Source organism: Listeria sp. MAN/IMW/UF464 (assembly GCF_058683955.1).
Window position 1 is genome coordinate 1 of sequence record NZ_JBZWZP010000002.1, and the last position, 115,343, is coordinate 115,343.

Consider the following 115,343-nt stretch of genomic DNA (forward strand, 5'->3'; position numbering starts at 1 on the left):
CCTGCCTGTCACGCAGGAGATCGCGGGTTCAAATCCCGTCGGGACCGCCATTATGGCTTGGTAGCTCAGTTGGTAGAGCACTTGATTGAAGCTCAAGGTGTCGGCAGTTCGATTCTGTCCCAAGCCACTTTTTTTCTTTTATTTAATATGGAGGGGTAGCGAAGTGGCTAAACGCGGCGGACTGTAAATCCGCTCCTTCGGGTTCGGTGGTTCGAATCCACTCCCCTCCACCATTATTATAGGGGCATAGTTTAAAGGTAGAACTGAGGTCTCCAAAACCTCCAGTGTGGGTTCGATTCCTACTGCCCCTGCCATATATTAAAATAATGGCGGATGTGGCGAAGTGGTTAACGCACCTGATTGTGGTTCAGGCATTCGTGGGTTCGATTCCCATCATCCGCCCTTTTTGTTTTTATAAAACTATTATAATTGTTGGGCCATAGCCAAGCGGTAAGGCAACGGACTTTGACTCCGTCATGCGTTGGTTCGAATCCAGCTGGCCCAGTTAATGCGGAAGTAGTTCAGCGGTAGAACATCACCTTGCCAAGGTGGGGGTCGCGGGTTCGAACCCCGTCTTCCGCTTTTAAATTGAACATTGTACGGCGCCATAGCCAAGTGGTAAGGCAGAGGTCTGCAAAACCTTTATCACCGGTTCAAATCCGGTTGGCGCCTCCATTTGCATAATTAATGTTTTAAAGTTATAATTTATTATATTGTTACGCCGGCGTGGCGGAATTGGCAGACGCGCTGGACTCAAAATCCTGTGCCCGCAAGGGCGTGCCGGTTCGACCCCGGCCGCCGGTATACTTAGAACATCAACGTACATCATGCGTTGATGTTTTTTTTGTTTATTAATGGTTCAGTGATAGGGAATTATATGTGACAAGGAAAGCTAAAAAGTTTATTAAATATGCCTTAATTATTTACAGGCAGAGAAGTTTAATATATAATGAACTGTACTGTGATTAATGGAGGTTGGAAAATGAAATTAGATAAGTATAAAATTTTGTTAAGAATGCAAGATCTAAATATAAGTACTCAGGAAGAATTAGCTAAGGAAGTAGGGATTAGCAAGAGCCAACTTTCATCTATGTTTTCCTCTAATTATAATCCCGTTAGAACTAGAGTAGCAAAGTTGGCTGAGGTATTGAATGCGTCTGTAACTGATTTACTTAGCGAAGAAAATGAAGAAAATGAATTTAATAGGTATGATTTTCGATTAGAAAAGTTTGGTAATGTGAAGGATGTCATTCCTAAAAGAGATTATAGTATTTTAGAAACGTTCGCTGGTGCTGGTGGATTAGCTTTAGGATTAGAAAAATCTGGTTTCAAATCAGCAGGACTTATAGAACTTGACAAGCATGCAGCAGAAACATTAAGAAAAAATAGGCCATCCTGGAAAGTATTTGAAGGTGATATTGAAGAGATATCTAACAATGGAATTAAGAATTATATCAAGGCTAATGAAGTAGATGTTTTAAGCGGAGGTTATCCATGTCAATCGTTTAGTTATGCTGGACAAAGAGAAGGATTTGGAGATACAAGAGGTACCTTGTTTTATCCCTATAGTAGAATTTTAGCTGATTTAAAACCTAAAGTTTTTATTGCTGAAAATGTTAAAGGTTTAGTTAATCACGATAAAGGTAAAACACTGGATACTATGCTAAAAGTATTTCAAAAAGAAGGCTATAAAGTATATTGGAATGTTCTAAATGCTTGGAATTACGATGTAGCTCAGAAGAGAGAAAGAATTGTAATTATAGGAATTAGAAATGATTTAGTTTCTAAAGAAAAGTATCCTTATGTTTTTCCAGAAAAACAGCCTTATAAACCAGTTCTTAAAGATATATTGTGTAACGTTCCTAAAAGTGTAGGGATGGAATATTCTGAAACTAAGAAAGCTGTTATGAATTTAGTTCCACCAGGGGGGTCATGGATAAATTTACCTGAGGATATTGCTAAGAAGTATATGGGGGCAAGTTGGTATTCTGGTGGAGGTAAAAGAGGGATGGCTAGAAGGTTAAGTTGGTTAGAACCTAGTCTAACTTTGACTACATCACCAAGTCAAAAGCAAACTGAGCGTTGCCACCCTGATGAAACTCGTCCATTTACTACTAGTGAATATGCCCGAATTCAGTCTTTTCCAGATGATTGGGAATTTAGTGGTGGAGTTGGGGCTGTTTATAAGCAAATTGGAAATGCAGTACCAGTGAATTTAGCTACATACATTGGTAAATCTGTTATTAACTATCTAAATCAATTTGAAAACTAATAGGAGGGAAAACTATGTGGAATCTTACATTTATTTCTGAAGAACAGCTAACATTTCATGTTAAAGAAACTATAAAAAAATATGGTGAAAAGTTAAAACCATTTGATCTAAAGAAATTTAACAATAATATTATTGATCCTATAAAACTGATTTTTGACAAGAATGTTTACCAAATGTCTTGGGAAGAAATTATTAAAAATGAGATTTTACGTCAAAGAGATAAATCAAGTAATAATGATATAGGTTATTTTCATCAAAATATATTTCAATATATAGAAGGTTGCGTTGTTCCAAGTAAAGGATGGGACGTTATATATACTAACAAAATTGGAAGTGATATACCTGATGGGAATAAAGTTAATAAAATCTATGTTGAAATGAAGAATAAACATAATACTATGAATTCTTCCTCTGCTGCAAAGACCTATATCAAAATGCAAAATCAAGTTTTACAAGATGATGAATGTGCTTGTTATCTTGTGGAGGCGATTGCGAAGAAATCTCAAAATATCAAATGGGTTGCAACTGTTGACAAACAAAAAGTACAACATAAATTGATTAGGCGTGTAAGCATGGATCAATTCTATTCATTAGTAACTGGTGAGGAGGATGCTTTTTATCAGTTATGCATGACACTTCCAAGTATAATTGCTAAAGTACTTTCTAATTCTACAGATGTTGCCGCGCCAAAAGATATAGTATTCAATGAGTTACTAGAAATGTCAGCAGAGAAGGATATTTCTTTTGTGTTAGCCATATATATGCTTGGATTTGAGGATTACTCAGGGTTTAAGCAGCCTTAAGTATTAAAGAGTTCCTTTTGTCAGGCAGGGAAGAGCCAATTGTATTTTGTATAGCAGCAGATTTTAATGTTATGTTGCGCGCAAATTGCAAAAAGTAATTAATGAGTTAAACTATACATAAAAAATTTACAGAGGTGACGAAATGACGCAGATTACTTATTTAAAAGGCGATGCAACAAATCCCATGGCTAAAGGAAATAAAATTATTGCACATATTTGTAATGATGTAGGTGGTTGGGGAAAGGGCTTTGTTTTAGCTATTTCTCGAAAGTGGAAAGAGCCTGAGAAAGCTTATAGAAAATGGTACAAGGATAAGAATGATTTTAAACTGGGAGAAGTTCAACTAATTCCAGTGACTGATTATATAAGTATTTGCAATATGATTGGTCAGAAAGGAACAAAAACAGGCTCCAAAGGTGCGCCGATTCGATATGAAGCGGTGGAAAGCTGCTTAGAAAAATTAAGTGAAATAGCGAAAGAGCAACAAGCGAGTATTCATATGCCGAGAATTGGATGTGGGCTAGCTGGTGGGAAATGGGAAATTATTGAACCTATTATCAGAAAAAACTTATAGAAAATGATATCGAAGTGTATATTTATGATTTTGATTAAGAATGGAATTATTTGCATTTATATGTGATTGTTTTAACAAGGAGGAAATTGATAGATACTATTGATTAATTTTTCACGGAGAGGATAGCTATGCTTACGAATTATATCGAAAAGGATATTAAGAGAAAATGTTTGATTTGTGATTTCTTGCTGAAGAATAAGCATACGAATTTAGATGAAATGGCGGAATATATGGGGACTTCGCGGGTGACGGTGCGGTCGGATATTCATGCTTTGAATGAAGAATTGGATGGCTTAATTAGTATTCAGATGAAAGAAAGTGCAGATGATTGGATTTATCAGTGCCAGCTACAATACGGAGCAACTGAGCGGCAAGTTTTATATAAGCTTTATGATAACTCGATGTTTTTGAAGTGTTTGGCGTTTTTTGTTACGAATGTAGAGGAGCGCAAGTTTACCGATTTTATGGATGAATATTTTATTTCTCATTCGCATGCGTATCGTTTGAAACATAAGGTGGAGGAGTTTCTGAGGGATATTGATTTATCGCTTGAAAATAATCGGATTACTGGAAAGGAGTACCGGGTTCGTTATTTGATTGCGCTTCTTCAAGCAGAATATGGTGTTAGTATTTATCCGTTACTGGATCATGAGAAGAAAATAATTGATGATTTTATGGCTACTTTGAATTTACGGATCAATATTGATGCACTAGCGCATAATGCGGAAGGTCACGAGTATTTTAGGTCGCTTATTTCGATGGTTTTTAAAAGGGATATTCCGACGAGCGCGATTATTTTAGATGAGCAGTGCCAGAAATATATTGAGTCTTCAAGATTTCTTGTTATGGTTCGCAAAAGTTGTAAAGAAACGCTGGAAAAAGAGCTTGACTTGGTATTTTCGTATAATGATTATTTGTATTTAATGTTGATTTATTATTCGACTAATTTCAGTATTATTGATGCTTCTATGAAAAAGGTGGAATTGGAGCAATTTAATGAATTGATATTGAAAAATGCTGATTTACAGTCTTTAATAGATTTGTTTGAGGAATATTTTGGGTCAGAAGTGGTTAATCACTCGTTATTTCGGGCAGCGCTTTGTTATTTTTTGAAGAAGACGTTATTTAATTTGCAAGGTCTTATTCCGAGTAATGAGAGGTTGTTGGATAAAAAATATCAGCCGCTTTATTTGGTTGTGAAAAATGTTCTTGAGCGTTGGAATGAAATCAGTGGGCATCGTGCAATGTTAATTGACTCGCATATTAATTATTTGACGATTCACTTATATCCGCTTATTTATAAATGGAATAATCCAGTGCAAATCTGTATTTTCTCGTTTAATTTGATTAATTTTGAGTCATGTAAGTTTCAGGTGGAGCAGGAACTTGGGCGGAAGGTGAAGGTGCATGAGACGATGTTTAATTCGACGAGGGAGTTAAATGAGGTTTTGGCGGAAATAGATGAGCCGACGATTGTGCTTTGTCACCCGAACTGCGAAATGGAATTGAAAGAGGCGGTGCAAGAGACTGTTATTCCGGTTTCGCTGGCTTTTTTTGACCGGGATTTAATAGATGTGGAAAATGCGATTCAGTTGCTTAGAAGAAAAGAACATGAAAAAAGGCTAGCCTATTTGAGAGGCTAGCCTTTTTATTAATGTGTGAAGCCGTGGACGCCGGATTGTTGGGTATCGTGGAAGAGAATGTGGGCGTTGTTTAGTTCTTGAATAGAGGCTTGGAAATCTTGGATGAATTCTTCTGCCATGTTGAAACCGAGGTCAGCGCGGCAGACGTAACGTTGGATGATGATGTTTTCTAAGTTTTTTGGTAGTGGGTATGCGGGAACTTGCCAGCCGCGCATTTGGAGGCGGTCCGCTAAATCATATAATGTCCATTTTACATTGGCATTATCTTTTAATTTATAGCAAACGATTGGTAAATGGGAGCCGTCGTTGTATATATCGAAGTAGCCGGTTTGTTCGACTGCGTGGGCAAGGTATTGTGCGACATCGCTTGTTTTTTGGTGAATGGTGCGGTAGCCTTCGAAGCCGTAGCGTAAGAAATTGTAGTATTGACCGATGATGTGGCTGGCGCTACGGGAGAAATTGATTTGCATGGTTGGCATTTCTCCGCCAAGATAGCTGACTTTAAAGATGAGTTCTTCTGGTAAGTAGCTTTCATCTTTCCACAAGACCCAACCGATACCTGGATAAACGAGGCCGTATTTGTGACCAGAAGTATTAATGGAGATAACGTTTTTCAAGCGGAAGTCCCAGATGATATCGGGTTCGACAAATGGTGTGAAGAATCCGCCACTTGCTGCATCGACGTGAATGTAGACTTTATAATCTGTTTTGCTATTATATTCTTCTAATTTTTCGTTAAGTGCGTAGATGTCATCGTAGCGGCCTGTGTAAGTGATGCCGAGGATGCCGACAACCCCGATTGTATATTCGTCTACGTAATCAAGTACTTGGTCGGTATTGAGTTGCATGTGGTCTTTATCCATTGGAACAACGCGCATATCGATATCCCAGTAGACACAGAATTTTTCCCAGCATACTTGATAGCCAGAAGAGATAACGAGGTTTGGTTTTTGCGCATAAATATCTAAGCCAAGTTTTTCCGCACGTTTTCTCCAAGCAAATTTCATTGCCATTCCGCCAAGCATACACGCTTCACTAGAGCCGATTGTGGAAGTTCCCATGAATTTTTGATCTTTAGGTGCATGCCATAAGTCAGCGATAATATTCACGCAACGATTTTCTAGTTCAGCTGTTCGCGGATATTCTGATTTATCAATCGCATTTTTTTCTAAGGTTTCAGACATTAATTTGGTTGCTTCGTCTTCCATATATGTTTGGCAGAAGGTCGCTAGGTTTTGGCGGGCGGAACCTTCATCTAAAAGTTCGTCTTTTACTAAACGATATGCAATACGAGGTTCGAGAGGTTCTTTCGCAAGGGTATATTTAGGAATATCACGATCCTCTGCACTTGATCCGAAAACTGGTTCTAAATAACTTTCTTTATTTTCTTTACTATATAACATGATTTTTTCCTCCTATAATTTGTCTTGATTCATAATATGTTTATCATCAGGGTTAATAATGTGTTCGCCGCGAGCTCTTGGGTGGGTGAATTTATTGATGTCGCTTGAGTCTAAATGTGTAATATCTTTCGGTGAGATGTCTTTTTTATCGTGCACAGCGTAGATGATGAATGGAATTAGTACGGTGACGATAAAGCTGATTGATAAGATAACCATGTATGTCGTATCGCTTTTTGCGGCGATGGATGCTGGTGGAACAAAAGAGATACATAAAGCGAAAATGGATGTTACTAAGCCAATTAGCGCTACAATCACTTTAACAATTTTGCCACCAGGGATTTGGTAGGTACGTTTTAAGCTCGATTTTTTGAAAATAAGTACTAAGTAACCGATGAAAAAAAGTAAATAGCCGACTAAATAAATGACCACTGTTAAGGAAATCGCAGTTAGGAATGATAAATTATTACCGCCACCACCAAATGTGAGAATAGCTGCCCAAATAGTAACGACGACACCTTGAACCATAATAAGTGGAACAGGGACTCCGTGTTTATTTACTTTTTTCATTTTTTCAGGAAGTAAGCCTTGTTCTGCTGCAGTATACATTCCGCGGGACGGGCCAACTACCCAGGCGCTGACTTCACCCATGACACCTAGTGCGATCATGATGGCAATCAGTTTTACTGCCCAACCTAAGCCGGAACCAAAATGTAAAATTAATGCTTGGAATGTTTGCACGACGCCGGAGCTAAGTGATAAATCTTTTAAAGGTAACACAGCGGAAATTGTTAAGCCGCCGATTGTATTTAGCGCGATGGCTAAAATAACGAGCATAATCATTGCTAGTGGATAATCGCGTTTTGGATTGGTCATTTCATTTACGTGGCTCGCGGAAGCTTCAACACCCATGTAAGCGAGAATAAATGACACGAAGATGACTAATGTTGAAGCTTTTGAGAAATCCGGAATAAACGCCTCTTTGGAAAAAGTGACATGAAGTGGATTTCCGCCAGCAACATAAGCAATACCTAAGATAAATAAAATGATTGCTGGGATGAGAATACCGATAATAAAACCAAATTTCGCGATTTTAGCAGTGTTTTTCGTACCACCCAGTTGAGAAAAAGTAAGGCCCCAAAAAATGATTAAAACGCCGATAAATTTAATAAAAGGGTTCGATTCGAGCGCGGGAAAATCAAATACATACGATAGCGCACCGAGAATAAAGTAAATCATTGTCACGAATCCGACCGTTATTTGAAACCACTGAAAGAAGATTGCGGCAAAACCAAAACGTTCCCCGAGCGTGTTACCGACCCAAGAAAAAATACCGCCTTCTTGCCATCCATCAACTGTCGCCATTTCTGCTGCACATAAAGCGACAGGCAAAAACCATAAAAATCCGCCAAGAAGTAAGAAAAATACGAGATGAAAGCCGGAAGTGGCAAATGTTGGATATTCATAAACTGTCATAACCATCGAAGCCGTAATGGCAAAAAATCCGAATAAGGTTAAAGACTTTGCTTGTTTAGACATTGTGTATTACCTCCATAAATTTTGTTTGCGAATACTGCTAAACTAAGCTATAGATAATTAGAATGATGCTTAATTAATGGTAAATGTGATTTTTTTGGAACATCATCAGTTAACACGAGAAAAGCACCTCCTAAGTCATTGTTTGTTGGAACATGTATAAGATTAGCACGTTTGTTTTCGAAAATTATTCCAGTTTTTTTCTTAGCTAAGGAAAATTTTTGAGACAGTACTTGCGGTTGTTTTATTCACGGCAAACGCATTCATTAAATTTTTTTCCATTTTCAGTAAAAAACTCTTGCACTTTAAAAAAAATGGGTGTATTGTATATAGATGTTGAATGTCCATTAAGGATATTGAAAGGTAATAATGGGAAGAGGGAGGATTTTTATTATGAAGTTGAGCAAAAGTATGGATCAGGTTTTTTGTATTATGACGATGTTGTACACCCAGAAGGTAGATGTTCCCATTTCTTCCGTAACTATTCATCACCGATTGCGTGATTCGTCGCCGTCTTATATTAGTAAAATTTTGAGGAAGCTAGTCGTTAGCGGGCTGATTAATTCAGTTTCGGGGAATAACGGTGGTTTCACGCTTGCTAAAGACCCTGAAGAAATTAATTTGCTGGACATTGTAGAAGCAGTGGAAGGGAAAATTGATACATACCCAGATTCCGACTTAATCCACACTGTTTTCTCTGACTATCACGAATTTGCAGAGTCCGGTATTCACACCATTACAAGTGCTTTTAGAAACGCTGATAAAGAATACGCTAATTATTTATACTCACAAAAATTATCTGTTTTAGTAGAGCAAGTTATTGGGAAAGAACGAACCACTATCATAGATTGGAACGAAGCGTAATAAATCTTTAAAAGAAAGAAGTGCGGTAATAAAATGGATATGGTAAAAAATGAGTGGAAAAAATTATTTAAAAACAAAATACTACTTTTATCATTTGTAGTTATTCTGTTTATTCCACTTTTATATGCAAGCTTTTTCTTAAAATCCGTCTGGGATCCGTACGGCAAAACAGGGGATTTACCAGTAGCGGTAGTTAACAATGACAAACCGGTTGATTATAACGGTCAAACAATGGATGTTGGCGATCAGTTAGTAACCAAACTGAAAAGCAACAAAGAACTCGATTGGAATTTCCTTTCCAAAGAAGACGCTGAACAAGGCTTAAAAGATGGCAAATATTATATGGTTGTCACAATTCCAAAAGATTTCTCTAAAAATGCAGCATCCGTTTTAGATAAAGATCCGAAAAAAATGGAATTATCCTATAAAACAAACGGCTCGCTTAACTATTTAGGTCAAGTCGTGAGTGAACAAGGAGCCAAACAACTGAAAAGCGAGGTTTCCGCTGAGGTAACAAAATCATACGCGGAAGCAATTTTTGATAAAATTAAAGAGTCTGGTGACGGGTTCGCCCAAGCCGCTGATGGCTCTGGAAAAATTAAAGATGGTCTCGTGAAATCACAAGAAGGTAATAAAACGATTTCTACTAATTTAAAAACGCTCGCAGATAGCTCTTTAACGTTCAAAGATGGCGCTAATACGTTAGAAGTTGGTTTAAAAACTTACACAGATGGCGTGAATACTGCGGCCGCTGGTGGCGATAAACTAAATGCTGGTGTTTCAACGCTTGCTGCTGGTGTAGGACCACTTAAAGACGGTGTGGCTGCACTTGATGGTGGAGCAACAAAATTATCAAGCGGAGTTTCGACTTATACATCAGGCGTAGATACACTTTCTGGTGGAATTAACCAAGCATACAATGGTTCTACTGCCCTATCTGATGGTTTAAACAAAATGAATGGCAGCGTACCAGCTCTTGCATCTGGTGTAACGCAATTAAACAACGGTCAAAAAAGCCTGGCAACTGGCTTAAATTCACTAGTTGATGGTAGTAATAAACTTTCAGCAGGATTAAAAGAACTAGATGGTAATTTAACTAATAGCCAAGGTAAAATAGCTCAATTAAAACAAGGTATGAATGATTTACAACAAGGTATCGACCAATTAAATCAAAACGTAAACGGTGAAGATGCAGCACTCGCAAAACAACTACAAGCTCTTCAAAAAAGCTTAACTGATTTACAAAATGGTTTAACTTTTATTAAATCCAATGCGAACTTCGATGCCGAAGCAATTAAAGCAAAAATTAATGCAACAAACGGTGTGAGCGCAGAAGATAAACAAAAAATTATTGATGCAATTCAAGCTGATTTAGACAAAGAATCACAAAAATCTGCCACTCAAGTAGCGACTGTAGAAAAACTACAAAGCGGCTTATCAGGTCTTGATTTAGCGGCAATTCAAACACAAGTAACTGAATTGCAAACTGGCGTAGCGAAAATTTCAGCTGGTTATAAAGCGGTTCATGGTGGAACTACAGAAGCATTTAATGGTATCCATCAAGCAATCAATGGTTCAGGCAGTCAAACTTTACTCGGTGGCGCGAACCAGTTAACAGCTGGACTAAAATCAGCTCAAGCCGGCAATGCAAAATTAGTTGCAGGAACAAATGAACTTAACAACCAAATCCCAACTTTAACTTCAGGCGTAGGACAACTTGCTGCCGGTAGTTCAAATATGGAAAACGGCTTAAGTCAGTTAAATGATGGAAGTAATAAACTTGCAAGCAATTCAGACGCATTACGTTCAGGTGCAAAAGAGTTACAAGGCGGAACAAACCAATTAGCTGCTAAAGTTCCAACACTTGCTGGAGGCGTAAATCAACTACAAGCAGGTTCAAGCCAATTAGCAGGCGGTTTAAACCAATTATCAGCTAACTCACCAAAACTAGTTTCAGGCGTAGGACAACTAGCAGACGGATCTTCTAAAATTGCTGATGGTTCTTCTAAACTAGCGAACGGTTCCTTCCAATTAGGTGATGGACTAACTAAATTAACAGACGGTAGCACAGAATTAACAGACAAACTAGCAGATGGTGCGCAACAAGTGAAAGATACAAAAGCAACAGACAAAACATTTAACATGATTGCTGCTCCAACAAAACTCGCACATAATGAATATACACACGTAAGTAACTACGGACATGCATTAGCACCATATGTATTGTCACTTGCTCTATATGTTGGCGCACTTGTATTTAACTTCATTATGCCAATTAGACGTGTTTCAATGGAAGGTCAACCAGCTTACAAATGGTGGTTAAGTAAACTATCACTTGGTTTTGTCGCAGCAGTTGCGATGGCTCTTCTAGAAGGTGGCATCATGATAGCGTTAGGATTAAGACCAGATAATATCGTTGAGTTCTTTGGAACAGCGATTATTACAGCTCTTGCTTACATGTTCCTTATCATGCTTCTTGCAATGACATTTGATAATCCAGGTCGATTTATCGCGATGGTATTACTCATTGTTCAATTAGCGGGTTCAGGCGGAACATTCCCAATGCCACTTACTGGATGGTTCTTCAATTTAATCCATCCGTTCTTACCAATGACTTACTCGATTTATGCGTTTAGAGAGTCACTGGCAGCAGGTATGGGACCAAATGTATATAGTATGTCAATGCTCGTTCTTACAATCATCATGATCGCATGTATCGGTTTACTATATCTATCCATGAGTCACTTGAAAAAACGCCATGATGCACATGAATCAGCACTTGATGATAATCAAAAATTAATGGCTTTAGAAAACTAAAATAGCAAAATCCCTATAAAGTAGCAATTACTTTATAGGGATTTTTTTGTATTAAAAAGGATTTCCTATGCTTAGGAAATAAGATTAATTGTGAGGTATTTTTGTATGCGCTATCATGAACGTATAACAGCTTAGTGAAAGGAAATGAAAATTAATGAAAGCATTAGAACGATTTCTGTCAAAATGGCTATTACCATTTGCAAAAGTATTAGAAAGTAACACCCAGATGAAGGCAATACGTCAAGGAATGATGGCACTTGTTCCAATAACTTTAGTTGGTGCAGTCCCGGTATTGTTCCAGCAATTAGGAGGAATCCCAAAACTACCTAGTTGGATTGCTGCTGTTGCTGAATATATTAATAACATTACCTCCCCGATTCATTTTGCTACCTTTGGATTGATGTCTGTTTATGTAGCGATTTTCGTAGCATATTATTATGCAAAAGAACGCAATTTGTGGGATATTGGGGCGATTGTAACAGCCTTAATGAGTTTTGTTGTAGTAGCAGTAAGACCACTTGAAGCTGGCGGAAGTGATGTAACTTATCTTGCCGGCGAAGGTATTTTTGTAGCTTTAGTAATTAGTTTATTATCTGTAGAAATTCTACACATTTTTAAAAATAAATTGAAATTCACGATTAATTTAGGTCAGGGTGTTCCAACGCCGATTTTACGATCTTTTGAAAATTTATGGCCGATTTTATTCTCGGTTTTAATCGTAGCGATTTTAAGCTTTGGGGTTGAATCACTTAGCGGTATTCGCGTAGTTGAGCTTATTCAAACGTTATTCTCACCACTGACTTCGCTTGTAAACACGCTACCTGGAATTATGTTGATTATCTTTATCCAGCAATTATTATGGTGGTTTGGTATTCACGGATATTCTGTAATGGCGCCGGTTTGGTTAAGTGTAGCTTTCCAAAACGTAGACGCGAATGCAGCAGCACTTGCAAAAGGAGAGCCACTTTCTTCCATGCTTATTTTCACTCCAGACTTTATGTGGAGTATCGTTGGGGTAACAGGAGCAGGAGTAACAGGCGCGCTCGTTGTTATTATGATGTTTTCTAAATCTAAACGTTATAAGACGCTTGGTAGATTGGCATTAATTCCAACATTTTTCAGTATTAATGAACCTGTAATGTTTGGTGTTCCGATTGTTTTAAACCCGAGATTCTTTATTCCAATGATGGTTGCGCCACAAATTGCAGCATTAATTGGTTGGTTCTCAATCAAGCTAGGTCTTATGAATCCATTTACGATGGTTTCTCCATATGTACCAGTTCCAATCGGTGCCATTGTTGCATCTTTTGACTGGAGATACATTATTGTACTTGGACTTATCTTGATTTGTTCAGCGCTCATTTACTATCCATTCTTTAAAATTGCTGAAAAAGAAGCGCTTGTACAAGAAAATAGCGGGGACCAAGAAGCTAGTCTAGATGATTTTGATTTTTAGTATGAAAGGACGATAGACATGAAAATTATGTTAGTATGTTTTGGCGGATTATCCACCTCCATTTTAGTGAAAAAGATGGAAGAGGCTATTGCAGCATCAGAAAAGTTTAAGAATAAAGGAATTACAATTGAAGCTTGGGGGAAAGATGAATATTCTGACCACCTAGATAACGTGTCTATTGTTTTACTTGGACCGCAATTATCAATGGCATATGAACAAGTAATAGAAGCTACAACAGAACGCGGGTTAAAAGTTCCTGTAGAAGTAATTGATAAAGAAGATTATGGCAATATGAATGCAGTACCAATTCTTATTGCTGCATTTAAAAAAATTAAAGAAGCTGGAACGAATACATTTACGACGGAGGGAAACTAATGGAAGGCACTGAATTACAATCTTTTAAAATAATATCAAGTGCAGGAGATGCGTCTTCCTTGTTTCTAAAAGCCGTTCAACACGCTGAAAAAAGTGAATTTGCAGAAGCAGAAGCATGTATCGAGCAAGCAAATCAATCTTTAAGAGAAGCACATCATGTTCAAACGTCTTTGATTCAAGAAGAAGCAAACGGTAGCTCTAAAGAACTTTCTTTACTGCTGATTCACGCACAAGATCATCTAATGAATGCTTTTGTATACTCTGACTTAGTTAAATCCGTGCTTAATCTGTATAAGCGTTTAGATGAAAAGTAAGGAGAGAAAAGCTATGAAGCTAATTATCAACGCAGATGACTTTGGGTTCACAAGAGCTATCAATTATGGAATTATTGATGCGCATAATTTAGGTGTATTAACTTCTACAACGTTAATGGTTACTATGCCAGCTTTTGAACATGCGGTAGAGTTATCAAAAAAAACACCAATGCTCGGAATTGGCTTGCATCTTAATTTGACGCTTGGTAAACCTCTAACAAATGGAGCAACTTTAGTGAATGAAGACGGCGAATTGATAAAGCCTAAATTTATTACTCCTGAATATCCTTACAACGAAGAAGAGGTTTACCAAGAGTTTAAAGCACAATATCATCGTTTTACGGAGTTTATGAAGAAAAAGCCAAGCCACTTGGATAGCCATTTATTTTCAACAGATATTTATCCAGCCGTTACGAGTGCCGCGAAAAGGCTAGCAGAAGAAATTGGGATACCACTTAGAAATCATGATACAAAAGGTTTTGAACATGTCGAATTTATGTGGGAAAAGCCGCTTGAAATCCCGTACGGTGCATATGATAACTTAGACTATATTTATGACAATGCAGCTTCTATTTTGTGTTATGATTATGTTGAAATCATGACACATCCTGGTTATCTAGATACTTTTATTCTGGAAAATTCAACATTCTCTACGCCACGCGCGAATGAATTAGAAAGTTTAATTTCACCGAGAATGCGCCAGTTTTTAAACGAAAATAATGTAGAATTAATTTCCTATCATGATATTCCAAAAAAATGAAATAGGTGATTAAAAATGCTTAATCAACGTCAAAAAAATATTTTAAGCACGCTGTATAATGAGAATAATTGGTTACTTGGGAAAAAATTAGCGGATTTATTCCAAATAAGTGACAGGACAATTAGAAATGATATACGTGTTATTAAAGAAAATATAGGAGAGGACTTTATCTTTACTTCTAAAAAGTTAGGATATGCCTATAATATGGAAAAACCTTTTCCGGTTGACGTTGAGGAAGAAGCTGGATTTGAACAAAACCGGATGGCGCAATTAATTAAGAAATTACTTGTAGATGATGGAGTAGACATATATGAATATGCAACCGAAACATATACATCAGAATCTACCATCCAACGTGATATTCAGTGGTTGCGAGGCTACTTTGAACAATTATTAGGTTTAGATGTAGTCATTCATTCTAGTGACGGTATTTATGCTATAAGTGCCACACCAACTACGAAAATGGAATTATTAAACCGCATCGCAAAGCTAGATGAGTCGCTAAAAACGATTTTAATCACCAATTGTTTTCCAGAAATTAATAATGAAAAAATCCACCAAATATTATCAAAAATAATCAATAAACATAAGATTGTTTTAAAGTATTTTGATGAAACAATCTTACTAACGCAAATAATTTATAGCAGTGGCTTCTTAAAAAAACATCCAGAACAATCAACGGTTACAGAAATCGATAACCCGTTTTTAAGAGAGCTCTTTGATGCGATAGAGCAGGAAGCGGGTTATGGGATTTCTGCTGAAATGAAACAATTTATTTTGACTGAATATGAAAAAATTGTTGCGATGAACAATTTTGAAAATCAAGTCACTACGAAAATGGTTTTAGAAGGCGAACTTTACCAAGAAATTTTACTAATTCTTGAAGAAATTAAGCACGTTTATCTCATAGATTTTACAACTGATTTAGAAGTAACTAGCGATATGACAAAACATATTTTTATCGCACTTGAGAGGGCTAAAAGAGGTATTGTCATTAAAAATCAAGTGACACATATCATCACGCAGCAGTACAGTTACTTACTAGATATTGCCATTTTCATCGGAGAAAAGTTATTAGAACGCCTAGGAGTAATTCTCAATCAAGAAGAAATTATTCTACTCGTAATGTATTTATACCAATACTACCGCAAAATAGAAGCTAAACATCAACTTAACCAAGTGGTGCGGATTGCACTCATTGTTCTAGAAGGTAAAGCTGCGATGTATTACTTACGAGAGCAATTAGCAGAAGTACTACGACCCGTAAACGTAGAAGTTATAGAGATTACCGATAATACACAGTGTCAATTACTACTATCAGAAAATGTAGATGTTGATTTGTGTATTTCTACTAAAAAAATCGATTTGCCCGCGGAAGTCCCGTGTATTGTCTTATCCAACAATATCGGTTTAATTGAAGAAGTAACAATAAAAAAACAGCTTTCGGCAACGATAGAAGCTAATAAAATGAAAAAATTTGCTTATATTAAAGAGAAATATTTACATGAAGATTTATTTTTGACCAATTATGAATATGATCAGAAATATAATGCAATTGATTTTTTAAGTGAATATTGTATAAGTAAAGGATATGTACCAACTAGTTTTACAGAAAAATTATTTAGCCGGGAACAGTTATTTTCAACGGCTATACCAACAGGGATTGCTTTACCTCATCCAATTAAAAATGTTGCGATTAAAAGTGGTATTTTTATTTGCATTATGAAAAAGCCAATTACCTGGGATAATCACAAGGTTAGTCTAATTATGATTCCAATGATTGAAGAATTAGATGGAACGGAAGCGCCATTAATCAATGATTTTTTATCGTTAATAGCTTCTAATAAATCGTATGTAGAACAAATAAGCAAATGTAGCACTTATCGTGAATGCGTGGAGTTATTACAAACTATTTATAACAATAATGAGTAAGTTTTTTAAGGAGTGAAAGGCATGCAAAAACAAATTATTACTATCGCTGGTGGTGGAAGTACTTATACGCCAGGAATTATTCAAGCAGTGCTTAATGGACAAGAAAGACTTCCAGTAAGTGAAATCCGTTTATACGATATTGAAGCATCTAGAAATGAAAACATGTTTCTAATTCTGCAATATATGCTAGAACAACAAGGCTTTTCAAGTATTAAGCTAGTTCAGACAACAAACCCAGAAGAAGCCTTTACTGGCGCTAATTTTATCTTCTCACAAATTCGTGTTGGTGGACTTAAAATGCGTGAAAAAGATGAGAAAATCCCACTTAAACATGGCTTAGTCGGCCAAGAAACATGTGGACTTGGTGGATTTTCATATGGACTTCGCAGCATTGGCCCACTTTTAGAATTAGTTGGCTTTATTCAAAAATACGCTCCAGAAGCTTGGATTTTAAATTATACGAATCCGGAAACAATTATTTCTGAAGCGGTACGTAGACAATTCCCGGGCATTCGAATGATTAATGTTTGTGATATGACAATTGGTATTGAAGACACGCTAGCGAAAAATTACGGATATGACCGCGATAACTGGGTCGCAACTTACTACGGTTTGAATCACTTTGGTTGGTATACAAAAATTTATGATAAATCATTGAAACGTGATATTATGCCAGAGCTTTTAGAGAAATTAAAAGTTCAAGAAATTAAAGAAGAAGATCCAAGTTGGAACCGCGCATTTAATATGATTCGCTTCATGGTACAAAACTTCCCAGATAACTTACCAAATAATTATTTAGAATATTATTTGTATCCGGATATGTACGTAGATTATGCAGATCCAAACTATACGCGTGCTAACACAGTAATGGACGGTCGCGAGCAAAAAACTCAAGAAATGGCCGATAAAATCCGTAATAAAGAAAAAGAAGATGTGCTTGATTTCTACTTTGGCGTGCATGGTTTATATATTGTTGATATTGCTACATCCCTATTAAATGACGAGAAAAGTCGCTTTATGTTGATAGTTGAAAATAAAGGTTCTATTCCAAATTTACGCAGTGATGCGGTTGTTGAAGTGCCAGCTTATGTTGGGGCGACTGGTGTAGAAGCTATTGCCTTACCTGCGATTGGAGATTTCCATAAGGGCTTAATGGAAGCACAAGTTGCAGCAGAAAAATTACTCGTAGATGCTTACTTTGAAAATTCTTATCAAAAAGCATTACAAGCATTTACACTTAATCAATCAGTTCCAAATGCAACAGTAGCTAAAAAAGTGTTGGATGAAATGATTATTGAAAATAAAGCATTTTGGCCAGTTTTAAAATAAAATAAAAAACATCGAATGGTAACAGTTTTTACTATTCGATGTTTTTTTGTTATATAATTGAACGCCTTCCTATGAAAGAAATGCTATAATTAAACTATTAACAGACGAAAAGAGGTATTACATGACGAAAAAAATAGTATTTGTAGACGTAGATGGCACACTAGTGAGTGATGATGGGCTTGTACCAGAATCGGCAAGAGAAGCAATAATAAAAGCAAGAAGTAATGGGCATCAAGTTTATTTATGTACTGGTCGGTCCAAACCAGAGCTTTATGAATCAATTTTATCCATTGGATTTGATGGAATTATTGGTGCTGGTGGGGGTTATATCGAAGTAGACAATGAAACTATTTATCATAAAAAAGTAGCAGATGCTGATGTCGTTCATATGGTTGATTTTTTCCATGAAAAGAATTTAGATTTTTATTTGGAATCAAATGGTGGATTGTTTGCTAGTGAAAACTTAGAAGCCCACTTAGATAATTTAGTTTACGGCGATGTGGAAAATGATCCAATAGCACGTGAGAAAAAAATTAATAACCCACATCCGTTTATGGAAAGTTTAACTTACGGTGAAACGAACCTTTACCGCTCAGATGTTAATAAAGCATGTTTTTTAGAAAACAAAGATGTACCATTTGAAGAAATTAAAAAAGAATTTAGTGGTAAATTTGAAGTCTTACATTGTACGGTTCCAATTTTTGGAGAAGACAGTGGCGAATTGATGGTTCCAGATATTCATAAAGCAACAGCGATTGAGTTTCTGTTAGAACATATTGGTGCGGATAAAAAAGATACTATGGCTATTGGCGATGGCATGAATGATGCAGAAATGCTTACGTATTGCGAAACTGGTATTGCGATGGGAAATGCTAAAGAAGAGTTGAAAAACCTTGCTGATGAAGTTACTAAATCGGTTGATGAAGATGGATTATATTTAAGCTTCGAAAAACATGGTTTGATTTAGAATATATTGTTTGGGTAAGGAGTAATATGGAGGAGGATTTTTGATGAAATTAATTAAAACAAAAACATATGAAGAAATGTCACGAGAAGCTCTCGAAGTGGTAAAACAAGTAATTACTGAAAATGACAACCCAGTCATTAACACAACTACAGGAGCAAGTTTCGATGGAATGTTTGCAGGGCTTGTAAAAGAAATTAACGCTGGTGAAATCCCGATTGAAAAAGTATTTTTAATGAATCTTGATGAATATGTGGCTAAAAGAGATGCATCTTTTACCGTCTATACATATATGCATCAAAAATTTTATGATTTAATAACCAAAATGCCAAAAAGAGTAGAATTATTAGATGGAAGCTTAGATGATTTTACGGATGAGATTGCTCGTTACAAGAAAATTTTAGAAGAAAACGAGCGGGATTTACAAATTTTAGGACTCGGAGTAAATGGACATCTTGGTGCAAACGAGCCGGGGACACCATTTGATGCCCGCTTATTTTTAGCAGATAGCGATGAATCTACTATTAAAAGTACTATCATGTATAACAATCTAACCGAAGATGAAGCGCCGTCGCAAATGCTTACACTGGGACTTGCGGATATGATGGATGCAAAACAAATTTTAGTAACAGCTTCTGGTGAACGTAAAGCAGAGGCGGTTAAAGGGTTGTTAGAAGGTCCTATTAGCGTAGATTGTCCGGCTTCTATATTACGAAACCACCCGAATGTTGTCTTTATTATAGATGAGGCAGCCGGATCTTTACTTACTAACCATTAAAAGGGAGTGGAAATATGAGGAAATTATATACTTACTTTGTATTAATTCTCGGCATAGCAATGATTGGGCTTGGCATTTATTTAATGTTTAACCCGAGTACTTCTCTTCAAGCGCTAACAATTTTTATCGGAATTATTTTAGTGCTAAATGGAATTAATGAAGTTATTTCTTACTTTGGCGAACGTAAATATTGGAGCATTTCTAAATGGATTATGCTAGACGGGATATTATCGATCTTGGTAGGTGGTTTTGCTATTTTTGAATCGAATATGGCCGAACGTATTTTTATTATCATCTTTGCCATTTGGATATTAGCCTCAGCGATTTTACGAATTTTAACTGCTTTTGCCGTAAAAGGTTTCCCGGGCTGGACTTTACTGCTCATAATGGGGATTTTAGGAATTGTTATTGCTGTTATTTCGTTGTTCACGAATACATTAATAGCGATTGCAATCGGAATTATTTTAGGACTGTTTTTCGTCTTCCAAGGAATTACTTGTCTATCCCTTTGGTGGGTTATTAGAAAAGGAGAACACCGGAAATAATGCTAATTTTTTATCCTGTTTTATATAAAAATGTTAAAAATATAACATTTTTAAAAGTGGAGTGGTAATTCTGTCACAAAATAGACATAAGAAGCGAGAAGATGGTTCTTTAAGAACTTATCTCTCGCTCTTTTTTTATTATGATTAAAGAAGTTGCAATTTCGCAATGATTTTGAGGAGGCGGGATAAATGATGGGAATGTTTACTACGGAGTTGATTTTTACTTTGACTAGTAATCCGAAGTTTCAAGAAGTAGCTGAATTGGTGTATTGGAACAAGGATGATATTATTGATTGTCCTGAAAATAATGAATTTGTTTACGCGATTGATGAAGGCAGCGTAACGCAATACGCAGAAAAAAATAGTTCTTGGGGGAAAGGAAGCGTTCTTGGTTTTATTCGAGAAAAGACAAAAATCCACCCCTTATGTAAGACCGTTGCTTGGAAAATTCCTTTAACATATGTTGCTGATATAGTGAAAAACATGGATAAAGTGAAGCTGGAAGATCTAACAGCAATAGAAATGAACTTTTTGAAACGGGAAACAAAGGATTGTATCCAATGGTTCATTAAAAAAATGCCGGACAGACTTCATACTACTTCTTGGAAAATCGCACAAGGGTATTTTCGTCAAGAGATTATGCAAATACTTCCCAAAGAGTCCTATATTGCCCAATTAAATGAATTGAAAGAGCGACATATTCTTTTTGAATTAGGCTATTATTTTGAAATAAATGTATCTCAATTTCACTCTTATTTAAGAAACTTAGAATATGATTTAATACTAGAAAAAAATAATTAAAATATTTCTAACATTTTCACAGACAAATGACGCAATTCATAGTACACTTAGAATAACCATGATAGGGAATTATTGCCAGTCCCTTATTAGCCACCAGCAAAATTTGCTAGGTGGTTTTTTGATGAACTTTTTCTTTTCGAAAGAGCGTGGTTGTGATAACCTAAAAAAGGTTAGTTTTTAAGAAGGGAAAGTGTAGGAAATGACGAAATGGTTACCAAAGGATTTATGGATTGTTATTATTGGAATGGTGTTACTATATACAGGGCTATCATTTATTTGGCCTTTTAATATGATTTATATGACGCAAGAGTTGGGTATGTCAACCACGGATGCTTCATTGGTATTGTTGATTAATTCAGGTGTAGGAATTATTTCAAGTATTATCGGTGGACTTATTTTTGACCGTTTTTCAGGCTTTATTTCACTTACAATTGGTACGATAATATTAGTACTCTCAACAGCTTCATTATGTTTCTTCCACGGATTTCCGTTCTTTATTTGGAATTTATGGGCGGTTGGTATTGCGATGGGAATGGTATTCTCAGGGCTTTACGCAGCGGCAGGGTTAACGCATCCAACTGGTGGGAGAACAGGGTTTAATGCGATTTATGTTGCTCAAAATATCGGGGTTGCAGTAGGGCCGCTTCTTGCAGGTCTACTAGCAAAACAAGGAATGAGCCACGTATATATTGGTTCTTTTGTATTTGCAATTATATTTGCTGGCTATTTTTTCTTTTTCTTCCACAAAATTGACTGGAAATCAGAAAAAGTTAATGTAGAAACAAAACATCGTAAAAAAGGAGCTAAACGAGAATTTCCAACGAAGCTCGCATTATGTTCTTTTGTGCTATTATTACTGACATACTTACTCTGCCAATTACCACATGTGCAGTGGCAGTCCAATCTTTCTACTTATATGACGGAAATAAAAGGCGTAACTTCTAGCGAATACGGTAATTTATGGAGTTTAAACGGTGCTCTTATTGTACTGGGGCAATTAGTTTTAATTCCAGTTGTTAATAGATTTAAAAAATACTTACTGGCACAAATATATATCGGTATTGTCTTATTTATTTTATCTTTTGTTGTCGCAATGAATGCAAGCGTTTATAGTGGTTTTGTGTTAGGGATGATTTTCTTAACACTGGGCGAAATGTTTGCTTGGCCAGCGATTCCAACCATTGCTTATCAACTTGCACCAAAAGGAGCGGCCGGTTTATATCAAGGCTTAGTGAACGGAATGGCTACAGCCGCTCGCATGCTCGCGCCATTTTTAGGAGCGATTGTAGTTCAACATTTAGGCGGCATCAAAGCTTTATTCATTGGCGCATTTATTTTACTCGGATGTGCGCTAGTTAGCATTACCTTACAACAAATTTTACAGAAAAAGGATCAACAAGAAAAAGCTGCCTTGAAAATTTCCATCAATCAGGGGGAATAGAAAATGAAATTATGGGAAAACGGCACATTTTATCAAATGACAGCAGAAGGGGAGCAAGTTTCTGCTGTATTAACAAAAAATGGTCAAATTCATGCGGTGGGTGAAGTAGCGGACCTCAAAAAACAATATGCTACTGAAATTGATGAAAAAATCGATTTGGAAGGTAAAGTAGTTTTTCCAGGATTTGTTGATGCGCATATCCATTTGCTATGGTACGGACAAGCTTTAGAACGGCTGAACTTAAACCAGACAACCACTAAAAAAGAGGCATTAGCGCTTATTCTTGAACGAACAAAGCAGCTTGCAAGTGAAGAATGGTTGTTTGTAGAAGGTTATGATGAAAATAAATGGTCAGATGAACAAACATTGATTTCTTTAGCTGATTTGGATGGGGTAAGTACAACCAATCCAATTTTAGTTAGACGGATTGATTACCACAGTGTGTCGATTAATTCGGCTTTAAAAGCGCACATTGAAAACTTTTCGGAAAACGGTTTTGATGGCGGTGGTGAAATTGTTCGTGATAAAGCTGGGAATTTTACTGGTATTTTAAGAGATAATGCGACAACGCTTGCTATAGATGCGTTTCCGGCGGCGACACCTGCTGAATTAAACGCGTGGTTAAAAATTGCGATAACCGATTTATGGTCTAAAGGTATAACCGGTGCGCATTCGGAAGACTTACATTATTTTAAGGGATTTGAATCAACTTTTGCTGCTTTTCGAAATACGGTGGGAGCAAATGGATTGCCATTTCGCGCACATTTGTTAATTCACCATGCAGAACTAGCTAATTTTTCAACGTCTAAAGAAAGTTTTATGAGTGGCGACGACTTTTTAGAATTAGGGGCAATGAAAATTTTCTATGACGGTACAGTTGGTTCACGGACGGCGCTAATGAGTGCGGGATACGCAGATAACCCGAATGAAAAAGGACTACAAATTCATTCCGATGAGGCTTTTGAGGATTTAGTTCAGTCAGCAAGAAAAGCGGGTTTACCTGTTGCAATTCATATTTTAGGCGACCAAGCTTTTGCTAATGTTATTCGAACTTTACGAGCAAACCCACCCAAAGAAGGACAATACGATAGATTAATTCACACACCTTGGCTTACAAAGGAACTAATAGCAGAGGCGGCGGGTTTACCGATATTATTTGATATACAGCCACAATTTATGGCTAGTGATCTCCCGTGGGCTATCGATGTGCTTGGTGAAAATCATCCGCCACTTGCCTTTGCTTGGAATTCGCTTTTACGAGCAGGATTTCCATTAGCTGGAGGTAGTGATGCTCCGATCGAAGTGCCTAATCCGTTTTGGGGGATCCATGCAGCTGTTACAAGAACGGCTAATGCGGATTTGAATGGTGTGAAATATTGGCCGGAAGAGTCACTTACCGTATATGAAGCAATCGAACTTTATACAAAAGGGGCAGCATTTGCAAGTTATAAAACGACTTCCCGTGGTCAAATTGCACCTGGATTTGTAGCGGATTTTACGATTTTAGCAGAAGATCCTTTCCTAATAAAACCTGCGAATCTTCGTCATCTAGAAGTTATGATGACAGTTGTAAATGAACAAGTAGTTTATAAAAAAAGTAAGTAAACGCGAAAAACTCCATACAGAGACGGATGTTCTCGAAAAATATTTTTGTTAGTATGAGAACGGATCAAATGCCTTGCTAAAGAACAAATTAGCAGGGCGCGGAAACGGGAACGAGGGATGTATTAATGGAGATTTTTGAACTGATTTTATTAATGTTAAGTGCAGTTTTTTTATCAAATGTGTTAAGCCGGTTTTTGCCGAGTATTGCAGTGCCTTTAATTCAAGTACTACTAGGGATTATTTTGGCGATTCCGCTCGGGGATCATACGATGGATATAAATCCCGAGTTGTTTTTATTACTATTTATGGCTCCGATACTTTTTAATGACGGGGCTAGGACGGATAAAAAATCGTTATGGAAAAATCGGAAAGCAATTTTATCATTATCAATTGGCCTAGTGTTTGTAACGGTTGGGGTTTTAGGAGCTTTTATTCATTATTTAATTCCAGCGATACCTTTTGCGGCTGCATTTGCACTTGCTGCAGCACTAGCGCCAACTGATGCGGTCGCAGTTGGAGCACTAGCGGAAAAAGTAAGGGTTCCACATAAAATTATGCATATTTTAGAAGGAGAATCGCTTATCAATGATGCTTCTGGACTTGTTTCCTTTCAATTCGCAGTCTTAGCGCTTGTGACGGGAACATTCTCCTTTATGTCTGCTGGAACTAGTTTTTTGCTGCTTTCGCTAGGCGGGATTGCGCTTGGAGTGGTGCTTAGTTTACTGAAAATCATGCTAATGCGTGGTCTGCGCCAACTCGGTATTGAAAACATGACTTCTTTTATGTTAATGGAAATTTTGCTGCCTTTTTTAATTTTTATGGTGGCAGAAAATATTGGCGTCAATGGTATTTTGGCTGTGGTCAGTGGGGGAATGGTGCATTCGTTTAGTTATAAAAGGATCAATCCTGAAATGGCACAACTCAATTTGCTTTCTAAAAATACTTGGTCAGTAATTATTTTTAGTCTTAATGGCCTTGTGTTTGTTTTACTGGGGACTCAGCTGCCGCAAATTATGACAGCTATTTGGGAAGATACGGGGATACATAAAAGCATGTTGTTCCTATATATTTTCGGAATAACGTTTTTACTACTTGCTCTTCGGTTCTTATGGATTTTGTTTTTCCGCAATTACGAGGAAAATCCCCATGCAGATTTAGTGAGCAGGCTAAAAAATACGTTTTTGTATACTGTAGCAGGTGTGCGAGGAACCATTACGTTAGTCAGTGCGCTATCCTTACCATTTGTCTTAGGTCAGGGCAATGCTTTTCCTGAACGTGATTTATTGATTTTTATTGCTGCGGGAGTAATTATTACGACACTACTTTTAGCTAACTTCACACTGCCTCTTTTTGCAGCTAAAAAAGATGTTGTAGTAGCCGATCATACTACTGCAATTGCGCTATTACGAGATGTTGTCGGTCAATTACAACGTTATAAAACAGACGAGAATGAAGTAGAAATGAATAATGTACTAAAAATGTATAACGGCAGAATTTTTTCGTTAATGGAACATAAAGAAGTGAGTGCTACTGAGAAAGAACTTCGACGTTTAACGCAAGAATGGCAACTTGAAAATACAAGAAGACTCGTATTCGAACGGAAAATTGACACCGGGGTTGGGTTGTCGCTTATGATGCGGCTCGGGAAACGACTTTATGTCCAAACAAGAGCTCAAAAATATCGGGCGAGAATGAGATACCGTCAGCTTTTAAGTCATAGTATTCGTGATTTTCGCATAGTACCTCTTTCTTTTGAAGAACGTAGAAAAGAGCGAGCTAAACTTCAAACTGAAAATAATCAATTCGTCGTTCAAAAGTTAAATGAGCTCGATAAAAACGAATTTAACCCTGAAGTTATTTCCTTATATTTAATGAATTTTGAACGAGCATTAGGTAGCGGCAAACATAAAAAAGAAACAGATAATGAAGAACTACAAACAACAATTGATTTAGCTTCTCAAATTGAACGGGAAACAATTCAACATTATTTTGAAAAAGGGACGATTACGAGGAAGGAAATGAAAGTTTACCGAGATAATCTCCTTGCGATTGAAGCAAGTTTTCAATTAGAATTTTAACGAAAAAAGACAGTTAGACTATTTATTTAGTCTAACTGTCTTTTTTTATCATCAAAATAATAAATAATTCGATCAATAAATTCTTTCGTGGTACTATCAAAGTCTTTTTCTTTTTGATTAGTTAAAAGCCCAATTGGAGGTGAAATAGGTAAATTTTTAATTGGAATACGAACAGTTCCTTCTAAGAGTTCGGAATGTGCGGTGCTCGTAAAGATAGAAACACCAACGTTTTCACGGACAAAATACTTATGAGACATGCTACTAGTGAGTTCCATTTTTTTATAATCACTACCAATGGCACGTTTTAAATGTTGCTCAATTTGGATGCGAATCGGGCAATTTGCTGGAGTGAAAATAAAGCATTCATCGCGTAAATCAAGCAATTCTACAGACGTCCGAGAAGCTAAAGGATGGTTTTCTGACACAATCAAATCAAGCGTATCATGGAAAAACGGAAAATAAAAATTCTCCAAAATCAGCTCGGGTTCCCCGCAAATGGCAAAATCAATTTCCCCATCAATCAGTTTTTGGCTACATGTATTAGCATCATCCACAGAAACATTCACCATTAGCTTTGGAAAATCGGTTAAAAATTGTTTTAAGATTTGTGGTAAGACGAGGCTCGCGCTAGGTTCTGAGATTCCTATTTTAATAAGACCAGCATTGCCATTTTTTAAATCAAATATTGTGTGATCCAAAACTTCATATTGAGCGATTAGCTGACCCGCTCTTTCATAAAACAATCTACCAGCGTGGGTTAGTTTTAACGTTTTCCCCCGTTCAAATAATTGCACGTCCAAATCTTGCTCCAGCTGTTTAATTCGCATTGAAATAGTCGGCTGCGAATAATTTAATACTTCTGCGGCCCGCTGAAAACTTCCCGTATTTACTACCGTATAAAAAGTTTTAATGGTTCTAAATTCCAATATAATTCCCCCTTCATATTGGAGTTTTTTGATATTTCTAACAGTATACACCGTAAAATAGCCAGAAGCAATTTATTAATCTGATAAAATTCATAGGAATAATGCGGATTAGAGCAGAAGTATTAGTATTACTGTGGTTAGCTATTAGTTTTTTTGATTAGCCAAACAGAATCTTTTACTTTATAGTATAGCTAATATCTAAAAACCAAGTAAGTTGATGGGAATTAAAAGGGGCGATTTGATGGAAAAAGTGACAATTATTGCTGGAGGAATCAAAACGGAATCTCGGCTGAACGGTTTAATTCAACTAGCAGCAAATCAATTAGCGAATAATGGTACGGAAGTTAAAATTATCGAAGTGCACAAAATTCAAGCAGAAGCGTTAGTAACTGCCGACTTCACGCATCCTGATATTCATTTAGCAAATAGTGAAATTGAGTCCAGCTCTGGCGTTATTATCGCAACACCCATTTTTAAAGCCGCATATTCAGGCGTGTTAAAAGCTTATTTAGATCTTTTGCCGCTTAAGGCTTTAAAAGGGAAAGTAGTTTTACCGCTAGGGCTTGGCGGATCAAATGGACATTTACTTGCACTGCAATACGCGCTAGATCCAGTTTTAAAAGAGCTAGGGGCTGAAATAATTTTGAAAGGTCAGTTTACGGTCGATAAGCAAATTGAACGGCTTGGTGACGGGCTTTATGAAATTGAAATTACGGCGAAAGAACGACTGGATAGTGCATTAAATCAGTTCATTTCGTTATTAAATCAAAATTCAGTGGAAGTTTAAGGAGGCGAGTAGAAAATGGCAGAAGATATTTTTAGAGTGGCGACTGTGGAAGATGCGCCGGAGTTTTTGGAATTGTTATCGAGTGCTTTTAAGTCCGTGAAAGAACTGGGAATCGATTGGCCTTCTACTAATGCAGATTTAGCGATGGTTACCGAAAATATCGTTAATTCTTCGGCTTTTGTTTTAGAGCGGAATGGTAAATTAATTTCTACAATTACTGTTCGTTTTCCGTGGGAGAGTAGTTCGCCTCCTTCTAAATATCCATTTGTTTGGTGGTTTGCAACAGCACCAGAATTAGCGGGACAAGGGATTGGTGATAAATTATTAACGTATGTAGAAGAACGGGTACTTCGCGATACACTTAAAGCTCCGGCACTTACGCTTGGTACTTCTGCAAGAAAACATCCGTGGCTACTTGATATGTACTTGCGCCGCGGCTATGAAGTTTATTTTGAACATGAAGAGGACGGCGATGTCGGCGTGATGATGCGGAAAATTTTAATTCCAGAAAAATTCGATGCCACATTACTCGGAATACCTAGCAGGACATAAAAAAGGGGGAGAAAGAATGAAAAAGAAATATGGAGTTTTGGCGCTTGTACTTGTAGCCGCGTTAACATTAAGCGCATGCGGAGCGAAAGATGAACCAGAAGCAGCTAATAAAAAAGTTCAAACGATTACGGTCGGGACAGGCACGCAGTTTCCTAATGTTTGCTTTTTAGATGAAAATGGCAAATTAACAGGTTATGACGTTGAACTAGTGAAAGAAATTGACAAACGTTTACCAGGCTATAAATTCAAGTTTAAAACGATGGATTTTTCCAATTTACTCGTTAGTCTTGGTGCCGGAAAAGTGGATATTGTAGCGCATCAAATGGAAAAAAGTAAAGAACGCGAGAAGAAATTTTTATTTAACGATGTAGCCTATAATAATTTCCCATTACAGTTAACCGTATTAGATAGTAATAACAGCATAAATGGCACAAAAGATTTAGCTGGAAAACGTGTTATTACAAGTGCGACGTCAAATGGCGCACTCGTTTTAAAGAAAATCAATGAAGAACAAGGCAATAATTTTGAAATCGCTTATGAAGGACAAGGTTCTAATGATGCAGCCAACCAACTAAAAACAGGTCGCGCTGATGCAACGATTTCCACACCTTTTGCAGTAGATTTCCAAAATAAAACAAGCCCCATCAAAGAAAAAGTAGTAGGCGATGTTTTATCAAATGCAAAGGTATATTTCATGCTTGGTAAAAATGAAACTAAACTGAGTAAAGACGTAGATAAAGCACTTCAATCCATTATTGATGACGGGACATTAAAAAAATTGAGTGAAAAATGGCTTGGTGCAGATTATTCAAAAGAACAATATTAAAAAATAGGGGGTGCCATTTAAATGGATAAAGCGTTTGATGTGAAAATGATTGCTGATTTTATTCCAACGTTAGCGGGTTATTTACCAATTACGTTATATATCTTGGCACTCTCGCTTATTTTCGGTTTTATATTAGGGGTTATTTTATCATTACCAAGAATTTATCAGATTCCTGTTTTAAATCAATTTGCTCGCGTATATATTTCATTTTTTCGCGGAACACCGATTATGGTGCAATTGTTTATTGTTTTTTACGGAATTCCAGCACTTTCTAGCGTATTTGGGATTGATTTATCGCAAATGGATCCACTTTATGCCGCCATTGCAACGTATGCATTAAGTAGTGCGGCGACCATTGCAGAGGTGATTCGGGCTGGTGTAAATAGTGTAGATGCTGGCCAAGCGGAGGCGGCTTATAGTGTAGGGCTGAACGGGCGCCAAACATTTTTACGTATCATTTTGCCTCAAGCACTTTATCAAGCATTGCCGAATTTTGGGAATTTAGTAATTGGATATTTGAAAGATACTTCGCTAGCTTTTTCGATAGGTGTGATGGATATGTCAGGTAGAGGCCAAACCTTAATTACCCTGAGCAATCACGCGCTCGAAGTTTATATTTCGTTATCTATTATTTACTATATTACAGCTGTGCTACTTGAATATTCTTTCAAATGGATTGAAAAACGAGTTAAAAAAGAGAATACCAGATTTACCAGTATTTTTGATATAGAACTTTAAAGGAGAGATGATGATGCCGCTTGATGTGCCTTTTATTGGAACAGCCGTAATGGCGATGCTAAAAATGATACCATTAACACTTGCGATGACATTCTTTCCGATATTGTTCGGTTTTATAATCGCTATTTTACTAACGCTCATCCGGATGTACCATGTCCGTTTTTTGGAACCAATTGCCAAGTTTTACGTATCTTTTTTTCGAAGCACACCAGCGATTTTACATATAATGCTGATTTATTTAGGAATTCCGCTCATTGTCGATTTTTTAAGTAAGTCACTTGATTTAGGCATATCAGCAAATAAAATCCCGGTTGTGGTGTTTGTGATAATCGCGTTATCCTTCACGGCGGGAGCTTACCTAACGGAGATTTTACGGTCTGGTATTATTGCTGTTGATATTGGCCAAATGGAAGCCGCTTATTCTATGGGATATACGCATGGCCAAGCGATCCGTAAAGTGCTGTTACCTCAAGCGTTTATGACTTCGCTACCGAATTTTACTAATTTATGCATCGGATTTTTGCATACAACTTCGATTGCAGCTATCGTCGCGGTTCCAGAAATCACTGGAATGGCCACGATTGTAGCTTCTGATAATTACGCTTTTCTCGAAGCATTCATTGGTGCAGCACTGATTTATTGGTTCTTAACTATTCTAATAGAAGCAATTAATTATATTTTGGAAAAGAATATCGCTAAATATCAAGGAGGGACAGTATGATTACCATTAAAAATATTCAAAAAAGCTTTGGACAAAATCAAGTTTTAAAAGGAATAGATTTAACCGTAAAAAAAGGAGAAGTAGTGACGATTCTTGGTCCAAGTGGCTCAGGGAAAACCACTTTTTTACGTTGCTTAAACTTACTGGAACGTCCTGAAAACGGTGAAATTTCAATGCATGACCAAATAATTAACTGCAAGAAACCTTCCAAAAAAGAAGTATTACAATTACGAAAAAATACCGCAATGGTCTTTCAACAATACAATCTATTTTCCCATAAAACTGTCATTCAAAATGTAATGGAAGGACTCACTGTTGCTAGAAAAATCCCGAAAAAAATTGCGCGGGAGATTGCTGAGCGGGAGCTAACAAAGGTAGGGCTAGCCGATAAGTTTAGCGCATATCCTTCCCAACTCTCAGGCGGACAAAAACAGCGCGTTGGCATTGCACGTGCGCTCGCGATTAATCCAGATGTAATTTTATTTGATGAACCAACCGCAGCGCTTGATCCGGAACTTGTCGGTGAAGTTTTAGAAGTAATGTTAGAAATTGCTCGTGCCGGTGCAACAATGATTGTCGTCACACATGAAATGGAGTTCGCAAAACGCGTCGCAGATCAAGTCGTCTTTATGGACGGAGGGCTCATTGTCGAACAAGGCACGCCAGATGAAGTATTTAATCACACAAAAGAAGAACGAACAAAACGCTTTTTACACCGAGTTTCGGCCGATTACTTATATGAAATCAAAGAAGTGAAAAAGGAGCGTGTCATATGACTATTCGACTTAGCATTTTGGATCAAAGTATTATTAATCCCGGCGACCGTCCTAGTGAGGCTTTACAAAATACTGTAGAACTTGCAGAGCTTGCAGAACAACTTGGCTTTTATCGTTTTTGGGTTGCTGAACATCATAATTCAGACGAAATAGCCGGAGCTGCGCCGGAAGTTCTTTTAGGATATATTGCGGCAAAAACAACTACTATTAAGCTCGCATCCGGTGGCGTAATGCTGCAACATTATAGTCCATATAAAGTTGCTGAACAATTTCACGTGCTTGAAAACTTAGCGCCAGGACGGATTTCCCTTGGTGTCGGCAAAGCGCCCGGCGGATTTCAACCAGCGACCGATGCCCTTCAGAAAGACTTTGCAAAGCCTATTCAAACGTTTGATGCTAAACTGATAGAATTAGTCGATTTTGTCACACGGAAATCTGCTTCCAAAGTCGAAGCAAAACCACTACCAGAAAATAATCCGGAAATCTTTTTACTTGGCGGAAGTGTAGCAAGTGCAAGGCAAGCTGCAGAACTTGGGATTTCTTTTGTGTTTGCTTATTTTATTAACGGCGAAGAGGAAGTTTTAAAAGAAGCGCGGGATATATTTGAGCAGTATCAAATTAATCAACAAGCAAGTTTTCAATTAGCGCCAATTGTTGTTGTAGCTGAAACAAAAGCTGCTGCAGACCGTCATATTCCAGAGCGAGAATCAATTAAAGTAGAGCTTTCGGACGGACGGAGAGTCAATGTCGGTTCACGTGAACAAGCAGAAGCCTACGTGAAAGACATCAGCCAACCATATCGATTTATTACACAAAAAATTGGAGCAATAACTGGGACGAAACAAGACGTTGGAGAAGAAATTACCCGACTTTCAAAAAAATATAATATTCAAGATTTTGTCGTTTTAACACCTGTCAAATCCGCGGAAATCAAACGCTATTCGTACCAATTATTAAGTGAATCGATAAAGGAGGAAGTTGTCCATGGCTAATGTCGTTGTTTGGAGTAAAGTAGGGTGTCACTACTGTAAAGATGTGAAAGATTATTTAACCGAGCAAAATATTGTCTTCCAAGATATTGACGTCACAGATCATGATTACTTACGAGAAGTACTGCAAGCCAAATACGGTATTCGCCACGTTCCAGTAGTAGAAATTGGTGACATAGAAAAAGGGACTTACCAAGCAGTAACTGAAATCGGTATCGAATACTTAGAAAAAGCTTTACTACAAAAGGAGGAAGTAAAATGACTAGAAAAGATACAATCCAGTTTGGCGCAATCATTCACGGCGTTGGCGGCACAACAGATGGTTGGCGCCACCCAGATATTAACCCAGCAGCAAGTACAGATTTAGATTTTTATAAAACTCGTGCAAAAATTGCAGAACAAGGCCTATTTAGTTTTGTATTTATTGCGGATGGTCTTTTTATTTCTGAAAAATCTATTCCGCATTTTCTTAATCGTTTTGAGCCGATTACTATTTTATCCGCTTTAGCAGAGTCTACAGAAAATATCGGTCTAGTTGGAACATTTTCGACATCATTTACGGAACCATTCACGCTCGCAAGGCAACTTTCCTCATTAGATCATATTAGTGGTGGTCGAGCTGGCTGGAATTTGGTCACTTCTCCGCAAGAAGGAGCAGCACGAAATCATAGCAAGAAAAATCTCCCAACCCACAGTGACCGATATAGCATTGCGGCAGAACATTTAAAGGTGGTTCGCGGACTATGGAATTCATGGGAAGAAGATGCTTTTACCTATAATAAAGAAACCGGCGAATTTTTTAATCCAGAAAAATTACATCGTTTGAACCATCAAGGTGAGTATTTTCAAGTGGAAGGACCGTTAAATATCGGCCGCTCCAAACAAGGAGAACCAGTCGTTTTCCAAGCGGGGGCATCTAGCACAGGTCGGGATTTTGCAGCCCAAAACGCAGAAGCTATTTTTACGCATTCAGATTCGCTTGAAGAAGCTATTCAATTCTATCAAGATGTGAAAACTCGTGCTGAAAAAGCTGGCAGAAATGCAGCAGAGATCAGGATTTTCCCAGGCATTAGCCCAATTGTAGCGGATACTCTAGAAGAAGCCGAGCAGAAATACACTGAATTTGCCAATCTTATTCCGATTGAAAATGCCGTCACCTATCTCGCGCGTTATTTCGATGATTATGATTTAAGCCAATTTGAACTAGATGAACCTTTCCCCGACCTTGGCGATATCGGTAAAAATGCTTTTCAAAGTACGACGGATCGAATCAAAAAAGAAGCAAAAGAGCGCAATCTAACCCTGCGCCAAGTAGCGACCGAAGCAGCCACCCCGAAAACACCTTTTATAGGAACAAAAGAACAAGTAGCTGATTTAATCGAAATTTGGTTTCAAAATGAGGCGGCAGATGGATTTATCATCGCGTCTGACATCCCAGGTACTTTTGAAACATTTGTCGAGCAAGTTATTCCGCTTTTACAAAGTCGAGGATTGTATCGAAACGAATATCCAGCCACAACCTTAAGAGGCAACCTAGGTCTTGAAATACCAAAAAATAAACAAGCCGTCAACATCAAATAATAGAAAGAAAACGGAGCGCCTTTAAGGATCTTCGTTTTTTTGTTACAATAAAAGAAAAAAGGAGCTAAACCATGCGCTTAGATAAATTATTGTCCCACACAGGTTTCGGGAGTCGTAAAGAAGTGAAACCACTGCTTAAATCCGGGGCAGTTGTCGTAAATGGAACGATTCAAAAAGACAGTAAAACCCAAGTGAATCCAGACAAAGATCAAGTTACTGTTCACGGAACCCCTGTCATTTACCAAGAATTCGTATATTTTATGCTTCATAAACCCCAAAATGTCGTGAGTGCAACCGAGGATAATCTGTCAGAAACCGTCATTGATTTACTCGAGCAAGAAGACACGCTCACTAATCCATTTCCGGTCGGTCGTTTGGACAAAGACACAGAAGGATTACTTATTATAACTAATGATGGCACGCTCGCTCACAATTTACTTTCACCTAAAAAGCATATTGATAAAACATATTATGCTAAAATTGATGGCGATGTTACAGCAGAGGATGTAGAAGCCTTCAGTGCTGGCGTCACTCTCGATGACGGCTACACCTGTAAACCAGCTCATTTAGAAATTATCACTCCGAACGAAATAAAAGTAACTATCCAAGAAGGAAAATTCCACCAAGTGAAAAGAATGTTCGCTGCTCGCGGGAAAACAGTCAGCTATTTAAAACGAATTTCAATGGGGAACTTACAACTAGATGAATCTCTTGAACTCGGTGAATACCGCCCACTGACTGAAAACGAGCTGCTTATCCTTCAAAATAAATAACGATAAACGAAAATTTTCTTCCTAAAAAGAAGTGGATTTTCGTTTTTTAGATTGCAAAAGAAAGCATTTACATATATAATAAACATGTGTTTGAAATTAAAACAAAAGTTTGGAATGGAGGTGCATTATATCGTGGAGAATAATAAAGCGAAAATGAACGAAAAGGAAGAGATAATTTTCAATTCCATCCGTAAAAATCCTTACATTTCTCAACAAGAACTTGCTGATATACTTGATTTATCAAGACCGACAGTAGCGAACCTTATTTCTGGCCTTATTAAAAAAGGTCGCATTTTAGGAAAAGCCTATATTTTAAATGAAGCAAAACAAATCGTTTGTATAGGTGGAGCGAACGTCGATCGGAAGTTTTACATTAAAGACAAGGCCCAGCTAGCTACATCTAATCCGGTGCGCTCAACACAAAGTGCTGGCGGAGTTGCTAGGAACGTTGGTGAAAACCTTGGTCGCCTTGGAAAAGAAGTTATATTACTCACTGCTTGTGGAACAGACTCCGACTGGGAAGCTGTCAAAAATGCCAGTAATACATATATGAACTTAGATTATGTCACTGCATTTCCAAGCATCGCAACAGGTTCTTATACAGCCGTACTCGAAAACAATGGAGATTTGCTCGTTGCACTAGCGGACATGGATGCATACGATCACTTAACCCCAGATGTACTAGCGAAAAACGAAGGCTTGCTAAGTCAAGCGAGCGCCATTATTGCCGATTTAAATTGTCCAAAAGAAACATTAGAATACCTTGGGAGTTTTGCCGAAATTAATTCCATCCCATTAGTCTTGGTACCCGTTTCCTCACCTAAAATGTCTCATTTACCAGAACGCTTGGATCACGTGACTTGGCTAATATGCAACCGAGACGAATCAGAAACTCACCTAGAAATGACCATTGAAAACGATGAAGACTGGCGCTTAGCTGCGCAAAAATGGCTAGATTTAGGCGTGAAAAATGTCATCGTTACAAATGGCAGTAAAGGTGCAGTTGCAGCAAACAACGCAGAAGGCATTATCTTTGAACCCGCTATTGTCATTGAAAATATTGTAGATGTGACAGGAGCAGGAGATGCATTTTGTTCTGCGGTAATTTATGCATGGTTAGAAGGAAAATCTTTACAAGAAATTTTAAAAGCAGGGAGCGTAAATGCTGCGCGAACACTCGAATCTGAATACACTGTTCGCCAAAATTTATCAACATCCCAACTACAAAAAGATCTGGAGGAATTCAAATGAAAAATTATCTATCATTATCCGAAGAAGTAAAACAAGCAAAAGCAGAAGGAAAAGCTATCGTAGCCTTAGAATCCACAATCATCTCTCACGGCATGCCTTACCCACAAAATGTTGAAATGGCTCGTGACGTAGAACAAATTATCCGTGATAACGGCGCGGTACCTGCAACAATCGCTTTAATCGACGGTAAAATTAAAATCGGTCTTTCTGATGAAGAACTAGAACTATTTGCAAAAAGCAGCAATGTAGCAAAAGTTTCTCGTCGTGATATTGGCTACCTTATTGCTACAAAACAACTAGGAGCAACAACAGTAGCTGCAACGATGATCTGTGCTGAATTAGCAGAAATCGGTATCTTTGTAACTGGTGGAATCGGCGGAGTTCACCGCGGTGCCGAAACAACAATGGACGTTTCTGCTGATTTAGAAGAGTTAGCGAAAACAAATGTAGCAGTAGTATGTGCTGGAGCAAAATCTATCTTAGACTTAAACTTAACAATGGAATACTTAGAAACAAAAGGCGTTCCAGTAATTGGTTACCAAACAGACGTACTTCCAGCATTCTATACTCGTTCAAGCGATGTAGAATTAACATTACGTGCAGATGCTCCAGAAGTTATCGCTGAGTCCCTTAAAGCAAAATGGGATCTAAAAATTGAAGGTGGCGCTGTAATCACAAACCCAATCCCAGAAGAATTTGCAATGGATGAAAAAGTAATTAACGATGTTATCCAAACTGCACTTAAAGAAGCAGAAGAAAACCACATCCACGGAAAAGACGTTACACCATTCCTTCTTGGCAAAGTAAAAGAACTAACAGACGGTAAGAGCTTAGAAGCAAATATCGAACTAGTAAAACACAACGCACTAATCGGTACTCAAATCGCCGTAGCTTATCAAAATATCTAATAATCAATAGAGCTGTCGCCTTTAAGTGGTGGCAGCTTTTTTATGTTAAAATTAATTTAAAAATAAAGGAGGAATATAAATGATTGCAGTAAGCGCTTGTTTGGCAGGAATTGCCTGTAGATATGACGGGAAAGATAAAGAAATTACCAAAATAAAACAAATGGTTGAAAACGGAGAGGCGATTCCTTTTTGTCCTGAAGTTGCAGGTGGTTTGGAAATACCAAGAAATCCAGCTGAAATAGTAGGCGGAGATGGTAAAGACGTCTGGCTAGGTCGCGCTAAAGTAATGGATAATCAAGGAATAGATGTAACCGAAGAATATAAAAACGGAGCGAGTTTAACTTTGACTAAAATGAAAGAACTCGGTATTACTCAAATAATTATGAAGGAAAAAAGTCCTTCTTGTGGAAGCTGTGCTATTTACGACGGCACCTTCTCTGGAAAAATAAAAGATGGTGCCGGCGTAGCAGCAGCTCTTTTTCAAATGAATGGAATCAAAATCATCTCAGAATTTACAATTTAAAGTGCAAGCGAGCCCATTGGATCCCAAGGTTTTAGCGCAATTGGCTCATTGCTAAATGCTTCAATCAATGCTTTAGATAAATATTTTTTATGGACAACCACTTGGAATGTAAACTCATCCATCCAAGCATCACTAGCAACAAAATATCCATTGTTACCAATCTTTTCTCCCCAACTATTTTCCACTTTCCAACGATTAACTTCATTATTAACAATGTTAACCCCAGTTAGAACCATCGCGTGAGTGAGCATACTGTGTTTATAATCGAGGCGTTCTGCTTTCGTCATAGCTGTTTTAAATCCAAAAGCCTGATTTAGCAAGAAAATATCTGTATCCATAATACCAGTAGTTCGTTCTGAAAGCTGACCTACATCACAACCGAACCAAACAGTCTCACCATCTTTGATTTGATCTGCGGCGGCTTTTTTTAATACATCCATTTCCACATTCAAATACTTAATAGGCGTCCCATTTACAATATTTCCTAAATAATCGACTGTAAATGCTTGATTAAAAGGTTTATCTTTAGTTGGCGCATTGATAAGCGGGATATAATCCTTCAAATCCATATCTACATAGCGTTTATAAAATTCTTTAGGCGTAATTTGTAAATCTTGTTTAAACTCATTGTCTTTATTTCGATATTCAAAATCAAACACTTTCGGCGGTTCACCCAGAGTCATAACTAAAAGCTGGTAAACTTCAGCAAGCATTTCTTCCTTCAATCCAGCAGTATCTTTCTGCTCGTTAACAGCTTTTCTCAAAATAACTGCATCCGTGCGAAGTCTTTCATTTAATAGGTGATTTAAATCCGCAGACTTACTACTTTGAAAAGTTTCAGGCATAGCAGATTTCGGAACAACCCCATATTTTTCAATAATCGAAACAAGCATATCCCACTGACCACCATCTTGTTGAGGAGTATCAAGTAACCATGAAACTAATCGGCTATCCTCATCTTCATTCGCTGTTTCAATAATGTTCTCTAAAAAATAATTAGCTTTCTCTAATTTATCCCAAAAGTTAGTATAGTTCTGCGACAACTCAAAATCTTTTAGACCAAGTGTCCCATTTAATTTATGTCGGAACGTATTTAACGCTGCAAACATCCAACATCTTCCACTTTGCTGTTGGTTGGAAACTTTATCTGTATGAACCTCATGAGAAAAAACCGGTTGTACTGTTGCTTTTGATACAGGATTTTCTGTTGCTGCTTTAATCCCATTTTTCATAATGCTAGCTTGGAAAACCAACTTATCAGGATTTTCACGCCATTTTTTGGAAAAACTTTCTAATTGATCAAACGTTATTTCAGTACTCATTTTTATTCCTCCTCTATAGAACATTGCTTCTAATTAAGTATACTGCTAAAAATAAAAAGTGTATAAGAAAACAACTATCTGAACTATTTTGAAGGTTTTCGGTGGTTTTCATGATATAATATGAATGAATTTGATTATAAATGAATGTTTTTGAATGAAAACGGTTGATTTTGAAAGATAAAGATGATAAACTAACTTTGGATGGAGGAGTAAGAATGTTAAATGCAGAGCGAAAACAACTTATTATGGAGAGTATTGAAAAGCTTGGTGTTATTAAATTACAAGAATTAGTTGAAGGACTGGATACCTCGGAGTCAACTATTCGTCGTGATTTAATCGAATTAGAGGAACAAGGATTAATCGAACGTGTACACGGTGGTGCAAAACTTGTTATTTCTCATAACCAAGAACCAAGCATGAATGAGAAATCATTCAAAAACATTCAAAGTAAAAAAGAAATCGCAGCATATTGCGCTAGTTTAGTGGAAGAAAATGATTGTATCTATTTAGATGCAGGCTCCACGACACTGGAATTAATTACTCACTTAGCAAATCGAAATATTACTGTAGTTACAAATGGACTAACCCATATTGAAGAACTAGTTCGTCAAAATATTGATGCTTATCTTTTAGGTGGCAAAATGAAAGTGCATACAAAAGCAATTATTGGCGCAGTTGCCTTGGATAATATTAAAAATTATCATTTTGACAAAGCTTTTATTGGAACTAACGCTATGCATCCGGAGCATGGCTATACGACACCAGATATGGAAGAAGCATTTGTAAAACGTGCTGCCAAAGAGCGTGCTGATCGCGTTTTTGTTGTAGCAGACCATACGAAATTCAATGAAGTTAATTTTTCAAAAATGTTTTCAATAGATGAAGCTACTATTGTAACAGACTATATTCCTTCAGAAGTAAGAAAATCCTTTATCCAAAAAACTAAAATAATCGAGGTAGAAAAATGATTTATACAATTACTTTAAACCCTTCAATTGATTATATTGTGCAAATCGACCAACTAAAACTTGGCGAACTTAATCGCATGAAACAAGATTATAAATTACCTGGTGGCAAAGGTATCAATGTCAGCAGAGTTTTAAATCAATTGAACGTACCGAGCCTTGCTACAGGGTTTTTAGGCGGATTTACAGGTGGATTTATCAAAGACTGGCTTAAAAATGAAGGCATACAAACTGGCTTTGTAACAGTAAAAGACGATACTCGTATTAATATCAAACTAAAACACGGAGAAGAAACAGAAATTAATGGTTTAGGCCCAGCAATCTCTGAAAAAGAAATCAAAGAATTTTTAGAAGTGATGGATAAGGTAACTGCTGGTGACATCGTTATTCTATCTGGAAGTGTACCACCTTCACTAGGAAATGATTTCTACGATAAAATAATCCAAATCTGTAAAGAAAAACAAGCTAACTTCATGATTGATACGACTGGACAAGAACTACTAGATGCATTACCAAATCGTCCAATCCTTATTAAACCAAATCACCACGAACTGGCAGAACTATTTGGTGTTAAGTTAGATAGCGTAGAAGATCTCATTCCTTATGGAAAGAAATGCCTAGAATTAGGCGCACAACATGTAATCGTATCCATGGCTGGCGACGGAGCTCTACTTTTTACAGGAGAAGATGTTTATTTCGCTGATGCCTTAAAAGGAGAACTTAAAAATTCAGTTGGAGCTGGTGATTCAATGATTGCTGGATTCGTTGGAACTTTCGATAAAACTAAGGATCCAGTTAAATCATTTGCTGCAGGCGTTGCAACTGGGGGCGCAACAGCATTTTCAACAGATTTAGCTGAAAAAGATTTAATAAATGAATTATTACCGCAAGTGAAGATAACTAAAATAACAGGGAGGCACTAAAATGAGAATTACAGACTTACTCAGCAAAGACGTTATGATTATGTCATTACAAGCTACAACAAAAGAAGCTGCCATTGATGAAATGATTGCTTCACTTAAAAGCAACGGGAAAATTAATGACGAGATACTTTTTAAAGAAGCGATAATGAATCGTGAAGCCCAAAGCTCTACTGGAGTTGGCGAAGGAATTGCAATGCCACATGCAAAAACAAAAGCAGTTAATGAACCAACTGTAGTCTTTGCGAAAAGTGAAAAAGGATTAGATTATAACTCCTTAGATGGTCAACCTGCTCATTTGTTCTTTATGATTGCGGCTCCAGATGGTGCAAATGCAACTCACTTAGAAACGCTGGCAGCACTTTCAAGATTATTAGTTCATCCAGCATTTGTTCAATCGTTAAAAGATGCAAAAACACCAGACGAAGTAATCACTCTCTTCAACAACGAGCAAGGTGATGCAGAAGAAACAGTTGTTGCTCCTACATCTTCTAATGATACTGGCAAAACTGTTGTCGCGGTTACTGCTTGTCCAACTGGTATTGCACATACCTATATGGCTGCAGAAAAGTTACAAGAAACAGCAAACAAATTAGGCGTTCGAATTAAAGTAGAAACAAATGGTTCAAGAGGAGTAGAAAATCGCTTAACTGATAAAGAAATTGCTGAGGCTGATGGAGTTATCATCGCAGCTGATGTACAAGTTGATATGCCTCGTTTTGATGGAAAACATTTAATTGCAAAACCAGTTGCAGCAGGAATTCATAAACCAGAAGAGCTTATTAAAGAAGCTATCTCAGGGAATGCACCAGTTTATAAAGCAGAATCGGGTAGCGAAGCAACAGAAAGTACAGATGGCCTTTCCATTGGTCAACAAATTTATAAACATTTAATGAGCGGCGTTTCTCATATGTTACCATTTGTAATTGGTGGCGGGATCGCAATTGCAATCGCATTTATGCTTGATCAAATTCTAGGTGTACCACAAGATCAACTTGCAAAATTAGGATCATATAACGAAATTCCAGCATTATTAAAACAAATTGGTGATGTTGCATTCGGATTTATGCTTCCAGTGTTCGCGGGTTATATCGCATACAGTATATCAGATAGACCAGGTCTTGTAGCTGGTTTCGTAGCAGGTGGAGTTGCATCTGTTGGTGGAGCAGGTTTCCTTGGTGCTTTAGTAGGTGGTTTTCTTGCTGGTTATGCAGTCGAGTTAATTAAAGTTATGCTTAAAAAATTACCAAAAACTTTAGATGGAATTAAAGTAGTACTATTTTATCCGGTGCTATCTGTACTAATTGTCGGACTATTGATGTTACTATTAAACGTGCCAATGAGTGCATTAAATACATGGTTAAATGACTTCTTAAATAGTCTAAGTGGAACAAATGCGGTTATTCTAGGTTTACTTTTAGGAGCAATGATGGCTGCTGACTTAGGTGGACCAATTAACAAAGCGGCTTACATTTTTGCAACTGGAACGCTTGCAGCAAGTGTTGCGACAGGTGGTAGCGCGATTATGGCGGCTACAATGGCTGCTGGTATGGTGCCACCGCTAGCAACATTCGTAGCAACTCTTGTTTTTAGAAACAAATTTACTGCACAAGAACGTGATGCAGGGCTAACGAACTCTATTTTAGGCGCGTCATTCATTACAGAAGGTGCCATCCCATTTGCAGCAGCAGATCCACTTCGAATGATTCCAAGTTTTATCGCTGGAAGTGCAATAACTGGGGCAATTGTTATGTTTTTAAATATTAAAGTATTAGCACCACACGGAGGCGTATTTGTTATCTTCTTAGTATCTCAACCATGGTTCTACCTTATCGCAATCGTGATTGGAACTATAATAAGTGCAGCATTAATCGGAGTATTACGCAAAAAACCAACAGTATAATAGAGAGGAATCGTCTTTTGAAATTAAAAAGGCGATTTCTTTTTATGTGATTTCTCGAATTCTTCCTAAAAAATTGCTATAATGAAAAGGAAGAGAGGTGGGCGTATTGGAATTTGGAGAAAAATTAATTCATTTACGAAAGAAAAATAGATTAACTCAAAAACAATTAGCGGCAAAAATTGGAACTACAGCTTCAACTATCAGTAAATATGAAAATGATAACCACCGACCGCCAATCTTTATTTTGGCTAAATTAGCAGAAATTCTTGGGACTACAACAGATTTTTTATTAGATGATGTAGCGGGTTTACGGGAAAAAAATTCAGTAAATGCTTTTCCTTTAATTGGAAACCCAGAGCTTGAGAAATGGTACCTGGAATTGCCTTATACATATTCAGAAGAAGAACTATTAATGTTAAAACGAATTGCAGATGCGATTGAGAATAAGAAATAATTTAAGAAGGAAACCAGATATACAATGCGTATATCTGGTTTTTAATTTTATTGTTCCGGGTCTTTTGAATCGTCTTTTTCAGAGAGCATAGTGTTATAATAACGCCTGGATTCAGCGGCGAGTGTAGCTGGAGGAAAAAACATATTCATAGAAGGGAAATTGCTCTCCATTGTTCGCATTTTTTGTGAGAACTTCATATGTAGCATGGAGGTTCTAGCAATTTGGTTATTAAAAGAGGCTAACGACATATCAATTTCAAAAGTCTGTAAATTAGAAAACTTTATCAACGTATGGTTATATCCAATTGCATGATAATCCTTAATATGCTGTGGGAAAATCCAAATACAATCTGTTGAACTTGGCGCGACAGTAGGGAATACATAGGTAGAAGTAACAGGGTCAATAATAATAGGCGGCTTATGAGTGACACCTATTAGATGCTTTGTTCCCTCTTTACGTCCATCATAACTCGATCCGAAAAAGTTACAGCTGGTTTTAATTAACTCAAATGGGGTAAATTTAGAAGTATAATGAGAATCAACTTCATAAATTTCTGAATAGACTATACTTCCAGATTTTTTTGGAAAAATAATCATTGTGTGGGGATTTACTTCATAAAACTGAGTACTAATTTGTTCTTTTTTCATTTCATTCAACTCCTCTATGTTTGTATTTATGTCTAAGAAGTAATCTGAAATTATTGCGTAATGCACAAAATTTCAAATAACGACGAAGCATCAAAGTAAGTTATGAGTTATTTTTTGTCATTATAGCACATGGTAATTTACAAGTCATTAGATTTTCGTAAAGTTGTATTTTCAAGCCGTTTTCTGTTTTTTCTTGCCATGTTACAGTTTTTCGAAATTGTAATAAATATGAGTGGAGGAGTGGTAGTCGTGGAAATGCGTGATTTTTCTAATTCATTGATGAATCAAGTGGGTGTCCTTAAAGGAGAAAAAGAATTAACAAATGTTTTTATCGAATGCTTCCTGACGATGCTCCTAGAAGAGAGAAAATTAGAACAACTTAGAGCTGAAATTGATAAAGCTCTCGATAATAGGAACAAAGCGAAATTTATGCAGCTAACAGAAAAAATGAATAAAATCCAACAGGAAATGCTGGCTTTTGAGTAGAATATATGAAAAACTAAGATAGTAAGAGCTATCTTAGTTTTTTTGAGCTGTTTTATAAATTTTCACGAAAAAAAGCCTCGAAAAAAGTTCTGGACAGATTGCTCAAATATGGTAAACTAAATAAAAACATATGTTCGGTGGTGAGGGTATGACACTTCAAATAATTGCTGGTAAAGCAGGAACAGGTAAAACCACTCATTTGATGGATGAAGTAGGCGAAAAAATCAAAAAAACTTCTAAGACGTATATTTTTATCGTCCCCGATCAAATGACGTTTCAAATGGAAACAAGCTTTTTAAATAAACAAAACTTGGCAGGAATGCTAGGGACACAGATTTTCAGTTTTAGTAGGCTTGCTTGGAAAATACTTCAAGAAACTGGTGGCTTATCTAAAACTTTTTTGAGTCAAACAGGTATTGAGATGGTTATTCGAAAAGCTGCTTTAGATCAAAAAGATAAGTTGAAAATTTTCTCTAGAGCTACTTCAAAAAAAGGCTTTTATTCAGAGCTGGCTAAGTTATTCAAAGAAATGAAACAAGAAGAAATTTCTGTAGACGAATTAGAGAAGAGTGCGGCAAATTTATCTACAAGTGTATCTAGCAAAGTACATGACATTTCACTTATTTATCAAAAATATGAAGAATTATTAGCAGGAAAATTCCTTGAAAATGAAGATTATTTGAGACTGTTAGCAGATAAGATTATTGAGAGTGATTATTTAAATCAAACGGAAATAATTATTGACGGATTTACTTCTTTTTCAAAACAAGAGTTAACAGTAATAGAAAAGCTAATGCAAAAATGCGATAAAGTAACAGTATCGTTAACTTTAAACGTACCTGAAATCCATAAAGGTTTGGAAGATTTCAGTATGTTTAAAGCGAGCACTGAAGCATACTTTGCTTTATTAGAGATGGCTAAATTAAATAAAATTCAAGTGGAACCGGAGAAAATTCTTTTAGAAAATAAACGAGCTAACTCTGACTCATTAGCCTTTTTAGCCAACGCTTGGGGAGATAATAAATACTCGTCATATGAAGGGGGAGCAAATGATTTAACCATCCATCAAGCTAATAATAGGCGTGCTGAGATGGAAGGTGTTGCCCGCGAAATTCGGCAATTAGCATTAAACGGCTATAGATACCGAGATATAGCGATTTTGACTAGAAACATCGGTGATTATGATATTTTATGTGAAACAGTAATGGAGTCCTTTGATATTCCTATTTTTATAGACAAAAAACGAGCAATGGCTAAACACCCATTTATTGAATTTATTCGTTCTAGTATTGATGCAATTTTATTTAATTGGAAATATGAACCAATTTTCCAAGCAGTTAAAACAGAATTTTTCTTTGATGTGGCTGAAAATGCGACTATTATGAGAAGAAAAGCAGATATACTTGAAAATTATGTGCTCGAAAACGGCATTCAAAATAAGTGGAAATGGGAAAAAGAAGGCGATTGGATTTATCGTAAAATTCGAGGACTTTCTACCAATGTCTTGCCACAAACAGATGAAGAATTAGCAACCCAAAGTGTTATTAATGAAATGAGGAATCTTATAGTTGAGCCTCTTTCAACATTAGAAAATAATATAACAAAAGCAAAAACAGGCATAGAGTTCGCCATGGCTCTATATCATTATTTGGAGCAAGTTAAAGCTGTAGAACATTTAGAATCATGGAGACAAGTAGCAGAAGAAAATGGTTATTTGGAACTTGCTAGAGAACATGAACAAGCTTGGAGTTCAATATCAGAACTGCTAGATGAATTTGTAGAAGTTTTAGGTGAGGAAGAATTAGATGTTAATAGTTTTTCTGAAATAATTACGACGGGCTTGGATGCGCTAGAATTTTCTTTACTACCACCTTCTTTAGATCAAGTAGTTTTAGCTGAAATGGAAAATGCAAAGTTGCTTAACATGAAAGTTATTTTTGCGATTGGAATGAATGATGGCGTAATGCCACTACGTCAAAAAGATAAAGGGATTTTGTCAGATCAAGATCGCGACTCTTTGCGAGTAGAAAATAGCAATTTAAAGCCATCTGCTAAAAATAACATTGGTGAAGAAGATTTATTAGCCTATAAAATAATGAGTTTGCCAAGCGACAAATTATTTCTTAGTTATCCAGCTGCAGATGAAGAAGGGAAAGTTCTTAACGAGTCGAATTATCTAAGAAAAATAAAAGGCCAATTCAAAAATTTAAATGAATCGGTTTATTTAACTGACCCAAGTTTACTGAATGATAAAGAACAAAGTAGTTATATTCGCTCTAAACAAGCTACACTGGGCTTATTAACGAGTCAATTACAAATGTATAAACGTGGTTATCCTTTATCAAATGTATGGTGGGATGCTTATAATAGTTATTTTGAAGATAGCAAAGAATCTGAGGCAGCAAAACAAGTACTTTCAAGCCTTTATTATGAAAATAAAACCAAACCACTCCAAGAAACAACTGCTAAAAACCTATTTGGTGAAAATATTCATGCAAGTGTTTCGCGGATGGAGAAGTTTTTTAGTTGTGAGTTTCAACACTTTGCGCAATATGGCTTGAAATTAGAAGAAAGAGCTCATTATAAGCTACAAGCTGTAGACATGGGAGAAATTTTCCACGGGGCGATGGAATGGATTTCCGCTGAATTAAAACGAACTAACCGAGATTGGGGTAATTTAACGGAAGAAGAATGTAGGCAAATGGCTAAACTTGCGATGACATTTTTAGCTCCGAAGATTCAACATGAAATTTTATTAAGTTCAAAACGGATGGAATATATTCAATATAAATTACTCCAAATTATTACAAGAGCTACTACGGTTTTAAACGAACAAGCGAAAAGCAGTGCGTTTCGTCCAATTGGTTTAGAGGTGGATTTTGGTTTGAAAGGAGATATTCCGCCTTTAAAAATTCCATTACAATCAGATAGCGAACTTCTTTTACAAGGACGTATTGATAGAATTGATGCAGCTGAACAAGATGATCGTACTTTCCTTCGAATCATTGATTATAAATCTAGTTCACATGATTTGGCTCTTACTGAAGTATATTACGGGTTGGCTCTTCAAATGCTGACTTACTTAGACATAGTTGTAACAAATGCGCAAAAAATGATAGGTAAAACTGCTGAGCCTGCTGGGGTTCTGTACTTTCATATGCATAATCAATATGTCCAAGCAGAGAAAGAATTGAGTGATGAAGCAATTGCTCGAGAACTGCAAAAAAGTTCCAAAATGAAAGGCTTAATTTTATCGGATCCTGTGGCTGTTTCGCTTATGGATACAAATCTGGAAAAAGGAAAGTCTTCTAATATTATTCCAGCTGAAATTAAGCAAAACGGAGAGTTAAGCGCCCGTTCCAGAACCGCGACTAAAGCAGAGTTTGATAAAATGCGCCGATTTGTAAGACAAAAATATCAGGAAGCAGGAAATAAAATACTAGATGGAGCTGTGTCCATTAATCCTTATAAATTAAAAGAAAAAACACCTTGTCAATTTTGTGGATTTCGCTCATTTTGTGGATTTGATCCATCCTTAGCGAGTAATCAATATAGACATTTAACAAATGAAAAAACAGAGACGATTTTAACAAAAATGGATATAGAAGGAGGGACGCAGTAGCATGAGCTTAAATATACCAAGCAAACCAGAAGATGCTTTATGGACTGATGACCAGTGGAAAGCCATCCAAGCAAATGGGAACAATATTCTTGTAGCAGCTGCTGCGGGCTCTGGTAAGACAGCTGTTTTAGTTACAAGAATCATTGAAAAACTAATAAATGAAACAGAAAATCTAAACGTTGATGAATTGTTAATTGTAACTTTTACCAATGCTTCAGCTGCAGAAATGAAGTATAGAATAGGCAAAAGTTTAGAAGAAGCATTAGTGCAAAATCCGGAATCTGCACATTTGAAAAAACAAGTCGCCTTACTAAACTATGCCTCCATCTCGACTTTGCATTCATTTTGTTTGGAAATCATTCGAAAACATTATTTTGAAGCCGACATTGATCCTAATTTCCGTTTGATTGAACCCATCGAAAGCAGTATGATTCGCGATGAAGTTTTAGAGGACCTGTTAGAAAAAGAATATAGTATAGAAAATAATGAGGACTTTTTTCATCTAGTTGAATCGTTTACTGGGGATAGATCTGATGCTGAGTTGCATACGCTAATCTCGAAACTTTATGATTTCTCTAGAGCAAATCCAAACCCGGATTTATGGTTAGAACAAATGGTAAGCTTTTACGATACACAGGCGATTACTTCTATCACGGAATTACCTTATTTTCCAATTATTAAAGAAGATATTCAACTTAGAATTAATCAAGCTAAAAGTTACTTGTTAACCGCCATAGACTATGCAAATGAAAATAATGGACCAGCTCCTTATTTAAGCACATTAGAAAATGATTTAGCACAAATTAACACTTTATCAAGTATTAGCTGGGATAATTGGCAAGATGTGAAATTTGGCTTTGAGAGCATTGATTTCAAACGAATACCTGCCCTTAAAAATAAAGCTGATTTTGATGAAGAATATGTAGAAGAAGCAAAAAAATTCCGTGATGCTGCAAAAAAAGAAGTGAAAAATGTTTTAATAGATTGGTTTTCAAGAGAAGAAGAAAATTATTTAAGTGATTTAGAAAAAATGAAACCAGATATTAAAACGTTAAGCGAATTAGTGAAAAAATTTGCTGAAAACTTTTTTGAGGAAAAGCAACAACGTGGGGTATTAGACTTTAATGACTTAGAACATTTAGCTTTAAAAATCCTCTTAAAAAATGGCGCGCCCTCTGATGTGGCAAATAGTTATAAAAAACAGTTCAAAGAAGTATTAATTGATGAATATCAAGATACTAATATGGTACAAGAAACTATTCTTTTGCTTGTCACTAATTCGAATGATACAAAAGGAAAATTGTTTATGGTTGGGGATGTAAAGCAATCAATTTATCGCTTTCGATTAGCGGAACCAACTTTGTTCATGGCAAAGTATCAAGAATATCAGCAAGACGGAGAAGGCAGCGGAATACGAATAGATTTATCTCAAAACTTTAGAAGTAGGAAAGAAGTTCTTGATGCTACTAACTTTATTTTTCATCAGTTGATGGATAAACATATTGCAGAAATCGATTATGATGAGGCGGCTGAGTTAACTTTAGGGGCTAGTTTTCCTGAAGCTAACAATATGGCAACAGAACTTTTGTTAATTGATATGAAATCAGAAGAAAAAGAATCTGAGGATGAATTATCGCCACAAGAGTTGCAAAAAAATCAAGTTGAATCAAGAGCTATTGCGACAAAAATTAGAGAAATGATAGATAATAAGTTTCCAATTTATGATAAAAAGTTACAACAAAATAGACCAATTCAATACAGAGATATTGTTATTCTAGCAAGAGCTATGACGAGTGCGCCAGATATGGAAGAAGCAATGAAAATAAAAGATATACCTTTCTATGCCAATAATAATTCTGGTTATTTCGAAACGACTGAAGTAGCAACAATGATTGCACTAATGAAAGTAATCGATAATCCATATCAAGATATTTCACTAGCAGCAGTTCTACGTTCTCCAATAATCGGTTTAAATGAAGAAGAATTAGGACAAATTCGGATGGCGAAGAAAAAAGGCTATTTTTTTGATGCGATGCTAGCTTATAAAGATATTACAGTTTCGGATGCAGCAAATAAAATTAGTCGTTTTATAACACAATTAAACAATTGGCGTGAACTGTCTATTCGGGAAAATTTGACTGCCTTAATTTGGCAAATCTATCAAGAAACAAACTTCTATGAATTTGTAGGCGGGTTGCCAGGCGGGAAACAACGTCAGGCTAATTTACGCGCTTTGTATGATCGTGCGAATCAATATGAAAAAACTTCTTTCCGAGGGTTATTCCGTTTTGTGCGTTTTGTTGAGCGATTAGAAGTTCGTGGAGATGATCTAGGTACAGCAAAAACGCTAGGTGAAAAAGAAGATGTTGTGCGTATGATGACGATTCATGCAAGTAAAGGTTTGGAGTTTCCGGTAGTTATAGTTTCAGGATTAAGTAGAAAATTTAATATGCGTGACATTTATAATAAAACACTTTTAGACAAAGACTATGGTTTTGCTTCTAATTATCGAGATATAGAAAAGATGATTGTCTATCCAACTATCATGCAACAAGCGATTAAGCAAAAAAAATCCCGAGAAATGATTGCGGAAGAAATGCGTGTTTTATACGTTGCACTTACTCGTGCGGAAGAAAAACTAATTTTAACTGCAACTGTTCCAGATTTTGAAAAAACAAGTAAAAATTGGTTACAAGTAAGTAACCAACAAGAAACTATTTTACCCGCAGCAATTCGAGCAAAAGCGAAGTGTTATTTAGATTGGATTGGAAATGCTACAATCCGCCACAGCCATTTTAAAGAATTATTGTGCGAAGAAAAGATTAAAACACTGCCAACTGATATGAAGCTTCAAGTTGAAATTAAAACGAAAGAAATGTTCCTAACTGATGACTTGGAAAAGGAAAAATCAGATAACTGGATGGAGAATGTAAAAGCACATAAGCAAGTGCCAGTTAAAAGTCCATATAAGGATGAAATTGAGCGTTTTATGCATTACCAATATAAAGATGAGGAAGCCACTGGAATTCGTGCTAAGCAGTCTGTGACAGAGCTTAAAAGACAATTCTCTTTGCAAGATAGTTGGAGTGATACATCTATCCTAAAAGAATTCCAAAAAGTATCTTTAGACCGACCTAAATTTTTGCAACAAAACAAGTTGTCAGCTACGGAAATTGGGACGGCAATGCATACGTTAATGCAAGCTGTACCATTAGATGATAAACCGACCGAAAAAGATTTAGTCTCATTATTACAATTAATGAGAGAAAAAGATATTCTTACAGAAGCTCAAATTAAAGCTATCAATGTTAATCAAATTATTGCGTTCTTTGAATCAGCTCTAGGAAAAACCGTTTTGCAGAAAAAAGATAAAGTGAAGCGTGAAGTTCCATTCAGTTACTTACTTCCTGCAGCAAAATTATACAATCAAACAAATCTTGATGAACACGTGCTCATTCAAGGTGTTGTTGATAGCATGATTGAGGAAGAAGACTCCATTATTTTAATCGATTACAAGACAGATAAAATTGAAGGACGATATGATAACTGGGAAGCCGCTGAGAAAGTAATGAAGGAACGGTATCAAATTCAAATTAAACTTTATGCGGAAGCTATTCAAGCAATTAGTAGGAAAAAAGTTTCTCATGCATATTTATATTTTTTCGACGGACAACATATTTGCCAAATAAACATAGAGGAAGGTATTTAAATGAAATGGTTAAGCTATTCTTATAAAGGGCAACATAATTACGGTGCTTTAGTAAATGAAAATAAAATTATTCCTGCACAAGCTATCTTTCAAGATCCGCCAGCTACTTTATTAGATGTTATTAAAGAAAAGCCTGCTGTTCAGGACATAAAGATGACAAAGGAAAGTATTGACCTAGCAGATGTAGAAATCCAAATACCTTTTATGCCTCCTAACAATATTATCGCAGTGGGAAAAAATTATTATAATCATGTATTAGAAATGGGAAGTAAAGAGGATGTGCCTGAACATATTCTCGTTTTCACCAAAAGTGCGAATAGCTTATTGCCACATCATGGCGAGATTGAGTTGCATCAAGATATAACAAAAAAACTAGATTACGAAGGCGAACTAGCGGTTATAATTGGAGAACAAATTAGAGATGTATCTGAAAGTGAAGCTTTAGCATCTGTTTTTGGGTTTACTATTTTGAACGATATTACAGCTAGAGATTTGCAGAAAAAACATAAACAATTTTACATTGGGAAGAGCCTTGATGCTAGTTGTCCAATTGGGCCGTATGTACTTGAATATCAACCTAAAGAAGAAACGATTTTCCATATTGAAACAAAAGTAAACGGTGAAGTAAGACAATCTGATTCTACAGAAAAATTCATTTTCAATTTAGCGAAAATTATCTCTGATTTATCAAAAGGTCATACTTTACTTCCAGGGGATATAATTGCAACGGGGACTCCGAGTGGTGTAGGGAGCGGGATGAATCCTCCGACCTTTTTACAAGACGGAGATACAGTGGAAATTACAATTGATAAAATTGGTACTTTAATGAATACAGTTAGAAAATCTTAATAGGGAAGAAGGAAGTATTATGTGGGGATATGTACATTTAATTTCTTGGGTAGCAATTGTTGTTTTAACCGTCACAGCGTTACTAATCTATTCAAAATCTGTTAAAGGATTTACCATGTTACAAATGATTAACCGAGTTTTTTATATTTTAGTCATATTAAGTGGGATTATGATGGTGCAGTACAGTGTGAAAGAAAGCTGGATTTTAGCTATATTTAAAATCTTAATGGGCATTATTGTAATTGGTGTGGTGGAAATGTTGCTTAGTTATAGAAAACAACAAAAGCCAACGGGAATGTTCTTAATGATTTTCATTATAGTTGTAGTAATAACCGTATCACTGGGCTTTTATTTATCAGGCGGTTATCCATTATTTAATTAAAAATCAAAAAAATAATAAAAAAGACTTCTCTTTTCTCTAGAAAGTTGGTATGTTATGTTAGGGCCAAAAAAGGAGAGAAGAAAATGAGTTCAAAATTAGTGTATAAAGAATATGCTAAAAAAACCGCTATTGCAATCATAGCAGCACTTTTAAATGCAATTGGTATGAACTTCTTTTTAATACCAGCTCAAGTTTATGCTGCTGGATTAAATGGGGTTGCGCAATTAGGATCAGACATGTTACGTGATACAATGAATATTTCGATTTCGACAGGGTTACTTGTTCTGTTGTTAAATATTCCCGTTGCTATTTTAGGTTGGTTAAAAGTAGGGAAATCCTTTACTGTTTTTAGCTTTTTAACTGTTGCTTTTATGTCTTTTTTCTTAATTGTTATTCCGGAAGTACAAGTTTCAAATGACATTTTACTTAATGCGATTTTTGGAGCATTAATTGCTTCTGTAGGTGTTGGGTTAGCATTGAAATTTGGGATTTCGACAGGCGGGCTAGATATTTTAGCTATGTATATTACAATTAAAACAGGGCGTTCATTTGGGAAGTATTTCTTACTGTTAAACGGTATTATCATTATTGTGGCAGGATTTGCTTATGATTGGACTTTTGCTCTTTATACGTTAATTTCTTTATATGTACAAAGTAGAGTAATTGATATTATTCACACTAGACATCAAAAGCTAACTGTGATGATTATGACTCAGCATTCTGAAACAGTTATTAAAGCTATCCATGAAAATATGGTACGAGGAATAACAGTAGTAGATGCGATGGGTGGATATTCAAAACAGGATGTTGCTATGCTAATCATGGTTATTACGCGTTATGAGCTATATGACATTACACATATTGTTGGAGAATTTGACCCTAAAGCATTTATTAATGTCATGGAAACTTCGAGTGTATTTGGAGATTTCCGTTCAGAAGCAGACCAAAAATTAGCACTAGCTATGTATAAAAATAAAATGATGTAAAAAAAGCTGCAAAGTCATGGTTGAAACAAAAAATTAGAGATTCTAACTTTTGTAAGGCCATACTTGCAGCTTTTTATTATAGGTTTAAGTTTTCTTCTAGATATAAAGCGATTCCGTCATCCTGGTTAGATGCGGTTACAACATTTGCGACGTTTTTCACGGATTCAGCGGCATTACCCATTGCAACGCCAACGCCAGCATAATCAAGCATCTGTAAATCATTCGTTTCGTCACCGAAAGCGATAATATCTTTACGGTCGAAGCCAAGTGTTTTTGCAGCGGCTTGGACACCGATTGCTTTATGAATGCCAAACTTGATAATTTCTACAGCTGGCCAAGCAGACGCTCCCCAAGTATGGTGAGAAATAACGCCAGAAAGTGATTCATCTAAATGTTTACTAATTAAATCTAGTTGATCAAGTTGACCGAAAAATAATAGCGATGTAGCATCTGATGTAATGGCGTCGCGAATATTTCCAAATACAATATTTTCTGTTCCTAAATGGAATGTCTCTGGTACACTATTATTGCGTTCTTTCAAAAAGACATTATCCTCTACTTCAGCCGCAATATTATCTAGCGCGAAATCATTGGAGAAATCAAGCAATTCTCGAACTACTTGTAAATCAATTGCGTGATGATAGCCTTCAGCGAAAGTAGTGAGTCTTGGATGATGATAAACAGCACCGTTAAAATTTACAATAGGTGTAGTTAATTCAAGCTCATGATAATACGAGCCACTAATGCGGTATGGGCGTCCTGTTGCGATCATTACTTCGTGACCGGCCATTCGTGCTTTTTCTAATGTGTTTTTAGTATGCGAGGAGATAGTTAAATCATCTCTAAGTGTTGTGCCATCAAGGTCTAGTACGATTAATTTTTTAGACATAGTTTGCTCCTTTAATTCATATGGTTAGTTCATAACTGCCCTTCATGCTAAAATAAGGGCACAGGTTAATGATAGACGTTTATTACCTATTTGTAAATGATTCCGTTCTTTACAATAACTCAATAAAACCTATAGAAATGAGGCTTCACAATGATTCAAGTAGAAAATGAACTAATTGCGGGAATTCCAGTTTTACATATTAGTAATCGTGAAAATGCAGAAAAAGAGTTACCGACTATTATTTTTTATCACGGATTCACTTCACAAAAAGAACTTTATTTACATTACGGGTATTTGCTTGCACAACGAGGTTTTAGGGTAGTTTTACCTGATGCTAAGTTACACGGGGAACGTCTTCAAGGCGCGAATCCGGAAGATCAAGCTACTTATTTTTGGGATGTTATTGAAACGAATATTACTGAATTTCCGCTCATTACAGAGGAATTAATTAAAACAGGAAAAACAGATGCCAACCGTATTGGTGTTGGAGGAGTGTCGATGGGAGCAATTACATCCCTTGGTTTACTCGGACAATATGATTATATTAAAGTGGCAGTTAGTTTAATGGGAAGCGCTTATTATGTTGACTTTGCTAAAGAATTATCTAAATATGCTTTGGCGCAGGGATTAACTTTTCCTTATGATGTTGATGAACGGATTTTAGCTTTACAAAAATACGATTTAACCCAAAACATTACGAGAATTAATAACCGCCCATTGTTACTTTGGCACGGGAAAAAAGATGATGTAGTTCCCTTTGCGTACAGTGAAAAACTATATCAGACATTGGTTGAAGAGAGCTTAGCAGACAATGTCGAATTTATTATTGATGATAATGCAAAACACAAAGTTTCAGTTGAAGGAATGCTACAAGGAGTTAGCTTTTTTGAGAAATTCTTATAATGAAAATCATTCTCATATATGATACAATAAATGTACAAAATTGCAAAAAGGAGGCATATGCTTCATGGATGAGCAACTAAAAGAAAATCTAATGGGCGCGCTGGAACAAGTAATTGATCCGGAGCTTGGAATTGATATTGTAAACATTGGACTTGTATATGATGTTGAGTTAGATGAAGATGGGCTTTGTACCGTATCAATGACGCTTACGACGATGGGCTGTCCACTTGCAGGGATTTTAACAGAGCAAGTGCAAATGGCATTAAGTGATATCCCAGAAGTAAAAGATACGAATGTGAATCTTGTTTGGAATCCACCTTGGACGAAAGATCGTATGTCACGCTATGCAAAAATAGCACTTGGTATACGTTAAATTAAATAAAATTAACAGGTAGGGCGTATGTTGCGTCGTGCCTGTTATTTTTATACGAATGAATCGAGGAATTTTAAATGAACTATGAACTAATAAGTGATTATAAAGACAATAAAATGTACCGTGATAGCTTTAATAAACTTGCAGAAAGTACGTTTGATATTAATTTTGAAGAATGGTTTCAAAAAGGGTTTTGGAATGATAAATATATTTGTTATTCTTATGTGGATAAAAATGAAATCATTGCGAATGTTTCTATCAATAAAATGGATTTGATTTATCAGGGGAAGGATTGCAAGGCGCTTCAAATAGGCACAGTAATGACTCATCCAGAGTATCGCGGCCAAGGGCTTATGAATCAGTTATTGAATCACGTAATTACTAAGTATGAACATGACTATGATTTTCTTTATCTTTTTGCAAATGATTCTGTGCTTGATTTTTATCCGAAGTTTGGATTTGAGCGAGTGGAAGAGAGTAGTTTTACCGTGGATGCTAGTAGTCTAAAAAAGAAATTTTCCAAAATAAAAAAGCTGAATCCCGATAATAAAACCGATTTCCAGCTAATTCAGCGTATTGTATCCGAACGAGTACCACTTTCTAGTACGCTTGATGTGAAAAATAGTGAAGACTTGCTTATGTTTTATTTATTGATAGCTTTAAAAAATGATATTTACTATATAGAAGAAATAGATGCAATTGTATTATTTGAGCGAGAAGAGACGGACTTATATGTATTAGATATTCTTAGTGTCAAAAAACTAGATGTGGTGGAAGTTTTAAGTTATTTGCTTAGTGACGGAATCATGACGATACATCTCTTATTTACGCCTGAAAAAGATACGCGTATTGATGCGGCTTATATTATCGAGACAGAAGATATATTGTTTGTGCGTCCGAAAATCCTTACAAGTGAATCTTATTTCTTATTTCCAGCTACGTCTCATGCTTAAGCTAGCTGATTTTCTAATTTTGTTAGGCGTTTTTCTAAGTTTTGTTGATGTTTATATTGTTCAATGATTCTTTTGGCTAGTTGTAGTTCGGCTTGGGCAGTCATTAAATGGTCTTGTCCATGAATTAATAAAAATGACGGGTGTGCTACGGTTTCAGTGTCGCGAATCGAGACTAGTTTTGTTTGCCAAACGTGACCTTCTTGAAACTGTTCTTGGGCCATTTGTAAATGCTTGTCTGCCTGATCAAATTGGTATTTTTCAGCATAATCAATTGCTTTATATGCTTCTTTACGTGTGTTTCCCCCATGTAAAATGAGTTTTACAACAGCTTCTTCTACTTGAATTTCCATTTTTCCACCCCAACAGTTGATTGTTTTCTTTTATTGTAGCAAATGGCTGAACGGTATGACAATAAATTAGCAATAAATCAGCCTATGGAAGGATGTATTTCATTTCGTTGCGCGTATAATGAGATGTAGAAAAAGGTGTGGAGGGATTAAAATGGAAGAACGTTTGTATGAACTAGAAGATAAAGTGCAGGATTTAGAGCTAGAAGTACACGATTTACGTGAAAGAATTCAACTACTCGAAGATAGACCAGCTGCTCGTCCTAGCCTGATTGGACACAATGTATGGGTTTTAATTCCATTAGTCGCTATTTTTTCATGGATGATTGTTGAAATCTTTGGTTAAAAGGAGCCTATAATAGTCTCCTTTTTATTTATAAAAAATTATTTTATACAAAAGTATGCGATAATAGTAAAGCTTTTCTTGTTTTTTTTAAGTTCGTCACAAAAAATCTATATTTATTTACTTGCTTTTTTTGAGAAGAATAGTAAAATAAGTTATAGGATAGAGTTTTACCTCGATGAAAGTTTCATTTTATAAATGTGATTTTCATGGGGATAAGACCCTATCATGGTTATAATGACTTTTGGTGTATCCATCTTCCAATAGAATGGCAACTAGTCAGACATCTGTTTAGACACCAAAATCATTATTTGTTTTCATTCATCTCATTGGCCGTGTAGTTTATGTCTATGCCTCATCCCGTTATGCATAGACGACCGAACATGATGGCAACGCTGGAAATGTTTATTTCGAGCGTCTTTTTTTGTCTTCTTTTATAGGCGGAATAATTTAATAACAATCTAGTTATTGTTATACTATAGAAGAGGATAGGAGGAGATTTATATGACTTTAAAAGGTAAAAAAGTTATTGCACTTGTTAGTGAAGACTTTGAGGATTTAGAGCTATGGTATCCGGTGCTTAGATTACGCGAGGCAGGTGCTTCGGTACATTTAGTTGCAGAGGAAGCTAAAAAAGTTTATCACGGTAAGTACGGAGTTCCTGTTACTTCTGATTATGATTTTGATTCTGTTCGTGCAGAAGATTATGATGGAATCTTAGTTCCAGGTGGTTGGTCCCCAGATAAATTGCGTCGTTTTGACAGCGTACTTAATTTGGTTCGCGCGTTTGATAAAGCGAAAAAACCAATTGGACAAATTTGCCACGCTGGTTGGGTACTTGTTTCTGCCGGAATTTTAGAAGGTGTAAATGTAACAAGTACACCAGGAATTAAAGATGATATGACTAATGCAGGAGCTATTTGGCATAATGAGCCAGTTGTAACAGACGGGCACATTATCTCGAGTCGCCGCCCGCCAGATCTACCAGAATATTTACCGGCGTTCATTTCTGCTTTAGAAGATTAAAAAAAGAAGCATTTCCGTTTTGGGAATGCTTCTTTTTATTTTAAAAGTAAAAAGTAATAATAAAGCCGATAAAGCTAGGAATTGCTGCAACTAAAAGCAGGATACTCCAGCGTAATTGGCTTTTTCGACTTGGATTTCCACTACGCCCACCAAAGGATACGAATGCAGATAAGATAATGGAGGCAAAAACAATGATAGTTGTTACGATGGAATATAAGGTGGATACAGTGTAGTCAGGCATCAGAAAACTTGCTAGGAAAACTACAACAGCAAGTGCGACACCAGCGAGCAGTGATTTTAAAAACACGACAAGTTCAACTCATTTCTAATTAGTTTCTCTCTTCTTTATAGCAAAAGAGTGAGTTTTTGTCCAATAAAAAAGCGCCTACCTAAGTTTGGTAGACGCTAGTCGTTTATTAATGTGGTAAAAATGCAACGAGGATGAAGAATAATACGGCGATAACGATTAAGAACCAGTTAAGTTCGCGCCATTTGCCAGTAAATACTTTTAATACTGGGTAAGAAATGAAACCAAATGCTAAGCCGATAGCAATACTTGAAGTAAGTGGCATAGCTAGAATAACTAAGAAAGCAGGGAAAGCTTCATCTAGTGTATCCCAGTCGATTTCTTTTACAGCACCAATCATCATGCTACCAACAATGATTAGAGCTGGTGCAGTGATAGCAGAAATTCCAGATACAGCGCCAACAAGTGGAGCGAAGAATGCCGACACCATGAACAAGATAGCTACTGTAAGTGTAGTAAGACCAGTACGTCCACCAGTTGCAACCCCAGCAGAAGATTCAATGTAGGCACTTGTTGGAGTTGTACCAAACATAGAACCAACACTTGTTGCAACCGCATCAGCCATTAATGCTTGTTTCGCATTTGGTAATGATTCACCTTTCATTAGGCCAGCTTTTTTTGCAACACCGATCATTGTTCCGGTTGTATCAAAAATCGTTATAAGTAAGAAGGACAGGACGACAGCGTAGAGCCCGTAACTCATCACATCACCAAATGCGTGAATAGGATTAGTGAAGACGAATTCTGGCATTGGCGGAAGTTTGACGATACCTTCTGTAAATTTAAGTTCACCTGTAATAAAAGCGATGATACCAGTTGCAATCATCCCAATGAATAAAGCACCTTTTACATTTAAAGCAAGCAAGATTAAAGTGATTAAAAGACCAACGATAGCTAAAATAGCTTCTTTGGAATGTAAGTCACCTAAACCTACTAAGTTAGAATCGTTAGAAACAATAATACCTGTCATACGGAAGCCTAGGAAAGCGATAAATAAACCAATACCAGCAGTAATCCCAGCTTTTAAATTATGTGGAATGGCTTCAATGATTTTTTCACGAAGGGGCGTTAAAGATAATAGTAAGAAAATAATACCTGCTACAAAGACCGCAGCGAATGCGACCGAATAATCTAGTTTTTGAGTTGTAACTACTGTTACGAAATAAGCATTCATACCAAGTCCTGGCGCAATTGCGATTGGATAATTAGCGAAAATCGCCATCCATAATGTACCAATGACTGCAGAGATGATAGTTGCCATAAATACGGTATTGAATGGAACACCTGCTGCGGAAAGAATGGCTGGGTTAACTACTACGATATAAACCATCGTTAGGAATGTAGTAAAACCAGAGATAACTTCAGTTTTTACATCTGTACCGTTTGCTTTTAATTGAAACATGCGTGTGTTTCACTCCTTTTTTAAAATCATGCTTAATGGTAAATAACGAACATTAAAAACCACAACTTCAATATTATTCGTTTTTTACCAAAAAAGCAACCCCTTTTGGAAGATTTCTTAAATAGTTTATCTATGTTACAATGAAAGTATCACTTATACTAGGGGGATGCATGTGAAAGCAGTTGTTTTTGATTTTGATGGAACTATGCTTGATACGGAGAATTTATGGTACACGGAGACAATGAAATATTTGAAAGATACGTACAATATTGATTTGCCAGATGAAATTTATCAGCAAATTATCGGTACAAGTGAAGAACCAATTATTAGCTATATGATGGAAGCAACGAACGGGGTTTTTGATAAAGAAGCATTTTTAACTACCGTGGCGGAAGCTTGTCATCTCGGGCAACAATCACTTGGTTTTCGTAATGGCTTTAAAGAATTTTTTGAACAAGTAAAAGCGAATGATTATAAAATTGGGCTTGCAACGAGTTCGGGATTTGATTGGATTGAACCTACGCTGGATCGTCTGGGCATTTTAGCTGATTTCGAGACGATACAAACGGCAGATCATGTCGATGAAATTAAACCACATCCAGCTCTTTATTTACAAGCAGTGGAAGCTCTTGGTGTAAAGCCGGAAGAAGCAATCGCGATAGAAGACTCGAAAAATGGTGCGTTATCAGCACTACAGGCGGGCTTAAAAGTTTACATCGTACCTAATGAAGCGACGAAAAATATTACTTTTCCAAAAGAAGCGACAGTTGTTTCTTCTTTTGCAGAAATCAAATTAAAATAAAAAAAAGAGCAAACTTGCTGATGAAGCGAGTTTGCTCTTTTTATTAGAAGGTTAATTTGGCTAAACGGTTGAATGCTTCTTCTAGTACGCTAATATCTTGCGTTGCGGCTAGGCGAACGTAATTATCACCTGATTCACCAAAAGCTAACCCTGGAATAACGAGTACTTGTGTTTCTTTTAAAACGTATTCTGTAAAGGAAACGGAATCCATTTTTGTTTTAGAAATATTAATAAATGCATAAATGGATCCTTTTAGCGGGTGTAAGGAAAGATATGGAATTTCTGCTACTCGTTTTGCGATATATTCTAGGCGTTTTTGGAAGGTTTCTGTTACTAAAGGAATTAGTGTCTCAGAATGGTTCAAAGCGTAAATAGCAGCTCGTTGGGACGGTGACGGAGCTGAATAAGTAATTCCTTCGTTAATAATTTTTGCTGCTTCATTTAAATAGGTAGGAGCAATCATATACCCAAGGCGCCAACCTGTCATTGCGAAATTTTTTGACATGCTTCCGAACGTGATTGTATGATCGGGCGCGAATTTGGCCATTGGTACGAAGTCTTCATAAAAACTAAAACCATCATACACTTCATCAGATAAAATAAAGAAGTCATATTTTTTCGCTAGATTGGCGATTTTTTCAAAAGTTTCTGGGGAAAAGACAGCGCCGGTTGGATTATTAGGTGAATTTAAAATTAAAGCTTTGGTTTTATTTGTAATAGCTGCTTCTAAAATATCAACATTAATGGCAAAACCATCTTTTTCGTAGGTTGGAATAATGATTGGCGTACCACCAGAGTTTAACACTTGATCTTTATAAGGGGAGAAGTATGGTTCGTGAATAATGACTTCATCACCGTCATCTAAAATCGTTTGCAAGGTTAAATACATACCATGAAGTGCGCCAACTGTGGCACGGATTTGGCTTCGTTCAAAAGACAGATCATAATTGCGACTGAAATAACCACGAATGGCGTCAATTAATTCAACATCCCCACCAGATTCTGTATATTTTGTATGACCAGCGCGTACGTCTTCAAAAGCCGCGTTAATAATTGATGCATCTGTGATTAAATCAGGGTCGCCAATAGATAAATCTAGAATATCCGGCATTGTTTTTGCAAGCGTTCCAATATCAGCTAGGATATTAACGGGCATTTGTTGATGTTTTTTAGCAATTTTTGAGTTATTCATCATGTTTAATTAGCTCCTTTTCTCTATAAGTGCAGATAAACGCCTCACCGAGAAATAGGTGAGACGTAATCTATGTTTATGCTAAAACTTTTCCTAAAAAGTCTTTAGTACGATCGTTTTGCGGGTTTCCGAATACTTCTTCGGGCGTGCCTTGTTCTTGAATCACGCCGGCATCCATGAAGACAACGCGGTCAGCAACTTCTCTTGCGAAGCCCATTTCGTGTGTGACGACAACCATCGTCATGCCTTCTTTAGCAAGTGACTTCATTACGCTTAATACTTCCCCGACCATTTCGGGATCGAGTGCGGAAGTTGGTTCATCGAATAGCATTACGTCAGGATTCATTGCAAGGGCTCTGGCAATGGCTACCCGTTGTTGTTGTCCACCAGAAAGCTGGGAAGGATAGCTAGTTGCTTTATCAGCTAAGCCAACTTTTTCAAGTAGAGAAAGCGCATGTTCTTTAGCTGCTGAGCTATCTTCGTTTTTTACTTTCATTGGCGCTAGCATTAGGTTTTCAAGGACATTTTTATGTGGAAATAAGTTGAAGTTTTGGAAAACCATGCCCATTTTTTGACGAAGTTCGTTGACGTTTGTTTGTTTTGCCATTAGGTCTTTGTTTTCAAAAAGAATCGTGCCCGTTGTTGGTTGTTCTAATAAGTTCAGGCAACGTAAGAAGGTACTTTTCCCGCTTCCGGAAGGGCCGATAACTACGACCACTTCTCCGGATGCGATTTCAAGGTCAATGCCTTTTAAGACTTCTAATTTACCGAAATGTTTGTGTAAGTTTTTAATATTAATCACTTGTTCTCATTCTCCTTTCAGCAACACCTAGTAGTCTTGACAAGCTAAATGTTAGTACAAAGTAAATTAATGATGTGATGATTAGTGGGATAAATGGTTTGAAGCTTGCGCCTTGGACTACACCAGTCATAAACATTAATTCTGTTACACCAATGACGGATACGATGGAAGATTCCTTAATAACAGTAACGAATTCATTCCCAAGCGCAGGAAGAATATTTTTTACGGCTTGTGGCAAGATGATGTAACGCATGCTTGCTCCTTGTGTCATACCAAGAGAACGAGCTGCTTCCATTTGCCCTTTGTTGACAGCAGAAATACCTGCGCGGATAATTTCAGCAACATAAGCGGCACTGTTTAGCGATAGGGCGATACAACCAGAAACAAAGGCGGATACGTCCATACCGATAATTTGAGTTCCGAAAAAGACGATGAAAATTTGAATTAGAAGTGGCGTACCACGGACAAATTCTATATAACAAGCTGCTGGCCAGCGTAACCATCTTGTTTTTGCAAGTTTCATGAGAGCTAGTAATGAGCCGAGAATGGCACCACATAATACGCCAATTGCAGCAAGAGCAATCGTAATCAATGTACCAGTGATAAAGTAATTACCATACTTCTCGTAAAAACTACCATCCTGGAACATTAATTTGTTGGCTTCGTTTTGATATTTCTTCAGTAAGCCAGTATCTTGTATATCTTTAATAGAAGCGTTGACTTTTTCTTGTAAAGCAGTGGAACCTTTTGGCATTGCAATGGCTGTTTCTTTGCTACCATTAACAAATTTAATATCTGCTAATGCGAGTGTTTTATCTTGGCTAATATAAGCTTCTGCAACAGGTCCTTCTAAAACTACTGCATCGAGCTTGTTGCTTTTAAGGTTCAAAATTAAATCAGGTACTTTTTGAAGTGAAACAACGTCTGAACCAACTAGTTCATTTTTGGCTAATTCTTCTTGGGTTGTTTGTTTTTGGGCACCAACTTTAATGCCATTAAAATCATTTACACTTGTAAATTTCTCTTTATCCGTTTTTCTAATCACAACGCGCTGTTGTACAAACATATACGGGTCAGAAAAATCGACTTCTTTTTGACGTTCTGGAGTTGGTGACATACCAGAAATAATCATATCAATCTTGCCGGTTTTTAGTGAACCGAGCAAACTATCGAAGTTCATTTCTTTAATATCTAATTTAACGTCTAAATCTTTGGCAATTTTTTCAGCGATACTTACATCAAAACCGACAACCTTATCTTTACCGTCGATGGTTTGATGAAATTCATACGGCGGATAATCAGCGGAAAGTCCAACTGTTAAAACACCTTTTTCTTGGATTTTAGTTAAAGTTTCATCTTGTGTATCAGCGGCGAACACTGTTGTGAAGCCAGAAAATACAAATATAAAAATAAGTAAAATTGCTGCGAACTTTTGTAATACATGCTTCTGCATAAGTACAACTCCCTCTAGTATTTGAGTAATTTATGATAAATAAATCGTTATTATCGATGTTTATTATAATACATCAAAATGAGTAAATATGCAATAAGTTTTTAAAATAAACTTGATTTGTTCTTGTATTTATTAGTTTTATTCAAAAAAATGTATAAAAAGAGCCTTGCTATAACAAGGCTCTAAATAAATTATAAGATGAATCTTAGTACGTAGAAGATAAGAGCTGCAATCGTTGCAGAAATAGGAAGTGTGATAACCCATGTAATAATCATGCGTTGTGCAGTATCCCATTTTACTCCTTTAACACGGTGAGCTGTTCCAACACCAAGAATAGAAGAGCTGATTACGTGTGTTGTACTAACTGGTAAATGAATGAAAGTGGCACCGAAAATGATAATAACAGAACTTAAGTCAGCTGCTACACCGTTAACGGGTTTGATTTTCATGATTTTACCGCCGACTGTTTTGATGATTTTCCAACCACCAATACTTGTACCAATCGCCATAGCTACCGCACAGGATACTTGAACCCATAATTGCACATCATCTGTTGATTGGAAACCACTGGCAATTAAAGCCATTGTGATAATCCCCATTGATTTTTGTGCATCATTTGTTCCGTGTGTGTAAGATTGTAGCGCGGCTGTACCGACTTGAATCATCCGGAAGCGCCGATTGGTCGTGGCTAAGTTTAGGTTCTTCAAGAAAATCTTGAAGAGTGAATATATCGTGTAACCGACTACGAAAGCAAGTACAGGAGATACTAATAAACCAACAATGATTTTAGTAAATCCACTGTATTCGATAGCTGCAAATCCGGCTGATGCAATAGCTGCACCTGCAATGGAACCAATCAAGGCATGAGAGGAACTACTAGGAATCCCGAAATACCAAGTAATTAAGTTCCATGCGATTGCCGAAAGTAATGCTGCTAAAATAACAAGTTCCCCGTGATCTAAGTCAAATGGGTTAACAATGTCTTTTGTAATAGTTTTAGCAACCCCTGTGAATGAAATAGCACCCACAAAGTTCATTACTGCTGCAAGAATAATCGCATGTCGTGGTTTTAAGGCTTTTGTAGAGACACTAGTCGCAATTGCGTTGGCTGTATCATGAAACCCATTGATTAGGTCAAATGCAAGCGCAGCAAGTACGATGACAAGGGTGATTAGAAACATTCCTTCCATCTATCTAGACCCCTTACGCATTTTTCATGACAATTGATTCAAGCGTATTAGCAACGCTTTGACAACTATCAGCAATGTCTTCTAATTTTTCATAAACTTCTCTTAGACGAATAAGTTTAATTGGATCTTTTTCGTTTTGGAAAAGTTGAATTAGTGATTCGCGGTAAACATCATCACATTGGGATTCGTAATCTTTAATTTGAATCGCAAGTTTACGAACATCTTTTAATTTTTTATCAAAAACAAGGTCAACTGCTTTTTCAATTTCAACAGTGCTTGCTTGGATAGCTTGGATAAATTTAGTCATGTATTCATCGTAATGAGTGATTTGGCAGATTTCAAGTGAGAAAGCTGTCTCATCAAGTGCATCCATCACGTCATCAAGGCGGTTAGTAAGTTCTAACATATCCTCGCGTTCGATTGGTGTGATGAAAGCGTCATTTAATTCCATAATCATTTTGTGAACCATGGAGTCCCCAGCTGTTTCATATTCTTTGATTTTATTCGAGAAAGTATGTAAATCCTCCACCGAATTAATGTTGTAAGTTGCAAAGAAATTTGCACCTTCATGTAAATTTACTGCAATGTCATGCAACAACGAAGCAAAACGGTCTTTTTTATTTTTAAAAGCCATTTTCTTAATTCCCCCGATCATTTTTGGTCATTAATAATCAGCTCGCTTTTACTTTAAAAAGGGAGCTTTTTTCTTAACGATAAGTTAACAAAAACAAATAAAAAATTTGATAGATCTTTACCACAAATTAATACTAACATAGGATGGGAATAAATAGGAAACTTTTTTTTGCAGAAAGCGCAAATAAACGACCTGACAGCGTTTCCAATGGCTGTTTTTAGGTATTTAAGAAAATGAATAAAAAAAGTAGATTTTTTGCGTCTTTTTATTAGGAGAGTAAGGCGCATTTCGGTATACTGGTTTTAAAATATAAATTTGCGAAAATAGTGTATAATTCATTTAAGAGAAAAAGTTCACAATTAGTTTTCGTGAGGAGGGTTTCGTTTTGACAAAAACTTTACAAGACAGAATGATACTACCGGGGAATGAGACAATTCCTTATATTGGACTTGGTGTATTTCAAGTGACTGAGCAAGAATTTATCGCTGGTGCTGTGGAGAAAGCCATTGAAGTTGGTTATCGTTTATTTGATACAGCAGCAGTTTATAATAATGAAGCAATTGTTGGGCAAGCGATTTTGGATAGTGCAGTGCCACGAGAAGAATTATTTATAAGCTCGAAAGTGTGGAATGGCGATCTTGGTTATGATGAAACCTTATTTGCTTTTGAACGGACGCTTCGAAATTTGAAGTTGGATTATTTGGATTTATATTTAATTCACTGGCCAGTTGCAGGGAAATATCGTGATTCATGGCGGGCAATGGAGCGACTACATGATGAAAAACTTATTAAATCAATTGGGGTTGCGAATTTTAAACAACATCATTTAAGTGATTTATTGGTTGCCGCAAATGAAAAACCAGTTTTAAACCAAGTAGAAACGCATCCGCTTTTACCGCAAAATGACCTTCGGAAATATTTGGCGGAACAGAATATCGCGCATGCTGCCTGGTCACCGCTTGCTAAAGGGATATTAATGCAAAATCCAGTTATTACAGAAATTGCGAAAAAACATCAAGCTTCTGTTGACCAAGTGATTTTACAGTGGCATTTGAACCGAAATACGATTATTTTTCCTAAGTCGATTACGTCTAGCCGTATTGAAGAAAATTCGCGACTTTCATACTTCCAGTTGGATGCAAGTGACATGGAAAAAATCGACCGACTAGAAACAGGTAAACGAGTTGGGCCAGACCCAGATGATTTAGAATATTTTTTAAGCAGCATTGAACGAGAACGAGCTTATTTAACAGGTGGGGAAAAAGAATGACGACTATTCAAACGTTATTCCGTGCTAATCGTTCTGTAGCAGATTCGAAGCCAATGGAAGCATACATGAAAAACCAATTCCCATTTTTAGGAATTAGAGCCACTGAACGAAAAAAATTAGTAGCAGATTTTTTAAGAGAAAATGGTATGCCGGATGATTTACTGAGACTTGTTGTGGAATTATTTGCAGAAGAAGAGCGTGAACTTCAATACGCGGCAATTGATTTATTAAGTCGCTATGGTAAAAAACAAGCCAGTGAAGCAATTGAAATCTATGAGCAATTAGTTACGACGAAATCATGGTGGGACACGGTAGATGGCTTAGCTGGAACGGTCGTAAGTAATCATTTCAAACTATATCCCGATTTAATCCCTATCTATAATGAAGCGTGGATAAACGGAGATAATATTTGGCTAGCTCGGACGGCCATTTTATTTCAATTAAAATATAAAGAAGAAACAAATGCTGAACTCTTATTTGCAAATTGTGAAAAATGGCTAGGTTCTAAAGAGTTTTTCATTCAAAAGGCAATCGGTTGGGCGCTTAGACAATATGCGAAAGTAGATAGTGAGGCAGTTCGCGTTTTTGTAAACAGCCATACGCTTGCGCCACTTAGTCGTAGAGAAGCGCTTAAACATATTGGGGAGGCGTGAAATGTTACATCATGTGGAAATCTATGTAGCTAATATCGAAAAAAGCCGGCTATTTTGGTCGGAGCTGTTAGAAGAGCTTTCTTATGAATTATATCAAACGTGGAATGAAGGATTTAGCTATAAATTTGGAGAGACGTATTTAGTCTTTGTGCAAGCCGAGGAGCCATTTCTGGCAGAGGGTTATCATCGTAAGCGAATTGGACTTAATCATTTAGCTTTTCACGGTGGTACAAAGGAACGCGTGGATGACTTTCGAGCTAAATTAAAAGCAAAAGGAATCAAGCTTCTATACGAAGACAGGTTTCCTTTTGCGGGTGGTAAAAATCATTATGCCGTGTTTTTTGAAGATCCGGACGGTATGAAAGTAGAGATTTGTACAGAAGTCACAATTTAATATTGTGGCTTTTTAAAATACCCAATCATCTCCAGCAGGTGCGGAAAAATTCATTTCTTTGCCTTTGAAAGGATGATTAAGATGTAATTTCTCTGCGTGTAACATGATTCGGTTTGCACGACTTGATCCGCCGTAAAGCGTATCGCCAATGATTGGATGACCGATTCCGCTTAAGTGAACACGGATTTGGTGCGTCCGGCCAGTTTCGATTTGGCATTCTACAAGAGACGTATTATTTTCATTGTCATTTTCTAAAACTTTAACGTGAGTAACGGCAGGTTGACCATAAGGACTGATTTGGCGTCTTGAGCCGTGATGACGGTCTTCGCCAATAGGTTTATTAATCGTCTGCATCACAAGTCCCCAAGTGCCATCAACCGCAGCAAGATAAGTCCGGTGAATCGCTCTATTTTCCATTTGCCACGATAATCCAGCGATAGCTAACTTGTTTTTAGCAAAAAGAACTAATCCTGAAGTGGTTTGATCGAGCCGGTGAACAGCGAGTGCATTTGCTTCTTGTCCCGTTTTTTCTAAATAATATTGCACTGCATTTGCGCATGTATCCGTTTCGTAGCTGTCATTTGCGTGAGTTTTCATCCCAACAGGTTTATTAACTACTAGTAAAAAATCATCTTCATAAATAATTTCTAAGTCATATTCATAAACCGGGATTTTATCGTGCAAAATAATCGGTAAAGAAAGACTTGCGCCAACAAAAAGCGGAGTATTCCAGTCGTCTAGCGGTTTATTATTCAGTAAAACATCTTGAGACATTCTGATCTCATGTCGTGCTTTTTTTCCAAGGTGAAATTTTTCTTGCAAAATAGCAGTTAGAGTAAGACCTTCCCAGTCTTCTAAAATAGGTAAAGTTAAATGCGTCATATAAGTTTCATCCGTTCTAATTTATTTTTGTTCTTTTCGAAATTGGTTTGGCGATAAAGCTGTATGTCTTTTAAAAGTAGTAGAAAAATGAGAGGAATTAGGAAAACCAGACATTTTTCCAATAAGTTCAATAGATAAGGTTGTGTTTTGGAGCTGATTTTTTGCATAGTCAATTCGAATATTGTCTAAATAAGTAATTGGTGTGATGTCTGTAATCCGTTTAAACGTTCGATGGAGATGATATGGACTCCCGTGACAATCATCGGCAATAATCTGTAAAGTTAATGGCTTTGCAAAATTTTCTTCAATGTAAGCCTTAATGTTACCTACCCATTCTGTATCGGGTAAACTTTTTCCTCCAGATTTGCATCGTTTACAAGGACGAAAGCCATGCGAAATGGCTTCTTCCTTACTATGGAAGATAACAATATTTTCTTTTTTAGGTAAACGCGATTTACAAGAAGGAAAACAAAAAATTTTAGTAGACTTCACACCATAGAAAAAAGTACCATCAGCAGTGCGATCATTGGTTGAAATTGCTTGCCATCTTTTTTTAGTTAAGTAATAATCTGACAATGTAATCACCTCAACTTCTTCTTAATCATAAACGTTATAGCGTTAAATTGCGAGAAAAACTTTTCTAATCTTGCTATTACAACCATGTATTATAGAAAAACTAATTTGTTAAGCGTATAATTAATAGTTGAAAGAGGTGAAGAAAATGGACAAGTTCTATGATGATTCAATCCGTTTTGCTGGAGAAAAAATTTATTTCGCCGCCACTGATAAAGGTTTGTTTTATGTTGGGAAAAATAAGGAAAACTTGCAATCAGCGATACATGACCCAGAGAAAATGAGGAAATATAAAGCAGAACTACTTGCTTATTTAAACGGAGAAAGCATTAATTTCACTTTCCCTATTGATTTATCCGGAACAACATTACAATTAGAAGTTTTTGAAGCCTTAAAAACGATTCCATATGGCGAAACTAGAACCTATACAGAAATAGCTGAACAAATTAATCGTCCAAAAGCAGTCCGTGCAGTCGGAACAGCTATTGGAAAAAATCCATTACTTGTAATTATCCCGTGCCACCGAGTCATCGGCAAAAGCGGGAAACTAACAGGGTATAGTGGCGGAATACCAATGAAACAAGCGCTATTAACATTAGAAAAAAAGAATGTAAATCAATTTTCTTTTTAAAAGGGAATTGATTTATTTTTATATCTACTGTACTATTATAACTAGTACAATTAGTTCTCTATAATTAAAAGTCATGAAAGTGGGGGGAGAGATGTTTACTATTAATACGAAAAGTCAACTGCCAATTTATGAACAGATCGTCCAAAAAATTAAAGAACAAGTTGTCAAAGGCATACTTCAAGAAGGCGAAAAAATTCTTTCTATACGAGAGTTCGCCAGCAGAATAGGAGTGAATCCAAACACTGTGAGTAAAGCTTACCAAGAATTAGAACGTCAAGAAGTAATCGTCACGGTTAAAGGAAAAGGAACCTTTATTGCGGACCAAACAGAAAAGAACAGTTCGCCAAAAAAGTTAGCAGAAACTAAAATAAAATTAAAAGAAATAATTTTAGATTTAGTTTATCTTGGAATTAATGTGGAAGAAATACATAAATTATCTGTTGAATACAGTCAGGACATCATTGGAGGTGACAAAATTTGAGGGTTGATTCGTTAAGTAAAAAAATTGATGGGAAGCTTTTGCTTGATAAGATAACATTTGAAGTGAATCCAGGAGAGATTGTTGGCATAGTTGGACGAAACGGCATCGGGAAAACAACACTTTTTCGAACAATGATGGGTTTTTACATTCCAGATGAAGGGGATGTCTACTTAGATGAGCCGATAAGTAAGAATCCTGAACTAAAGCAAAAAATATTTATGCTACAAGATAACTTAGGCTGCTGGGATGGCTACAAAATTCCAACAATAAAAAAATTCTATCAAAAGACTTATCCATTATTTGATGGAGCTAAATTTGATTTATTAATGAATCAAGTCAACCTTGCCACGGATGTTAAGTTTCAAACGTATTCTAAAGGAATGAAAGCACTTTTCGGTTTAGTTTTGTCACTTTGTATTGGAGCAGATTTTATTTTACTTGATGAACCTATGGAAGGTATAGATGTTATCGCTCAAAAGAAAATTACTGGGATTTTATTAGAAGAAGTAGAACGACGGAAATTAGGTATTGTAATTTCTTCACATCGTTTAAACGACTTAGAACCAATTGCCGATTATATCCATATTTTACAAGGAAATCGCATTGAAGAATCCTATCATCTTGAAACTTTACGTGAACAAGCAGTCAAAATTCAAATTGCTTTTGAAAACAAAAAATTACCAACTATTTTACTTGAAAATGGTAAAGTGATTAACAAATATGGGCGGGTGTATACGATTTTATTCCGGGATATGAATACAGAATTATATGCTGCTATAAAACGAGAAAAACCGATTTTCATGGATGAACTTGCGGTTACATTAGAAGACCTGTTTGTTTATCATCTAGAGGAACAAGGGGGAGAAGAATAATGAGTACAGGGCTTCTCTTTAAAGAATGGCGTCAAAATGCGTGGATATTTTTATTTATTGTTATTGCCTTTATTGGTTCAGAAGCAATGACAGCTACTAATACAGTAGATATGTTTAATCAAAATTATAAGTATTACCAGTCGGAAGAATTTCAAAAAGTGAATGTGGATGATCAACAATTGACGCCAAATGAAATTAAAATGGATTTAAGCTTAACTCCTTATGATTTTGAAGGAAATTTAGCCTTGTTCTTTTATGTATTTTTGTTTTTAGGGTTAAAGTTAACCGTATTTGAAAAAAATAAGCAAATGGATTATTTTACGTATGGCTTACCTTATTCTAAAAACCAGATATTTTGGCATAAATTACTCATTCCTTCATTAATCATCTTTATTATAGTTCCTTTAATTATTTCCTTGAGATTTATGTATATATATCAGCAAATTCCTGAGTTATATTTACCGAATGTGTCTGATTCTAGTATGTATATTGCATCTTTTTCACTGTTATTTTTATTCTCTTTCACTTTAGCAATAGCTGTTGGTTATCTTGTTGGAGACATAATCGCTGCAGGCCTCGTTGCTATAGGAGCAGTAGCAAGCTTTTTCTACATGTTTCCAGGTGCAACAACTAATTTGATAGTTGGATTTAAAGCCTTTTTGGAAGGTAAATCATTGGCCGATGTTGATGGCGGTGCGGTTATGTTGTTTTCAGCACTACCAACCCCGCTTTTAAGTGGAAGTATGGTCATCAGCGAATTTATAGTACTTATTGCTCTATCCATTTTAATGATAATAATTGGCTGGTATGCCTTAAAAACGGCTTCCCTTGAAAATAACGGTAGATTCTTAATGAATAATAAATTCCGTATGCCGATACTTATTATTGGTTCCATTTATATCACGATATGTTTAGGCGGACATTACTCTAAATTTAATTATGAAAGTCTGATAACAACCACTCAAGCTGTAACTTTGCTCGTAAAAATGATTTTAATTTTCATTGTTACTGCTACAGCATTCTGGTTCCTAATGTACAAATGGAAAACTATAAAAAAACTATAACAAAAAAAGTATCGAGGTTGGAGTTCCCCAACCTCGATACTTTTTTTAAATATGATCACGAGCAAATTTTTTCTTTCTGGCAAATACGATTAATAAAAGAGCTAACCCGAATAATGCAATACCAGCATTTAGTAGGAAAATAGCAGCAATATCAATCCTAGAAATAGCGGCAGCGATAAGCGGAATAACAAAAACAGCAATGCCTTCAGCGATTGTATAAAGGCTAGTAACAAAACCTTTACCACGAGCAGAGACTTCGGCGAGAAGTGTTAAACCTAATTGGATAATACCGCCAGCTGAGAAATAACCAAGCAAGAAAGCACCAACTAGACAGACAATTTCAGTTGGGAATGCAAAAAGCGTGAAAGAAACTAACATCGTCATCGTTACATACGTTATTAAAATGTGAAGTGTTTTAACCCCACGATTTCCTAAAATAAACGTTACACATACGCATAAAATAGCACCAACACTTGCATAGCTCACAAGTAGCCTAGAAGCGTTATCAGTCATATGAATAACTTCAGAACCGTATTTTGCTATCCATTGACTCATAATGTATAGAAGCGTCTGTGCTACAAATCCAAAGAGAATCAAACAGATTTCATCAATGCTAAAATGAAATGCTTTTTTCTCTTCAACGATTTCTTTCTCGAAATCAAGCGGTTTTCCAACGGTCATTGGAGGGAACGTACGGGTCAACGTATACAGTAAGTTAATAAGTAAAATCGCAATTAACACGATAAAACTCCAGCCGTACCATAAGTTATTTGCTAAAATAAAAGCAATCATAAATGGTAAGAGAAACTGACCAGCTTGTACAAAAGCTTTTACAACGATGTTAGCTGATGCCGCTTTTTTAGGATAAGCTTCCATTAATGCTGGGTAAGTACCTGTATCAAGGAAAGAGTTTGCAATTCCTGCTGAAATACCGAACGCATAGGCTATGATAGTATTTGGACTTAACAAAATACCGCCTAAAAAAACAATATAGAAAAATACGCCGAGAATGACGGATAATTTACGACCGAATTTATCTGATAGTTTTCCCGATATAAAAACAGCAAGTAATTTACCAATCCCAAATGAAGACACAACGCCGGCAGCACCAGCTAAATCTGTATGCCATTTTTGAGATAAAAAATCAATATTTTGTGCAATGATGATTAACGCCATACCATGAACGAAATAGTTCATATAAAGTCCTAGTGAAGTAGATAAATACTTATTTTTCATAATCTGCTCTCCTTTATGTAGTTACTTTGGAAGACCTTTTCATAAGAAATACCCTTATTTTAAAAGCTTTTATATAGATAAAACTCATAAGTTTGTGCTTTAATTCACAAATGATATGTAAGTTCAACTGAGCAAGTGAATGCTCAGTTGAAGTGTTTCTTATTTAGTTGCAATTTTAGATTCATTTTTGTAACGCATATTGACGAAGATTGCTAGTAAGATTCCGATAACTGTGATCACTACATTGAATAATAACACATATTTCGGACCTTCGATACCACCAGCTTTAGTAATATAGCTCGCAATGTTTAAAACGATATAGTTTGCAAGGCTTGAGGAAATCATAACAATCGAAGTGATTTTCCCTTTGTTCGTAGGGAAAAATTCGTTGGCAGTTGATACAGCTAGTTGAAGAACCCCACCAGCAGCAGCGTATCCAATTACAAATCCACCAATTAAGCATATAGTCGGTGTTTGGACGATGTAAATAATTAGTAGCATTAAAGTAGCAATTGCTGGATATATAATGAGAATTCGCACTGGTAAAATGAATTTTTTCACGAGAACAGCTGTAATTAAAATAGCACACATAGTACCTAGTGAGTAGAATGATTGAATCTTACTTGGATCAGCCATGCCATATAATTTTCCGAGCTCTTGGTTACAGTTTAACCATAGTTGGAAAGTGGAAGTGCAAGTGAAACCTATACCTATGATTGCCCAACTAGTTGCATTGAACTTCATTTTCGCTGGTTTTGCTTTTTCGCCGCCCACATTGTTATTCATTGGAGGGAATGGCATAAATGCGATAATTAAACCGTCGATAACAATTAATGCCATCGTAATAATAAATAGTGTACGGAAAGACATATTCGCCGCTGCTACCATACCAATAGCGAAAGGTAATACGAATTGTCCGATAGAAATAGAGAATTTAGTAAACATATTGGCAATAGCGCCATTTTTAGTGAAAATTTCTAGAACGGATGGTGTTACAGCAGTGTCTAAGAATGAATTCGCGGCCCCGCCTACAAAAGCGAAAGCATAAGCAATATACATATTCGGCGCAAATGCTAAGCCGATGAAATAAATTGCGTATAAACCAACACCGATTAATGCGGAAGGTTTACGGCCAAATTTATCTGAAAAAGGTCCAGAAATTGGCAGTGTAAGTAAACGTCCTAGGCCGAGTGCTGCGATAACAGCAATAACCATACTGACATCAAAGGTACCGTCGGAAAGCTTGTCTGCTCCCCATACTCCAGCGAAATCTTGTTTGTATTGGCCAAGAATGGATACCCCAATACCGTGAATAAAATAAGTAAAATAAAGTGCAATTGCTGTTGGATAAAATCTTTTTGCGTTCATTTTTTTCTCCTCTCGAAATCCTGATGAATTTATTAATTAAAATATAAATCTTTTACTTCTGAAACAGGCATATCTTTACCTGTGAACAGTTTGTATGCTTCTGCGCCTTGCCATAAAAGCATGCCTAGTCCGCCTACAGTCTTTGAACCAGCAGCTTCTGCATCTAGCAACAGTCTGGTTTTCTTTGGATTGTAGACAACATCGGTGACGATTAAATCTTTTCTGAAGACCGTCGTATCTTTGACAGGCGTTTCGTTTTCATGTGGATGCATACCAACGAGTGTAGCATTTACTAAAATATCACTAGTTGCTATTTCCTCATGTAATTTTGCTGCGTCATTTAAGTCGTAAATATGTACGATGCAGTCAGGAACTTCTTGTTTAATAGAAGCAATCGTTTGTTTAGCTTTTTCATAAAAATCATCTTTAATATTAAAAATGGCGATTTCCTTGGCCCCATCAAGTGCGCACTGAACTTGGATTGCTGTTGCTGCACCACCAGCGCCGATAATGGTCATTTTTTTGCCAGCCACATCTACACCAGAATCCCGTAAATTACTAGCAAAACCAAGACCGTCTGTGATATGTCCGGTTAGTTTTCCATCTTCATTTATAATGGTATTTACAGCGCCAATCATTCGCGCAGCAGGGGAAAGTTCATCCATGTATTTTAAAACTTCACTTTTACAAGGCATGGTTACGTTAGAGCCACGTAGGTTAAAAGTCTTGATAGCAGCAATTGCATCAGCGACTTTACTTACAGGAATATCAAATGCAAGATACGCATAATCTAAACCAGCTTTTTGAAAACTATAATTATACATGATTGGGGATTTTGAATGGTCTACGGGTGTACCAATTAAACTTAGAAGCCGAGTTGATCCTGAAATTCTTTTTTCCACGTTCATTTACCTCCAAGTAGGTTTGTACTCGCCGGCTTAACAGCGAGTACAACCATAAATTATAATTGCAATACCGCATCTAGTGCTTCTTTGGTTGCATCTAATGCTCGGCGCGCACGAACTGCATCACCGATAACATAAGTTTCTGGGACGATTTTCTTGATGGCTTCCTCCAGTGGATTGTAAGCTCTTGATCCCATTGCAAGTACGACAGAATCAAACCCATCAATGCGGTACTCTTTTTCATCAGCTAAGGAGTACGTGACCCCGTCTGGTAAGAAACTAGTCACTTTTGCATTGGTAATACTTTTAATTTTATACTCGTCAAAATCGCGCATAAGGAATTTTCGGTGTTCAGAAATAACATCTGCTCCGACTTCATCACGAAGTTCGACGACTGTTACATCATGACCAGCTTCACCTAAAAATGCAGCAGTCTCACTACCAACCATACCTCCGCCAACAACTAGTACTTTTTTGCCACAAGATTCTTTGCCATCAAGTAAGTCGACTGCGTGGATTAAGCCGGAATCTTCAATACCTGGAATTGGTAAGACGAGTGGAGTAGCGCCCGTCGCAATAATAACTGCATCTGGGGCAATATCTTGAATAAGTTCAGGCGTGACAGGTGTATTGGTTTTAATTTCCACATCGAATTGCTCACATTTTTTAATGTAACTGCGAACCATATTAGTTAGGTCGCCTTTTCCTGGAGGATAGGCAGCTAAACGCATTTGGCCACCGATAATGTCTGATGCTTCGTACACTGTTACATCATGACCTCTTGAGCCAGCCATCCAACCAGCATAAAGCCCACCAACACCACCGCCGATAACAACAACTTTTTTACTAGGTGTTTTTGGCAAATAGGCTTCGGATTCGCGGCCGAGTAGAGGATTCACTAAACATGTAATAGGTTTCCCAGCATACATGTTAGCGACACAACCTTGAAGACAAGCGATACAAGGAAGTAATTCGTCTAGTTTTCCAGCCGCCGCCTTATTCGGTGTTTCTGGATCAGCTAACGATTGTCGTCCGAAAGCAACTAAGTCAGCTCGACCTTCGCGAACCATTAGTTCAGCATAATGCGGCTCGGTGAAACGCCCAACTGTAATTACTGGGATAGAAACGGCGCGTTTAATTTGTGTTACAAGATCAGAACTAAAACCAGCGTGTAACACGGTCGGAGCCCACATGTATTCATCGCGAATATGAACGCTACGAGAAACATGCAAACCATCTAAACCACAATCTTCCAAATAAGCAGCTACCGTCGCACTATCTTGGACACTTAGTCCGCCGTCCACGCCATCCGTACTGTTAATTCGGCATAGAATTGCGATGGAATGACCAACACGTTTTCGAATGCTTTCGATAATGAGTCTTGGTAGTCGCATTCTATTTTCAAAACAGCCGCCGAATTCATCCACACGTTTATTCGTGCGTCCTGATAGGAAACTACTTACTAAATAACCATGAGCGCAGTGAACTTCTACTGCATCAGCCCCAGCTTTTTTTGCTCGTAAAGCCGCTTCCCCGTAAAGTTCAATTAATTCATAAAGTTCTTCCCGTGAAATGGCTTCCGGTGTACTTCGTCCTTCTGCTGAAGCAATGGCGGAAGCTGCTTTTAAAGGATAACCAGAAACTTTAGAATTCCCTTCAGGTCCAGCGTGTTGTAATTGCACAGAGATTTTGGCACCCGCGTCATGACAAGCATCTATCACTCGTTTAAAACTGGCAATTTGATGATCGCTATAAAGACATGCTTTATTTGCGCCGCCTTTTGCCCGAACATCTACAACGGTCGCTTCAAAAGTAATTAGACCAAAGCCACCAAGCGCACGTTCTTTATAATAGGCTAGTGAAGTATCTGTTAAAGTGCCATCTGTATTCGCATAGTTATTACACATTGGAGATACAACAAAACGATTTGGTACTCTCATAGGCCCGATATCAATCGGTGAGAACATCGAATTAAATTTCAAAAAAAACACTTCCCTTTCAAGGTAGAATCTTCTTGTTACGTTACTTTTTTCACATATCTAACTATTTTTTATTTGGGAGAAATTTCTGGCCATGCTTCGTCTAATACTTTTTTCGTGGCATTATATACTTTGATGGCAGCATATTCTAAACCAGTTTCTACCATGGAGTCTGATATAACTTCAACGCCCATAACACGGGGGTTAACGCCATGCTCTTTCAAGATTCGAGCAAAACCGACTGTATCGCCGTATCCTTCGCCAGGAGCAAGTCGGTCATGGAGAGATTCTTCCCGAAGTTCTTTGTAAGGTGTTTCGTGTACGTCACATAATTGGATGGAAACAATCCGGTCAGCGGGAACATTTTTAATTGATTCTGCTGTTTGGTTTGCTCTAGCCCAGTGCCAAGTGTCGCAAATTAGTTGTGCATTATCCCTGCCACATGCTTCAGCTACACGCCAAGCTGCTGCTAAGTCTGCTACACCACTGTATGGCATAAACTCTAAACCAATAATTAATTCTTCCGCACGGTCACACAATTCACCGAGTGCCGTAATGATTTGTTCTTCGGGGATTTTTTCAAGCAAACCGCAGTTAATATGTTTGACGCCGAATAAACGCGCCATATGGAAAGTAGTTTGTTCTTTCTTTTGCTGTTCGACTGTGCGGTCCTCGGCGGTTCCCCACTGAGTTATGTATTCTACTTCTGTTACTTTGATGTTATGCTCATCTAAAATCCGCAACATATCTTCATCAGTTAATCCAGCGGCTAATGCATCTACATAGTTTTCTGCACGCAAGCCAATTCCATCAAAACCATTTTCTGCTGCGATTCTCACTCGTTCAGGAAAAGATACCTCCGTTCCAAGCGTGTAAGAGCTAATCGTGATTGGGCATTTTTTTAGGTCGCCATTTGCATTTGTCATAAAAATTATCTCCTCTCTAGAATAAAAATTACAAGAAACTTTGATAATATTTTCACAAACACCAGTAAAAAAATAAATTCCCGTTCATTAAATATCGCTGCTGTGATAACGCCTTCAATGTTTGAAATTTCAACTGGACAGTTAACGTATTCTACCGTATATTGGTTTTTAAGGAATAGTTTGTTCTGCTGGTGTAACTACAGTCTAATTGTATTATGACTATTCCATAAAAACAAATTGGTATTATTCTATTAATTGATAGATAAATTGCATAGATAATTTTTAGTAAGGAGAGAAGCCATGAATTTACACCATTTACGTTATTTCGTCACATTGGCGCACATGGAACATTACACAAAAGCAGCTGAAAAATTACTCATCACTCAACCGAGTTTAAGTCACGCAATTTCTTCGTTAGAACAAGAATTAGGTATACCTTTATTTGAAAAAGAGGGACGAAACATTGGATTAAGCAAGGCTGGAAAAGTATTTCTGGATTATGTAGAAGAATCGTTAGACATGATTGATGCCGGAGTAGCAACTACCAAAAAAGCCGCAAACGGAGAAGGGCAGATTGATTTAGCATTTTTACAAACGCTTGGAACCTCACTTGTGCCTAAGCTTGTTCAAGAATTCATACAAACAGAACCAGAAAAGAAAATTGATTTCGTTTTTCATACGGGTGTTTCGATTGATATTATTCAAGGACTAAAAGAAAAGAAATACGATATTGGGATATGCTCTAAGCTCGAGAATGAACGAAATATTCATTTTACACCGATTGCAAAACAAGAATTAGTGCTGATTGTACCAAAAAGTCATCCATTAGCTGAAAAAGATTGGATTGATTTAATTGAAACCGTGCCATACCCGCATATTGCTTTCTCAAAGAAAAGCGGCTTACGACCAATTATTGATGATTTATTTAGAAAAATTGGCGAGGATTACAAAATTGCCTATGAAATCGAAGTAGATCAAGTGATTGCAGGGATGGTTGCGCAAAATTTTGGAATTGCCGTTGTTCCAAATATGCCGATTTTAAATTATGTGGACGTTAAAGTTTTACCAATTAGAAGTCCAAACTGGGAACGTTTCTTTTATTTAGCGGTTGTAAAAAACCAAACGTTAACTCCAGCAGCAGAGCGATTCAAACAATTTATGCTAGAACATCGCATTTAAAAAGGTAGCTATCCAAGTGAATGGATAGCTACCTTTATTATTAGTCATTTGTTTTTTTGATAATCTCGATATATTCAATATGATGGGGTTCGCCTTGTTTCACGCGGAAAATAAAGCCATCGTAATCGATTTCGTCCCCAACTTCTACTTCATAATTTTGTGTTAAGAACCAGCCGCCGATTGTGTCAACTTCTTCTTCCTCGATTTCAGTACCTAAAATATTATTTACTTCATCAATCAGAAGTTTTGCGTCAACAATGTAGTGACCGTCTTTGATTTTACGGATTTCTGGAATTTCATCAGCATCAAATTCATCGCGAATATCACCAACGATTTCCTCGACAATATCTTCTACCGTAACGAGCCCGGAAGTACCGCCATATTCGTCAAGTAAAATCGCAATATGGGAGCGTTCGCGCTGCATTCGGAAAAGCAATTCTTTAATTGGAATTGTTTCAATCACACGAATAATTGGTTTTACGTAAGGATCAATACTAAAACTTGGATTCGATCCGTGTTCCACATATGCTGACAAAATTTCTTTTAAATTAAGTACACCAATAACGTGGTCCTTATCTCCATCAATAACTGGATAGCGCGTATAACGCTCATTTTGCATGATGTCGGATAATTCGCCGATAGTAGATCCCGTATCAACCGTTACAATCTCCGTTCGCGGAATCATGACTTCTTTCGCCATACGTTCGTCAAAATCAAAAATCTTATTCACATAACGGAATTCTGATTGATTGATTTCACCGCTCTTATAACTTTCGCCAACGATTATTTTTAACTCATCTTCTGTATGAGCGATTTCATGTTCAGAAGCTGGCTCTAAGCCGAATAAACGCGCGATGAAAACCGCAGAACCATTTAAAATCCAAATGAACGGGAACATCACTTTATAAAAAATATGCAGTGGACGTGCTACCGCAAGAGCAACCGTTTCAGTTTTATCAATCGCAAGTGTTTTCGGTACAAGTTCCCCGACAACCACGTGTAAGAACGTGATAAAAAGAAAGGCTATAGTGAACGAAAGAATCGTAATAGCAGATTGTGGTAGTTCTAGCAAGCTGAATAATGGATGCAATGCAGCTTCAACCGTAGATTCCCCTAACCAACCAAGTCCAAGAGAACTAATCGTTATCCCGAGTTGGCAGGCCGATAAGTAAGCGTTCAAATGATTGTAAATATGTCTAGCAAGAACCGCACGTTTATCTTTCTCTGCAATTAATTGGTCCAAACGGCTCGGTCGCATTTTTACAATCGCAAATTCCGTTGCCACGAAAAACGCCGATATAGCAATAAGTAAAGCTATAATTAAAAATTTAATGGTTAATATCAATAAATCGCCTTGGCAGAAACTGTTTCTGCTAAGGCAAACACCTCCTAATTTAATATAAATAAGCTTATGATAAAACTATCTATATAGAAGAAAAAAACGGCTCTGGAAGAGAACTCCTCCAATGTATTGCTGCATACTTTTCTTTCTAGTTAGATAATTTAAGTGAATTAGTTTCTCTGCCCCATCGAATATTCCCTCCCAGCAAATGATACTTTAATCTAAATTATAGTTGACTTTACGATTATTGACAATGAATATTATTCAAAAAAAGGTTCAATATGGACTAACGTGAATGCACCTTCGTATTCATTACGGATTTTTTGTTCAACAATTTCAGTGATTTCATGGCTTTTTACTACATTTAAATCTGGATCAACTGCGATAGTTGCATCAATCCAAATACGATTTCCATTCATCCGCGCCTTTATATCAATAACTTTTTTGACATCGGGGACAGAAGCGATTAAATCGTGAATTGTTTCTAATTTGGATACATCAAAGCCATCTGTTAATGTATGAGCTGCATCATAAAAGATTTTGACAGCCGTATAAACAATTAAAACACCAACTAAAAAGGCTGTCACTGAATCGAGCCACGGAACTCCAAGTACTGCTCCGATAATTCCAATGAATGCACCAAAACTAACAAATGCATCCGAGCGATTATCATAAGCAGCAGCTCGGACCGCCTGACTATCAAGTTTTTTCGCGAGTCTATGATTATATAAATAAATAGCGTACATGAATACACCTGAAAAAAGTGCTACAATAGCAGTCAACATGGAAGGTGCAGTGAATTCCTTTTCAATAATATGAACAATAGAACTCCAAATGACTTGAACACCAACTAAAAACATAATAATGGATGCAATTAAGGAGCTAATTGTTTCTGTTCGCCGGTGACCATAAGAATGATCGGCGTCAGGTGGAATTCGTGAAATTCTAAGGCCAATCAGAAGAGCAACGGATGCGACTATATCTGTTGTGTTATTTAATCCATCTGCAAGTAATGCATCAGAATTTCCGAAATGACCAGCTGCAATTTTTAAAACGGAAAGAAATAAGTAAGCAAATATACTTAAAAAGGCGGCTTTTTCTGCTTTTTTTAAATCATTATATCCGTCCATAGTATGTATACCCCTTTCTTTTAACATAAAAGTCCCGCCTACGAGTGGCGGGACAACGAAATCTAAGCCTCTATCAATACGTGCTCTAAATTTTTTACAGATAAGGCAATGTTATCACAGACTTCTTGATAACTCGCCCATTTTTTGGGTAACGCTATTTCTTGTTCTGGATCATCAATGTCCCAATAAATAATTTTTTCTTGTATGTTAGCAGGAAATTGTGGTGCAGTTTCATGTGCAGAATCATAAATTGTTACAATGAGATCAGCATCTGCCAGTAGTTCAGAGCTAGGGGAATAAGACAAGCTTTCAGGTGGCTCAATCGCAAACTCATTCAACGCTTCTGCAATAAATGGAGTTGCTTTGGATTTATGCCAAGAACCGCTAATGAATTTGACATTGCTAAGTGAAAGTTTCTTCGCCCAAGCTTCAGCAATGGCACTTCGAATATGCGTTTGTGATAAAAAGTAGATTAGCTTTTGCGTCATATTCCAAATCCTTTCCGGCTTATTAATGAACCCATGTAAAACTTGCTGCCATTACTAGTTGTACACAGTATATAGGCGATTATTATTACCAAAACACTAGTAATGGTAACATTAATATCTACCCTTTTTAAACTACTGGAAACATTAAAATGAAGAAATTGTAAAAAAGAAGTAAATAAATGTGTAGGAAATATGGATTATTACAAAAATATTACAAAAATCGGTCTAAAGTTGGTGGCATAAAATTGTGTTTTAACGTAAAATACGTGTATAACTGTGTTTACAGTTTTCTTTAATACCGTGTAGAAAGATAGGAGAGTTACATGGACAAATTTAAACAACAACTCATTAAATACATTAAATCATTCTTTGGATTTATTGGAAAATGGATTAGCACCTTATGGCGGAAATTTAGACGCTTCTGGAAAAACAAACATATTGGCAAGATTTTTTTACTTGCAGGACTCGTATTTTTATTAAGTTTTATTATTTATCTTGTTGTAGTAGCTAAGTCCGCAGATATAGATGCTTTGAAAAAAGGCTTAGAATCAGCCACGATTGTTTACGATAAAGACGGAGATAAAGCGGGAGAATTGTCATCAACTGACGCAACCTTTGTATCAATTGATAAAATCTCTAAAAATCTCCAAAATGCAGTCGTATCCATTGAAGACCGACGTTTTTATGAACACAAGGGCTTTGACTTAAAAGGAATCGCTCGTGCTGGAGTTAACCTGATTACAAACGGGGGAATTTCAGGTGGTGGTAGTACTATCACACAACAGCTTGCCAAAAATGCCTTGCTAACCCAAGAACAGACCTTTACGCGAAAAGCGAAGGAAATTTTTATGGCTCGAGAGATTGAAAAAACCTACTCCAAAGATGAAATTATGGAAATGTACTTAAACCGCTCTTACTTTGGAAACGGGGAGTGGGGTGTTGAGAACGCTTCTTTGAAATACTTTGGAAAGCCAGCAGCTGATTTAAACATCCCGGAAGCTGCGACTATTGCGGGACTGCTCCAAGCACCGAGCGCCTATGACCCGTATCAACATATTGAAAAGGCAACTAATCGACGGAACATGGTACTTAATGCTATGGTTGAAACCGGCGATATAACCAAAGCAGAAGGTGACAAATATAAAGCGACCAAAATCGTTTTAAATGACCAATCAAAAGATCCACTTGCAAACAAATATCCTTGGTATGTTGATGCAGTTATCAATGAAGCAGTAAATGAAGCTGACATCACTCAGGATGAAATTATGCAAAAAGGCTATAAAATCTATACGGAATTAGATCAAAACTATCAAACCTCTTTAGAAAAAGTGTATAATAACGATTCTTTATTCCCTAGAAATGCGAACGATGGCACGCTTGTCCAATCAGGAGCTGTTCTAATGGATCCAGCAACAGGAGGAATTAGAGCGCTTGTTGGTGGACGAGGAGAGCACGTTTTCCGTGGATTTAACAGAGCTACGCAAATGAAGGCTCAGCCAGGTTCTACGATGAAACCACTCGCTGTCTATACGCCAGCACTTCAATCGGGTTATAATGTCGATTCGATGTTAAAAGATGAAAAAGTAACGTACAAAGGAAACTATACTCCAACCAACGTAGGCGGAATTTATAATGGAGAAGTCCCAATGTACAAAGCGGTGGCAAACTCAATCAATGCGCCAGCGGTCTGGTTGTTAGATCAAATCGGTATTGACAAAGGTGTTAAATCTGTAGAAAAATTTGGCATCGAAGTACCAGAAAAAGACCAAACACTTGGATTAGCACTCGGTGGTATGAGTAAAGGTGCTTCGCCAGTTGAAATGGCTACTGCTTATGCTACATTTGCCAATAACGGCGCAAAACCAGAATCGCATATCATTACTAAAATTGTTGATCCATCAGGAAATACCGTTTATGAAAATGTTCCAAAAACAAAACAAATTATCTCAAAAACTGTTTCAACAGAAATGACATCGATGTTACTTGACGTAATCAATACAGGGACTGGTCAGAGTGCAGCAGTTTCCGGTCACGAAATGGCAGGTAAAACTGGTTCGACTCAAGTTCCTTTCAATGATACTAATGGGACAAAAGATCAGTGGTTTGTAGGTTACACGCCTAATTTAGTTGGCGCTGTTTGGATGGGATTTGATAAAACAGACAAAGACCATTACCTCACTACAACAAGCTCTGCCGGGGTATCAAGCCTAGCTCATTATGTAATGAACAGTGGCTTGCGTTACCAAAAATCTGCTGACTTTGATACTAAAAGTGCCGCACAAGAAACTGCTGCGAAAAAACAAGAAGAAGAATCCGACAACAATAGTGGCAGTGACTTCTGGAGTGGCGTAAAAGACAAAGCAGGTGAAGCAGGCGAAACGATTAAAAAAGGTGCTGAGAAAGTAAAAGAATTTGGCGGAAAAGTTTCAGATGGTATTGGAAACTTAATTGATTCTATCGGCAACTAATAAAAAGCACATTTTACTTTATTCTTAGTAAAATGTGCTTTTTTATATTGCTTTAATATTATAACTGTTATACAATAAGTATAACAAATAAATGAGGTGAATACATTGGATAAAACGCAAATAGCATTACTAATTCCCGTAATAATTCTTTATTTAGCCTTACTTTTAACAGCGATTATAGATTTAGCTAAAAATTGGCAAACCCGTAAAAACCCTATTATTTGGTTAATTGTCATTATATTTATTAATATCTTTGGTCCAATTGCATATTTTATTTTTGGGCGAAAAGAGGATGAAAGCTAATGAAAAATTTAGAAATCCAAGGACTAAAGAAAAAATATAACGGAAAATGGGTTATTAAAGGAATCGATCTAACTATAAATAATAAAGAATGTGTAGCTTTAATCGGACCAAATGGCGCGGGTAAGTCGACAATGATTAACATGATTGTCCAAATCTTAGCGCAAGACGAGGGTCAAATTAAACTAGATGGCCAAGAAGCAAAGTTAGTGCGTGAGAAAATTGGTTTTTTACCACAATATCCAGAATTTTATGGTTGGATGAGCGCATTAGAATGTCTTCGTTTTATGGGAAAACTGTCTAACATGAAAAAACAAGATTTAGAAGAGCGAATCAAAGAAGTCTTACTACTAGTCGGATTAGCAGATAGTACTAACAAAAAAATTAGCACCTATTCAGGAGGAATGCGGCAACGTCTTGGGATCGCTCAGGCAATTTTACATCGACCGGAATTGCTTGTTTTGGACGAACCGGTATCCGCACTTGATCCAATTGGTCGCCGGGAAATTATCGTGCTTTTAGAAAAACTGAAAAGTGAAATGACAATTTTGTTTTCAACTCATATTTTAAAAGATGCGGAAGAGATTTGTGACCGCATTGCAATTATCAAAAACGGTGAATTAGTTGCGGATAAAACAGTTGAACAGCTTATGCAAGAAGAAAGTTCCCCGGTATTTGATGTTGAATTTATTGGAGATGAGGAAGCTTGGTTAGCGCTTCTTAATCAAAATCAGCATATTGAAAAAATCGAAAAGGTAGGCATGGTTTATCAAGTGTATGCTATAGATAAAAAAGCTGGCTCAGAAGCTATTCTAGAGGCACTATTAAAAACGAAAGGTGAGCTGATTCGTGTAGAAAACAGACACCAAAGTCTAGAAGAAATTTTTATGGAGAAGGTGAGATAATGACGCATTTTAGTGCTTTGCTCGGAAAAGAATGGTTAGAACAGCGGCGGAGTTTGAGAATCATTTGGATGCCAATTGTCTTTGCACTTCTTGGACTTACACAACCATTAATGCTTTATTTTTTACCAGAAATACTTAAAGCGGTCGGAACTGGCGCAGAAGCGGAGCAAGTTGTCGCTTTGATGGGAAATCAATCAGCGCAAGAAGTAATGTCGCAAACACTTGGCTCTCAGTTTGATCAAATTGGAGTTATCATTATGATTGTCGCGGCGATGGCTTGCATTCAAAATGACCGTTCTAGAGGGATGCTTGCTTTTATTATGACTAGACCAGTATCAGCCGTAGAATATGTCCTATCCAAGTGGGTTATGCAGTGTATTGTTGGCTTAAGTTCATTATTCATTGGTTATGTTTTAGCAGCATATTATACGTATTTTTTATTTGGCGATTTAGATATGAATTCTTTGATCGAAGGATTTTTTGTCTACGCACTTTGGTTTGTTTTTGTTATTAGTTTGGTCGTTTTCGCCAGTGCTGTATTTGATAGCAATGCCGTAGTTGCAATGATTAGCGTATTTACAGCCATTCTCTTAGGTGTTATTAGCGGTTTTGGCGGTTGGATACAAATGTTTAATCCTGCTTACTTAAGCAAAAATGCAACCATGCTAATAATGTCAGAAAAAACAATGGACTACTTTATACCAACACTGTTCATTTCAATAGCTTGGATCGCTTTATTAATAATTCTCACCATTGTAATGATTAAAATAAAACCACTTCAAAAAACAGAATAGCGAACATTATTTGTTGGTTTTGCGTAAACATCCGGAATATAATAAAATAGAATAAAAAGGGGTGGCAAAATGGAACGAATTGAACGTGATACACTTGGAGAAATTTCAGTTGATGCAACTAAGTACTGGGGAGCACAAACAGAGCGAAGTAGAAGAAACTTTGCTATTGGTGATAATTATATGCCGAAAGAAATTATCTACGCTTTTGCTCAGTTGAAAAAAGCTGCGGCTAAAGTGAATGCCTTAGAAGGAAAGTTATCCGAAGCGAAATCGGTAGCAATCGGAAACGTTTGTGATCAAATCATTCAAGGTGAACTAGATGAACATTTTCCTTTAGTCGTTTGGCAAACGGGAAGCGGAACGCAAAGCAATATGAACGTTAATGAAGTTATTGCGCACGTTGCCAATTTAACTTTAGGTGAGGGACAAGTTCATCCAAATGATGATGTTAACATGTCGCAAAGCTCGAATGATACATTTCCAACAGCGATGCATATAGCTGCTTATCAAGCTTTAGTAACGAAACTTTTACCAGAAATAACTAAAATGGAAGAAGTTTTAACGACGAAGAAAAATCAATATATGCAGCTCGTTAAAATTGGTAGAACACATTTACAAGATGCGACTCCACTAACGCTTGGTCAAGAAATTAGCGGCTGGGAAGCGTGTCTGACAAATAATAAAAACTACCTTGAGTCTAGTATGAAAGCAATTTTACCACTTGCAATTGGCGGGACAGCAGTTGGAACGGGATTAAATGCCTCCAAAGATTTTGGTGATAAAGTTGCAGAAGAACTAATGAAACAAACTGGTTATCCTTTTACTTCTGATTCTAATAAATATTTCGCTTTAACGAGTCATAGCCCGATTAATTTCGTCCATGGCGCAATTCGCAGCCTTGCTTCTGATTTAATGAAAATTGCTAACGATATTCGTCTACTAGCAAGTGGTCCTCGTAGTGGCATTGGTGAACTAACGCTCCCGGCTAACGAACCAGGCAGCTCCATCATGCCAGGAAAAGTCAACCCTACACAGTGTGAGGCAATTACGATGGTGGCCGCTCAAGTAATGGGAAATGATACAACGATTAATATTGCAGCAAGCCAAGGTAATTTTGAATTAAATGTTTATAAGCCTGTAATTATTTTTAATTTCTTAGAATCTATCACATTACTTTCTGATAGTATGCGCTCCTTCCGAATTCATTGTTTAGAAGGACTAACTGCCAATGAAAGTGTGATTGAAGCTAAAGTAAATGATTCGCTGATGCTTGTTACAGCCTTGAATACACATATAGGTTACGAAAAAGCTGCCAAAATTGCCAAGTTAGCCTTCGATGAAAATACGACTTTAAAAGAAGCAGCAATTAAAACTGGTTTTGTAACAGAAAAAGAATTCGATTTATGGATAGACCCACTAAAAATGACTAATTTGTAATCTCATACTTTAGAATGAACTTCCCTAGAAACAATTGTCGTCTAGGGATTTTTCACGTATAATGAAACCACTTTTACTAGACAAATATTAGGAGATGCAAAACATGTCAGTATTATTTACGATACTTTTAATGGCAGTGATTGGCGGATTTATCGGGGCGATGACGAATTATATCGCTATCCGAATGCTCTTCCGCCCATACAAAGCCATTTATCTATTTAATAAACGTTTACCATTTACACCAGGCTTAATTCCAAAAAGGCGCGATGAACTTGCAGAACACATTGGAAAAGTAGTGGTAAGTCATTTGCTAACAGAGGATGCTATTCGCGCCAGACTATTGGATGAGAATTTACAAAGAGAAGTAACAGAAACCATTACAAAAATGTTTCATGAAAAAATGAAATTAGAAACAACGCCGAACGAATTACTGCACCATTTAGGATACGAAAATGCAGAAGTTCGCTCTATTTCATGGTTAGAAAGAAGGCTAGAGATTGAAATTAGCCGCTTTTTAACAACAAAACAATCAACACAAATGAGCGAGTTAATTCCTTCTATGCTAGAAAACGAACTAACTAAAAAACTACCTCATGTAACAGACAGAATAACGAGTAAAATGAGTGTTTTTATAGCGAGTGAAGCAGGCAAAATTCAGATTAAACAAATGCTTCAAAAATTCTTTGAAGAACATGGGAAAATGGGCAGCATGGCGAGAATGTTCATCAATATCGATAGTTTCTCAGAAAAAATTCAACAAGAGGGCTTAAAACTTATTAACCAAGAAGACACTAAAAATATCATCAACCAATTGCTAACAACTGAATGGCATAATTTTGAAGCAAAAGAGCTACAAGAACTTATTCCAACAGAAAAACAAGCACATTTGGCAGGGCAGCTTACTTCAGAAATTATTCAAGCTGTTCCACACGAAAAACTATTTAATCAACCCATTCAAGGCATACTACGCAATTATGAATCCGCCATTACAGAAAAAATGATTCCTTTTGCAGTAGAGCGAATGCTTGATTTTGTAGCGACTCATAGTGCAGAAATAGTGGAGCGAATGGACTTAGCAAAACTTGTCGAAACACAAATAGCGACTTTTTCATTACCTGAAATCGAAAAACTTGTTGTAGAGATTTCCGGTAGAGAATTAAAAATGATAACCTATCTAGGCGGGATTTTAGGAGGATTTATCGGAATCATTCAAGGAATACTCGCGATGTGGATTTAGTTCTTTTATACTGGAATAACATGCGACTTTTTGTTATAGTGAAACAGAAGTGACAAATACAGATATTTGGAGGATTTATCAATGGCAGTTAATATTTATGATGTAGCACATGATTTAGACAAAGGAATTCGTGAAACACCTGAATTCATAAGCTTACAAGATGCATACCGTGAAGTGAACGAAAATGCGGACGCAAAAGCAAAATTCGAACGTTTCCGTGATGTTCAGGTAACAATCCAAGAAAAACAAATGACTGGTCAAGAAATTGACGACGAAACAGTAAATGTTGCACAACAAGTAGCACAAGAAGTTCAAGAAAATGAACTAATCGTTAAATTAATGGAAAAAGAGCAAGCAATGAGCACAATTATTAATGATCTAAATCGCATTATTATGACGCCATTACAAGACCTATATAACGTAGCAAACGACTAATTTTCATTAATCGAAGTGGTTCTATTATTTGTTATTTATTTAGCAAATAGTAGAACCATTTTTTTATTTGAAATGCTTGTACGTAAAGAGATAGTAAGGTATAATAAGAACGTATATTCGGTTTTTTAAGGAGGCGAAAGTCATGAAAGAAATCAAATTTTTACACATAGCAGATTTGCATCTGGATAGTCCTTTCATTGGGCTTTCGACATTGCCACAACCACTTTTTTCTGCCGTACAAGAAAGCACATTTCAATCGTTGGAACGCATCATAACGATAGCAATAAAAGAAGCGGTGGAATTTGTATTAATTGCAGGAGATATTTATGATAGTGAGGATCAAAGTGTCCGTGCTCAAGCTCGTTTTTCAAAAGAAATGAAGCGATTAGAGCAAGCTGGGATAAAAGCATTCATTATTCACGGAAATCATGATTTTATAGAGAAACATAAGGAAAAACTTCAATTACCTGGAAATGTTCATGTTTTTTCAGAACAAGTTGAAATGGCTGCCATGGAAGCAAAGAATGGAGCAATTGTTCATATTTATGGCTTTAGCTACGGAGAACGTCACATTCGTGCTAGTCGTATAAACGAATATAATAAACAAGGAGAGGCAGATTTTCATATCGGGCTTTTACATGGTTCTGAACTATCAAGCAGTGAAGACCATGACGTTTACGCACCATTTCGCATTCAGGAAATCACTAAAAAAGGATTTGATTACTGGGCGCTCGGACACATCCATAAACGCCAATTATTAGCAGAATCCCCAAGCGTTTATTACCCGGGAAATATTCAAGGACGAAACCGCAAAGAGTCAGGCGGAAAAGGAGCGAGTATTGTCACATTATCGGCGTCAAATACGACCATTGATTTCATAGCAACCAGCCCTATTATTTGGGAAGAAGTAATCATTACCTTGCCTGAAAATAGCGAACTCAATACTTTTTACCGGGAAATCACAAAACTTTTAGCTACATACCAAGGTCAGAGTAATTCCTTTTTTCTGCATGTTATTGTTCAAATGGCCAATAAACAAAAAATAAATACAACTGACTGGCTACAAATGCTTCAAGAAGAAACAGACTTAACGGGAAGCACCTTTATTTGGGTTCATAAACTCACAATAGAACTGACAAACCAAAGCGATTTAAAGAACTGGCATGAGCAGCATTTAGCGAGTAAAGAAATAACTCAAGCTTTCGAAAAGTTACAAGATGAATCAGCTTTTTATCAAACTGTGGAGGCTCTATATTTTGAAAGTGGTGTGAGTAGATATTTAGACGATTTATCAGAAGAAGATCGGCAGTTAATGTTAGACGCAGCTTTGACAGAACTAGGAACGGTGCTTAAAGAAGTGGAAGGTGATGAGAAATGAGAATAACGTCCATTGATATAGTTGGTTATGGCAAATGGTCCGATGCTCATTTTAATCATATTTCGGATTTTCAAGTTATTTTTGGAGAAAATGAAGCTGGAAAATCGACTATTATGGCTTTTATACATAGTATTTTATTTGGTTTCCCAACTAGACAACAATCTATTCCACGTATGGAACCTAAAAACGGCGGACCTTATGGTGGGAGATTGACGCTCGAGGATACACCTATGGGTAAAGTGATTGTCGAACGTTTAAAAGGAAAAGCTACTGGAGATGTACGTATTTATTACGGAGATGGCCAAGTAGCTGGAGAAGAAAAATTAACGGAAATTATTGGAGAAATCGACCGTAATACGTTTGAAGCTATTTTTTCTTTTGATATTCATGGACTACAAAATATTCATCAATGGAAGAAAAAAGAATTTGAGCGATATTTGCTTGCCACAGGTACAACAGGATCAGATGCACTTTTAAAAACGGCTGAAATATTACAAAAAAAATTGGAAGCTCTTTTTAAACCAAGCGGAAGAAATCCTGCAATCAATCAACAACTCAAAAAAGTAAAAGATAGCCAATTAGCGTTTCAAGAAGCCAAAAAACAAAATGCAAAATATGAGTTGCTTTTGGTTGGAAAAGAAGAGGAAAGAGCAAGACAAACTGAATTACAAGAAGAAAAAACCGCTATTCGTGTCGAACTAGATACACTAAATACCTTGCTAGATTTATGGCCCATTTACCAAGAATGGAAGGCACTAAGCGAAAAAGCGGTACCTCTAACCGAAGCTACTTTTCCACCAGATGGTATTATCCGTTTGGAACATTTGCAACTAAGAGAAAAAGAATGGCAAAATCAATTAATTCAATTAGAAGAACGCCAAAAAAACTTGATTAACAAAAATAATTTCGAACATGCTGCTTTTTTTGCTGAAAACGAAGCAGAAATAACCTATTTAATCGAAACTTATGGCGCCTATAATGAGCGCGAATTACAACAAAAAAGTTTAGAAAAAGAGATCAAGTACTATCAAACAGATGCTAAACAAACACCGATGAAATGGACAAAAGAGCTAGATCAAAAAGTACTTCGAATAAAAGAACTAGAGCAAATAAACAAACAACAACAGCATGATATTCAATTAGAATTAAAGCTTACCCAAGAATCAGAAGAAAAATTGCAACAAAAGATCGATAAAATAGAAACAAATATGTGGGACAATAAAAGATTCCAACAAGAAAAAGAAAAAATAAATTCAAAAGAAAAAACATCCGTAACTAAATCGATTGTAGCTGTTGGTATTTTTCTAGCGGCTTTAGTAGTTTTAGTGATTTTTCAATCGATTTGGAGCGTTGCTGTTGTTTTTCTAGCGGCTCTTATATCTGTTTATTTATTAGTTCTTACTAAAACACCCGCGCCTTCTAGCAATCAACAAATTTTAGCGTTTTTAGAACAGCAAAAAATCAGGCAAGAATGGCAACAATTACTGAGCGAAATGGACATTATTGCTTCACAAATCGCACAATTAGAAGAACGACAAAGCAGAATAATCAAATCACAATACGACTATCAATCAGAACTAAACCATTTATTTGATACGTTAGCGATTAATGAACTTCCAGATGAAAACTGGGAGGCTATAGTTCAAACCTACAAAGAACATAGCGAAAAAAATCAATTAGCTGCAGAACTGACATTGAAATTAGAACCATTAGCAGAAAAACAACACTCATACCAGCTCAGATTAGAAAAACTAGATGCACCTATAGAACCTACTAATATTGAAGAAAAAATATCTTTCTTACGCCAAGGTTTGCTATATTACCGAAATAATTTGACCGAAAACGCCAAACTCGCAGAAAAAATGGAACAAGTTACAATGCAATTAAATTTAGTAAAACAAGATCTACTACTTGTTAAAAAGGAAAAAGCGGACTTATTAGAACAAGCCAAAGTAAATAATGAAGACGAATTCCGTGTAGCAGCAATGCGAGTAAAACAAGAACAGCAATGGCGCGAACGTTTAATTCTACTAGAAGCGCAACTCGAACCAGATAAGCGACTAGCATTAAGTCAGTTTTCAGCGCAAGAAGTCATTAAAGAAAAAGAACTTCAACTAGAAGAAAAACTGCGCAAAATAGAATTAGAACAAGAAAATATTCATGCCTCATTGGCTGCAAAAAATCATGAGATAGCAACTTTAGAAGAGGGTGGAACGTTTGCTGCACTCATGCAAGACTTCTATTCAGAAAAAAGCAAATTGCAACAAATGACTCGGGAATGGACAGAAACTAAACTAGCACTTCAAATACTTCAAGAAACTATGCGGAGTTTGCAAGAAGGAAAATTACCAAAAACATTAGCTTTAGCAACTGACTATTTCAACCATTTAACGAATGGGAATTATACAAAAGTGTACTTACAAGAGAACCGGATTCAAGTCGAGAGTAAACAAGTCGTTTCATTCTTCCCAGAGGAATTGAGTCAAGCAACAAAAGAACAACTGTATTTGGCAATCCGTTTTGCATTAATTGATGTTATTCATAAAGATTTTCCATTACCTATAATTATTGATGATGGTTTTGTTCATTTTGACTCGGCTAGAATGGTGCAAATGATGCAGTTGCTCCAAAAAAGAAAAAGCACAAATCAGGTAATTTTTTTCACATGTCATCAAGAAACTCGCAAATTTTTTTCCAGTGAAGACATACGCGTGCTATAATGGTTGGAGAAACTTCTTACTACAGAAAGAAAGAAGGCGATACAATGGAAAAAAGATTATTAGACTATGAAGTTGGGGAAACAGTTGAGTTATTCTTGCTGATTAAATCAAGTGTAAAAGGAACGGCGAGTAATGGAAAACCATTTTTAAGCCTTGTTTTACAAGATAAATCAGGTGAATTAGAAGCAAAACTTTGGGATGTAAAAGAAAGCGATGAAATTAATTACGGGGTGCAGCAAATTGTTCACCTTATGGGAGATATTCAAAATTATCGTGGAAGAAAGCAATTGAAAATCCGCCAAATCAGACAAGCATCACCACTTGATGGCGTTAGCGCTAGTGAATTTATGGAGACAGCACCTATTAATAAAGATGAAATGGCTGACGAAATAACCCAATATATTTTCGAAATGAAAAATGCAAACTTGCAACGAATTACGCGAGCTTTACTAAAAAAATATCAAGATGATTTTTATGATTATCCAGCTGCCATGCGCCATCACCATGAATTTGTTTCGGGATTAAGTTTCCACGTGGTTTCCATGTTGCGTTTAGCTAAATCAGTGGCAGATTTATATCCGACAGTTAATCGCGACCTACTTTATGCTGGTGTTATTTTACATGATTTAGGAAAAGTAATTGAACTTTCTGGACCAGTTTCGACCACTTATACACTTGAAGGTAATTTGATTGGACATATTTCTATCGTCGTTGAGGAAGTAAGTAAAATTGCTGAAGAGCTATCGATTGATGGAGAAGAAGTAGTTGTCTTAAAACACGTACTGTTGTCTCATCATGGTAAAGGCGAGTGGGGAAGTCCGAAGCCGCCACTAGTTCGTGAAGCTGAAATTTTACATCAAATTGATTTAATGGATGCTTCGCTAAATATGATGGATAAAGTATTAAAACATACAAAACCAGGCGAATTTAGTGAAAGAGTATTTGGGTTAGATAATCGTTCCTTTTATAATCCAACTTTTGAATAACAGAAAAGCTGTTCAGGTAGCGTAACTGAACAGCTTTTCTATATAAAAAAACACGATTGGAAACTAGTTCCAATCGTGTTTTTATTTACTTATTTAGATGAATCTTTTGAAGCAGAACCGTCAAAATCTTTGAAAGCATCTTTCAAGTCTTTGTCTTCAACTTTTACGTTAGCATCTTTGTATTCTTTTTTAAGCGTTTTTTGCATGTTTTCTGTAGTTAATTGGGATGCAAGGTAAGATTCTTTAACAGCTTTTTTATCTTTATCAAAAGTTGTTTTTGTAGCTGGTTTGTCCATTTGGATGATGTGGTATCCATATTGAGTTTTTACTGGAGCGCTGATGTCGCCTTTGTTTTTAAGGGCATAAGCTGCTTTTTCAAATGCAGGATCCATTTTACCAGAACCAAATGGTGCTAATTGGCCACCGTTTTCTTTAGTAGCAGTATCTGTAGAATATTCTTTTGCTAAATCAGCAAATTTTGCGCCGTCTTTAAGTTTTTGTTCAACTTCTTTGGCTTTGTTTTCATCAGCTACTAGAATATGGCTTACAGTAATATCTGGTTGCCAAGTTTTGTAGTACTCTTTAAGTGCTTTATCGCTAGTATCAGCATTAGCTTCAGTTGCTTTTTGAACTAACAAGTTGTACTTAAGTTGGCTTTTGAATGATTTCTCAGTTAAGCCACTTTGAGCTAAAACTGCAGAGAATTGATCGCCGTATTGGGATTTGTACTCTTTGAATTTTTTATCAACATCTTCGTCGCTTACTTTGTATTTATCACCAAGGATTTTTTCGAAAGTAAGTTGTTGTACAAACTCAGAACCATATTTATCTTTCATTGCGTCGTAAAGCTCATCTTGCGTTACGTCGCCAGAATCCGTCTTAACGACATTACCGCCGCCACCACACGCTGCTAGACTGAACAATGCCATCATCATGACAAGTCCAAGAATTAATTTCTTCTTCATTAAATAAAACACACTCCTTAGTTGTTGGAATAATTCCCGCTTAACACAATAACTATCATAACATAAATTAAAGATAAAAAGAAAAGATGAAAGAAATTTAATGATATTCTTATGGTTTAGTCAGAAATTAAAATCGAAAAGCCACGTTCTGCACTTTCTACAAAACAATTCTTTGGCATTTTCCATAGTTTTTTAATGTGAGTAAAATCAGAAAAGCTCATTCCAAAGTGGACAGATAATAAAATTAGGAACATTCCCGAGTGCCCAATTGGAGTTATAAGCATTAAAGTGATTAGAATAGTAGTGATAACGACAAAAGGCAAAATTAATGAAAAGATGTAATGCCATTTTGGAATTATCCGTTTAATATTTAATTTTATACAGGGAAGAATAAAGAAATGGATACGCCACTGAATGACTGTACCTTCGCGATATTTAAAGCACCCAATAATATGAAGCAACTTATGAATTGGATAAATTAAAACAATACCCAAAAAGCTCATGAATTGATAATCATTTGTAAGTTGGCCGGGGTACATTAAATGTTGTGTTAAAAAACAAATACATACGGCAGCTAGCCAAACAAGGATACCTTTTAGGAAAAGTCGATTAAACTCATCTCGTCGCTCTGTGTTGATTGATTTTAAGCAGCGCATTGTAAACTTTCCTCCAGTTAAAGCTAAAATAGTGCTCCGTCAGAAGGCACCATAGTATTGTATGCTCAATTGGAATAAAATTCAACCCTTTTTTTAATAAATAATTGCCTAATTTTGACGTTTTTATGAAGGTGATTTTAAGCACAGAAAAAAACTGAGCAAGCGCCCAGTTTTTATACTTATTTATTATCTTTTTTGAGTGTTTTTTCTAAATCAGAAATTGTTTTTTGCATATCTTTAATTTCGTCTTTTAAGCGTTTCTTTTCAGGTTCCATTTCCTCGTTCCACTTAGAAACAGATTCCATAATGTCTGAAGAAACATCTTTAAGTAGTGTTGAGCCTTCTGTGCCAAGAACTTGAACAGATTGAATAAGTTCATTTGCATTGTATGCTAGTTCTTTTAAAATGACACTTGCTTCACCTGATTTAGCAACAATATCTTTTCGAAGTTCATTGCCGGATTTTGGAGCAAATAATACCGAGGCTGCGGCTCCAATTGCCCCACCAGCTAAAATACCAAAAATAAGTGATTTTTTATTCATTTATACTCCACTCCATCCATAAAGTCATTTTAGTCTACTTTTGCTGCGATAAGTTCAGCAATTTCTTGGTAACGTTCTTGTGTATACCAGTCTGCGTTATCTTTCCATTTTAACCCAAAGTCGTCTGATTTGCTATACCTTGGTATTAAATGGATATGACAATGAAAAACAGATTGGTAAGCTACTTCTTCATTATTATTTAAAATATTTAATCCCTGTAGCGGTAAAGCTTCTTTTAAAGCTCGCGCGATTTTTGGCACGCGGCGGAATAATTCAGCAGCCGTCTCTTCAGGTAAATCGAATGTGTTCCTAGCATGTTTTTTAGGAATTACGAGTGTATGACCTTCTGTGACTTGTCCTAAATCAAGGAATGCGTATACTTCATCATCTTCATACACTTTGGCAGAAGGGATTTCACCGCGAACTATCTTGCAGAAAATGCAATCGTCCATTAAGTATGACCACCTTTCACAACATATTAATTATGTACTACTTTAATTTAACATAAAAACGAGTCAAAAGCATGTATGAGATAGTGGACAATGGATTATTTTGACAGTTCAAGGGATGAATATGCTATTATTAACTAAAGATACGTAAGGAGGTATGGAAATGGCTTTAGTAGAAGTAGAACACCTGACGGGCGGGTATACAAAGCGACCAGTCCTAAAAGATATTTCATTTGCGATTGAAGAAAAACAAATTGTTGGATTAATCGGCCTAAACGGAGCAGGAAAAAGTACAACCATTAAACACATAACTGGCTTAATGCATCCAAAACAAGGGACAATTAAAATCAACGGTCACCAATTAGTGGAAGATACAGAAACATATAGAAAGCAATTTTCTTATATCCCAGAAACCCCGGTATTATATGAAGAATTAACATTAAAAGAACATCTAGAATTAACCGGAATGGCTTATGGTCTTTCACAAGAAGAATTACAAGAAAGAATGCCCCCACTTTTAAAAGAATTTCGCTTAGAGAAAAAATTGAATTGGTTTCCAGCGCATTTTTCTAAAGGGATGAAACAGAAAGTAATGATTATGTCGGCTTTTTTAATTGAGCCTAAATTATATATTATTGACGAACCTTTTGTTGGGCTTGATCCACTTGGAATCCAGTCACTACTTAATTGGATGGATGAAATGCGAAGTGAGGGAGCAAGTATTTTAATGTCAACGCATATTTTGGCGACAGCTGAAAAATATTGCGATACTTTTATCATTATTCATCAAGGTGAAATTCGTGCAGAAGGTACTTTGAAAGATTTACAAACGAACTTTGAAATGCCAGGAGCTTCACTTGATGAAATTTACATCCAGTTGACAAAGGAAGAGGAAGCTGATGAAGATGATATTTGACAGTAAAGCGCTCTGGAAGGAACGTTTTAGCGCTTATACTACAGAAGTAATGCGCTATCTCCGTTATATGTTTAATGATCATCTGCTGTTTGTTCTTATCATTGGGCTTGGTGCCGGTATTTTTTATTACGCAGGTTGGGTGAAAACGCTTGAGCCGAGTTTCCCAGTTATTCCGCTGATGGTTATTTTACTTACAGCTTCTATTGCAATTAGCCCAGTCGCAACGCTCCTACAAAAACCGGACGTAGTTTACTTAATCGTTCAAGAAAAAGCAATGGATGCTTATTTTTCTCAAGCAAAAATAGCCAGTTTCTTTATGCAATTGTATGTATTCGTAATCGTTCTCGGTATTTGTATGCCTATGTATGTAGAAGTGACAGGAATACCTTATAGCCAGTTCTTTACATTATTTATCGTGCTTGCTTTACTTAAAGCTTGGAATATTTATTTTGGCTTTGAAAGTATGAAATTGGAAGATGCTGATACGACATGGATGTTTGTTCGCGTTATTATAAATGCTATTTTAATTTATATTTCGTTAATTTCTGCGCCTTTTATTTCGATTCCGCTTGTTCTAGTTGTAATTTTAGCGAGTTATTACTGGATTAAGAAGAAAACTTCTAAAGTGACGCTTAGATGGGAATATTTAGTAGATAAAGAAGAAGCGCGAATGAATCGTTTCTATCGTTTGGTTAATTTATTTACGGATGTACCACACTTACGAGGGACGGTTCGTAGACGGAACTATCTTGATTTCTTATATCAGCCAATTCCTTATGCGAAAAGAAAAACGTTTGCTTATTTGTTTAGCCGCACTTTTGTAAGAACGAATGAATATATCGGACTTTACGTTAGGCTTACTGTAATTGCTGTTATTCTGCTCGTTTTTGTGCAAGGATTTTATTTGAATATTATTTTTTCATTGTTATTCTTATATTTAACTGGCTTTCAATTTATCCCGATGCTAAAACATTATGATGCACAAATTATGTTACGTCTTTATCCGATTGATGATGCTTATCGCCACCGTAGTTTTATTCACTTTTTACGAATTTTACTACTTGGCCAAGCAATACTCTTTAGCCTTATTGGAATTGCCCAAAATGGAACAATCGGCGGGATGGTGATATTAGGAATAAATTTAGCTTTTGTAGCGATTTTTACTTTCCTTTATGCTCCAATCAGAATGAAAAAAATGTACGAATAAAAAAAGCGATTTGGATTTTTGGTCCAAATCGCTTTTTCCTATTTAGCATCATGTGAGAATTCTGGATAATGATAAATATCTTCATGTGAGAAACCAACTTGCGTATTATTTTTTTTCATGATGCTTGTAATTTCTTTGTGTAAAGGAGTTTTTTTCCATTCTTGAAAGAAAACTTCGGAATCCCAAAAAGAAACAATTAAAAACTTATTTGTATTCATCGCTTTGGTAAGCTTCGTGCTTTGTAACCCAGGTGTTTCACTAAAATGTAAGCTAGCATGTTGATACATTTGTAAGAAAATTGGAATCTCTTCATCGCGAAGTTGAATATATTCAAACACAACAATTCCAAAACCTTTTAAAGAACCACTACTTTGTAAAACTCGATACTCTTTACCTTCTTGGAAAAGTTTTTCTCCAGTTGACTCTTGATACAAAAGAGATTGCGAAAAGTTTTGCAGAAGTGTCACATTCTCGCCAATATAATTTTCCAATAGTTGACGAAGATAATGTTCCGTTCCAGTTGTGATAAATACTTTTTTCATGATAAGTCCTTCTTTCAGTTTTATTCAATTAAGATAAATGATTACACCTTTGTTTTCCACGTTTTTCATAATTGAAACAGTAGATAGGCAATTTGTTTGGTTTTATACAAGATTTCTAGTATCCTTTTATCTGGAGAAGTTATTTATTGTTCTGTTGCCTATTGTGTGTAAATGAACAAAGAAGGGAAGCGACTCAATGACAAAAATAACGAACGATTTATTTTTAAAAGCAGCGCGAAAAGAACAAGTGGACCGAATTCCGGTTTGGTACATGAGACAAGCAGGGAGATCTCAACCAGAATATCGTAAATTAAAAGAAAAATATTCGCTATTTGAAATTACTCATCAACCAGAAATATGTGCTTATGTTACTAAATTACCAGTAGATCAATACGGAGTCGATGCAGCAATTTTATATAAAGATATTATGACACCACTTCCGGGGATGGGAGTAGATGTAGAGATTAAGTCAGGCGTTGGTCCAGTCATACATAATCCAATTAGAACTTTCCAAGATGTCGAGAAACTGACGATTTTTAAACCGGAAATTGAAGTGCCTTATGTGCTTGATACGATAAAATTACTAGCTGATGATATGTTAGATGTACCTTTAATTGGATTTGCTGGAGCACCTTTCACGCTTGCAAGTTATATGATAGAAGGTGGTCCATCGAAAAATTATCACCAAACAAAAAGTTTTATGTACCGTGAACCAGAAGTTTGGGCAATTTTAATGGAAAAACTTGGACGCATGACTGCGAATTATTTAATAGCGCAAATTAACGCCGGGGCTTCTGCTGTTCAATTGTTTGATTCTTGGGTAGGAGCACTTAGCCGTGCGGATTATGCGCAGTACATCCGACCTGTCATTGAAATGATCGTTAAAGAAGTGAAAGCTGTTCATCCAACAACACCGATTATTATGCAAGCGGTTGGGGCAAGTCATCTTTTAGCAGAGTGGGAAACAATGCCACTAGATGTAGTCGGTGTAGATTGGCGTGAAACGATTACAACTGCCAGACAAAAAGTACCAACAAAAGCAATTCAAGGAAATCTAGACCCATCCACACTTCTTGCACCAGAAAAATGTCTAGCAGAAACGGAACGAATTTTGCAAGAAGGTATACTAGAACCAGGATACATTTTCAACTTAGGACACGGTGTTTTTCCAGAAGTACCACCAGAAATGCTAAAAAAATTAACTAAGTACATCCACGAAAGAAGCGAAATTCTATTAAAAAAAGGATGATGAAAAATGACTAAAAAAGTAGGTTTACTTGTAATGGCATACGGGACTCCGTATAAAGACGAAGATATTGAACGTTACTACACAGATATTCGTCACGGACATAAGCCAAGTGAAGAAATGATTGCAGATTTACGCGGAAGATACCACGCTATCGGAGGTCTTTCACCACTAGCGAAAATCACCGAAGCACAAGCCTATGGACTAGAAAAAGCATTAAACGACGCGCAAGATGAAGTAGAATTTAAAGCGTATATCGGTTTAAAACATATCGAACCATTTATTGAAGATGCAGTTGCAACAATGCATAAAGATGGTATAGAAGAAGCTGTTTCTATCGTTTTAGCGCCTCATTATTCCAGTTTTAGTGTAGAAGCATATAACAAAAGAGCAAAAGATGCTGCTGATAAATTGGGCGGTATTCATATTCAAGCAATTAATGATTGGTATAAACAACCAAAATTCATTCAAATGTGGGCTGATAGAATAAACGAGACAGCTAAACAAATTCCAGCAGATGAGTTAATAGACACTGTATTAATTGTTTCCGCACACAGTTTACCAGAGAAAATTAAACAACATAACGATCCATACCCAGACCAACTTCAAGAAACAGCGGATTTAATTTTTGATAAAGTAGCAGTACCTCATTATGCGCTAGGTTGGCAAAGTGAAGGGAAAACCGGGGAACCTTGGCTTGGACCTGATGTACAAGATTTAACAAGAGAACTTCATGGCCGAGAAAAATACAAACATTTTATTTATACGCCAGTTGGTTTTGTCGCAGAACATTTAGAAGTACTTTATGATAATGATTATGAATGTAAAGTAGTAACAGATGAAGTTGGTGCAGCTTACCACCGACCTCCAATGCCAAATGCTGACCCTGAATTTTTAGAAGTTTTAAGAACGGTCGTTTGGGATGCATACACAAAATAAAAAAATGCGCCGGGATATTCGTTATTCCGGCACTTTTTTATAAAAGAAAGAAAACGTTTTCAATATTTTTAGCTAAATACTATGAAGTTTTAATCAGATTCTCATCTTTGCCGGACATAATGATAACTATAGAAAGACAGGAGGTTCACCCAAATGAAAAACAAGGCAGAAAAACAAAGAATTGCCACTAATTTGTCACTTTATATGAAAATAAATGGATATACTCATAGAACATTCGCGCTTGCAGTCGGGATTTCCCAAAACACTTTGAAAGCATTAATGATTGGGAAAATGAGAAACGAAAATAAATTCCAAAAATACATAACACAAATTACAGAAAGTTTGACATTAGACGAAAAATTCTTTGAACAACCAAAAGAAGCGATTACAGCAGCACCTATCACTTTTCAAGATACAAACAAAATGCATCTTGGAGACGAAAAATTCAATGCTATCAGCTTAATGTTAAAAATTGGCGAAATTCATTACGAATCATAAAAAGCTTGGGACTAATAATCCCGAGCTTTTTTATATGCCGTAAAATAGCAAGATTCAGGGCTTGACGAACCTCACTAACTCACGTAAAATGAAGACAATTTTCAAAATAGGAGTGTGACACATGATTAGAAAACTAACTGTATCTGATAATGAAGAAGTAATGGCACTTTTAAAACCCGAAGCAACCCTCAATTTATTTATTATTGGGGATATCGAAAATTTTGGTTACGAGAGTGATGTGCAAGATCTTTGGGGCGAATTCGATTCATCAGGTAAATTACATGCATTGTTACTTCGATTCGATACGTTTTTCTTACCCTATTCAAAAGACGCTAATTTTGATGCAAAAGCTTTCTCAGAAATTATTGCTAAGCATGATACATATGAAGTTAGCGGTATTTCTCGTGTCACAAAGGAACTAGAACCATTTTTACCAGAGCTTGCCGAAAAAAGACAAGACACTTATTTTTGCGAATGCGAACATGTAAATCGTATTTCTGTAAATCAAGACGTTATTGTAAGAACGGCAGTAGCAGAAGACGTAGCTCCAATTATTAAAATGCGCAAACACATTAAAGAATTTGGTTCGCGCGATGAAAATGAAGAATTAATTATTCGCCAAATTGAAAAAGGCGTGAAACGAATTTATTATATTGAACAAGACCAAGAAGTAGTTGCTGTAGCTGAAACATCGGCAGAAAATTCCTTTTCAGCAATGATTACAGGTGTAGCGACAAGTGATGGATATCGACAACGCGGTTTTGCAAGTACGCTTCTAAAAAAATTATGTTGCGATGTATTAGCAGAAGGAAAGAAACCATGTTTATTTTACGATAACCCAGTTGCTGGTGAAATATATCACCGCCTTGGTTTTGAGCACACAGGAGATTTTGTTATGTATAAATAACCTTTACTTTGCATCCGTAAGATTGGTATGATGGATATATTATGTTAGTAAAGGATGAATAATGTGAAACCACGTGGAATTTGTTTTTTTGATATGGATGGAACACTGTTAAATAGTGAATCCAAAGTACTTGATACCTCGCTTCAAGCACTTGATAAACTTCGAGAAAATAATGTTATTCCTGTTATTGCTACTGGTCGGACCCTTATAGAAATCAGTCATCAAATGAAAATTACCGGCATTGAATCCGCAGTAATGATGAACGGACAAATGGCTATTTTTGAAGGAGAAAAAGTGTATGAAGATGTGATTGATGCTGATTTACTTGATCGTTTGACGGTTGAAGCTAAATCACAAAATGTAGAGGTTTGCTATTATAATGATAAAAGAATTGGCGCAACTGCAAGCACACCAGTTGTAAAAGCGCATTATGATTTTTTAGGTGAGCCAATGCCAAAAGTAAGACCTAATATGTATAAAGAAGAAACAATCAATATGGCACTTCTATTACTTGAAACTGGTGATGATTATTTTCCAGAACGTTTTCCAGAATTACAATTTGTTCGCAACACACCATTTAGTAATGACGTCTTAAGAAAAGGCGGATCTAAAGCAGTTGGTATTTCGAAGCTACTTGAAGTTATGGGCTATCAAAATGTTCCAACCTATGCGTTTGGAGATGGCATGAACGACTTAGAGATGTTTGGCGCTGTGGATTATGCGATTGCAATGGAAAACGCCGTACCTTTATTAAAAGAAAAAGCTGACTTTGTAACGAAAGACAACAACAGCGATGGAATAATGCTTGGCTTGAAACAATTTGATTTAATTTAGAGAAGTGCCTCGTGCGCTTCTTTTTTTATGAAATTTCCAACGCAAGACCGATAGAATTGTAATAATTATTTTGATATAATAAAACTAATCAATTGAAGAGGAGAAATGTTCATGAACGAAATCAATCACACATCCGAGCAAGTAAACACAGAGAAAAAAACAGAAAAACAAATTATTATGCAAAAAATACTTAATTGGTTTGTATTTTCTTTGCTACTTGCATCTATCGGTGCTGCGATTGGGAGTAAATTAAGTCCAGAACTTTATTTGCCTCTTGTCGTGTTAGAAGTCGCGTTACTTATCACAGCAATGGTAGTGCGTCGAAGTAAAACAATTAATAAAGTGGTGGGGTACCCAGTAGTACTAGCATTTGCGTTTGTCACAGGCTTAACGCTTGGACCAACTTTGACATATTATTTTGGTGCAGGACAAGGTGCCGCCGTTCTGATGGCATTTGTTACAGCAACTATTACATTCACAACATTAGCTTTTATTGGCGCAAAAATGAAAAAAGACTTATCTTTCTTAAGTAGCGCATTATTCGCTGCGATTATTATTCTTATCATCTTTAGTTTTGCTGGAGTATTTTTACCACTAGGTTCTATGCTGACAACTATTATTTCAGCAGGTGGGACAATTATTTTCTCATTATACATTTTGTATGATTTTAACCAAATTATGAAGCGCGATGTGGAACTTGCAGATGTACCAATGCTTGCGCTGAATTTATACCTTGATTTCCTTAACTTATTCATGTTCTTACTCCGCCTATTTACAGGTCGTGATTAAGAAATTCTGAAGATCTGCCAACCTAAAAATTGGTAGGTCTTTTTCTATAAAAAAAGATGGTTTTTGTTAGACAAAAGTAAGATAAAAAACTATAATAAAGTTAAGGTCAAAAAAGGTCAAACTTATCTTTTATAAGGAGGACAAAAAATGGATTTACAAAAATTTACCCAACAAGTCCAGCAAACAATTGCGGACGCACAAAATCTAGCTATTGCATCAGAACATCAAGAAATTGACGTTATACATGTTTTTAAAGTGTTATTAACTGAGAGTGACTTTGCAAAACACGTATATGATGTAGCAGAAGTTAATGTTGAGGAACTTCAAAAAGTAGTAGACGAAGCTTTAAGAAAAATTCCTGTTGTTTCAGGAAGCGGTGTGAACTATGGACAAGCAATGAGTCAAGCGCTTTTCCAACTAATGAGAGATGCAGAAAAAGAACAGAAACAATTAGAGGATGATTTTGTATCAACAGAACATCTTATCTTAGCTGTAATGGATCAAAAATCGAACCCCATCACAGCCGAATTAAAAAACCAAAATAAATCTAAAAAACAAATTAACGAAGCAATTTTAAAAATCAGAGGAGGGAAAAAAGTGACTTCTCAAAATGCAGAGGAAAACTATGAAGCTTTAACAAAATATGGACGTGATTTAGTCGCGGAAGTAAGAAGCGGGAAACTTGATCCAGTGATTGGACGCGACGCAGAAATTCGTAATGTCATTCGAATTTTATCAAGAAAAACAAAAAATAATCCAGTTCTAATTGGTGAGCCAGGTGTTGGTAAAACAGCAATTGTTGAAGGCTTAGCACAACGTATTGTCAGAAAAGACGTTCCAGAAGGACTGAAAGATAAAACTATTATCTCCCTTGATATTGGTTCCCTTATTGCTGGAGCTAAGTATCGTGGTGAATTTGAAGAACGTTTAAAAGCAGTACTTCAAGAGGTAAAACAAAGCGATGGACAAATTTTGCTCTTTATAGATGAAATTCATACAATTGTCGGCGCAGGTAAAACAGATGGAGCTATGGATGCTGGAAACATGTTGAAACCTATGCTTGCAAGAGGTGAACTTCACTGTATCGGCGCAACGACATTAGATGAATACCGCCAATATATCGAAAAAGATGCAGCACTAGAAAGACGTTTCCAAAAAGTACTTGTTCCAGAGCCAACAGTGGAAGATACAGTTTCCATTTTACGTGGTTTAAAAGAACGTTTTGAAATTCATCATGGCGTAAATATTCATGATAATGCCCTAGTTGCCGCAGCTAGCCTTTCTAATCGTTACATTACGGATCGTTTTTTACCGGATAAAGCAATTGATTTAGTAGATGAAGCGTGTGCAACTATTCGTGTCGAAATTGACTCTATGCCAAGTGAACTTGATGAAGTAACAAGAAAAGTCATGCAGCTAGAAATTGAAGAAGCTGCACTAAAAGAAGAAAAAGATCCAGCAAGTGAACGGCGCTTAGAGATGTTACAGCGGGAACTAGCTGACTATAAAGAAGAAGCAAATAAAATGAAGTCTAAATGGGAATCCGAAAAAAGCGAAATCAGTAAAATTCGTGAAGTTCGTGAACAAATCGATCATCTGCGTCATGAATTAGAAGAAGCAGAGAACAACTACGATTTAAATAAAGCTGCTGAACTTCGCCACGGTAAAATTCCAGCAGTAGAAAAAGAATTATTAGCATTAGAAACGGAAAATCGCGAAAAAACAGCCCAAGAAGATCGAATTTTACAAGAAGAAGTAACAGAAAATGAAATCGCTGAAATTGTTGGACGATGGACTGGAATACCAGTGACTAAGTTAGTAGAAGGAGAACGCGAAAAACTGCTTAAATTAGCCGATGTCCTTCATCAAAAAGTAATTGGTCAAGACGACGCTGTTCAATTAGTTAGTGATGCAGTATTACGTGCTCGTGCGGGGATTAAAGATCCAAAACGACCAATCGGATCCTTTATTTTCTTGGGCCCAACCGGTGTTGGTAAAACGGAACTAGCCAAAGCATTAGCCTATAATATGTTTGATTCTGAAGATCATATGATTCGAATTGATATGTCTGAATACATGGAGAAACATTCCGTATCAAGACTTGTCGGGGCTCCTCCAGGTTATGTTGGATATGAGGAAGGCGGACAACTTACCGAAGCTGTAAGACGCAACCCATATTCGATTGTCTTACTTGATGAAATCGAAAAAGCCCATCCAGACGTATTTAATATCCTTTTACAAGTGCTTGATGATGGTCGGATTACTGATTCACAAGGGCGCTTAATTGATTTTAAAAATACTGTAATCATTATGACGTCTAATATCGGCTCTAATTTATTGTTAGAAAGAACCGAAGAAGGTGAAATCTCGCCTGAATTAGAATCAGACGTAATGCAAATTTTACAAAGTGAATTTAAACCAGAATTCTTAAACCGTGTAGATGATATTATTCTATTTAAACCACTTACACTCGCTGATATTAAAGGCATTGTGGAAAAATTAGTAGAAGAACTTCAAATTCGCCTTGCTGATCAAGAAATTACGATTACTATTTCAGATAACGCAAAAGCCTTTATTGCAGAAGAAGCTTATGACCCAGTATACGGTGCGCGTCCACTGAAACGATATATTGTGCGTCATGTCGAAACGCCGCTTGCAAGAGAAATTGTATCTGGTAAAATTATGCCGCATTCTTCCGTTGAAATTGATTTACAAGATAAAGAATTTACTTTTAAAGTCACAGAATAACATGGAAAATGTTTGATTCACGACTCGAAAGGGAAAACTTTTGTTGGATTAGTCGTTTAGAAAATAAGCGAAAATGGAAGGATGAGGAAGATGAAATTAGTATTAATTCGTCATGGTCAAAGTGAATGGAACAAATTGAATTTATTTACTGGTTGGCATGATGTTGACTTATCAGAAGAAGGCGTTGTAGAAGCAATGACAGCGGGAAAACGTATTAAAGAAGCTGGCTTGGAATTTGATGTAGCTTTTACTTCCGTTTTAACCAGAGCTATTAAAACGCTTAATTATGTTTTAGAAGAATCTGATCAAATGTGGGTTCCAGTCCATAAATCATGGCGTTTAAACGAACGACATTACGGAGCGCTTCAAGGACTTAATAAACAAGAAACTGCTGAAAAATACGGCGCAGACCAAGTACAAAAATGGCGCAGAAGCTACGATACTCTTCCACCATTATTAGAAGAAAACGACGAAAGACAAGCGAAAAATGATCGCCGTTATCAACTTCTTGATACCCATGCAATTCCATCGGGTGAAAACTTGAAAGTAACCTTAGAACGAGTTATTCCTTACTGGATGGATACAATTGCACCAGAAATTAAAGCAGGACGTCGTGTAGTTATTGCAGCTCATGGTAATAGTTTACGCGCCTTGGTAAAATTCTTAGAAGGTATTAGTGATGACGAAATTATGGAACTTGAAATCCCAACAGGTGTACCGCTTGTATATGAATTAAACGATGATTTAAAACCAGTTAATAAATATTACTTGGATAAATAAAAAAAGAACCTCTTTCCAACATGTGGAAAGAGGTTCTTTTTTTGAGCTACACTCGAAAAGTGAGTTCTCGCTATCAGAAAGTTGGATGTTTACTTAAAGTCATAAACTTCGCTATCTTTAGGCATCAAGAAAGTGATTAAAATAATGAAGAAGGATAACCCTACTGTTAAAATAATAGCCCGCGTCATATCAAATGATACATATAACATGGAAGAAAGAACGAATTCAGCCATTAAAGAAAGTAAGAATACCCAAAACACAGTCACCACGTAACGCATCCTTACACCCCATTTCATCTATTTCATTATACATTTTAGCACATAAAACTTGATTATCCAATCATATATCTTTTGAAAATACGATTATCGAGAAACAAGGAGGAATAATTCACCAAACGGAGAATAGTAGTGTAAAGAGGGTTAAATGGAATGACATAATATTGTCAAAAGTAAATAGGTACTCTCAAATCCTTTGAACTAGCTATTTACTAACTTTTATGATAAACCTTTCATCAAAAAGTTAGTAAGTTCTCAGAATGAAAATGCTAGAATGAAGAAGGTTAACAGAGACAGAGCCATTTAAATTGGGGAATTAACTAATTTGGATAGGAAGTGCCAACTGATAATGAAAAAGAAATTCACGCAGATTTTACTAGCAAGTGCTATCGTAAGTTCCACCTTGTTACCTTTTGCTAACGTAGGAGCGGCAGAAGCAAGCCAAACCGCAGTGAGTCAGGCAGGAATGACTTTATCACAACAGCAATTTATACAATCAATTGCTAGCGATGCACAAGATTTACAAAAAGAAGAAAAAATATTAACGAGTGTTACTTTAGCTCAAGCCATCTTAGAATCCAATTGGGGTGAAAGTGGCTTATCAACTTCTGCTAACAACTTGTTTGGAATTAAAGGCAGCTATGAAGGAAGTTCAGTTTCAATGGGTACACAAGAATTTAGCAATGGAAAAGCTTATCATACACAAGCTGATTTCAGAAAATACCCTGATAAAAAATCATCATTAGTCGATCATGCACAACTTTTTATTAATGGAGTATCTGGAAATCCAGATTTATATTCTGCGGTTATCGGAGAAACAGACTATAAAAAAGCAGCCCATGCGATTCAAGATGCTGGATATGCAACTGACCCGACTTATGCAGAAAAACTAATTTCTACTATAGAAACATACAATTTAGATGATTATGATCAAATTTACGATACAGTAACCTCATCAGAGAGCCAATTGGCTTATGCTGAAATAACAAAACCCGCTAACGAAATTATTTGGACAAAACCTTATAACACAAAAGGCGCAGAACAAGTAGGAAGTGCCAAAGATTACCAAAATAAAACGCTACGAATAACTCAAAAAGCAGTTACCGAAAAAGGTACTTGGTATCAACTTCAAGATCAAGGCAAATCAATTGGATGGATAAATAGTAATACAGTGACTATTTTTTACACCCCTAAAAATGAAACAAATATGAAACTAGATAAATATGTAACTGACTCAGATCAAAAAATCTATGCATACCCTGTAGAAGATAATTCTAAAGTCGTAGCAGATTTAAATGATTATTTAGGTCAAGAACTAGATATTGACCGCCGAGCAGATGTGAAAAATGAGTATTGGTACCGTATCAAATCAGATGATGGTAAAATAATTGGCTGGTCTAAAGCTGGTGGATTTGCTGAAAATAATCCAAATAAAGCACTTGAAGTAAAATAAAAAGTAGCAATCCAATTGCGTAATTGAAGTTTCTCTGTTAAAATTAGCACCAGGTCATAAAAATATCCAGGAGAAGAACTTTTATCCTGATGTAGTTTGATATGGAGGAGAACACATGAACGCAGGAATTTTAGGAGTAGGTAAATACGTACCTGAAAAAATATTAACAAACTTTGATTTAGAAAAAATGATGGAAACGTCTGATGAGTGGATTCGTACTCGTACTGGAATTGAAGAGAGAAGAATTGCTCGTGACGATGAGTATACACATGATTTAGCATATGAAGCAGCAAAAGTAGCAATTGAAAATGCTGGTCTTACTCCAGATGATATTGATTTGTTTATCGTTGCAACTGTGACACAAGAAGCAACATTTCCATCCGTTGCCAATATTATCCAAGATCGTTTAGGAGCAAAAAATGCTGCGGGAATGGATGTTGAAGCAGCGTGTGCTGGATTCACATTTGGGGTTGTTACTGCAGCTCAATTCATTAAAACTGGCGCGTATAAAAATATTGTTGTAGTTGGTGCAGATAAATTATCTAAAATTACTAACTGGGACGACCGCGCAACAGCAGTATTATTCGGTGATGGAGCAGGAGCAGTTGTTATGGGCCCTGTATCAGATGACCACGGTTTACTTTCCTTTGACTTGGGTTCGGACGGTTCTGGAGGTAAATACTTGAACTTAGACGAAAACAAAAAAATCTATATGAACGGACGTGAAGTGTTCCGTTTCGCAGTTCGTCAAATGGGTGAGGCTTCATTACGCGTACTAGAAAGTGCTGGACTTGAAAAAGAAGACTTAGATTTACTAATTCCGCACCAAGCTAATATTCGTATTATGGAAGCTTCTCGTGAACGTTTAAATCTTCCAGAAGAGAAACTAATGAAAACAGTTCATAAATATGGAAATACATCATCATCTTCTATTGCGCTTGCTTTAGTGGATGCAGTTGAAGAAGGTCGTATTAAAGATAATGATAACGTGTTACTTGTCGGCTTTGGTGGCGGCTTAACATGGGGCGCCCTAATCATTCGTTGGGGTAAATAAAAAAATACGTCAAAAGGAAAGTTGCCCTAACGTTTATTTTAGTTAGGGCAACTCTTCTTTATTTATGTTATAATAGAGCAGGCTTTTGGTTTATTTTGTTTGTGCAATATTTTTATTTTAAATAAAGCCTTAATTTTATACTAGCTGCTGTCGCATAGACAGAAGTTGTTTTTTATGAATTGCAAAATAAGGAGATGAGTAAATGGATAGAAGAAGAGTAGTTGTTACTGGTATTGGAGCAGTTACACCAATTGGGAATGATGCAGAAACTTCGTGGGAAAACGCAAAAAAAGGTGTCAATGGTGTTGCAGAAATGACAAGACTTAATCCGGATGACTTTCCGGTTAAAATTGCAGCAGAATTAAAAGACTTTGATGTAGAAAAATATTTAGAGAAAAAAGAAGCTCGTAAAATGGACCGTTTCACCCACTATGCCATTGCAAGTGCTGAAATGGCTGTACAAGATTCTGGCTTAATTATTGATGATTCCAATGCCACTCGTGTTGGTGTATGGATTGGATCCGGTATCGGTGGAATGGAAACATTCGAAACGCAATATGAAGTTTTCCTAAATCGTGGACATCGTCGCGTTAGTCCGTTCTTTGTACCAATGATGATTCCGGATATGGGTTCAGGACAAGTTTCGATTCGTTTTGGAGCAAAAGGAATTAACTCTACTACAGTAACAGCATGTGCGACTGCAACCAACTCTATCGGTGACGCATTTAAAGTTATCGAACGCGGGGATGCAGATGCAATGATTACTGGTGGAGCAGAGGCACCAATTACAAAAATGTCACTAGCAGGATTTACAGCAAATAAAGCTTTATCATTAAATCCAGACCCAGAAACAGCATGTCGTCCATTTGATAAAGACCGTGATGGTTTTATTATTGGTGAAGGTGCTGGGGTTGTAATTTTAGAAGAATATGAACATGCAAAAGCTCGTGGTGCTAAAATTTATGCAGAAGTTGTTGGTTACGGTGCAACAGGCGATGCATATCATATTACTGCACCAGCGCCAAATGGTGAAGGCGCTGCACGTGCAATGAAAATGGCGATTGACGATGCGGGACTTACTCCTGACAAAGTTGACTACATTAACGCGCACGGAACAAGTACTCCTTACAATGATGAATACGAAACACAAGCGATTAAAACTGTGTTCGGTGAGCATGCGAAGAAATTAGCTATTAGCTCTACTAAATCAATGACAGGACATACTTTAGGTGCATCAGGTGGTATTGAAGCTATTTTTGCTTTATTAAGTATTCGTGATAATATTATCGCGCCAACAATCCACTTGGAAAATCAAGATGAAGTTTGTGACTTGGATTATGTTCCAAACAAAGCACGTGAAGCAGAAGTAAATGTCGTAATGTCTAACTCTTTTGGCTTCGGTGGCCACAATGCGACACTAGTATTCAAAAGAATAGAAGACTAAAATAACTAAAGCCTTGTTTCCTAAAATGGAATCAAGGCTTTTTTTGAGCAAAAAACTAGCTTTAATTAATAAAGTTGTATAAAATTAAATTGCACACAACTTAAAAGGAGGAGAACATGTTGGACACGAACACGCGTATATTAGAGGAACAGCTTTGTTTTTCTGTTTACAATGCATCCAAACAATTTACCAAACTCTACCGCGAAGCACTAGATCCGTTCCAACTTACCTATCCACAATATATTACGTTACTTGTTTTATGGGAAGGTGAAAAACAAACGGTTACTGATCTTGGAAAAAGATTAGCTTTAGACAGCGGGACATTAACACCAATGTTAAAACGAATGGAGAATTTGGGATATGTAACACGGAGTCGTCATCCGGAAGATGAACGCCGTGTCTATATTGAACTAACAGAAAAAGCAATAGAAATACAACCCGCTGTGTTAAAAAGCGTGGACACTTGCCTTCAATTACTAGGTTTCGAGGAACAAGATTACACACAATTACTTACTAAATTACAAGCACTTACTAATCAATTAGGAGGAATAGGAAATGAAAAAACTG

111 protein-coding genes, 8 tRNA genes and 1 pseudogene (2 of these 120 only partly in view) are annotated in these 115,343 nt (G+C 36.5%); 90 read left to right on the forward strand and 30 right to left on the reverse strand.

Going from position 1 to position 115,343, the window contains the following annotated elements:
• Positions 1–54 precede the first annotated feature (54 nt).
• The 12 genes from AC4PG0_RS07215 to AC4PG0_RS07270 all read left to right on the forward strand — a co-directional run bounded on the left by AC4PG0_RS07215 (position 55) and on the right by AC4PG0_RS07270 (position 5,292).
• Positions 55–127, forward strand: a tRNA-Phe gene (locus AC4PG0_RS07215).
• Positions 128–149: 22 nt separating this feature from the next.
• A tRNA-Tyr gene (locus tag AC4PG0_RS07220) sits at positions 150–233 on the forward strand.
• A gap of 7 nt (positions 234–240) precedes the next feature.
• A tRNA-Trp gene (locus AC4PG0_RS07225) sits at positions 241–314 on the forward strand.
• 15 nt (positions 315–329) lie between these two features.
• Positions 330–402, forward strand: a tRNA-His gene (locus tag AC4PG0_RS07230).
• A gap of 31 nt (positions 403–433) precedes the next feature.
• Positions 434–505 (forward strand) — tRNA-Gln (locus AC4PG0_RS07235).
• Between the two features lie 5 nt (positions 506–510).
• Positions 511–582: transfer RNA gene (locus AC4PG0_RS07240), tRNA-Gly, on the forward strand.
• Positions 583–601: 19 nt separating this feature from the next.
• Positions 602–675, forward strand: a tRNA-Cys gene (locus AC4PG0_RS07245).
• A gap of 45 nt (positions 676–720) precedes the next feature.
• Positions 721–804, forward strand: a tRNA-Leu gene (locus tag AC4PG0_RS07250).
• 178 nt (positions 805–982) lie between these two features.
• Entirely contained in the window at positions 983–2,272 is a 1,290-nt protein-coding gene (gene dcm / locus AC4PG0_RS07255) for a DNA (cytosine-5-)-methyltransferase (protein WP_492167751.1), read from the forward strand.
• Between the two features lie 14 nt (positions 2,273–2,286).
• Complete coding sequence (locus tag AC4PG0_RS07260) at positions 2,287–3,075, forward strand: Eco47II family restriction endonuclease (protein ID WP_492167750.1); 789 nt, start codon at positions 2,287–2,289, stop codon at positions 3,073–3,075.
• A gap of 142 nt (positions 3,076–3,217) precedes the next feature.
• On the forward strand, positions 3,218–3,649 hold the full coding sequence (locus tag AC4PG0_RS07265; protein WP_492167749.1) for a macro domain-containing protein: 432 nt from the start codon (positions 3,218–3,220) through the stop codon (positions 3,647–3,649).
• A gap of 128 nt (positions 3,650–3,777) precedes the next feature.
• Entirely contained in the window at positions 3,778–5,292 is a 1,515-nt protein-coding gene (locus AC4PG0_RS07270) for a helix-turn-helix domain-containing protein (protein WP_492167748.1), read from the forward strand.
• Between the two features lie 8 nt (positions 5,293–5,300).
• Here AC4PG0_RS07270 and gad read toward each other — a convergent pair whose 3' ends face one another.
• Both gad and gadC read right to left on the reverse strand, forming a co-directional pair.
• On the reverse strand, positions 5,301–6,695 hold the full coding sequence (gad, locus tag AC4PG0_RS07275) for a glutamate decarboxylase (RefSeq protein ID WP_270908338.1): 1,395 nt from the start codon (positions 6,693–6,695) through the stop codon (positions 5,301–5,303).
• A gap of 12 nt (positions 6,696–6,707) precedes the next feature.
• On the reverse strand, positions 6,708–8,231 hold the full coding sequence (gadC, locus tag AC4PG0_RS07280; RefSeq protein WP_033533885.1) for a glutamate/gamma-aminobutyrate antiporter: 1,524 nt from the start codon (positions 8,229–8,231) through the stop codon (positions 6,708–6,710).
• A gap of 390 nt (positions 8,232–8,621) precedes the next feature.
• Here gadC and AC4PG0_RS07285 point away from each other — a divergent pair, with 390 nt between their 5' ends.
• From AC4PG0_RS07285 to AC4PG0_RS07355, 15 genes are all read left to right on the forward strand, one after another.
• The gene (locus tag AC4PG0_RS07285) at positions 8,622–9,092 is read left to right on the forward strand and encodes an Rrf2 family transcriptional regulator (RefSeq protein ID WP_003723817.1); all 471 of its coding nucleotides are present in this window, start codon (positions 8,622–8,624) and stop codon (positions 9,090–9,092) included.
• Positions 9,093–9,125: 33 nt separating this feature from the next.
• On the forward strand, positions 9,126–11,909 hold the full coding sequence (locus AC4PG0_RS07290) for a YhgE/Pip domain-containing protein (protein WP_045553992.1): 2,784 nt from the start codon (positions 9,126–9,128) through the stop codon (positions 11,907–11,909).
• Positions 11,910–12,063: 154 nt separating this feature from the next.
• The gene (locus AC4PG0_RS07295) at positions 12,064–13,365 is read left to right on the forward strand and encodes a PTS sugar transporter subunit IIC (protein WP_003770072.1); all 1,302 of its coding nucleotides are present in this window, start codon (positions 12,064–12,066) and stop codon (positions 13,363–13,365) included.
• Between the two features lie 18 nt (positions 13,366–13,383).
• Positions 13,384–13,740, forward strand: a complete 357-nt coding sequence (locus AC4PG0_RS07300) for a PTS sugar transporter subunit IIB (protein ID WP_003763715.1) — start codon at positions 13,384–13,386, stop codon at positions 13,738–13,740.
• Positions 13,740–14,054, forward strand: coding sequence for a PTS sugar transporter subunit IIA (locus AC4PG0_RS07305; protein ID WP_003763713.1), 315 nt, complete (start codon positions 13,740–13,742; stop codon positions 14,052–14,054). The genes AC4PG0_RS07300 and AC4PG0_RS07305 overlap by 1 nt, the downstream gene beginning before the upstream one ends.
• Before the next feature lie 13 nt (positions 14,055–14,067).
• A complete protein-coding gene (locus AC4PG0_RS07310; RefSeq protein ID WP_185505586.1) occupies positions 14,068–14,814 on the forward strand; it encodes a carbohydrate deacetylase in 747 nt (248 codons plus the stop codon).
• Between the two features lie 15 nt (positions 14,815–14,829).
• Positions 14,830–16,746, forward strand: a complete 1,917-nt coding sequence (locus AC4PG0_RS07315) for a BglG family transcription antiterminator (protein WP_045553990.1) — start codon at positions 14,830–14,832, stop codon at positions 16,744–16,746.
• A 21-nt stretch (positions 16,747–16,767) separates the two neighbouring features.
• Positions 16,768–18,075 carry a 6-phospho-alpha-glucosidase gene (locus tag AC4PG0_RS07320; protein ID WP_010991200.1) on the forward strand — a complete coding sequence of 436 codons (1,308 nt, stop codon included), beginning with the start codon at positions 16,768–16,770 and terminating at the stop codon, positions 18,073–18,075.
• A 121-nt stretch (positions 18,076–18,196) separates the two neighbouring features.
• Positions 18,197–19,042 carry a Cof-type HAD-IIB family hydrolase gene (locus AC4PG0_RS07325; protein WP_267650118.1) on the forward strand — a complete coding sequence of 282 codons (846 nt, stop codon included), beginning with the start codon at positions 18,197–18,199 and terminating at the stop codon, positions 19,040–19,042.
• Positions 19,043–19,085: 43 nt separating this feature from the next.
• Positions 19,086–19,817 carry a glucosamine-6-phosphate deaminase gene (locus AC4PG0_RS07330; protein WP_003770061.1) on the forward strand — a complete coding sequence of 244 codons (732 nt, stop codon included), beginning with the start codon at positions 19,086–19,088 and terminating at the stop codon, positions 19,815–19,817.
• Positions 19,818–19,831: 14 nt separating this feature from the next.
• Complete coding sequence (locus tag AC4PG0_RS07335; RefSeq protein WP_492167747.1) at positions 19,832–20,362, forward strand: HdeD family acid-resistance protein; 531 nt, start codon at positions 19,832–19,834, stop codon at positions 20,360–20,362.
• Positions 20,363–20,551: 189 nt separating this feature from the next.
• The gene (locus AC4PG0_RS07340; RefSeq protein ID WP_003763700.1) at positions 20,552–21,163 is read left to right on the forward strand and encodes a hypothetical protein; all 612 of its coding nucleotides are present in this window, start codon (positions 20,552–20,554) and stop codon (positions 21,161–21,163) included.
• Between the two features lie 199 nt (positions 21,164–21,362).
• On the forward strand, positions 21,363–22,604 hold the full coding sequence (locus AC4PG0_RS07345) for an MDR family MFS transporter (RefSeq protein WP_003763696.1): 1,242 nt from the start codon (positions 21,363–21,365) through the stop codon (positions 22,602–22,604).
• A gap of 3 nt (positions 22,605–22,607) precedes the next feature.
• Positions 22,608–24,209 (forward strand): amidohydrolase, encoded by a 1,602-nt coding sequence (locus AC4PG0_RS07350; RefSeq protein ID WP_492167746.1) that lies wholly within the window; start codon positions 22,608–22,610, stop codon positions 24,207–24,209.
• A 125-nt stretch (positions 24,210–24,334) separates the two neighbouring features.
• Entirely contained in the window at positions 24,335–26,287 is a 1,953-nt protein-coding gene (locus tag AC4PG0_RS07355) for a Na+/H+ antiporter (RefSeq protein ID WP_010991196.1), read from the forward strand.
• A gap of 26 nt (positions 26,288–26,313) precedes the next feature.
• On the opposite strand, the gene AC4PG0_RS07360 is transcribed toward AC4PG0_RS07355, so the two are convergent.
• Entirely contained in the window at positions 26,314–27,213 is a 900-nt protein-coding gene (locus AC4PG0_RS07360; protein ID WP_010991195.1) for a LysR family transcriptional regulator, read from the reverse strand.
• Between the two features lie 241 nt (positions 27,214–27,454).
• Between AC4PG0_RS07360 and ssuE the strand changes: the two genes are divergently transcribed.
• The 13 genes from ssuE (at position 27,455) to AC4PG0_RS07425 (ending at position 37,638) form a co-directional block, all read left to right on the forward strand.
• Complete coding sequence (gene ssuE, locus AC4PG0_RS07365; RefSeq protein WP_492167745.1) at positions 27,455–28,000, forward strand: NADPH-dependent FMN reductase; 546 nt, start codon at positions 27,455–27,457, stop codon at positions 27,998–28,000.
• A gap of 15 nt (positions 28,001–28,015) precedes the next feature.
• Positions 28,016–28,552, forward strand: a complete 537-nt coding sequence (locus AC4PG0_RS07370) for a GNAT family N-acetyltransferase (RefSeq protein ID WP_492167744.1) — start codon at positions 28,016–28,018, stop codon at positions 28,550–28,552.
• Between the two features lie 16 nt (positions 28,553–28,568).
• Positions 28,569–29,378, forward strand: coding sequence for an amino acid ABC transporter substrate-binding protein (locus AC4PG0_RS07375; RefSeq protein WP_492167743.1), 810 nt, complete (start codon positions 28,569–28,571; stop codon positions 29,376–29,378).
• 21 nt (positions 29,379–29,399) lie between these two features.
• On the forward strand, positions 29,400–30,116 hold the full coding sequence (locus AC4PG0_RS07380) for an amino acid ABC transporter permease (protein ID WP_003763687.1): 717 nt from the start codon (positions 29,400–29,402) through the stop codon (positions 30,114–30,116).
• 13 nt (positions 30,117–30,129) lie between these two features.
• Positions 30,130–30,837 (forward strand): amino acid ABC transporter permease, encoded by a 708-nt coding sequence (locus AC4PG0_RS07385; protein ID WP_492167753.1) that lies wholly within the window; start codon positions 30,130–30,132, stop codon positions 30,835–30,837.
• A complete protein-coding gene (locus tag AC4PG0_RS07390; RefSeq protein WP_003768096.1) occupies positions 30,834–31,613 on the forward strand; it encodes an amino acid ABC transporter ATP-binding protein in 780 nt (259 codons plus the stop codon). The genes AC4PG0_RS07385 and AC4PG0_RS07390 overlap by 4 nt, the downstream gene beginning before the upstream one ends.
• Positions 31,610–32,605: an LLM class flavin-dependent oxidoreductase gene (locus tag AC4PG0_RS07395; RefSeq protein ID WP_203573747.1), complete on the forward strand. Its 996-nt coding sequence runs from the start codon at positions 31,610–31,612 to the stop codon at positions 32,603–32,605. Before AC4PG0_RS07390 ends, AC4PG0_RS07395 begins: the two co-directional genes overlap by 4 nt.
• Positions 32,598–32,864, forward strand: coding sequence for a glutaredoxin family protein (locus AC4PG0_RS07400; protein WP_003763682.1), 267 nt, complete (start codon positions 32,598–32,600; stop codon positions 32,862–32,864). Before AC4PG0_RS07395 ends, AC4PG0_RS07400 begins: the two co-directional genes overlap by 8 nt.
• The gene (locus AC4PG0_RS07405; RefSeq protein ID WP_010991190.1) at positions 32,861–34,183 is read left to right on the forward strand and encodes an LLM class flavin-dependent oxidoreductase; all 1,323 of its coding nucleotides are present in this window, start codon (positions 32,861–32,863) and stop codon (positions 34,181–34,183) included. Before AC4PG0_RS07400 ends, AC4PG0_RS07405 begins: the two co-directional genes overlap by 4 nt.
• Positions 34,184–34,254: 71 nt before the next feature.
• Positions 34,255–34,956 (forward strand): pseudouridine synthase, encoded by a 702-nt coding sequence (locus tag AC4PG0_RS07410; RefSeq protein WP_112120255.1) that lies wholly within the window; start codon positions 34,255–34,257, stop codon positions 34,954–34,956.
• Positions 34,957–35,088: 132 nt separating this feature from the next.
• Positions 35,089–36,207, forward strand: coding sequence for a carbohydrate kinase (locus AC4PG0_RS07415; RefSeq protein WP_010991188.1), 1,119 nt, complete (start codon positions 35,089–35,091; stop codon positions 36,205–36,207).
• Positions 36,204–37,115, forward strand: coding sequence for a pseudouridine-5'-phosphate glycosidase (locus AC4PG0_RS07420; protein WP_003770033.1), 912 nt, complete (start codon positions 36,204–36,206; stop codon positions 37,113–37,115). The genes AC4PG0_RS07415 and AC4PG0_RS07420 overlap by 4 nt, the downstream gene beginning before the upstream one ends.
• 79 nt (positions 37,116–37,194) lie before the next feature.
• The gene (locus AC4PG0_RS07425; RefSeq protein ID WP_003770031.1) at positions 37,195–37,638 is read left to right on the forward strand and encodes a 2-thiouracil desulfurase family protein; all 444 of its coding nucleotides are present in this window, start codon (positions 37,195–37,197) and stop codon (positions 37,636–37,638) included.
• Here AC4PG0_RS07425 and pepC read toward each other — a convergent pair.
• Entirely contained in the window at positions 37,635–38,960 is a 1,326-nt protein-coding gene (pepC, locus tag AC4PG0_RS07430; RefSeq protein WP_203574602.1) for an aminopeptidase C, read from the reverse strand. The genes AC4PG0_RS07425 and pepC overlap by 4 nt on opposite strands.
• A 215-nt stretch (positions 38,961–39,175) precedes the next feature.
• On the opposite strand from pepC, the gene AC4PG0_RS07435 reads away from it, so the two are divergent.
• The 4 genes from AC4PG0_RS07435 to AC4PG0_RS07450 all read left to right on the forward strand — a co-directional run bounded on the left by AC4PG0_RS07435 (position 39,176) and on the right by AC4PG0_RS07450 (position 43,202).
• Positions 39,176–39,928, forward strand: a complete 753-nt coding sequence (locus AC4PG0_RS07435; RefSeq protein WP_010991186.1) for a DeoR/GlpR family DNA-binding transcription regulator — start codon at positions 39,176–39,178, stop codon at positions 39,926–39,928.
• Positions 39,925–40,848, forward strand: coding sequence for a 1-phosphofructokinase (gene pfkB / locus AC4PG0_RS07440; RefSeq protein WP_033533871.1), 924 nt, complete (start codon positions 39,925–39,927; stop codon positions 40,846–40,848). Before AC4PG0_RS07435 ends, pfkB begins: the two co-directional genes overlap by 4 nt.
• A 1-nt stretch (position 40,849) precedes the next feature.
• A complete protein-coding gene (locus tag AC4PG0_RS07445) occupies positions 40,850–42,748 on the forward strand; it encodes a PTS fructose transporter subunit IIABC (RefSeq protein WP_003770022.1) in 1,899 nt (632 codons plus the stop codon).
• A 106-nt stretch (positions 42,749–42,854) separates the two neighbouring features.
• Positions 42,855–43,202, forward strand: coding sequence for a helix-turn-helix domain-containing protein (locus tag AC4PG0_RS07450; protein WP_003749261.1), 348 nt, complete (start codon positions 42,855–42,857; stop codon positions 43,200–43,202).
• Positions 43,203–43,249: 47 nt separating this feature from the next.
• On the opposite strand, the gene AC4PG0_RS07455 is transcribed toward AC4PG0_RS07450, so the two are convergent.
• Positions 43,250–43,849: a competence protein ComK gene (locus tag AC4PG0_RS07455; protein WP_003763662.1), complete on the reverse strand. Its 600-nt coding sequence runs from the start codon at positions 43,847–43,849 to the stop codon at positions 43,250–43,252.
• A gap of 129 nt (positions 43,850–43,978) precedes the next feature.
• Between AC4PG0_RS07455 and AC4PG0_RS07460 the strand changes: the two genes are divergently transcribed.
• The 6 genes from AC4PG0_RS07460 to AC4PG0_RS07485 all read left to right on the forward strand — a co-directional run bounded on the left by AC4PG0_RS07460 (position 43,979) and on the right by AC4PG0_RS07485 (position 53,883).
• Positions 43,979–44,335: an IDEAL domain-containing protein gene (locus AC4PG0_RS07460; protein WP_077904838.1), complete on the forward strand. Its 357-nt coding sequence runs from the start codon at positions 43,979–43,981 to the stop codon at positions 44,333–44,335.
• 148 nt (positions 44,336–44,483) lie between these two features.
• Entirely contained in the window at positions 44,484–47,957 is a 3,474-nt protein-coding gene (addB, locus tag AC4PG0_RS07465; protein WP_492167725.1) for a helicase-exonuclease AddAB subunit AddB, read from the forward strand.
• Position 47,958: 1 nt separating this feature from the next.
• On the forward strand, positions 47,959–51,666 hold the full coding sequence (gene addA / locus AC4PG0_RS07470; RefSeq protein WP_492167724.1) for a helicase-exonuclease AddAB subunit AddA: 3,708 nt from the start codon (positions 47,959–47,961) through the stop codon (positions 51,664–51,666).
• Entirely contained in the window at positions 51,667–52,515 is an 849-nt protein-coding gene (locus AC4PG0_RS07475; protein WP_492167723.1) for a fumarylacetoacetate hydrolase family protein, read from the forward strand.
• A gap of 19 nt (positions 52,516–52,534) precedes the next feature.
• Positions 52,535–52,897: a YisL family protein gene (locus AC4PG0_RS07480; RefSeq protein ID WP_003769902.1), complete on the forward strand. Its 363-nt coding sequence runs from the start codon at positions 52,535–52,537 to the stop codon at positions 52,895–52,897.
• 83 nt (positions 52,898–52,980) lie between these two features.
• The gene (locus AC4PG0_RS07485) at positions 52,981–53,883 is read left to right on the forward strand and encodes a YitT family protein (RefSeq protein ID WP_010991142.1); all 903 of its coding nucleotides are present in this window, start codon (positions 52,981–52,983) and stop codon (positions 53,881–53,883) included.
• Between the two features lie 76 nt (positions 53,884–53,959).
• Here AC4PG0_RS07485 and AC4PG0_RS07490 read toward each other — a convergent pair whose 3' ends face one another.
• Complete coding sequence (locus AC4PG0_RS07490) at positions 53,960–54,772, reverse strand: Cof-type HAD-IIB family hydrolase (RefSeq protein WP_003763644.1); 813 nt, start codon at positions 54,770–54,772, stop codon at positions 53,960–53,962.
• A gap of 150 nt (positions 54,773–54,922) precedes the next feature.
• Here AC4PG0_RS07490 and yjfP point away from each other — a divergent pair, with 150 nt between their 5' ends.
• From yjfP to AC4PG0_RS07505, 3 genes are all read left to right on the forward strand, one after another.
• A complete protein-coding gene (yjfP, locus tag AC4PG0_RS07495; protein ID WP_112120263.1) occupies positions 54,923–55,675 on the forward strand; it encodes an esterase in 753 nt (250 codons plus the stop codon).
• Between the two features lie 64 nt (positions 55,676–55,739).
• Complete coding sequence (locus tag AC4PG0_RS07500; protein WP_003763640.1) at positions 55,740–56,048, forward strand: metal-sulfur cluster assembly factor; 309 nt, start codon at positions 55,740–55,742, stop codon at positions 56,046–56,048.
• Positions 56,049–56,125: 77 nt separating this feature from the next.
• Entirely contained in the window at positions 56,126–57,001 is an 876-nt protein-coding gene (locus tag AC4PG0_RS07505) for a GNAT family N-acetyltransferase (protein ID WP_045552958.1), read from the forward strand.
• On the opposite strand, the gene AC4PG0_RS07510 is transcribed toward AC4PG0_RS07505, so the two are convergent.
• Positions 56,998–57,351: a PTS sugar transporter subunit IIA gene (locus AC4PG0_RS07510; protein ID WP_003763637.1), complete on the reverse strand. Its 354-nt coding sequence runs from the start codon at positions 57,349–57,351 to the stop codon at positions 56,998–57,000. The two genes, AC4PG0_RS07505 and AC4PG0_RS07510, sit on opposite strands and share 4 nt — an antisense overlap.
• Before the next feature lie 151 nt (positions 57,352–57,502).
• Here AC4PG0_RS07510 and AC4PG0_RS07515 point away from each other — a divergent pair, with 151 nt between their 5' ends.
• From AC4PG0_RS07515 to AC4PG0_RS07525, 3 genes and pseudogenes are all read left to right on the forward strand, one after another.
• Complete coding sequence (locus tag AC4PG0_RS07515) at positions 57,503–57,694, forward strand: hypothetical protein (protein ID WP_003763635.1); 192 nt, start codon at positions 57,503–57,505, stop codon at positions 57,692–57,694.
• Positions 57,695–57,720: 26 nt separating this feature from the next.
• Positions 57,721–58,032: pseudogene (locus AC4PG0_RS07520) on the forward strand (hypothetical protein).
• Positions 58,033–58,195: 163 nt separating this feature from the next.
• Positions 58,196–58,717 carry a type 1 glutamine amidotransferase domain-containing protein gene (locus AC4PG0_RS07525; RefSeq protein ID WP_003723656.1) on the forward strand — a complete coding sequence of 174 codons (522 nt, stop codon included), beginning with the start codon at positions 58,196–58,198 and terminating at the stop codon, positions 58,715–58,717.
• Between the two features lie 40 nt (positions 58,718–58,757).
• Here AC4PG0_RS07525 and AC4PG0_RS07530 read toward each other — a convergent pair whose 3' ends face one another.
• Complete coding sequence (locus AC4PG0_RS07530; protein WP_003763633.1) at positions 58,758–59,024, reverse strand: hypothetical protein; 267 nt, start codon at positions 59,022–59,024, stop codon at positions 58,758–58,760.
• 109 nt (positions 59,025–59,133) lie between these two features.
• Complete coding sequence (locus AC4PG0_RS07535) at positions 59,134–60,426, reverse strand: NCS2 family permease (protein WP_003767704.1); 1,293 nt, start codon at positions 60,424–60,426, stop codon at positions 59,134–59,136.
• Between the two features lie 172 nt (positions 60,427–60,598).
• On the opposite strand from AC4PG0_RS07535, the gene AC4PG0_RS07540 reads away from it, so the two are divergent.
• On the forward strand, positions 60,599–61,228 hold the full coding sequence (locus AC4PG0_RS07540; RefSeq protein WP_112120265.1) for an HAD family hydrolase: 630 nt from the start codon (positions 60,599–60,601) through the stop codon (positions 61,226–61,228).
• A gap of 43 nt (positions 61,229–61,271) precedes the next feature.
• Here AC4PG0_RS07540 and AC4PG0_RS07545 read toward each other — a convergent pair whose 3' ends face one another.
• The 5 genes from AC4PG0_RS07545 to AC4PG0_RS07565 all read right to left on the reverse strand — a co-directional run bounded on the left by AC4PG0_RS07545 (position 61,272) and on the right by AC4PG0_RS07565 (position 66,499).
• On the reverse strand, positions 61,272–62,420 hold the full coding sequence (locus tag AC4PG0_RS07545) for a pyridoxal phosphate-dependent aminotransferase (RefSeq protein ID WP_033533890.1): 1,149 nt from the start codon (positions 62,418–62,420) through the stop codon (positions 61,272–61,274).
• Between the two features lie 76 nt (positions 62,421–62,496).
• Positions 62,497–63,222: an amino acid ABC transporter ATP-binding protein gene (locus AC4PG0_RS07550; protein ID WP_003763623.1), complete on the reverse strand. Its 726-nt coding sequence runs from the start codon at positions 63,220–63,222 to the stop codon at positions 62,497–62,499.
• Positions 63,215–64,675: an ABC transporter substrate-binding protein/permease gene (locus AC4PG0_RS07555; RefSeq protein ID WP_003769888.1), complete on the reverse strand. Its 1,461-nt coding sequence runs from the start codon at positions 64,673–64,675 to the stop codon at positions 63,215–63,217. Before AC4PG0_RS07555 ends, AC4PG0_RS07550 begins: the two co-directional genes overlap by 8 nt.
• A 191-nt stretch (positions 64,676–64,866) precedes the next feature.
• Positions 64,867–65,865 (reverse strand): inorganic phosphate transporter, encoded by a 999-nt coding sequence (locus AC4PG0_RS07560; RefSeq protein ID WP_010991139.1) that lies wholly within the window; start codon positions 65,863–65,865, stop codon positions 64,867–64,869.
• 13 nt (positions 65,866–65,878) lie between these two features.
• Positions 65,879–66,499 carry a DUF47 domain-containing protein gene (locus AC4PG0_RS07565; RefSeq protein WP_003723380.1) on the reverse strand — a complete coding sequence of 207 codons (621 nt, stop codon included), beginning with the start codon at positions 66,497–66,499 and terminating at the stop codon, positions 65,879–65,881.
• Positions 66,500–66,884: 385 nt separating this feature from the next.
• Here AC4PG0_RS07565 and AC4PG0_RS07570 point away from each other — a divergent pair, with 385 nt between their 5' ends.
• Genes AC4PG0_RS07570 through AC4PG0_RS07580 form a run of 3 tightly spaced genes read left to right on the forward strand, consistent with a single transcriptional unit; the run spans position 66,885 to position 68,816 of the window.
• On the forward strand, positions 66,885–67,769 hold the full coding sequence (locus AC4PG0_RS07570) for an aldo/keto reductase (protein ID WP_010991138.1): 885 nt from the start codon (positions 66,885–66,887) through the stop codon (positions 67,767–67,769).
• Positions 67,766–68,422 (forward strand): DNA alkylation repair protein, encoded by a 657-nt coding sequence (locus tag AC4PG0_RS07575; RefSeq protein WP_010991137.1) that lies wholly within the window; start codon positions 67,766–67,768, stop codon positions 68,420–68,422. Before AC4PG0_RS07570 ends, AC4PG0_RS07575 begins: the two co-directional genes overlap by 4 nt.
• A gap of 1 nt (position 68,423) precedes the next feature.
• Complete coding sequence (locus tag AC4PG0_RS07580) at positions 68,424–68,816, forward strand: VOC family protein (RefSeq protein ID WP_003769883.1); 393 nt, start codon at positions 68,424–68,426, stop codon at positions 68,814–68,816.
• A 12-nt stretch (positions 68,817–68,828) separates the two neighbouring features.
• Here the strand turns inward: AC4PG0_RS07580 and AC4PG0_RS07585 are convergent, their stop codons facing one another.
• The gene (locus AC4PG0_RS07585) at positions 68,829–69,698 is read right to left on the reverse strand and encodes an RluA family pseudouridine synthase (RefSeq protein ID WP_003763612.1); all 870 of its coding nucleotides are present in this window, start codon (positions 69,696–69,698) and stop codon (positions 68,829–68,831) included.
• A 21-nt stretch (positions 69,699–69,719) separates the two neighbouring features.
• Positions 69,720–70,274, reverse strand: a complete 555-nt coding sequence (locus AC4PG0_RS07590) for a bifunctional transcriptional activator/DNA repair enzyme AdaA (RefSeq protein WP_077916504.1) — start codon at positions 70,272–70,274, stop codon at positions 69,720–69,722.
• 145 nt (positions 70,275–70,419) lie between these two features.
• Between AC4PG0_RS07590 and AC4PG0_RS07595 the strand changes: the two genes are divergently transcribed.
• The 4 genes from AC4PG0_RS07595 to AC4PG0_RS07610 all read left to right on the forward strand — a co-directional run bounded on the left by AC4PG0_RS07595 (position 70,420) and on the right by AC4PG0_RS07610 (position 73,319).
• Positions 70,420–70,902, forward strand: a complete 483-nt coding sequence (locus AC4PG0_RS07595) for a methylated-DNA--[protein]-cysteine S-methyltransferase (protein ID WP_185325127.1) — start codon at positions 70,420–70,422, stop codon at positions 70,900–70,902.
• Between the two features lie 91 nt (positions 70,903–70,993).
• The gene (locus tag AC4PG0_RS07600) at positions 70,994–71,383 is read left to right on the forward strand and encodes a GntR family transcriptional regulator (RefSeq protein WP_003763608.1); all 390 of its coding nucleotides are present in this window, start codon (positions 70,994–70,996) and stop codon (positions 71,381–71,383) included.
• A complete protein-coding gene (locus AC4PG0_RS07605) occupies positions 71,380–72,255 on the forward strand; it encodes an ATP-binding cassette domain-containing protein (RefSeq protein WP_003763607.1) in 876 nt (291 codons plus the stop codon). The genes AC4PG0_RS07600 and AC4PG0_RS07605 overlap by 4 nt, the downstream gene beginning before the upstream one ends.
• Entirely contained in the window at positions 72,255–73,319 is a 1,065-nt protein-coding gene (locus AC4PG0_RS07610) for a hypothetical protein (RefSeq protein ID WP_003769878.1), read from the forward strand. Before AC4PG0_RS07605 ends, AC4PG0_RS07610 begins: the two co-directional genes overlap by 1 nt.
• A gap of 45 nt (positions 73,320–73,364) precedes the next feature.
• Here AC4PG0_RS07610 and AC4PG0_RS07615 read toward each other — a convergent pair whose 3' ends face one another.
• The 5 genes from AC4PG0_RS07615 to AC4PG0_RS07635 form a co-directional block, all read right to left on the reverse strand.
• The gene (locus AC4PG0_RS07615; RefSeq protein WP_010991133.1) at positions 73,365–74,555 is read right to left on the reverse strand and encodes an MFS transporter; all 1,191 of its coding nucleotides are present in this window, start codon (positions 74,553–74,555) and stop codon (positions 73,365–73,367) included.
• A gap of 159 nt (positions 74,556–74,714) precedes the next feature.
• A complete protein-coding gene (locus AC4PG0_RS07620) occupies positions 74,715–75,923 on the reverse strand; it encodes an MFS transporter (protein WP_003769874.1) in 1,209 nt (402 codons plus the stop codon).
• A 32-nt stretch (positions 75,924–75,955) separates the two neighbouring features.
• Entirely contained in the window at positions 75,956–76,825 is an 870-nt protein-coding gene (aroE, locus tag AC4PG0_RS07625) for a shikimate dehydrogenase (protein ID WP_185510587.1), read from the reverse strand.
• 59 nt (positions 76,826–76,884) lie between these two features.
• Positions 76,885–78,810 (reverse strand): oxidoreductase, encoded by a 1,926-nt coding sequence (locus AC4PG0_RS07630; RefSeq protein WP_194320167.1) that lies wholly within the window; start codon positions 78,808–78,810, stop codon positions 76,885–76,887.
• Positions 78,811–78,878: 68 nt separating this feature from the next.
• Positions 78,879–79,733, reverse strand: a complete 855-nt coding sequence (locus AC4PG0_RS07635) for a sugar phosphate isomerase/epimerase family protein (protein WP_003769869.1) — start codon at positions 79,731–79,733, stop codon at positions 78,879–78,881.
• Between the two features lie 300 nt (positions 79,734–80,033).
• On the opposite strand from AC4PG0_RS07635, the gene AC4PG0_RS07640 reads away from it, so the two are divergent.
• Positions 80,034–80,912 (forward strand): LysR family transcriptional regulator, encoded by an 879-nt coding sequence (locus AC4PG0_RS07640; RefSeq protein ID WP_003763592.1) that lies wholly within the window; start codon positions 80,034–80,036, stop codon positions 80,910–80,912.
• Between the two features lie 40 nt (positions 80,913–80,952).
• On the opposite strand, the gene AC4PG0_RS07645 is transcribed toward AC4PG0_RS07640, so the two are convergent.
• The 3 genes from AC4PG0_RS07645 to AC4PG0_RS07655 form a co-directional block, all read right to left on the reverse strand.
• Positions 80,953–82,257 (reverse strand): hemolysin family protein, encoded by a 1,305-nt coding sequence (locus AC4PG0_RS07645; RefSeq protein ID WP_003769865.1) that lies wholly within the window; start codon positions 82,255–82,257, stop codon positions 80,953–80,955.
• A gap of 257 nt (positions 82,258–82,514) precedes the next feature.
• Positions 82,515–83,384, reverse strand: coding sequence for a cation diffusion facilitator family transporter (locus AC4PG0_RS07650; protein WP_003768024.1), 870 nt, complete (start codon positions 83,382–83,384; stop codon positions 82,515–82,517).
• A 62-nt stretch (positions 83,385–83,446) separates the two neighbouring features.
• Positions 83,447–83,872, reverse strand: a complete 426-nt coding sequence (locus AC4PG0_RS07655) for a low molecular weight phosphatase family protein (protein WP_003768022.1) — start codon at positions 83,870–83,872, stop codon at positions 83,447–83,449.
• Between the two features lie 323 nt (positions 83,873–84,195).
• Here AC4PG0_RS07655 and AC4PG0_RS07660 point away from each other — a divergent pair, with 323 nt between their 5' ends.
• From AC4PG0_RS07660 to yhaM, 10 genes are all read left to right on the forward strand, one after another.
• On the forward strand, positions 84,196–86,340 hold the full coding sequence (locus AC4PG0_RS07660) for a penicillin-binding protein 1A (RefSeq protein WP_003769860.1): 2,145 nt from the start codon (positions 84,196–84,198) through the stop codon (positions 86,338–86,340).
• A 105-nt stretch (positions 86,341–86,445) separates the two neighbouring features.
• Positions 86,446–86,643, forward strand: a complete 198-nt coding sequence (locus AC4PG0_RS07665) for a PLDc N-terminal domain-containing protein (RefSeq protein ID WP_003763578.1) — start codon at positions 86,446–86,448, stop codon at positions 86,641–86,643.
• A complete protein-coding gene (locus tag AC4PG0_RS07670) occupies positions 86,643–87,545 on the forward strand; it encodes an ABC transporter ATP-binding protein (protein WP_185482342.1) in 903 nt (300 codons plus the stop codon). The genes AC4PG0_RS07665 and AC4PG0_RS07670 overlap by 1 nt, the downstream gene beginning before the upstream one ends.
• Positions 87,545–88,339, forward strand: coding sequence for an ABC transporter permease subunit (locus AC4PG0_RS07675; protein ID WP_003769851.1), 795 nt, complete (start codon positions 87,545–87,547; stop codon positions 88,337–88,339). Before AC4PG0_RS07670 ends, AC4PG0_RS07675 begins: the two co-directional genes overlap by 1 nt.
• A gap of 69 nt (positions 88,340–88,408) precedes the next feature.
• A complete protein-coding gene (gene fumC / locus AC4PG0_RS07680) occupies positions 88,409–89,776 on the forward strand; it encodes a class II fumarate hydratase (RefSeq protein WP_492167720.1) in 1,368 nt (455 codons plus the stop codon).
• A 103-nt stretch (positions 89,777–89,879) separates the two neighbouring features.
• On the forward strand, positions 89,880–91,013 hold the full coding sequence (locus AC4PG0_RS07685) for a DUF445 domain-containing protein (RefSeq protein WP_492167719.1): 1,134 nt from the start codon (positions 89,880–89,882) through the stop codon (positions 91,011–91,013).
• A gap of 81 nt (positions 91,014–91,094) precedes the next feature.
• Positions 91,095–91,448, forward strand: coding sequence for a YlbF/YmcA family competence regulator (locus tag AC4PG0_RS07690; protein WP_003763567.1), 354 nt, complete (start codon positions 91,095–91,097; stop codon positions 91,446–91,448).
• 142 nt (positions 91,449–91,590) lie between these two features.
• Complete coding sequence (locus AC4PG0_RS07695; RefSeq protein WP_492167718.1) at positions 91,591–92,826, forward strand: metallophosphoesterase family protein; 1,236 nt, start codon at positions 91,591–91,593, stop codon at positions 92,824–92,826.
• Positions 92,823–95,546 (forward strand): ATP-binding protein, encoded by a 2,724-nt coding sequence (locus tag AC4PG0_RS07700; protein WP_492167717.1) that lies wholly within the window; start codon positions 92,823–92,825, stop codon positions 95,544–95,546. Before AC4PG0_RS07695 ends, AC4PG0_RS07700 begins: the two co-directional genes overlap by 4 nt.
• A gap of 44 nt (positions 95,547–95,590) precedes the next feature.
• Entirely contained in the window at positions 95,591–96,532 is a 942-nt protein-coding gene (yhaM, locus tag AC4PG0_RS07705; RefSeq protein WP_010991127.1) for a 3'-5' exoribonuclease YhaM, read from the forward strand.
• A gap of 89 nt (positions 96,533–96,621) precedes the next feature.
• Here yhaM and prsA2 read toward each other — a convergent pair whose 3' ends face one another.
• The 4 genes from prsA2 to AC4PG0_RS07725 form a co-directional block, all read right to left on the reverse strand.
• Complete coding sequence (gene prsA2 / locus AC4PG0_RS07710; RefSeq protein WP_003768004.1) at positions 96,622–97,497, reverse strand: post-translocation chaperone PrsA2; 876 nt, start codon at positions 97,495–97,497, stop codon at positions 96,622–96,624.
• 116 nt (positions 97,498–97,613) lie between these two features.
• Entirely contained in the window at positions 97,614–98,153 is a 540-nt protein-coding gene (locus AC4PG0_RS07715) for a DUF3267 domain-containing protein (protein WP_003763561.1), read from the reverse strand.
• Between the two features lie 179 nt (positions 98,154–98,332).
• Positions 98,333–98,695: a YtxH domain-containing protein gene (locus AC4PG0_RS07720; RefSeq protein ID WP_003720598.1), complete on the reverse strand. Its 363-nt coding sequence runs from the start codon at positions 98,693–98,695 to the stop codon at positions 98,333–98,335.
• A gap of 29 nt (positions 98,696–98,724) precedes the next feature.
• The gene (locus tag AC4PG0_RS07725) at positions 98,725–99,147 is read right to left on the reverse strand and encodes an HIT family protein (protein WP_003763560.1); all 423 of its coding nucleotides are present in this window, start codon (positions 99,145–99,147) and stop codon (positions 98,725–98,727) included.
• Positions 99,148–99,307: 160 nt separating this feature from the next.
• On the opposite strand from AC4PG0_RS07725, the gene AC4PG0_RS07730 reads away from it, so the two are divergent.
• Positions 99,308–100,060: an ABC transporter ATP-binding protein gene (locus tag AC4PG0_RS07730; protein WP_003763559.1), complete on the forward strand. Its 753-nt coding sequence runs from the start codon at positions 99,308–99,310 to the stop codon at positions 100,058–100,060.
• Positions 100,044–101,267, forward strand: a complete 1,224-nt coding sequence (locus AC4PG0_RS07735; RefSeq protein WP_045553955.1) for an ABC transporter permease — start codon at positions 100,044–100,046, stop codon at positions 101,265–101,267. The genes AC4PG0_RS07730 and AC4PG0_RS07735 overlap by 17 nt, the downstream gene beginning before the upstream one ends.
• Positions 101,268–101,305: 38 nt before the next feature.
• Here the strand turns inward: AC4PG0_RS07735 and AC4PG0_RS07740 are convergent, their stop codons facing one another.
• Entirely contained in the window at positions 101,306–101,809 is a 504-nt protein-coding gene (locus AC4PG0_RS07740; RefSeq protein ID WP_492167716.1) for an antibiotic biosynthesis monooxygenase family protein, read from the reverse strand.
• A 196-nt stretch (positions 101,810–102,005) separates the two neighbouring features.
• Here AC4PG0_RS07740 and hemE point away from each other — a divergent pair, with 196 nt between their 5' ends.
• The 8 genes from hemE to gpmA all read left to right on the forward strand — a co-directional run bounded on the left by hemE (position 102,006) and on the right by gpmA (position 110,550).
• Positions 102,006–103,058: a uroporphyrinogen decarboxylase gene (hemE, locus tag AC4PG0_RS07745; RefSeq protein ID WP_160464409.1), complete on the forward strand. Its 1,053-nt coding sequence runs from the start codon at positions 102,006–102,008 to the stop codon at positions 103,056–103,058.
• Positions 103,059–103,064: 6 nt separating this feature from the next.
• The gene (gene hemH / locus AC4PG0_RS07750) at positions 103,065–103,994 is read left to right on the forward strand and encodes a ferrochelatase (protein ID WP_045553954.1); all 930 of its coding nucleotides are present in this window, start codon (positions 103,065–103,067) and stop codon (positions 103,992–103,994) included.
• A gap of 153 nt (positions 103,995–104,147) precedes the next feature.
• Positions 104,148–104,492, forward strand: coding sequence for a hypothetical protein (locus tag AC4PG0_RS07755; protein WP_003769825.1), 345 nt, complete (start codon positions 104,148–104,150; stop codon positions 104,490–104,492).
• A gap of 121 nt (positions 104,493–104,613) precedes the next feature.
• The gene (locus tag AC4PG0_RS07760) at positions 104,614–105,399 is read left to right on the forward strand and encodes a GNAT family N-acetyltransferase (protein ID WP_003737284.1); all 786 of its coding nucleotides are present in this window, start codon (positions 104,614–104,616) and stop codon (positions 105,397–105,399) included.
• Positions 105,400–105,462: 63 nt separating this feature from the next.
• Positions 105,463–106,233 carry a Cof-type HAD-IIB family hydrolase gene (locus tag AC4PG0_RS07765; protein ID WP_492167715.1) on the forward strand — a complete coding sequence of 257 codons (771 nt, stop codon included), beginning with the start codon at positions 105,463–105,465 and terminating at the stop codon, positions 106,231–106,233.
• Between the two features lie 111 nt (positions 106,234–106,344).
• Positions 106,345–107,022, forward strand: a complete 678-nt coding sequence (locus AC4PG0_RS07770; protein ID WP_492167714.1) for a Bax inhibitor-1/YccA family protein — start codon at positions 106,345–106,347, stop codon at positions 107,020–107,022.
• Between the two features lie 147 nt (positions 107,023–107,169).
• The gene (gene clpB / locus AC4PG0_RS07775; RefSeq protein WP_492167713.1) at positions 107,170–109,770 is read left to right on the forward strand and encodes an ATP-dependent chaperone ClpB; all 2,601 of its coding nucleotides are present in this window, start codon (positions 107,170–107,172) and stop codon (positions 109,768–109,770) included.
• Between the two features lie 90 nt (positions 109,771–109,860).
• A complete protein-coding gene (gene gpmA / locus AC4PG0_RS07780; protein WP_003763533.1) occupies positions 109,861–110,550 on the forward strand; it encodes a 2,3-diphosphoglycerate-dependent phosphoglycerate mutase in 690 nt (229 codons plus the stop codon).
• 89 nt (positions 110,551–110,639) lie between these two features.
• Here gpmA and AC4PG0_RS07785 read toward each other — a convergent pair whose 3' ends face one another.
• Positions 110,640–110,828 (reverse strand): YjzD family protein, encoded by a 189-nt coding sequence (locus AC4PG0_RS07785; protein ID WP_003763532.1) that lies wholly within the window; start codon positions 110,826–110,828, stop codon positions 110,640–110,642.
• 322 nt (positions 110,829–111,150) lie between these two features.
• On the opposite strand from AC4PG0_RS07785, the gene AC4PG0_RS07790 reads away from it, so the two are divergent.
• Complete coding sequence (locus AC4PG0_RS07790) at positions 111,151–112,278, forward strand: GW domain-containing glycosaminoglycan-binding protein (RefSeq protein ID WP_077918170.1); 1,128 nt, start codon at positions 111,151–111,153, stop codon at positions 112,276–112,278.
• A 115-nt stretch (positions 112,279–112,393) separates the two neighbouring features.
• Positions 112,394–113,332: a 3-oxoacyl-ACP synthase III FabH gene (fabH, locus tag AC4PG0_RS07795; RefSeq protein WP_003769815.1), complete on the forward strand. Its 939-nt coding sequence runs from the start codon at positions 112,394–112,396 to the stop codon at positions 113,330–113,332.
• Positions 113,333–113,534: 202 nt separating this feature from the next.
• Entirely contained in the window at positions 113,535–114,776 is a 1,242-nt protein-coding gene (gene fabF, locus AC4PG0_RS07800) for a beta-ketoacyl-ACP synthase II (RefSeq protein WP_003767983.1), read from the forward strand.
• A 119-nt stretch (positions 114,777–114,895) separates the two neighbouring features.
• Positions 114,896–115,343: the 5' portion of a MarR family winged helix-turn-helix transcriptional regulator gene (locus tag AC4PG0_RS07805; RefSeq protein WP_194317421.1), read on the forward strand. 5 nt of this gene lie beyond the right edge of the window; only the first 448 of its 453 coding nucleotides appear in the window; the start codon lies at positions 114,896–114,898; its stop codon lies beyond the right edge, outside the window.
• Positions 115,332–115,343, forward strand: the beginning of a protein-coding gene (locus tag AC4PG0_RS07810) for an organic hydroperoxide resistance protein (protein ID WP_003767979.1). The gene runs 405 nt beyond the window's last position; 12 of the gene's 417 nt are visible here — the first part of the coding sequence; it begins with the start codon at positions 115,332–115,334; its stop codon lies beyond the right edge, outside the window. The genes AC4PG0_RS07805 and AC4PG0_RS07810 overlap by 17 nt, the downstream gene beginning before the upstream one ends.

Bases quoted from the DNA above. Each gene is read 5' to 3' on its own strand.
- AC4PG0_RS07760 (WP_003737284.1), top strand. From the start codon at position 104,614: ATGATTAGAAAACTAACTGTATCTGATAATGAAGAAGTAATGGCACTT.
- AC4PG0_RS07490 (WP_003763644.1), bottom strand. From the start codon at position 54,772: ATGTCTAAAAAATTAATCGTACTAGACCTTGATGGCACAACACTTAGA.
- AC4PG0_RS07650 (WP_003768024.1), bottom strand. From the start codon at position 83,384: ATGGACGGATATAATGATTTAAAAAAAGCAGAAAAAGCCGCCTTTTTA.
- yhaM (WP_010991127.1), top strand. From the start codon at position 95,591: ATGGAAAAAAGATTATTAGACTATGAAGTTGGGGAAACAGTTGAGTTA.
- AC4PG0_RS07445 (WP_003770022.1), top strand. From the start codon at position 40,850: ATGAGAATTACAGACTTACTCAGCAAAGACGTTATGATTATGTCATTA.
- AC4PG0_RS07675 (WP_003769851.1), top strand. From the start codon at position 87,545: ATGACGCATTTTAGTGCTTTGCTCGGAAAAGAATGGTTAGAACAGCGG.
- AC4PG0_RS07700 (WP_492167717.1), top strand. From the start codon at position 92,823: ATGAGAATAACGTCCATTGATATAGTTGGTTATGGCAAATGGTCCGAT.
- pepC (WP_203574602.1), bottom strand. From the start codon at position 38,960: ATGAGTACTGAAATAACGTTTGATCAATTAGAAAGTTTTTCCAAAAAA.
- AC4PG0_RS07385 (WP_492167753.1), top strand. From the start codon at position 30,130: ATGCCGCTTGATGTGCCTTTTATTGGAACAGCCGTAATGGCGATGCTA.
- clpB (WP_492167713.1), top strand. From the start codon at position 107,170: ATGGATTTACAAAAATTTACCCAACAAGTCCAGCAAACAATTGCGGAC.
- AC4PG0_RS07475 (WP_492167723.1), top strand. From the start codon at position 51,667: ATGAAATGGTTAAGCTATTCTTATAAAGGGCAACATAATTACGGTGCT.
- AC4PG0_RS07735 (WP_045553955.1), top strand. From the start codon at position 100,044: ATGAAGATGATATTTGACAGTAAAGCGCTCTGGAAGGAACGTTTTAGC.
- AC4PG0_RS07370 (WP_492167744.1), top strand. From the start codon at position 28,016: ATGGCAGAAGATATTTTTAGAGTGGCGACTGTGGAAGATGCGCCGGAG.
- AC4PG0_RS07730 (WP_003763559.1), top strand. From the start codon at position 99,308: ATGGCTTTAGTAGAAGTAGAACACCTGACGGGCGGGTATACAAAGCGA.
- AC4PG0_RS07600 (WP_003763608.1), top strand. From the start codon at position 70,994: ATGTTTACTATTAATACGAAAAGTCAACTGCCAATTTATGAACAGATC.
- fabF (WP_003767983.1), top strand. From the start codon at position 113,535: ATGGATAGAAGAAGAGTAGTTGTTACTGGTATTGGAGCAGTTACACCA.
- yjfP (WP_112120263.1), top strand. From the start codon at position 54,923: ATGATTCAAGTAGAAAATGAACTAATTGCGGGAATTCCAGTTTTACAT.
- AC4PG0_RS07720 (WP_003720598.1), bottom strand. From the start codon at position 98,695: ATGAATAAAAAATCACTTATTTTTGGTATTTTAGCTGGTGGGGCAATT.
- AC4PG0_RS07330 (WP_003770061.1), top strand. From the start codon at position 19,086: ATGAAATTAATTAAAACAAAAACATATGAAGAAATGTCACGAGAAGCT.
- pfkB (WP_033533871.1), top strand. From the start codon at position 39,925: ATGATTTATACAATTACTTTAAACCCTTCAATTGATTATATTGTGCAA.
- AC4PG0_RS07695 (WP_492167718.1), top strand. From the start codon at position 91,591: ATGAAAGAAATCAAATTTTTACACATAGCAGATTTGCATCTGGATAGT.
- AC4PG0_RS07420 (WP_003770033.1), top strand. From the start codon at position 36,204: ATGAAAAATTATCTATCATTATCCGAAGAAGTAAAACAAGCAAAAGCA.
- AC4PG0_RS07390 (WP_003768096.1), top strand. From the start codon at position 30,834: ATGATTACCATTAAAAATATTCAAAAAAGCTTTGGACAAAATCAAGTT.
- AC4PG0_RS07480 (WP_003769902.1), top strand. From the start codon at position 52,535: ATGTGGGGATATGTACATTTAATTTCTTGGGTAGCAATTGTTGTTTTA.
- AC4PG0_RS07285 (WP_003723817.1), top strand. From the start codon at position 8,622: ATGAAGTTGAGCAAAAGTATGGATCAGGTTTTTTGTATTATGACGATG.
- AC4PG0_RS07785 (WP_003763532.1), bottom strand. From the start codon at position 110,828: ATGCGTTACGTGGTGACTGTGTTTTGGGTATTCTTACTTTCTTTAATG.
- AC4PG0_RS07295 (WP_003770072.1), top strand. From the start codon at position 12,064: ATGAAAGCATTAGAACGATTTCTGTCAAAATGGCTATTACCATTTGCA.
- AC4PG0_RS07685 (WP_492167719.1), top strand. From the start codon at position 89,880: ATGTCAGTATTATTTACGATACTTTTAATGGCAGTGATTGGCGGATTT.
- AC4PG0_RS07585 (WP_003763612.1), bottom strand. From the start codon at position 69,698: ATGACGCATTTAACTTTACCTATTTTAGAAGACTGGGAAGGTCTTACT.
- prsA2 (WP_003768004.1), bottom strand. From the start codon at position 97,497: ATGAAGAAGAAATTAATTCTTGGACTTGTCATGATGATGGCATTGTTC.
- gad (WP_270908338.1), bottom strand. From the start codon at position 6,695: ATGTTATATAGTAAAGAAAATAAAGAAAGTTATTTAGAACCAGTTTTC.
- AC4PG0_RS07485 (WP_010991142.1), top strand. From the start codon at position 52,981: ATGAGTTCAAAATTAGTGTATAAAGAATATGCTAAAAAAACCGCTATT.
- AC4PG0_RS07405 (WP_010991190.1), top strand. From the start codon at position 32,861: ATGACTAGAAAAGATACAATCCAGTTTGGCGCAATCATTCACGGCGTT.
- AC4PG0_RS07595 (WP_185325127.1), top strand. From the start codon at position 70,420: ATGGACAAGTTCTATGATGATTCAATCCGTTTTGCTGGAGAAAAAATT.
- gadC (WP_033533885.1), bottom strand. From the start codon at position 8,231: ATGTCTAAACAAGCAAAGTCTTTAACCTTATTCGGATTTTTTGCCATT.
- AC4PG0_RS07350 (WP_492167746.1), top strand. From the start codon at position 22,608: ATGAAATTATGGGAAAACGGCACATTTTATCAAATGACAGCAGAAGGG.
- addB (WP_492167725.1), top strand. From the start codon at position 44,484: ATGACACTTCAAATAATTGCTGGTAAAGCAGGAACAGGTAAAACCACT.
- AC4PG0_RS07565 (WP_003723380.1), bottom strand. From the start codon at position 66,499: ATGGCTTTTAAAAATAAAAAAGACCGTTTTGCTTCGTTGTTGCATGAC.
- AC4PG0_RS07375 (WP_492167743.1), top strand. From the start codon at position 28,569: ATGAAAAAGAAATATGGAGTTTTGGCGCTTGTACTTGTAGCCGCGTTA.
- AC4PG0_RS07770 (WP_492167714.1), top strand. From the start codon at position 106,345: ATGAACGAAATCAATCACACATCCGAGCAAGTAAACACAGAGAAAAAA.
- AC4PG0_RS07615 (WP_010991133.1), bottom strand. From the start codon at position 74,555: ATGAAAAATAAGTATTTATCTACTTCACTAGGACTTTATATGAACTAT.
- addA (WP_492167724.1), top strand. From the start codon at position 47,959: ATGAGCTTAAATATACCAAGCAAACCAGAAGATGCTTTATGGACTGAT.
- AC4PG0_RS07740 (WP_492167716.1), bottom strand. From the start codon at position 101,809: ATGAAAAAAGTATTTATCACAACTGGAACGGAACATTATCTTCGTCAA.
- AC4PG0_RS07560 (WP_010991139.1), bottom strand. From the start codon at position 65,865: ATGGAAGGAATGTTTCTAATCACCCTTGTCATCGTACTTGCTGCGCTT.
- AC4PG0_RS07425 (WP_003770031.1), top strand. From the start codon at position 37,195: ATGATTGCAGTAAGCGCTTGTTTGGCAGGAATTGCCTGTAGATATGAC.
- AC4PG0_RS07340 (WP_003763700.1), top strand. From the start codon at position 20,552: ATGATGGGAATGTTTACTACGGAGTTGATTTTTACTTTGACTAGTAAT.
- AC4PG0_RS07310 (WP_185505586.1), top strand. From the start codon at position 14,068: ATGAAGCTAATTATCAACGCAGATGACTTTGGGTTCACAAGAGCTATC.
- AC4PG0_RS07620 (WP_003769874.1), bottom strand. From the start codon at position 75,923: ATGAACGCAAAAAGATTTTATCCAACAGCAATTGCACTTTATTTTACT.
- AC4PG0_RS07460 (WP_077904838.1), top strand. From the start codon at position 43,979: ATGGTAATTTACAAGTCATTAGATTTTCGTAAAGTTGTATTTTCAAGC.
- AC4PG0_RS07525 (WP_003723656.1), top strand. From the start codon at position 58,196: ATGACTTTAAAAGGTAAAAAAGTTATTGCACTTGTTAGTGAAGACTTT.
- AC4PG0_RS07515 (WP_003763635.1), top strand. From the start codon at position 57,503: ATGGAAGAACGTTTGTATGAACTAGAAGATAAAGTGCAGGATTTAGAG.
- AC4PG0_RS07380 (WP_003763687.1), top strand. From the start codon at position 29,400: ATGGATAAAGCGTTTGATGTGAAAATGATTGCTGATTTTATTCCAACG.
- AC4PG0_RS07270 (WP_492167748.1), top strand. From the start codon at position 3,778: ATGCTTACGAATTATATCGAAAAGGATATTAAGAGAAAATGTTTGATT.
- AC4PG0_RS07335 (WP_492167747.1), top strand. From the start codon at position 19,832: ATGAGGAAATTATATACTTACTTTGTATTAATTCTCGGCATAGCAATG.
- AC4PG0_RS07670 (WP_185482342.1), top strand. From the start codon at position 86,643: ATGAAAAATTTAGAAATCCAAGGACTAAAGAAAAAATATAACGGAAAA.
- AC4PG0_RS07635 (WP_003769869.1), bottom strand. From the start codon at position 79,733: ATGACAAATGCAAATGGCGACCTAAAAAAATGCCCAATCACGATTAGC.
- AC4PG0_RS07660 (WP_003769860.1), top strand. From the start codon at position 84,196: ATGGACAAATTTAAACAACAACTCATTAAATACATTAAATCATTCTTT.
- AC4PG0_RS07535 (WP_003767704.1), bottom strand. From the start codon at position 60,426: ATGTTTCAATTAAAAGCAAACGGTACAGATGTAAAAACTGAAGTTATC.
- AC4PG0_RS07300 (WP_003763715.1), top strand. From the start codon at position 13,384: ATGAAAATTATGTTAGTATGTTTTGGCGGATTATCCACCTCCATTTTA.
- AC4PG0_RS07555 (WP_003769888.1), bottom strand. From the start codon at position 64,675: ATGCAGAAGCATGTATTACAAAAGTTCGCAGCAATTTTACTTATTTTT.
- AC4PG0_RS07690 (WP_003763567.1), top strand. From the start codon at position 91,095: ATGGCAGTTAATATTTATGATGTAGCACATGATTTAGACAAAGGAATT.
- AC4PG0_RS07320 (WP_010991200.1), top strand. From the start codon at position 16,768: ATGCAAAAACAAATTATTACTATCGCTGGTGGTGGAAGTACTTATACG.
- AC4PG0_RS07505 (WP_045552958.1), top strand. From the start codon at position 56,126: ATGAACTATGAACTAATAAGTGATTATAAAGACAATAAAATGTACCGT.
- AC4PG0_RS07655 (WP_003768022.1), bottom strand. From the start codon at position 83,872: ATGACGCAAAAGCTAATCTACTTTTTATCACAAACGCATATTCGAAGT.
- AC4PG0_RS07500 (WP_003763640.1), top strand. From the start codon at position 55,740: ATGGATGAGCAACTAAAAGAAAATCTAATGGGCGCGCTGGAACAAGTA.
- AC4PG0_RS07610 (WP_003769878.1), top strand. From the start codon at position 72,255: ATGAGTACAGGGCTTCTCTTTAAAGAATGGCGTCAAAATGCGTGGATA.
- dcm (WP_492167751.1), top strand. From the start codon at position 983: ATGAAATTAGATAAGTATAAAATTTTGTTAAGAATGCAAGATCTAAAT.
- ssuE (WP_492167745.1), top strand. From the start codon at position 27,455: ATGGAAAAAGTGACAATTATTGCTGGAGGAATCAAAACGGAATCTCGG.
- AC4PG0_RS07545 (WP_033533890.1), bottom strand. From the start codon at position 62,420: ATGAATAACTCAAAAATTGCTAAAAAACATCAACAAATGCCCGTTAAT.
- AC4PG0_RS07640 (WP_003763592.1), top strand. From the start codon at position 80,034: ATGAATTTACACCATTTACGTTATTTCGTCACATTGGCGCACATGGAA.
- AC4PG0_RS07395 (WP_203573747.1), top strand. From the start codon at position 31,610: ATGACTATTCGACTTAGCATTTTGGATCAAAGTATTATTAATCCCGGC.
- hemH (WP_045553954.1), top strand. From the start codon at position 103,065: ATGACTAAAAAAGTAGGTTTACTTGTAATGGCATACGGGACTCCGTAT.
- AC4PG0_RS07410 (WP_112120255.1), top strand. From the start codon at position 34,255: ATGCGCTTAGATAAATTATTGTCCCACACAGGTTTCGGGAGTCGTAAA.
- AC4PG0_RS07305 (WP_003763713.1), top strand. From the start codon at position 13,740: ATGGAAGGCACTGAATTACAATCTTTTAAAATAATATCAAGTGCAGGA.
- gpmA (WP_003763533.1), top strand. From the start codon at position 109,861: ATGAAATTAGTATTAATTCGTCATGGTCAAAGTGAATGGAACAAATTG.
- fumC (WP_492167720.1), top strand. From the start codon at position 88,409: ATGGAACGAATTGAACGTGATACACTTGGAGAAATTTCAGTTGATGCA.
- AC4PG0_RS07265 (WP_492167749.1), top strand. From the start codon at position 3,218: ATGACGCAGATTACTTATTTAAAAGGCGATGCAACAAATCCCATGGCT.
- AC4PG0_RS07725 (WP_003763560.1), bottom strand. From the start codon at position 99,147: ATGGACGATTGCATTTTCTGCAAGATAGTTCGCGGTGAAATCCCTTCT.
- AC4PG0_RS07355 (WP_010991196.1), top strand. From the start codon at position 24,335: ATGGAGATTTTTGAACTGATTTTATTAATGTTAAGTGCAGTTTTTTTA.
- AC4PG0_RS07325 (WP_267650118.1), top strand. From the start codon at position 18,197: ATGACGAAAAAAATAGTATTTGTAGACGTAGATGGCACACTAGTGAGT.
- AC4PG0_RS07455 (WP_003763662.1), bottom strand. From the start codon at position 43,849: ATGAAAAAAGAACAAATTAGTACTCAGTTTTATGAAGTAAATCCCCAC.
- AC4PG0_RS07400 (WP_003763682.1), top strand. From the start codon at position 32,598: ATGGCTAATGTCGTTGTTTGGAGTAAAGTAGGGTGTCACTACTGTAAA.
- AC4PG0_RS07345 (WP_003763696.1), top strand. From the start codon at position 21,363: ATGACGAAATGGTTACCAAAGGATTTATGGATTGTTATTATTGGAATG.
- AC4PG0_RS07510 (WP_003763637.1), bottom strand. From the start codon at position 57,351: ATGGAAATTCAAGTAGAAGAAGCTGTTGTAAAACTCATTTTACATGGG.
- AC4PG0_RS07435 (WP_010991186.1), top strand. From the start codon at position 39,176: ATGTTAAATGCAGAGCGAAAACAACTTATTATGGAGAGTATTGAAAAG.
- AC4PG0_RS07580 (WP_003769883.1), top strand. From the start codon at position 68,424: ATGTTACATCATGTGGAAATCTATGTAGCTAATATCGAAAAAAGCCGG.
- fabH (WP_003769815.1), top strand. From the start codon at position 112,394: ATGAACGCAGGAATTTTAGGAGTAGGTAAATACGTACCTGAAAAAATA.
- AC4PG0_RS07755 (WP_003769825.1), top strand. From the start codon at position 104,148: ATGAAAAACAAGGCAGAAAAACAAAGAATTGCCACTAATTTGTCACTT.
- AC4PG0_RS07315 (WP_045553990.1), top strand. From the start codon at position 14,830: ATGCTTAATCAACGTCAAAAAAATATTTTAAGCACGCTGTATAATGAG.
- AC4PG0_RS07290 (WP_045553992.1), top strand. From the start codon at position 9,126: ATGGATATGGTAAAAAATGAGTGGAAAAAATTATTTAAAAACAAAATA.
- AC4PG0_RS07575 (WP_010991137.1), top strand. From the start codon at position 67,766: ATGACGACTATTCAAACGTTATTCCGTGCTAATCGTTCTGTAGCAGAT.
- AC4PG0_RS07260 (WP_492167750.1), top strand. From the start codon at position 2,287: ATGTGGAATCTTACATTTATTTCTGAAGAACAGCTAACATTTCATGTT.
- AC4PG0_RS07715 (WP_003763561.1), bottom strand. From the start codon at position 98,153: ATGCGCTGCTTAAAATCAATCAACACAGAGCGACGAGATGAGTTTAAT.
- hemE (WP_160464409.1), top strand. From the start codon at position 102,006: ATGACAAAAATAACGAACGATTTATTTTTAAAAGCAGCGCGAAAAGAA.